At 72.3% G+C, this 115,343-nt stretch carries 82 protein-coding genes (2 of these 82 only partly in view); 36 read left to right on the top strand and 46 right to left on the bottom strand.

Annotation, left to right across the window (positions count from 1 at the left end; all coding sequences use genetic code 11):
* Together ACFYQQ_RS15560 and ACFYQQ_RS15555 are read left to right on the top strand one after the other, a co-directional pair.
* On the top strand, positions 1-1,308 hold the 3' portion of the coding sequence (locus tag ACFYQQ_RS15560; protein WP_356164532.1) for an FAD-dependent oxidoreductase. The gene continues 57 nt to the left of window position 1, outside the view; 1,308 of the gene's 1,365 nt are visible here — the last part of the coding sequence; its start codon lies off the left edge, out of view; the stop codon is at positions 1,306-1,308.
* A 21-nt stretch (positions 1,309-1,329) separates the two neighbouring features.
* Complete coding sequence (locus ACFYQQ_RS15555; RefSeq protein ID WP_356164530.1) at positions 1,330-2,199, top strand: alpha/beta hydrolase; 870 nt, start codon at positions 1,330-1,332, stop codon at positions 2,197-2,199.
* 72 nt (positions 2,200-2,271) lie between these two features.
* Here the strand turns inward: ACFYQQ_RS15555 and ACFYQQ_RS15550 are convergent, their stop codons facing one another.
* Both ACFYQQ_RS15550 and ACFYQQ_RS15545 read right to left on the bottom strand, forming a co-directional pair.
* Positions 2,272-3,465: a class I SAM-dependent methyltransferase gene (locus ACFYQQ_RS15550; RefSeq protein WP_388904766.1), complete on the bottom strand. Its 1,194-nt coding sequence runs from the start codon at positions 3,463-3,465 to the stop codon at positions 2,272-2,274.
* A gap of 5 nt (positions 3,466-3,470) precedes the next feature.
* The gene (locus ACFYQQ_RS15545) at positions 3,471-3,803 is read right to left on the bottom strand and encodes a VOC family protein (RefSeq protein WP_355793407.1); all 333 of its coding nucleotides are present in this window, start codon (positions 3,801-3,803) and stop codon (positions 3,471-3,473) included.
* 182 nt (positions 3,804-3,985) lie between these two features.
* Here ACFYQQ_RS15545 and ACFYQQ_RS15540 point away from each other — a divergent pair, with 182 nt between their 5' ends.
* Positions 3,986-5,365, top strand: a complete 1,380-nt coding sequence (locus ACFYQQ_RS15540) for an FAD-binding oxidoreductase (protein ID WP_355793403.1) — start codon at positions 3,986-3,988, stop codon at positions 5,363-5,365.
* A gap of 113 nt (positions 5,366-5,478) precedes the next feature.
* Here ACFYQQ_RS15540 and ACFYQQ_RS15535 read toward each other — a convergent pair whose 3' ends face one another.
* From ACFYQQ_RS15535 to ACFYQQ_RS15505, 7 genes are read right to left on the bottom strand one after another with little or no spacing between them, the layout of a single operon-like run.
* A complete protein-coding gene (locus tag ACFYQQ_RS15535; protein WP_356164524.1) occupies positions 5,479-6,117 on the bottom strand; it encodes an O-methyltransferase in 639 nt (212 codons plus the stop codon).
* Positions 6,114-6,890, bottom strand: a complete 777-nt coding sequence (locus ACFYQQ_RS15530) for an alpha/beta fold hydrolase (protein ID WP_355789440.1) — start codon at positions 6,888-6,890, stop codon at positions 6,114-6,116. The genes ACFYQQ_RS15535 and ACFYQQ_RS15530 overlap by 4 nt, the downstream gene beginning before the upstream one ends.
* Positions 6,887-7,963, bottom strand: coding sequence for a Gfo/Idh/MocA family oxidoreductase (locus ACFYQQ_RS15525; RefSeq protein WP_355789443.1), 1,077 nt, complete (start codon positions 7,961-7,963; stop codon positions 6,887-6,889). Before ACFYQQ_RS15525 ends, ACFYQQ_RS15530 begins: the two co-directional genes overlap by 4 nt.
* A complete protein-coding gene (locus tag ACFYQQ_RS15520) occupies positions 7,960-9,099 on the bottom strand; it encodes a saccharopine dehydrogenase NADP-binding domain-containing protein (RefSeq protein ID WP_356164518.1) in 1,140 nt (379 codons plus the stop codon). Before ACFYQQ_RS15520 ends, ACFYQQ_RS15525 begins: the two co-directional genes overlap by 4 nt.
* The gene (locus ACFYQQ_RS15515; RefSeq protein ID WP_388904765.1) at positions 9,096-14,501 is read right to left on the bottom strand and encodes an amino acid adenylation domain-containing protein; all 5,406 of its coding nucleotides are present in this window, start codon (positions 14,499-14,501) and stop codon (positions 9,096-9,098) included. Before ACFYQQ_RS15515 ends, ACFYQQ_RS15520 begins: the two co-directional genes overlap by 4 nt.
* The gene (locus ACFYQQ_RS15510; RefSeq protein WP_388904764.1) at positions 14,498-21,109 is read right to left on the bottom strand and encodes an amino acid adenylation domain-containing protein; all 6,612 of its coding nucleotides are present in this window, start codon (positions 21,107-21,109) and stop codon (positions 14,498-14,500) included. The genes ACFYQQ_RS15515 and ACFYQQ_RS15510 overlap by 4 nt, the downstream gene beginning before the upstream one ends.
* On the bottom strand, positions 21,099-22,403 hold the full coding sequence (locus ACFYQQ_RS15505) for a condensation domain-containing protein (RefSeq protein ID WP_388904763.1): 1,305 nt from the start codon (positions 22,401-22,403) through the stop codon (positions 21,099-21,101). The genes ACFYQQ_RS15510 and ACFYQQ_RS15505 overlap by 11 nt, the downstream gene beginning before the upstream one ends.
* A 193-nt stretch (positions 22,404-22,596) precedes the next feature.
* On the opposite strand from ACFYQQ_RS15505, the gene ACFYQQ_RS15500 reads away from it, so the two are divergent.
* Positions 22,597-24,609, top strand: coding sequence for an amino acid adenylation domain-containing protein (locus tag ACFYQQ_RS15500; protein WP_388904762.1), 2,013 nt, complete (start codon positions 22,597-22,599; stop codon positions 24,607-24,609).
* Positions 24,610-24,684: 75 nt separating this feature from the next.
* Here ACFYQQ_RS15500 and ACFYQQ_RS15495 read toward each other — a convergent pair whose 3' ends face one another.
* Positions 24,685-25,926, bottom strand: coding sequence for a cytochrome P450 (locus tag ACFYQQ_RS15495; RefSeq protein ID WP_355794621.1), 1,242 nt, complete (start codon positions 25,924-25,926; stop codon positions 24,685-24,687).
* Positions 25,927-26,100: 174 nt separating this feature from the next.
* Here ACFYQQ_RS15495 and ACFYQQ_RS15490 point away from each other — a divergent pair, with 174 nt between their 5' ends.
* The 4 genes from ACFYQQ_RS15490 (at position 26,101) to ACFYQQ_RS15475 (ending at position 29,683) form a co-directional block, all read left to right on the top strand.
* Complete coding sequence (locus ACFYQQ_RS15490) at positions 26,101-26,892, top strand: alpha/beta fold hydrolase (protein ID WP_356238618.1); 792 nt, start codon at positions 26,101-26,103, stop codon at positions 26,890-26,892.
* Positions 26,885-27,643: an SDR family oxidoreductase gene (locus tag ACFYQQ_RS15485; protein ID WP_355791243.1), complete on the top strand. Its 759-nt coding sequence runs from the start codon at positions 26,885-26,887 to the stop codon at positions 27,641-27,643. Before ACFYQQ_RS15490 ends, ACFYQQ_RS15485 begins: the two co-directional genes overlap by 8 nt.
* 73 nt (positions 27,644-27,716) lie before the next feature.
* Positions 27,717-28,958, top strand: coding sequence for a pyridoxal phosphate-dependent aminotransferase (locus ACFYQQ_RS15480; RefSeq protein ID WP_355791240.1), 1,242 nt, complete (start codon positions 27,717-27,719; stop codon positions 28,956-28,958).
* Entirely contained in the window at positions 28,958-29,683 is a 726-nt protein-coding gene (locus tag ACFYQQ_RS15475; RefSeq protein WP_356164505.1) for a tryptophan 2,3-dioxygenase family protein, read from the top strand. The genes ACFYQQ_RS15480 and ACFYQQ_RS15475 overlap by 1 nt, the downstream gene beginning before the upstream one ends.
* 212 nt (positions 29,684-29,895) lie before the next feature.
* Here ACFYQQ_RS15475 and ACFYQQ_RS15470 read toward each other — a convergent pair whose 3' ends face one another.
* Positions 29,896-30,405 carry a helix-turn-helix domain-containing protein gene (locus ACFYQQ_RS15470; RefSeq protein ID WP_355795451.1) on the bottom strand — a complete coding sequence of 170 codons (510 nt, stop codon included), beginning with the start codon at positions 30,403-30,405 and terminating at the stop codon, positions 29,896-29,898.
* Positions 30,406-30,863: 458 nt separating this feature from the next.
* Here ACFYQQ_RS15470 and ACFYQQ_RS15465 point away from each other — a divergent pair, with 458 nt between their 5' ends.
* The gene (locus ACFYQQ_RS15465; protein ID WP_388904761.1) at positions 30,864-32,066 is read left to right on the top strand and encodes an FAD-dependent oxidoreductase; all 1,203 of its coding nucleotides are present in this window, start codon (positions 30,864-30,866) and stop codon (positions 32,064-32,066) included.
* Positions 32,067-32,159: 93 nt separating this feature from the next.
* Here the strand turns inward: ACFYQQ_RS15465 and ACFYQQ_RS15460 are convergent, their stop codons facing one another.
* Entirely contained in the window at positions 32,160-32,540 is a 381-nt protein-coding gene (locus ACFYQQ_RS15460; RefSeq protein ID WP_356164501.1) for a VOC family protein, read from the bottom strand.
* A gap of 134 nt (positions 32,541-32,674) precedes the next feature.
* On the opposite strand from ACFYQQ_RS15460, the gene ACFYQQ_RS15455 reads away from it, so the two are divergent.
* The 4 genes from ACFYQQ_RS15455 (at position 32,675) to ACFYQQ_RS15440 (ending at position 36,383) form a co-directional block, all read left to right on the top strand.
* Positions 32,675-33,283 (top strand): TetR/AcrR family transcriptional regulator, encoded by a 609-nt coding sequence (locus tag ACFYQQ_RS15455; protein WP_388904760.1) that lies wholly within the window; start codon positions 32,675-32,677, stop codon positions 33,281-33,283.
* A 134-nt stretch (positions 33,284-33,417) separates the two neighbouring features.
* Positions 33,418-34,554: an epoxide hydrolase family protein gene (locus ACFYQQ_RS15450; RefSeq protein WP_355790481.1), complete on the top strand. Its 1,137-nt coding sequence runs from the start codon at positions 33,418-33,420 to the stop codon at positions 34,552-34,554.
* A gap of 297 nt (positions 34,555-34,851) precedes the next feature.
* Positions 34,852-35,571, top strand: a complete 720-nt coding sequence (locus tag ACFYQQ_RS15445; RefSeq protein ID WP_355790483.1) for a DUF4839 domain-containing protein — start codon at positions 34,852-34,854, stop codon at positions 35,569-35,571.
* A gap of 602 nt (positions 35,572-36,173) precedes the next feature.
* Positions 36,174-36,383, top strand: a complete 210-nt coding sequence (locus ACFYQQ_RS15440; protein ID WP_355790486.1) for a DUF6243 family protein — start codon at positions 36,174-36,176, stop codon at positions 36,381-36,383.
* Positions 36,384-36,491: 108 nt separating this feature from the next.
* Here ACFYQQ_RS15440 and ACFYQQ_RS15435 read toward each other — a convergent pair whose 3' ends face one another.
* The 7 genes from ACFYQQ_RS15435 to xylB form a co-directional block, all read right to left on the bottom strand.
* Positions 36,492-38,015: an aldehyde dehydrogenase family protein gene (locus ACFYQQ_RS15435; RefSeq protein ID WP_355794514.1), complete on the bottom strand. Its 1,524-nt coding sequence runs from the start codon at positions 38,013-38,015 to the stop codon at positions 36,492-36,494.
* A 56-nt stretch (positions 38,016-38,071) separates the two neighbouring features.
* Complete coding sequence (locus ACFYQQ_RS15430) at positions 38,072-39,370, bottom strand: GAF domain-containing protein (RefSeq protein ID WP_388904759.1); 1,299 nt, start codon at positions 39,368-39,370, stop codon at positions 38,072-38,074.
* Between the two features lie 131 nt (positions 39,371-39,501).
* On the bottom strand, positions 39,502-40,101 hold the full coding sequence (locus tag ACFYQQ_RS15425) for an N-acetylmuramoyl-L-alanine amidase (protein WP_355787736.1): 600 nt from the start codon (positions 40,099-40,101) through the stop codon (positions 39,502-39,504).
* 204 nt (positions 40,102-40,305) lie between these two features.
* A complete protein-coding gene (locus tag ACFYQQ_RS15420) occupies positions 40,306-41,319 on the bottom strand; it encodes an acetamidase/formamidase family protein (RefSeq protein ID WP_355787733.1) in 1,014 nt (337 codons plus the stop codon).
* Positions 41,316-41,546 (bottom strand): hypothetical protein, encoded by a 231-nt coding sequence (locus tag ACFYQQ_RS15415; protein ID WP_355787731.1) that lies wholly within the window; start codon positions 41,544-41,546, stop codon positions 41,316-41,318. The genes ACFYQQ_RS15420 and ACFYQQ_RS15415 overlap by 4 nt, the downstream gene beginning before the upstream one ends.
* A 570-nt stretch (positions 41,547-42,116) precedes the next feature.
* Entirely contained in the window at positions 42,117-43,319 is a 1,203-nt protein-coding gene (locus tag ACFYQQ_RS15410; RefSeq protein ID WP_355787729.1) for an ROK family transcriptional regulator, read from the bottom strand.
* Between the two features lie 61 nt (positions 43,320-43,380).
* On the bottom strand, positions 43,381-44,826 hold the full coding sequence (gene xylB, locus ACFYQQ_RS15405; protein ID WP_356164483.1) for a xylulokinase: 1,446 nt from the start codon (positions 44,824-44,826) through the stop codon (positions 43,381-43,383).
* Positions 44,827-44,996: 170 nt separating this feature from the next.
* Here xylB and xylA point away from each other — a divergent pair, with 170 nt between their 5' ends.
* Together xylA and ACFYQQ_RS15395 are read left to right on the top strand one after the other, a co-directional pair.
* Complete coding sequence (xylA, locus tag ACFYQQ_RS15400; RefSeq protein ID WP_355795027.1) at positions 44,997-46,163, top strand: xylose isomerase; 1,167 nt, start codon at positions 44,997-44,999, stop codon at positions 46,161-46,163.
* Positions 46,164-46,589: 426 nt separating this feature from the next.
* Positions 46,590-47,219, top strand: coding sequence for a hypothetical protein (locus ACFYQQ_RS15395; protein WP_388904758.1), 630 nt, complete (start codon positions 46,590-46,592; stop codon positions 47,217-47,219).
* 148 nt (positions 47,220-47,367) lie between these two features.
* Here the strand turns inward: ACFYQQ_RS15395 and ACFYQQ_RS15390 are convergent, their stop codons facing one another.
* The 3 genes from ACFYQQ_RS15390 to ACFYQQ_RS15380 form a co-directional block, all read right to left on the bottom strand.
* The gene (locus ACFYQQ_RS15390; RefSeq protein WP_388904757.1) at positions 47,368-48,711 is read right to left on the bottom strand and encodes an esterase-like activity of phytase family protein; all 1,344 of its coding nucleotides are present in this window, start codon (positions 48,709-48,711) and stop codon (positions 47,368-47,370) included.
* A 225-nt stretch (positions 48,712-48,936) separates the two neighbouring features.
* Entirely contained in the window at positions 48,937-50,199 is a 1,263-nt protein-coding gene (locus tag ACFYQQ_RS15385; RefSeq protein ID WP_388904756.1) for an SWF or SNF family helicase, read from the bottom strand.
* Positions 50,196-52,988 carry a DEAD/DEAH box helicase gene (locus ACFYQQ_RS15380; protein ID WP_388904788.1) on the bottom strand — a complete coding sequence of 931 codons (2,793 nt, stop codon included), beginning with the start codon at positions 52,986-52,988 and terminating at the stop codon, positions 50,196-50,198. Before ACFYQQ_RS15380 ends, ACFYQQ_RS15385 begins: the two co-directional genes overlap by 4 nt.
* Before the next feature lie 308 nt (positions 52,989-53,296).
* Between ACFYQQ_RS15380 and ACFYQQ_RS15375 the strand changes: the two genes are divergently transcribed.
* A complete protein-coding gene (locus tag ACFYQQ_RS15375; RefSeq protein ID WP_355788684.1) occupies positions 53,297-54,352 on the top strand; it encodes an acyl-CoA desaturase in 1,056 nt (351 codons plus the stop codon).
* Between the two features lie 132 nt (positions 54,353-54,484).
* Complete coding sequence (locus tag ACFYQQ_RS15370) at positions 54,485-54,682, top strand: hypothetical protein (RefSeq protein ID WP_355782941.1); 198 nt, start codon at positions 54,485-54,487, stop codon at positions 54,680-54,682.
* 4 nt (positions 54,683-54,686) lie between these two features.
* Here ACFYQQ_RS15370 and ACFYQQ_RS15365 read toward each other — a convergent pair whose 3' ends face one another.
* The 3 genes from ACFYQQ_RS15365 to ACFYQQ_RS15355 all read right to left on the bottom strand — a co-directional run bounded on the left by ACFYQQ_RS15365 (position 54,687) and on the right by ACFYQQ_RS15355 (position 57,817).
* On the bottom strand, positions 54,687-56,075 hold the full coding sequence (locus ACFYQQ_RS15365; RefSeq protein WP_355782917.1) for a tannase/feruloyl esterase family alpha/beta hydrolase: 1,389 nt from the start codon (positions 56,073-56,075) through the stop codon (positions 54,687-54,689).
* A gap of 448 nt (positions 56,076-56,523) precedes the next feature.
* A complete protein-coding gene (locus tag ACFYQQ_RS15360) occupies positions 56,524-57,378 on the bottom strand; it encodes a hypothetical protein (protein WP_356164471.1) in 855 nt (284 codons plus the stop codon).
* A gap of 133 nt (positions 57,379-57,511) precedes the next feature.
* A complete protein-coding gene (locus ACFYQQ_RS15355) occupies positions 57,512-57,817 on the bottom strand; it encodes a hypothetical protein (protein ID WP_388904787.1) in 306 nt (101 codons plus the stop codon).
* Between the two features lie 148 nt (positions 57,818-57,965).
* Here ACFYQQ_RS15355 and ACFYQQ_RS15350 point away from each other — a divergent pair, with 148 nt between their 5' ends.
* The gene (locus tag ACFYQQ_RS15350; RefSeq protein WP_388904755.1) at positions 57,966-58,853 is read left to right on the top strand and encodes an oxygenase MpaB family protein; all 888 of its coding nucleotides are present in this window, start codon (positions 57,966-57,968) and stop codon (positions 58,851-58,853) included.
* Between the two features lie 3 nt (positions 58,854-58,856).
* On the opposite strand, the gene ACFYQQ_RS15345 is transcribed toward ACFYQQ_RS15350, so the two are convergent.
* Positions 58,857-59,456, bottom strand: a complete 600-nt coding sequence (locus tag ACFYQQ_RS15345) for a class I SAM-dependent methyltransferase (protein WP_356164467.1) — start codon at positions 59,454-59,456, stop codon at positions 58,857-58,859.
* Between the two features lie 152 nt (positions 59,457-59,608).
* On the opposite strand from ACFYQQ_RS15345, the gene ACFYQQ_RS15340 reads away from it, so the two are divergent.
* From ACFYQQ_RS15340 to ACFYQQ_RS15310, 7 genes are all read left to right on the top strand, one after another.
* A complete protein-coding gene (locus ACFYQQ_RS15340; RefSeq protein ID WP_355795976.1) occupies positions 59,609-60,382 on the top strand; it encodes an MHYT domain-containing protein in 774 nt (257 codons plus the stop codon).
* Positions 60,383-60,448: 66 nt separating this feature from the next.
* Positions 60,449-62,980 carry a nitrate- and nitrite sensing domain-containing protein gene (locus ACFYQQ_RS15335; RefSeq protein ID WP_356238784.1) on the top strand — a complete coding sequence of 844 codons (2,532 nt, stop codon included), beginning with the start codon at positions 60,449-60,451 and terminating at the stop codon, positions 62,978-62,980.
* Positions 62,977-63,414, top strand: a complete 438-nt coding sequence (locus ACFYQQ_RS15330) for a roadblock/LC7 domain-containing protein (RefSeq protein ID WP_356164463.1) — start codon at positions 62,977-62,979, stop codon at positions 63,412-63,414. The genes ACFYQQ_RS15335 and ACFYQQ_RS15330 overlap by 4 nt, the downstream gene beginning before the upstream one ends.
* Positions 63,415-63,432: 18 nt before the next feature.
* Positions 63,433-63,843, top strand: a complete 411-nt coding sequence (locus ACFYQQ_RS15325) for a DUF742 domain-containing protein (protein WP_355779751.1) — start codon at positions 63,433-63,435, stop codon at positions 63,841-63,843.
* A 196-nt stretch (positions 63,844-64,039) separates the two neighbouring features.
* Positions 64,040-64,645, top strand: coding sequence for an ATP/GTP-binding protein (locus ACFYQQ_RS15320; RefSeq protein WP_355779749.1), 606 nt, complete (start codon positions 64,040-64,042; stop codon positions 64,643-64,645).
* Positions 64,646-64,755: 110 nt separating this feature from the next.
* Positions 64,756-65,169 carry a roadblock/LC7 domain-containing protein gene (locus ACFYQQ_RS15315; RefSeq protein WP_355779746.1) on the top strand — a complete coding sequence of 138 codons (414 nt, stop codon included), beginning with the start codon at positions 64,756-64,758 and terminating at the stop codon, positions 65,167-65,169.
* Between the two features lie 123 nt (positions 65,170-65,292).
* Positions 65,293-66,252 carry a DUF6397 family protein gene (locus tag ACFYQQ_RS15310; protein ID WP_355779744.1) on the top strand — a complete coding sequence of 320 codons (960 nt, stop codon included), beginning with the start codon at positions 65,293-65,295 and terminating at the stop codon, positions 66,250-66,252.
* A gap of 79 nt (positions 66,253-66,331) precedes the next feature.
* Here ACFYQQ_RS15310 and ACFYQQ_RS15305 read toward each other — a convergent pair whose 3' ends face one another.
* Both ACFYQQ_RS15305 and ACFYQQ_RS15300 read right to left on the bottom strand, forming a co-directional pair.
* Positions 66,332-67,198 carry an acyl-CoA thioesterase II gene (locus ACFYQQ_RS15305; protein WP_355779741.1) on the bottom strand — a complete coding sequence of 289 codons (867 nt, stop codon included), beginning with the start codon at positions 67,196-67,198 and terminating at the stop codon, positions 66,332-66,334.
* A 19-nt stretch (positions 67,199-67,217) separates the two neighbouring features.
* The gene (locus ACFYQQ_RS15300) at positions 67,218-69,731 is read right to left on the bottom strand and encodes a DUF3516 domain-containing protein (RefSeq protein WP_355779739.1); all 2,514 of its coding nucleotides are present in this window, start codon (positions 69,729-69,731) and stop codon (positions 67,218-67,220) included.
* Positions 69,732-69,876: 145 nt separating this feature from the next.
* On the opposite strand from ACFYQQ_RS15300, the gene ACFYQQ_RS15295 reads away from it, so the two are divergent.
* Entirely contained in the window at positions 69,877-70,671 is a 795-nt protein-coding gene (locus tag ACFYQQ_RS15295; RefSeq protein ID WP_356164456.1) for a metal-dependent hydrolase, read from the top strand.
* A 608-nt stretch (positions 70,672-71,279) separates the two neighbouring features.
* Here ACFYQQ_RS15295 and ACFYQQ_RS15290 read toward each other — a convergent pair.
* The 4 genes from ACFYQQ_RS15290 to ACFYQQ_RS15275 form a co-directional block, all read right to left on the bottom strand.
* Complete coding sequence (locus tag ACFYQQ_RS15290; RefSeq protein ID WP_355792928.1) at positions 71,280-71,549, bottom strand: type B 50S ribosomal protein L31; 270 nt, start codon at positions 71,547-71,549, stop codon at positions 71,280-71,282.
* Positions 71,550-71,591: 42 nt separating this feature from the next.
* Entirely contained in the window at positions 71,592-72,062 is a 471-nt protein-coding gene (locus tag ACFYQQ_RS15285; protein WP_355792930.1) for a DUF5709 domain-containing protein, read from the bottom strand.
* A gap of 336 nt (positions 72,063-72,398) precedes the next feature.
* Positions 72,399-74,180 carry an ABC transporter ATP-binding protein gene (locus ACFYQQ_RS15280; protein WP_388904752.1) on the bottom strand — a complete coding sequence of 594 codons (1,782 nt, stop codon included), beginning with the start codon at positions 74,178-74,180 and terminating at the stop codon, positions 72,399-72,401.
* Positions 74,177-76,027: an ABC transporter transmembrane domain-containing protein gene (locus ACFYQQ_RS15275; protein ID WP_388904750.1), complete on the bottom strand. Its 1,851-nt coding sequence runs from the start codon at positions 76,025-76,027 to the stop codon at positions 74,177-74,179. The genes ACFYQQ_RS15280 and ACFYQQ_RS15275 overlap by 4 nt, the downstream gene beginning before the upstream one ends.
* Positions 76,028-76,337: 310 nt before the next feature.
* On the opposite strand from ACFYQQ_RS15275, the gene ACFYQQ_RS15270 reads away from it, so the two are divergent.
* Together ACFYQQ_RS15270 and ACFYQQ_RS15265 are read left to right on the top strand one after the other, a co-directional pair.
* Complete coding sequence (locus ACFYQQ_RS15270) at positions 76,338-77,090, top strand: hypothetical protein (protein WP_355791150.1); 753 nt, start codon at positions 76,338-76,340, stop codon at positions 77,088-77,090.
* A 109-nt stretch (positions 77,091-77,199) separates the two neighbouring features.
* Positions 77,200-78,891 carry a peptide-N4-asparagine amidase gene (locus ACFYQQ_RS15265; protein ID WP_388904748.1) on the top strand — a complete coding sequence of 564 codons (1,692 nt, stop codon included), beginning with the start codon at positions 77,200-77,202 and terminating at the stop codon, positions 78,889-78,891.
* 222 nt (positions 78,892-79,113) lie between these two features.
* Here ACFYQQ_RS15265 and ACFYQQ_RS15260 read toward each other — a convergent pair whose 3' ends face one another.
* Positions 79,114-79,569, bottom strand: coding sequence for a MarR family transcriptional regulator (locus ACFYQQ_RS15260; protein WP_356164445.1), 456 nt, complete (start codon positions 79,567-79,569; stop codon positions 79,114-79,116).
* A gap of 94 nt (positions 79,570-79,663) precedes the next feature.
* Between ACFYQQ_RS15260 and ACFYQQ_RS15255 the strand changes: the two genes are divergently transcribed.
* Positions 79,664-81,463, top strand: a complete 1,800-nt coding sequence (locus ACFYQQ_RS15255; RefSeq protein WP_355779433.1) for an ABC transporter ATP-binding protein — start codon at positions 79,664-79,666, stop codon at positions 81,461-81,463.
* Between the two features lie 43 nt (positions 81,464-81,506).
* The gene (mltG, locus tag ACFYQQ_RS15250; RefSeq protein ID WP_355779430.1) at positions 81,507-82,343 is read left to right on the top strand and encodes an endolytic transglycosylase MltG; all 837 of its coding nucleotides are present in this window, start codon (positions 81,507-81,509) and stop codon (positions 82,341-82,343) included.
* A 47-nt stretch (positions 82,344-82,390) separates the two neighbouring features.
* On the opposite strand, the gene ACFYQQ_RS15245 is transcribed toward mltG, so the two are convergent.
* The 6 genes from ACFYQQ_RS15245 to ACFYQQ_RS15220 form a co-directional block, all read right to left on the bottom strand.
* Positions 82,391-83,479 carry an NAD(P)-binding domain-containing protein gene (locus tag ACFYQQ_RS15245; RefSeq protein ID WP_355779427.1) on the bottom strand — a complete coding sequence of 363 codons (1,089 nt, stop codon included), beginning with the start codon at positions 83,477-83,479 and terminating at the stop codon, positions 82,391-82,393.
* 47 nt (positions 83,480-83,526) lie between these two features.
* Positions 83,527-84,681 carry an LLM class flavin-dependent oxidoreductase gene (locus tag ACFYQQ_RS15240; RefSeq protein ID WP_355779425.1) on the bottom strand — a complete coding sequence of 385 codons (1,155 nt, stop codon included), beginning with the start codon at positions 84,679-84,681 and terminating at the stop codon, positions 83,527-83,529.
* A 2-nt stretch (positions 84,682-84,683) separates the two neighbouring features.
* Entirely contained in the window at positions 84,684-85,715 is a 1,032-nt protein-coding gene (locus ACFYQQ_RS15235; protein WP_355779422.1) for an ABC transporter substrate-binding protein, read from the bottom strand.
* A gap of 74 nt (positions 85,716-85,789) precedes the next feature.
* Entirely contained in the window at positions 85,790-86,551 is a 762-nt protein-coding gene (locus tag ACFYQQ_RS15230; protein ID WP_355779419.1) for an ABC transporter ATP-binding protein, read from the bottom strand.
* Entirely contained in the window at positions 86,524-87,414 is an 891-nt protein-coding gene (locus ACFYQQ_RS15225; protein ID WP_355779417.1) for an ABC transporter permease, read from the bottom strand. Before ACFYQQ_RS15225 ends, ACFYQQ_RS15230 begins: the two co-directional genes overlap by 28 nt.
* 152 nt (positions 87,415-87,566) lie before the next feature.
* Positions 87,567-87,650, bottom strand: a complete 84-nt coding sequence (locus ACFYQQ_RS15220) for a putative leader peptide (RefSeq protein WP_349817350.1) — start codon at positions 87,648-87,650, stop codon at positions 87,567-87,569.
* A gap of 122 nt (positions 87,651-87,772) precedes the next feature.
* On the opposite strand from ACFYQQ_RS15220, the gene ACFYQQ_RS15215 reads away from it, so the two are divergent.
* Positions 87,773-88,195: a secondary thiamine-phosphate synthase enzyme YjbQ gene (locus ACFYQQ_RS15215; protein ID WP_355779414.1), complete on the top strand. Its 423-nt coding sequence runs from the start codon at positions 87,773-87,775 to the stop codon at positions 88,193-88,195.
* A 161-nt stretch (positions 88,196-88,356) separates the two neighbouring features.
* Here the strand turns inward: ACFYQQ_RS15215 and ACFYQQ_RS15210 are convergent, their stop codons facing one another.
* The 7 genes from ACFYQQ_RS15210 to ACFYQQ_RS15180 form a co-directional block, all read right to left on the bottom strand.
* Positions 88,357-89,298: a glycosyl hydrolase gene (locus ACFYQQ_RS15210; RefSeq protein WP_355779412.1), complete on the bottom strand. Its 942-nt coding sequence runs from the start codon at positions 89,296-89,298 to the stop codon at positions 88,357-88,359.
* A gap of 441 nt (positions 89,299-89,739) precedes the next feature.
* Positions 89,740-90,480, bottom strand: coding sequence for a class I SAM-dependent methyltransferase (locus tag ACFYQQ_RS15205; protein WP_355779409.1), 741 nt, complete (start codon positions 90,478-90,480; stop codon positions 89,740-89,742).
* A gap of 140 nt (positions 90,481-90,620) precedes the next feature.
* A complete protein-coding gene (locus tag ACFYQQ_RS15200) occupies positions 90,621-92,681 on the bottom strand; it encodes an RICIN domain-containing protein (protein ID WP_388904743.1) in 2,061 nt (686 codons plus the stop codon).
* Between the two features lie 103 nt (positions 92,682-92,784).
* Positions 92,785-94,845 (bottom strand): beta-galactosidase, encoded by a 2,061-nt coding sequence (locus ACFYQQ_RS15195; protein WP_388904741.1) that lies wholly within the window; start codon positions 94,843-94,845, stop codon positions 92,785-92,787.
* Positions 94,846-94,943: 98 nt separating this feature from the next.
* The gene (locus tag ACFYQQ_RS15190; protein WP_355789517.1) at positions 94,944-96,284 is read right to left on the bottom strand and encodes a sugar ABC transporter substrate-binding protein; all 1,341 of its coding nucleotides are present in this window, start codon (positions 96,282-96,284) and stop codon (positions 94,944-94,946) included.
* 83 nt (positions 96,285-96,367) lie between these two features.
* Entirely contained in the window at positions 96,368-97,321 is a 954-nt protein-coding gene (locus ACFYQQ_RS15185; RefSeq protein WP_355789520.1) for a carbohydrate ABC transporter permease, read from the bottom strand.
* Between the two features lie 5 nt (positions 97,322-97,326).
* Positions 97,327-98,253 carry a sugar ABC transporter permease gene (locus tag ACFYQQ_RS15180; protein WP_356164428.1) on the bottom strand — a complete coding sequence of 309 codons (927 nt, stop codon included), beginning with the start codon at positions 98,251-98,253 and terminating at the stop codon, positions 97,327-97,329.
* A gap of 283 nt (positions 98,254-98,536) precedes the next feature.
* On the opposite strand from ACFYQQ_RS15180, the gene ACFYQQ_RS15175 reads away from it, so the two are divergent.
* From ACFYQQ_RS15175 to ACFYQQ_RS15155, 5 genes are all read left to right on the top strand, one after another.
* A complete protein-coding gene (locus ACFYQQ_RS15175) occupies positions 98,537-99,520 on the top strand; it encodes a LacI family DNA-binding transcriptional regulator (protein ID WP_355786317.1) in 984 nt (327 codons plus the stop codon).
* A gap of 250 nt (positions 99,521-99,770) precedes the next feature.
* A complete protein-coding gene (locus ACFYQQ_RS15170) occupies positions 99,771-100,556 on the top strand; it encodes a thioesterase II family protein (RefSeq protein WP_388904738.1) in 786 nt (261 codons plus the stop codon).
* A 1,160-nt stretch (positions 100,557-101,716) separates the two neighbouring features.
* Complete coding sequence (locus ACFYQQ_RS15165) at positions 101,717-102,925, top strand: cytochrome P450 (protein WP_355793391.1); 1,209 nt, start codon at positions 101,717-101,719, stop codon at positions 102,923-102,925.
* 92 nt (positions 102,926-103,017) lie between these two features.
* On the top strand, positions 103,018-104,367 hold the full coding sequence (locus ACFYQQ_RS15160; RefSeq protein WP_356164424.1) for a serine hydrolase domain-containing protein: 1,350 nt from the start codon (positions 103,018-103,020) through the stop codon (positions 104,365-104,367).
* 138 nt (positions 104,368-104,505) lie between these two features.
* On the top strand, positions 104,506-115,343 hold the 5' portion of the coding sequence (locus tag ACFYQQ_RS15155) for a non-ribosomal peptide synthase/polyketide synthase (RefSeq protein WP_388904735.1). The gene runs 7,873 nt beyond the window's last position; only the first 10,838 of its 18,711 coding nucleotides appear in the window; its start codon is at positions 104,506-104,508; its stop codon lies beyond the right edge, outside the window.

Raw genomic sequence — 115,343 nt, 5'->3', positions numbered from 1 at the left:
GCCGCCCGCCGCGGCCACCGGGTGACGCTCGTCGAGCGGGACGGCCCGCCACCGGAGGGCGGTGCGCACGCCGAGGTGGCCGGCTGGGAACGGCGCGGTGTGCCGCACGCCCGCCAGGGGCACGCCCTGCTGGGGCTCGGCATCGGCGTGCTGCGCGAGGAGTGCCCCGAGGTGCTGGCGGACCTGACCGGCCGCGGCGCGGTGCCCGTGACGCTGGAGACGGGGAACGGCGATCTCGGCCTGCTGTGCCGGCGGCTCGTCTTCGAGGCCGCCCTCAGGCGTCGGGCCGCCGCCGATCCGGCGGTCACGCTGTTGCGTGACCGGGCCACCGGCCTGCTCTGTGCCGGGGCGCCGGACGGCATCCCCCACGTGGACGGCGTCCGCCTCGCGGAGACCGGTGAGGTGACCGCCGACGTGGTGCTGGACGCGACCGGCCGCAGATCCGCCGCGGCGGCCTGGCTGACCGCGATCGGAGGCGCCCCTCCCCGCGAGCGGGCCCAGGCGTGCGGCTTCTCCTACATCGCCCAGGAGTTCGCGCTGAGGGAGGGCGGGCGGTTCCCGTCCCTGCGGGCGCCGGTGGTGCACGAACTCGACTTCGCCACGGTGCTGGCCTTCCCCGGTGACAACGGCCGCTTCCACCTGTCCACGACGGTGTCCTCCCACGACCCCGCGCGAAGGAGACTGCTCGACCGCGCGGTCTACCTCCGCTTCCTGGCCAGCGTGGCTCCGGTGCGGGACTGGCTCGACGGGGCGACCCCGGTCGGCGACCCCCTGCCGATGGCCGGCCTGGAGAACCGCTACCGGTCGCTGACGGCTGGCGGCGCCCCACTGGTCACCGGCTACGCCCTGGTGGGCGACGCGTGCGCCCAGACCAACCCCACCTTCGGCCGCGGCGTCTCGCTCGGCCTGGCCCACGCCCGGACCGTCGCCGACCAACTCGGCCGGCTCGGACAGGAGCCGGCCGCCTGGGCCCTGGAGACCCACGCGTCCACCGACCGGTGCCTGGGGCAGTGGTTCGAGCAGCAGGTCGCCACCGACGCCGCCCGCCTCGCCGAACTCGCCGGCGGTTCGCACGACGACTCGCTGACCTCCCGCGTCCTCACCGCCCTGGCCGTCCTGCGCGAGGACGACGAGCACGTCCGCGTCGCCGCCGAGCGCGTCTACCACATGCTGCTCACCCCCGCGGAGCTGATGAGGGACCGCAAGGTGGCCCGCCGCGTGCTCGCGTTCGTGCGCGAACACCCCGACCTGAGCCGCGACCGCGTCGGACCCAGTCGTCAGGACTTCGAGCGCCTGCTCACCGGCTGAGCGCCCACAGAAGGGAACACCATGAAAGTCACCCTGCCCACGGACGTCACGCTGAGCTACGACTTCTACGGGCCCGAGGACGGGCCGGTGGTCGTGCTCGTGCCCGGCCAGCACCAGGCGTCCCTGTTCGAGACCATGCAGGTGCCGCAGCTGACGAAGGCCGGCTACCGGGTCGTCACCTTCGACCTGCGCGGAGTGCATCCCTCGGAGGAGACCCCTCCGCCGTACACGGTGGAACTGCTCGGACAGGACCTCGCCGCGCTCAACGAGGCCCTGGAGCTCGGCCCTTGCACCTACATCGGCTACTCGGTGGGCGCGATGATCCTGCTGGAGCTCGCGATGAAGCGCCCCGACCTGATCGAGCGGGCCGCGCTCATCGGGGTGCCGTGGAAGCCCGGCAAGCTGCAACAGGCCATCCAGGCCGAGGCGGTGGACCGGCTCAAGAACGGCCACAAGGTCCCGGCCCTGCTGGAGGGCACCTTCCGCGCGATGTACCTCTTCGGGCCGCGCGCGCTCAACCGCGACCAGTTCATCGCGCCCTATCTCGACGGACTGGCGGGCCTCGCGGAGTCGGGCGGTCACGGCGCCATCGGCCATGCCGAGGCGAGCACCGCCTTCCGGCCCTCCGACGAGGAAGTGGCCCGGGTCCGCGTGCCGTTGCTCGTCGTCGGGATGGAGCACGACATCGTCGCGCCCCGGCACCTGTCGCGGGAGCTGGCGGACCTGATCCCCACCGCCGAGTACACCGAGATCCGCAACTGCGGCCACGCCTCCCTGCTGGAGAAGCCCACCGAGGTCAACGCGCTGGTCGCCGACTACCTGCGCTCGGGCAAGGTCGGCGTCCCGCGCGGCTCGCGCCGGCCCTCCGAGGACGGGCCCCAGGAGCCCTGACCGCCGGTCGCGTCCGTACGGTTCCCGGTCTCCTTGTCCGGCGCCGGGAACCGTACGGACGCCACCGGTCGTTCACCGCGGGCGCGGCGTGAGCCGGTACAGCCGGTGGAACGGGTGCCCCACGTCGATCACCCGGGTCTCCAGGCCCGCCTCGGCGGCGTACGCGCGCACGGTGTCCGGGCGCATCACCGTGCCGGTGGCCGCGCTCGGTGTCCGGCTCATCCCGACCGGCAGGCAGTGCAGCACGCTGACGGCGTAGTGGAAGCGTTCGCTGTCCGGGGCGGCCGGCGTGAACCGCTCTCCGACGGACGGCTCCATCAGCAGCACCGTCCCGCCGGGAGCCAGCAGCCGGCGGCAGGCCCGGAGCACGTCGACGGGTGCGGACATGTCGTGCAGCGCGTCGAACACGCAGACCAGGGTGTGCCCGGCCGGTTCGGCTCCGCCGGCGTCACCGGTGCTGAAGCGCACCCGCTCGGACAGCTGCTCTCCGGGACCGGCCGCGGCGAGGTTCGCCTCGGCGTCCCGGATCGACGCCTCGTCCAGGTCGATCCCGTGCACCAGCGCGTCGGGGAACATCCGGGCCAGCGCCAGGGTGGACAGTCCGGAGCCGCAGGCCACGTCGGCGATGCTGCTTCCGGGCACGCGCAACCGGGCGTCGACGTCGGGCAGATGCCGGCTGATCCAGCCCGGCAGATGGTGCTCGAAGACCCCGCGGTTCAGGCCCGCCTGGCCACCGCGCAGGGCGTCCCCGTAGGCCGCGTAGGGCAGTCCTCGGCGCTCGCGGTAGGCCTCCACCAGCTGCGGCAGCACGGCGGCCATGCCGCCGACGGGCATCACCACCAGCGGTGCGATCCAGTTCGGGCTGTCGGCGTCGAGCAGGGCCTCGGCGTGGGCCGGAGGCAGGGTGAACCGCCGTGCCTCCGGTGCGGCTCCGGGCGCGTCGACGGTGAGGACACCGGCGCAGGTCTGCTGTTCCAGCCACTCCCGGACCATCCGGGGGTCGAGACCGCTCTCCTCGGCCACCCGCGCGGCCGTGGCGGGGCCGGTGCGGCGCAGTGCCGCGTACAGCCCCAGTTCCAGGCCCAGGAAGCAGGTCATCAGTTCGGCCGAGGCGAGCCCGGCGCCGAAGAGGCGTACGGAGAAGGCCTGCGCGGACTCGGAGGATTCGGCGGCGGGCCCGCCCCGCTGTCCGGGCAGCGTGCCGGAACCGGAACGGGGAGCCGCGGAGCGGGCTCCGGGAGGGGTGTGACGGAATGCGGGGGACACGGCGGTCAGAGGTGGGCGAGGACGTTGACGACATTGCCGTCGGCGTCCCGGTAGAAGAAGCGGCGGACGCCCCACTCCTCGTCCGCCGGGCCGTACACGATCTCCAGGCCGGCGGCGCGGGCTCCCGCCAGTGCCGCGTCCAGGTCCTCCACCTCGATGGAGGCCGAGGGGTTCACCGGCCCGGTGGGGTCCTTGGTGATCAGGCTGACCTGCACGGAGTGGTCCGTGGGCGGGGCGAGGGTGGCGATCCAGCCGTGATTCATGATCACCTCCATCCCGGTGACCCTGATGTGGGCGGCTACTGCGGATTCGAGATCACTGACCGTGAGCAGCGGCATCGCGCGGAGTGCAGACATGTGCGCCAGCGTAACCAGCACTCCCCGCGCGCCGAGGCGCCTTTCCACCCTCTTTCACCCCCGCGTCGGGCGCTGTCCCGCGGCCGTACGTTCGGTCTCCATCGGCCCCCTCGCACGAGCCCGACGCGCCGGCCGAACCCGCCAACCGCATGAGGAGGACTGACGTGGGACTCGTCACCGCGACCGGTAAGGCCATCCCGGAATCCAAGCTCGCGGAGCTGAGTGAGGCGATCAGGGGCCGGACCATCACCGCACAGGACGCCGACTACGACGAGCGCAAGCAGATCTGGAACGGCTACTTCCAGAAGAACCCCGGGGCGATCGTGCAGGTCGACGGCGCCTCCGACGTCGTCAAGGTGGTCGACTTCGCGCGCGAGAACGGCATCGAGCTGGCGATCAAGGGCGGCGGGCACTGCTTCGCCGGCACCGGCACCGTCGAGGGCGGACTGCTGCTGGACACCTCGCGGCTGCGCGGCATCCGGGTGGACCCCGCGAAGCGCCGGCTGACCGTCCAGCCGGGACTCGAACAGGGCGACGTGGACGCCGAGACGACCAGCTTCGGCCTGGCCGTCACCGGCTCCCAGGAGTCGTACATCGGCATCGGCGGTCTCACCCTCGGCGGCGGCCTCGGCTGGCTCGCCCGCTACCGCGGCCTGCTCGTGGACAACCTGGTCTCCGCCGACCTCGTGCTCGCCGACGGTCGACTGGTGACCACCACCGAGCAGGACCACCCCGACCTCTTCTGGGCGATCCGCGGGGGCGGTGGCAACTTCGGCGTGGCCACCCGCTTCGAGTTCGACCTCCACCCGCAGGGCGACTGCATGGCGGGCCTGCTCGCCTTCCCCATCGACCAGACGGTCCAAGTGGCCCGGCGGCTCGACGAGTTCAACCGGAGCGCCCCCGACGAGCTGACCACCTCCTTCGCCTTCCTCACCGCCCCGGGCGGCGAGCCGGCGATCGGCCTGGGCTTCGTGCACGCGGCTCCCGACGACTCCACCGAGAGCCTCATCGGGCAGATGCGCGGGCTGGGCACCGGCGCGCTGCTGGACCACTGCGGGGCGATGCCCTACGTGGCGGTGCAGCGGATGCTCGACGAGAACACCGTCGCCGGCCACCGGTACTACCCGCGTTCCTTCCTCCTGCCGGAACTGCGCGACGAGCCGCTGCAAATCCTGGCCGACGGGTTCGTCAACGCCCCCTCCGAACGGAGCCTGGTCGGCGGTGGCCTGATGGGCGGAGTGATGTCGAACGTGCCCGCGGCGCAGACCCCGTTCCTGCACCGCGAGGGCTACCTGACCAGCATCCTCACCTCCTGGACCGACCCGGCCAAGGACCAGGAGGCGGTCGAGTGGACCGAGAAGGTCTACGCGGAACTGCTGCCGTACACCACCGGCGCGGTCTACGCCAACCACCTCGGGGCCGACTCCGCGGAGCGGATCGAGGACGCCTACGGCTCCAACTACGAGCGGCTGACCCGGATCAAGGCCGCCTACGACCCCGACAACTTCTTCCACACCAACAACAACATCAAGCCCGCGAGCTGAAGGCCGCCGGCGGTCCCGGGCGGGTGCCCGTCCCCCGGGGCCGCCGGCCCGGCGCACGACGGCGCCCGGACCTCCCCGTGAGGTCCGGGCGCCGTCGCCGTGCGCGGTGCCGGTCAGCCGGCCAGGCGGATCACGGTGACGCCCTCGCGCACGGTCAGCACGCTCTGCCGTACCCGGGGGTCCGCGGCGACGTGGGCGTTGAACGCGCGCATGGCGACGGTGTCGGGCTGCTGGTCACGCTCGTTCGCGACACCGCCGAACTGGAGCACGTTGTCGGCCAGGATCAGCCCGTGCGGCGACAGCTTGGGCAGCACCGCCTCGTAGTAGTCGACATAGCCGGGCTTGTCCGCGTCGATGAAGACCAGGTCGAAGGGTCCCGGGAGGTCCCGCACCGCCGGCAGGGCCGGGCCCTCGATCAGATGGATGCGCCCGGCCCAGGGCGAGGCCCCGAAGTGCTTGCGCGCGATGGAGGCGTGCAGCGGGCTCAGTTCGCAGGTGTGCAGTTCGGCGTCGGCCGGCATCGCCTCGGCCATGCACAGCGCGGAGTAGCCGGTGAAGGTGCCGATCTCCAGGATGCGCCGGGGCCGCAGGGCGAACACGAGGGCGGCCAGGAACTCGCCCTCCAGGCTGCCCACCATCATGGCCGGCAGCTCGGTCCCGGCCTCCGTGTCGGCGACCAGCCCGGCCAGCCAGGGGGGTGCGGGGGAGGAGGCCTCCTCGGCGTACTTCTCCACGACGGGTCGTACGATCATCCTCGGTTCCTTCCCGTGTGCCCGGCGTGCCGGCACAGCCGCTCGGTCAGCCAGTCAGCCAGCTCCGCCCGGCCGGCGCCGCGCAGGTAGAAGTGGTCGCCGGGAAACCGGACCAGTTCGGTGTCGGCGGAGGTGACCGCCGCCCAGGCCGCCGCGCCCTCCGCGTCGACCTCCGGGTCCTCGGCGCCGTAACAGACGCTCACCGGCACCGAGAGATCCCGGCCGGCCCGCGCCCGGTAGGTGCCCAGCAGCCGGTAGTCCGCCCGGAGCACCGGCAGCGTCATCTCGCGCACGCCCGGCATCCGGAGCAGGCGTTCGTCGGTGCCGCCGAGCACGCACACGTCGGCCCACAGCCGTTCGTCGTCAAGGTACTTGTCGTCGGGCCGCTGCCGGGCCGGGCCGGGGCGACCGGAAACGACCAGCCGCTCCGGGAGGGTCCCGCCGGCCGCACCGAGGAGGCGGGTGACCTCGTGTGCGACGGAGGCGCCCATGCTGTGCCCGAAGAACCACACGGGCTTGTCGTCCAGTTCGGCCAGCGCCTTGGCCAACGGCTCCACCAGGCCGGGCATGTCGGTGCAGCAGGGGTCGCCGATACGGTCCTCCCGCCCCGGATACTGCACCACCAACCCCTCGGCCACGTCGGGGAGTTCGCGCGCGAGCGGCCGGTAGAAGGTCGCCGCGCCGCCCCCGTGCGGGAAGAACACCACCCGCCGCCGGGCGCCGGGCCGCGGGAAGTAGCCGCGCAGCCACGGATTCGGGACGTCGGTGTTCATGTCCTGGCCTCCAGCAGGTCGGCGGTGGAGAGGAGTTCGGGCGCCTCGGGGTGGTGCAGCCGCACCGGCCCGCACGCCTCGGTCACCCGCATCGCCAGCTTCGCCAGGGCGATGTGGTACTGCACGTGCCCCCGGCTGTCGGCACCCGACCGCACGTCGTCCCAGACCGCCCGCATGGCCCGCGCCGTGGCCTGCGGCCACAGGTCGCGCAGCACCTCGGTGTACGGGGCGCCCTCCGCGGGCCCCAGGTGCTGCACGCTCGGCACCCGCAGATGAGGGGCGTTCGAGTCGGCGAAGCGCACCAGCTCCTTCATGTCGCCCGGCATGTGCGGGCGCATGCTCCACTCCACCGGGCCGTGCGTGTTGACCAGGGTGAGGTGGCCGCCCTCCGCGCCCAGGGTGATGCGGTGGAACAGGTGGCTGTAGTTGTCCGGATCGGCGGGCACCAGTTCGTTCTGCAGCCGGAAGGACATCGGGACGCCGGCGAACCGGCCGGTCAGGCTCCGGTACGGATCGCCCTCCGCGCCCGCGAGCACTCCGTCGACGCCGTGCGGACGGATCGCGCCCAGTGCCTGGCCCAGGATGTCGAAGACCGTGTAGAGCACCTGGAAGGCGCAGGTCACGTCGAGGAAGAGCGGCCGCTGCCGGGCCACCAGGGCGCGGGCGGCGGCGATGAAGCGGCGCACCGGTTCCACGTGCGGATAGTGGGTGTTCAGCCGGAACACCACACCGGACTCGGTCGCGGCGCGCAGGCACGCGACCAGTTCGTCGGGGTGCAGCGGATGTTCCTGCAGCACGTGGATCCCGCGGCGCATCAGGGCCTGCGAGATCCCCGGGCCGGGGCCGCCGTTCATCACCCCGCCGATGACCACGCAGGCCAGGTCCATGTCGTCGGGCACCTCGTCGACCGTCGACCACAGCGGTACGCCGTAGTGCTCGGCGCAGGCCTTGCTGCGGGCACTCCCGGACGCCAGGATCCCGGCCAATTCGAAGTCGAGGTCCGGCCGCTCGAAGGCCGCGAGATAGGCCCGGCCGAAACCGGTGCCGGCCACCAGGACACGGGGGCGGGTCACAGCTCCCCTTCCTCCGTCGCGCGGGCCGCGAGGATCGGCCGGTCAACGATGTCGAGCACCGTGACCGCGGGTTCGGCGCGCAGGGCGGCGAGCACCGTCCCGGCGTCGAGCACGTCGGAGCCGAAGTGCACCCCCGGGGCGACCTCGCCGCCGAGCACCGCGAGCACGGCCAGGGCACTGGCGAGCCCGGTCAGGGCGTAGGTGTCGCCGGCGCGCAGGGCCAGGCCGCGGGTGGCGGGACGCCCGGCGTCGGTGCCCGTGACCTCGAAGAGCATCAGCTGGAAGGGGCTCCTGCCGAACAGGTCGAGAGCCGCCGCGCGGGTGAGTTCCCCGGCCGCCTCGGCGAGCGCGGACTCACCGCGCATCGCGCCCTGGAGCCGGCTCAGGCAGTTCATCATGTGGGCGCCGCCGTCGAAGACGTTGTACCAGTCGATCTCCGTCAGCCCGGTGGCCTCGGGGAGCCGCGCCGACTCGAAGCTGAGGTAGGGATAGACGTCGACCCGGTTGTCCGCGTAGGGCAGTTCGACACCGGTCCGAGGCTCCAGCTCGCGCTCGACCCGGACACCGCCCCTGATCGCGCCGCGGGCCTCGCCGTAGGCGCCGCCCATGGAGAGCAGGTAGTCGGCGGCGCCGGCCGGGGTCAGCCGGTCCATCGTGCCGACGTACGCCGTGAGGTGCCGCGGGTCGCTCATGCCGGCGCACAGGTGACGGGGGAGCAGGCCGGTCAGCCCGGGCTGCATCCCGGCGGTGATCACGGCCGTGCCGGTGAAGGTGCCCGGCCGCGTCAGCGCCTCCAGCAGCGGCTCGTCGCCGCCCGGGTCGACGTAGTCGGCACCGGCGGCCGCCGCCGCCCAGGCCACCCGGTCGAGGACCTGGTAGGAGGGGCCCGCGCAGTTGAGGACCACCCGGGCGCCGCGGCAGAACTCCGCCAGCGACCTGCCGTCGTACAGGTCGACCTCGACGGCCGCGCCACGCAGGCCGGACTTGTGCAGCAGGGACTCGGCCTGCGCCCGGTCGCGTCCGCCGAGCCGGACGGCCGTGCCGGGCCGACGGTCCGCGATCGCCCGTACGGCGGCGGCGCCGACGGCACCGTAGGCGCCGACGACCGCGACCTCCGGGATGCTGTGCTCGCTCACGCGTTCTCCTCCTCGGGCAGGTCGATCACGCCGGGGGTGACCAGCTCACGGCAGGTGAAGTGGTCGCCCAGCACCGTCTGCCGCCGGAGCCCTCCCACGCACACCGACTCCCACAGCTCGGTCATGTCGGCGGCCATGGCGGGCCAGACGGGGGACTCCTCCTCGTGGACCAGCAGGCGGGCCTCCCCCGTGAAGACCCCCGGGTCGTGGTCGGCGACGCAGCGCGCGAGCGCACGGCCGCGTACGAGCCGTTCGGCGATCTCGTCCGCGCCGCGGCCGAGCGCCTCCGCGATCTGGGCGAGCCGCTTCTCGCGCGGGATCGCGGCGCGGTCGGCCGCCGCCGTGCCCGCCGCCCGCAGTCCGGGCTCGGCCCGCTCCGCCAGCGCGGCGGGCGCGCCCGGCGGGATGTCACCGGCGGGGGCGAGCACGGCCAGCGTCCGGCCGATCCCGGCGACGTCCGGGTATCCCAGGGCGGCCGGGTCCAGCCCTCGGTCCAGGCAGAACAGCGCCTCTTCGAGCACGTCGTCGCGGACCGTGGCCGGGAGCGGGTAGCTGCTCAGCAGCGTCAGCCCGCACACCGGGGCGCCCAGTTCGACGAGTTGCTGGGCGACGGCCAGCGCCAGTACGCCCCCGCTGTGCGCGCCGACCAGGTGGAACGGGCCCGGGCTCAGTGCGCGCACCCGCGCCACCACGTCCTGGGCCAGGTCGTCCAGCCGCTGACCCTCGGCCACCCGGACCGGGGGCACGACGATCACCGGGTCGAGTGCGCCGAGACCCGCGGCCAGCCGCTCGGCCTGGCGCCCCAGACCGTCGCCGACGAGGACGTGCACCGGGTTGCCGAGCGCGTCCGCCGCCCCGGACAGGGCGAGTTCGGCGTCCGCCGTGCTCTCCTCGGCCGGTCCCTCGCCCTGCTGGAGGAAGGCGGACAGCTCGCGCACCGAGGCACCGCCGAGCAGCTCGCGCAGCAACTCGTCGAAGAAGACGTCGGCCGCGGCCGGAACCTGGTCGCGCAGCGCGGTGACGAGCTGGGCGGCGAGCAGCGAATCCCCGCCCAGGGCGTAGAAGTTGGTCTCCAGCGGGACCTCCGGCTCGCGCAGCACCTCCGCGTACACCTCGGCGACGCGCGACTCCAGTTCACCGGCCTCCTGCCCGCCGTCCGGCGAGGCCGCCGCACCGGCCGTACGGTGCTGCTCGGCCCACCGGGAGAGGGCGGCGCGGTCGACCTTGCCGTTGGCGGTGAGCGGCAGCGCGTCCAGCACCTCGAAACGCGACGGGATCATCTCCGCCGGGAGCCGTTCGGCGAGCCGCCGCGTGAGCACCTCGGTGTCGAGGGGTTCGCGGTCGGTCTTGAAGCGGGCCGCGAAGACGTGCATGCCGATCCGGGCCAGCTCGTCCTCGGACTCCGGTACGCACAGCTCCAGTTCGGCTCCGGCCTCCGCCAGCAGGTCGTACCACTGCCGGCGGCCGATGAACGTCTGGTCCTTGCCGTGCCGTACGTCCTGGAAGTCCCCGGCGGTGGCGTCGAAGAGGAACTCCATCGAGGTGAGGATCTGGTAGTTGTCGCGGGTCGTCTCGATGAAGACCAGCCACCCGCCCGGCACCAGCGCCTCGCGCATCCGGCGCAGCACCGCGCGGGCGTCCTTCGCGTAGTGCATGACGTTGCCGCACAGGATCACGTCCACCGAGTTCGGCTTCACGCCCTGCTCGCGGAAGGGCTCGTTGAAGTCGAACAGGGCGTAGTCGACCCAAGGATGGTCCGCGAACCGCTCACCGGCCTTGTTCAGGAAGAACTGGGACACGTCGCTGAAGGTGTAACGCACGTTCTCACCGTCCAGCGCCGGAATGGTGTCGACGCTGGTGCCGCCGACCCCGGCCCCGACCTCCAGCACGCGCAGCGGCCGTCCGGTGGTGTTGCGCCGGGCGACCCCCAGCACGGTTCCGGTGGCCAGCCGGTTGAGGTAGCGGGAGAGGAAGCCCTCCATGTAGGCGGCCTCGTGGATGCTCAGGTCCCCCTCGGGGAAGAGCATCCGCAGCGGGTCCCGCTCGTCCCGCATCAGCTCCGGCAGGTGGGCGGCGGCGAGCTTGAAGTAATTCACCAGCTCCGGGCGGTCGTTGGCCTCCGGGAGCAGCCGGTCGACCTCGGCCCAGGCATCCTCGACGTCCTCGGGGGTCACCAGGCGCAGGCAGCCGAAGGTGCCGTCCGCGGCCCTGTCCAGGTAGCCGTTCTCCACGCACGCGGCGAGCCAGCGGCGCACCAGCCGCTCGTGCTTGGGCGCCACCCGGGCCAGCCGCATGATCTCGGAGGTGCTGTGGCGTGCGGCGGCGTCGGGCCACAGGCCCTCCCCGCGCAGCACGTCGACCATGCGGCGCAGCGCCGCGTCGTCGAGGACGGCCGCGAACTCCACGACCTTCGCGGTGTCCACTCCGTCGCGGATCTCGTCGGCGCCCGCCAGCACCTCGGGCCGCAGCCCGGCGTCGACCGCGTGGCCGGCCGGGTCGGCGGTCGACAGCGAGACGAAGGCGACCAGCCTGCGGTCGTTGCGCTCGCCCTCGGTGGTGACGGCCGCCGCGTCGACCTGCGGGTCGGCGGCCAGGGCGGACTCCACCTCGGCGAGTTCGATGCGGTGGCCGCGGATCTTGACCTGCCGGTCGGCGCGGCCGATGAACTCCAGCGTGCCGTCGGGCAGATAGCGGGCGAGGTCGCCGGTGCGGTAGACGCGCTCGCCGTCCGGCAGCTCGAAGAAGCTCGCCGCGGTCTTCTCCGGGTCGTGGAGGTACCCCTCGGCGAGGCCGGCGCCGGCGATGTGGAGGTCGCCGACGACGAGGTCCGGGCTGGGCCGCAGCGCGGAGTCGAGCACGTGGAAGCGCTGGTTCTCCAGCGGGGTGCCGTACGGGATGCTCGGCGCCGCCGGGTCGACCTCGCCGATCGGATGGACGATCGACCAGATCGCCGCCTCGGTGGCGCCGCCGAGGCTGTACAGCTCCACCCGGGGGAGGCGGGCGCGGACGGCGTCGGGAAGCGTCACGGGTATCCAGTCGCCCGACATCATCCCGAGCCGGACGCCGGGGCACTCGCGGCCCTCGCCGCGCAGGTACTCCTCCAGCAGCATCATCTGGGCGGGCACGGTGTTCAGCACGGTCACGCCGTGCCCGGTGATCAGCTCGCCCCAGTGCGAGGGGTCGCTGCGGCGCGCAGGGTCGGGAAGCACCAGGGTGCCGCCCCGGCCGAGGACGCCGAAGATGTCGAAGACCGACAGGTCGAAGCCGAGGCTGGAGAGCCCCAGGGCGACGTCGTGCGTACCGATGCCGAACCTGCGGCAGACGTCGTCCAGGGTGTTCACCGCGGCCCGGTGGCTGACCTCCACCCCCTTGGGTTCGCCGGTCGAGCCGGAGGTGAAGATGACGTACGCCGAGTCCCCCGGGGAGACCGGTACCGCCTCGGGAAGGCCGGCGGACGACTCGGGCAGCCGGTCCACGTCGACGCGCGCGATCCCCGCGGGCAGTCCGGCCGCGACCGCGCTGTGGCCGACCACCAGGCCGATGCCGGCGGACCGGAGGATCCTGTCGCGCCTGGCGTCGGGCTGGCTCGCCTCGATCGGCACGTACGTGCCACCGGCCAGCAGCACCCCGAGCGCGGCCGCGATCTGCTCCCAGCCCTTCTCCAGCACCACGGCGACGCGCTGCTGCGGTGTGTGGCCGTGCTCGGCGAGCGCCGCGGCCACGGCGGCAGCGCGGCCGGTCAGCGTGGCGTAGTCCACGCTCCCGCCGTGGTCGATCACGGCCGTCGCGTGCGGTCGGCGGCGCGCCTGGTCCAGCAGCGCCTGGTGCAACAGGGCCTCGCGGACCGGCCGCGCGGTGTCGTTGACAGCCGCCCGGCGCCGCGCCTGGTGCTCGGGGAGCGTGAGCGGGTCGCCGTCCCACGCGCCGTTGTCCTCGGCGAGCCGGTGCAGCAGGCCGCGGAACGCGGCGAACATGTCGTCGAGCACCGGGCCGGGCACGGTGTCGTCCCGCACGTCCCAGTTGACCAGCAGCGAGCCCGCGGCCTCCATCGCCTGGCAGTCCACCCAGACCTGCGGCGTCTGGCTGATGCCGTTGCGGATCTGCGACCGCATCATGCCCTCCGGAGCCGATCCGTCGGAGAGCCCGATGGCGCTGGTGAACACGACGGGCATCATCGAGCCCTGCCGGCCGCGGCGGCGGGTCAGCTCGCGCAGTACCTCCACGCCGGAGAACAGCCGGTGGTCGAGATCCTCGAAGAGCTGCTCGCCTGCCCTGCGGGCGCGCTCGGCGAAGGTGTCCGCGCGGCCGCCGTCGACGGCCAGCAGTTCGACGGAGGTGAAGTCGCCCACGACGCGGCCCACGTCCGGGTGCAGGGGCAGCCGGCTGAGCACCGTCACGTCGAGGGTGAAACGGGGGTGGCGGCTCCAACGGCCGACGACCTCGGCGTACGCGGCCATCACGGCCGTCGACGCCGAGACCCCGTGTTCCCCGGCGCGGGCCTTCAGCGCGGACCAGACGGCCGGCTCCAGGCGCAGTTCGCGGCGGGTGAAGCCGGCCGGGCCCTGCCGGCTGGGCCGGTCGACCAGGGGCAGTTCGGGCGCCGGCGGCAGGTCGTCCAGCCGCGCCGTCCAGTAGTCGCGGTCCCGCTCGTAGGCCGGGCCCTGCCGCACGGCGCGTTCCGCCCGCAGGTAGTCGCGGAACGAGACCGCCGGCGCCGGGAGGTCGGCTGCCGGGTCCTCGTAGAAGGTGCCGAACTCGTCCAGCAGCAGGTAGATGCTGACGTAGTCGGCGATCAGGAAGTCGATGGAGAAGTGCAGGACGGCGCGGTCCGCCAGCTCGGTGACCTCCAGGGTGTACAGCGGGCACTCGGTGACGTCCTTGGACTCGGCGGAGAGCCGGCCGCGTACCTCGCCGAGCGCCTCCTCGCCCGCCGGGCCCGCCAGGCCCGTCGCGTCGTGCCAGGCGATCACGGGGGCGGGCGGGTCCTTCAGGACCCGCTGGTAGCCGTCGTAGTCGATGACCACGCGCAGCATCTCGTGCCGGTCCACCACCCGGCGCCAGGCACGTCGCAGCCGGTCCCGGTCGAGCGCGGGGAACTCCAGCTCGCCGTAGGCGTGGCAGGGCACCGAGCCGTACTCGAAGGCGCCCCGGCGGCCGAGAAGGTACGCCGACTGGACCTCGGTCAGCGGGAACGGCTCGTGGGCCGCGGCGGGGTCGGGCCGGACCTGCTGCGGGCGGCGCTCGCGCAGCTCCCGCAGCACGTCCTCGCGGCGGCCGGCCACGAGCTTCCGGCGCTCGGGGGTCATCGCCCCCTCCGGACCCCGGAAGCGGAGCCTGCCCTCGTCCTCCCACAGGTGCAGGCCGGCCTGTTCGAGTTCGCTGATGATGTCGGCGGCGGTCACAGGACACCTTCTTCCAGTCGGACGGACGCTTCGTGCCGGTGGCTGCCGGCGATCTCGTCGTCGACGACGGCGGCGATCGCGGCGACGGTCGGATGGTTGAAGAGCTGCCGCAGGGAGAGCTCGACGCCGAAGCGCCGGGAGAACTGCTGGACGACGCGGGTGGCGACGAGACTGTCGCCGCCGAGGCCGAAGAAGTCGGCCGAACGGCCCACTTCGGGCGCCTCCAGCAACTCGGCCCACACCTCGGCCACCACGCGTTCGGTCTCGCCCCGCGGCCGGTCGTCGGACGGCGCAGCCCGCACCGCGCGGCCCGGGCCGTACGCGAGGGCGAGTGCGGCGCGGTCGACCTTGGCGTTGGCGGTCAGGGGCAGCCGGTCCGCCACGGCGATGTGCTCGGGGATCATGTGGGCCGGCAGGCGCGCGGCGAGCGCGGCCGGCAGGTCCGCCTGGCTCAGAGCAGGGCCGGCGCCCGGCTCCGGGGTGACGACGGCGGCCAGCCGGCGTGCCCCCGCGCCGCTGTCGACCCACGCGACGGCGCTCGCGACGCCGGACAGCTCCCGCAACCCGGCCTCGATCTCGCCGAGTTCGATCCGGTGCCCGCGCACCTTCACCTGGTGGTCGCGGCGGCCGAGGAACTCCAGGATGCCGGAGGGGTGGTAACGGCCCAGATCGCCGGTGCGGTACCACCGCTCGCCGTCGGCCACCACGAAGGAGGCCGCGGTCCGCTCGGGGTCCCCGCGGTAGCCGAGCGCCACTCCGGCGCCCCCGATCCACAGCTCGCCCGGCACGAAGTCGGGCCGGTCCCGGCCGTGTTCGTCGACCACCCGGAAGCGCTGGTTGGCGAGCGGGCGGCCGTACGGTATCGACACCCAGGCGGGGTCGACGGTCTCCACCTCGAAGGCGTTCGACCAGATGGAGGCCTCGGTGGCGCCGCCCATGGCGACGAGCAGGGCGTCCGGCGCCACCGCCCTCAGCCGGTCCGGCAGGTCCAGCCCGACCCAGTCGCCCGAGACGATCGCCACGCGCAGCCGCGGCAGGCCGGTGCCCGACTCGCAGGCCACCAGCAGCATGTCGAGCAGCGTCGGAACCGTGTTCCACACGGTGACGCCGTGCTCGGTGGCGAGGGCGGCCCAGGCGGTCGCCTCGCGGCGGAGGTCCTCGGTGAGGGTCACCACGGTGCCGCCCACCGCGAGCAGTCCGAACAGGTCGTAGACGGACAGGTCGAAGTCGAGGGCGGAGACCTGCAGTGTCACGTCGCCGGGCCCCACACCGTGGCGGGTGTTCACGTCGTCGATGGTGTTGGCGGCCGCCGCGTGGCTGATCTCCACGCCCTTGGGCTCGCCGGTCGAGCCCGAGGTGTAGATCACGTAGGCGAGCTGCGCGGGATCGGCCGCCGCCGGCCCCGCCGCCGGTTCCGCCCCCACGGCCTCGGCCACCGGCACGAGCCGCACGGCTTCGTCCCAGTCCGCGCCGGAGTCCTGTCCCGGCCCGACCAGGGCCAGGCGGGCGCCCGCGGAACGCACGATCCGGTTGCGGCGGGCGGCGGGCTGGCCGACGCCGACGGGTACGTAGGCGCAGCCGGCCGCGAGCACGCCCAGCACCGCGACGACCTGGTCGGGTCCCTTCGGCAGCGACACGACCACCGTCTCCCCGGGCCGCACCCCGAGTGAGGCGAGGCATCCGGCGACGCGCAGCGCGCGGGCGGCCAGTTCGGCGTAGGTCAGTTCCTCGCCGGTCGCCGAGCGGACCGCGACGGCGTCGGGCCGGCGGCGGGCGACGTCGAAGACGGGCTCGTGCAGCGTACGGGCGGGGAAGGGGGCGGCCGTGTCGTTGACCTCGGAGCGGATCTTCGCCTGGCTCTCGGGGAGCCGGATCGGCGGGGCGGGGCGGGACCAGTCGCTGTCGGCCAGTTCCACCAGGAGGCGGCGCATCGCCTCCAGGGCGGCCGGGACGACCTGCGGGCTGTGGAGCCCCTCGACGTGGTCCCAGTTGACGGCGAGGCCGCCGTCGCGCTCGACCACCTGGCAGTCCAGCGCGACCTGCGGGCTCTGCGACAGACCCCGCCGCAGCTCGCCGAAGCCGAATTCGAGGTCCTTGAAGCCCGCGCTGACCCCGAGGGTGGAGGTGAACACCACCGGCATCAGCGTCTGTCCGCCGCCGGTGCGCCGGGCGAGCTGCTGGAGCACCCAGGTGGTGGAGACGTTGTTGTGCTCGATGCCCTCCCAGACCTGTCCCTGCAGCCGCCGCACCGTGTCGGCCCAGCTCTCGCCGGGGCGGCTGTGGTGACCGAGCAGCAGCAGCGAGGTGAAGTCGCCGACCACCTGGCCGATCTGGGGGTGCTCGTCGCGCCGGTCGAACACCGTCAGGTTGAGCGTCAGCGAGGTCTCGGCGCTCCACGCGGCCAGCACCTCCGCGAAGGCCGCCGCCACCACCGTCGAGGCCGTCAGCCCCTGTTCGGCGGTCCGCCGGCGCAGCCGCTCCCAGGTCGGCGGGTCGAGCCGGAACTCCTCGCGCACGAAGCGCGGCCGGCCGATGTGCTCGGGGGCGACGGCCAGCGGCAGCGCGGGCGCGGCCGGCAGCTCCTCGATCGCGTCCAGCCAGTACTCCTCGTCCCGTGCCCTGGCCGCCGGGTCGGTGCGCCGGGCGAGCAGGTAGTCGCGGAACGACAGGTCGAGCGCGGGGAGTTCCAGAGCGGGGTCGGCGTACAGCGCCGACAGCTCGGTGAAGATGGTCATGATCGACAGCGCGTCGAGCACCACGTAGTCGAAGCCGACGCCGAACACCGTGTGCCCGTCCTCGCGCCGCACGGCCCGTACGTCGAACAGCGGCCAGGAGGTCACGTCGAGCACCTGCTGCTCCATGCCCGCCAGTTCGCTGACCGCCTTCTCGTGGTCGGCGGCGGTGGTGCGGGTGACCGCGAAGCGGTAGTACGGGACCTCGGGCAGGATCCGCTGGCCGCCCTCGCCGTCCAGCACGGCGCGCATCATCTCGTGCCGCCGCACCAGCCGGTTCCAGGCCCGCTCCAGCCGCTCCAGGTCGACCCGGTCGCTCTCGAACTCCCAGTACCAGTAGGACGCGACGCCGCCGAGGGTGAAGTCGGGGTCGCGGCCCAGCCAGTAGGCGCGCTGCACGTCGGTGAGCGGGAAGGGCTCGTACCGGTGGGCCGGGTCGGCCGGGACCGTCCGGGGGGCCTCGGCCGCGCCGCCCTCCAACGGGGCCAGGGTCGCGGCGAAACCGCTGACCGTCGGCCGGGTGAACAGGTCGCCCAGCCTCGCGTCGTACCCCTCCCGGCGCAGCGCGGCGAGCAGGCGGGTGGCCTGCAGGCTGTCACCGCCGATGTGGAAGAAGTTGGTGTCCCTGCCGATCTCCGAGCCGCCGGGCAGATCCGCCCACAGCGCGGCGACGGCCTCCTCCGCCGCGCCCCGGGGTGCCGCGTCCGCGCCGCCGGACGTCCGCTCGCCCAGCGCCCCGGCCAGCAGCCGCCGGACCTCGGCGCGGTCGACCTTGCCGTTGCGGCTCAGCGGCAGCTCGTCGGTGGCGACGGCGCGGGCGGGCACCATGTACGCGGGCACGTGCCGGCCGGCGTGGGCGAGCACCTCCTCGGTGTCGACACCGGCCGGGGTCACCAGGGCGTACAACGCGCCGGTGTGTCCGGCGACCTGGGTGACCACGGCGTCGCGCACACCGGGATGCCGGCCCAGGGCACGCTCGACCTCGCCGAGCTCGATCCGGTACCCGTTCAGCTTGACCTGGAGGTCGGCCCGGCCGAGGAACTCGATCACCGCCCCCGGCCGGTAGCGGGCACGGTCACCGGTGCGGTACCAGCGCCCGCCGTCGGCCTCCACGAACTTCGCCGCGGTCAGCTCCGGGTCACCCACGTAGCCCCGGGCCACACCCGCGCCGCCGATCCACAGCTCGCCCGCGACCCAGTCGGGGCAGTCCCGCCCGTGGTCGTCGACGACCCGGCAGCACTGGTTGGGCAGGGGCACGTTGTAGGGGATCGACGCCCAGGAGGGATCGACCTCCGTGACCTCCTGGACGGTCGAGTGGATCGCGGTCTCGGTGGTGCCGCCCAGCGCCACGAACACACTGTCGGGGCGCAGCGCGCGCACCCTGCCGGGCAGGTCGAGACCGACCCAGTCACCGCCCAGGAGATGCAGGCGGAACGGCCAGGTGGACGACTCGGGCCGCGACTGCGCCGTGGTGAGACCCATGTCGAGCAGGGCGGGCACACAGTTCAGGACGGTGGCGCCGTCGCGCACGGCCCGGCCCAGCCACAGCTCGGGGGAGCGCCGCTCCTCGTCGCCGACCAGTACCAGGGCGCCGCCGCAGTTGAGGGGGCCGAAGACGTCGTACACCGACAGGTCGAAGTCGAGCGCCGACAGGCACAGGGTGCGGTCGTCCGGGCCCAGCCCGTAGCGCTCGTTCAGCGCGGCCACCGTGTTGAGGGCCGCCGCGTGCGTCAGCTCCACGCCCTTGGGCTCCCCGGTCGAGCCGGAGGTGAAGATCACGTAGGCCGGATCGTCCGGCGAGACGTCCACCAGCCCTTCCAGCAGCGGTACTTCGGGGTCGGTGCCGCACCGCACGTCGATGTGCGGGACCCGGTCGTCGGTGCCGGCGCCGTCCCGGCCGTCGGTGACCACGCAGCGTGCTCCCGCCCGGGAGGCGACCACGTCCCGGCGTGCCTGCGGCTGGTCCCTGCCCACCGGCACGTAGGCCGCGCCCAGCGCGTGCACCGCCAGCACCGCGACCACCTGCTCGACCCCCTTCGGCAGGGTCAGCACCACCCGGTCACCGGCGGTGACGCCCGCGGCGCGCAGGACATGCGCCAACCGCCGCGCCCGCTCGCCGAGTTCGGCGTACGTCAGCTGCTCGCCGTCGCCCCAGACCGCCGCCGGGGCGTCCCCCCGCTCGGCCGCCCGCCGGAAGAACTCCTCGTGCAGGGCTCTGCGGGGCAGCTCGGCGCGGGTGTCGTTGGCCTGCCGGCGTGCCTGGAGCTGCGGAGAGGGCGGCCGTACCGGCAGGCTCTCCCACCACGCGCTCGGCTGCGAGGCGAGCAGCCTGACCCGGTTGACGAAGGTCTCGAACATCGCCTCGGGGACCCCGGCCTCGAAGAGGTTCTCCGTCGTCTCCCAGTTGATCAGCATGCCGCCCTCCTGCTCGATGAGCTGGAGGTCGATCCACACGCCCGAGGTCTGCGAACTCATCCACACCGGGGCGCCCAGCACCGCGCGGGTCGCCTCGTCGAAGAGTTCGCCCAGGCTGAGCGCGCTCGTGAACACCACGCCGGCCCGCCGGTTGGCGCCCGCGGCGGTCCGGGCCAGGTCGCGCAGGACCGAAGTGCCGCCGTACGCCGCGTGCGTGGCGTCGCGGCGGTACTGCTCCTGGACCGCGCGGGCGCGCTCGACGAACGGGCGGCGCGCGTCGGGCGCCACCCGGAGGAGCAGCAGGTCCGTGAAGTCCCCGACCACGGAGCCGACTTCGGGGTGCACCGGGAGCCGGTTCAGGACGGGCAGGTTGAGCAGGAACTGCGTGCCCTCGCTCCACGCGGCGAGGACGTCGGCGTAGACGGCGGCGACCGCCATCGACACGGTCAGTCCGCTGCTGCGCGCGTGCTGGGCGAACCGCTGGTAGGTCTCGGGCGCCAGCCAGGCGTGGCGCCGCACGGTGTGCACCCGCTCGATCCGCTCCGGGGCGCTCGCCAGCGGGAGCCGCGGTGCCTCGGGCAGGTCCTCGGCGCGGTCGCGCCAGTAGGAGACGTCGGCCGCGCGGGGCTCCCGGGCGGCCTCGGCGACGAGCCGGCGGTACTCGGGGAAGGTGAGGGCCGGCGGCGGCGACACGGCGTCCGGATCCCGGTACTGGCGGGCCAGGTCGCCGATGACGACACGGAAGCTCGACGCGTCGCAGACGATCATGTCGATGTCGAGGAAGAGCCGGGCCCTGCCGTCCGCGAGCAGCGCCAGCCGCACGTCGAGGCCGCCCCCGCGCCCGACGGGCAGCGTCTGATGGGACAGCCGGGCGCGCAGCCGGGCCAACCGGCGGTCCGGTTCGTCCCGTTCGGGACCGCGCAGGTCGACGACCTCGTCCAGTCCCCGGCACTCGGGCAGGATCCGCTGGCCTCCGTCGCCACCGACGGCCGCACGCAGCATGGGGTGCCTGCGGCGCAGCGCGGCCACCGCGCCGTCCCAGCGCTCGACGTCGGCGGTGACGTCGAACTCGAAGTAGAAGTGCGATCCGGTCGCCAGCGGCATCCCGGGCTGCCGGCCCGACCAGTAGGCGTGCTGCATCGGAGCCAGCGGGAACTCCCCGGATTCCACGGCCGGGTCACCGCCGGACTCCGCCCGCCGGGCCGCCGGGTCGTCGGTGCCGGACAGGAGGGCGGCCCAGGCGCGGACGGTGGGTTCCTCCACCAGGTCGCCGAAGGACACCTCGACCCCGTCCTCCTGCCAGGACGCCGCCAGGTTCATCATCCCGAGCGAGTCCAGGCCGAGGGTGACGAGGTCCTCCTCGAAGCCGACCTCCGTGGCGGGAAGCTCCAGGCGCGCGGCCACGGCGTCGCGGATCTCCTCGGCGGACAGTGCGCGTCCGGTGGTCGCCTCACTGGTCATCGTGGCCTCCCGTGCGCGGCCGGGACCGGGTCCCGGTCTGGTCGGTGTGGGGCGCCGCGCCGCGGGCGGCGGTGGTGCAGACGTCGACGTACTCGGCCAGCAGGGACTCGGCGAACTCCGGTGCGAAACGGTCCGGGTTGTAGAAGAGCAGCACCCGCACCGTGTCCCGGTCGGGCACGGCGACCAGCTCCAGCTCGAAGCGGGTGGCGACGCCGTCCGGGACCAGGACGTCGATGTCCAGACCGCCGGCCCGGGTCGAGTACACGGGGTCGGCCATCATCTGGAAGACCACGTCGTCCAGCCGCCGGCTCGTGCCGCCGAGGTTGATCGGAAGCATCTGGAACGGCAGCGCCTGGTGCACGAACGCCTCCATGACCGTGCGGTGCGTGGCCCGCAGGTGCTCGGTGAAGTCGGTGCCGGTGAGCCGGGTCCGCAGCAGGACCATGTTGGCGAGGAAACCCACCGTGCGGCGGTGCTCGGCGCCGCGGTTGGCGAACAGGGTCGCCACCGCCAGGTCGTCGGAGCCGCCGGCCGACCGCAGGGCACGGTAGTAGGCGGTGAGCAGGGCCACGAACATCGTGGACCGCTCCCGTTTGGCCAGGGCGTCGAGCGCGGAGACCGTCGGCGCGTCGAGGACGTGCTGCACGAGCCTGGTGTCACGCGGCGCGCCCGCGGTGGCCTCCCGGATGGGCAGCGGGGGCAGCGTCACGTCCTTCAGGCGTTCGGCCCAGAAGGCGCTGAGCCGTTTGCCCGAGGGCCCGGCCAGGGTCTCGCGCTGCTCCTCGGCGAAACGCGAGTACGCCGCTGCCTCGGCCGTCGGCCTGCCGTCCAGAGCGGCACACAGGTCCTCGAAGATCACGTTGCACGACCAGGAGTCGGTGACCATGTGGTGCATGTTGAGACAGAGCACGTGATGGTCCGCGGCGAGCCGCCACAGGGTGATCCGCAGCGCGCTCTCGGTCGCGTCGATCCGGGTGCCCAGCTCCCGTGCCACCGCCCGGTCCGCGGCAACCCCGGGATCCGGCTCGCCGCTGAGGTCCACCTCGCGGATCTCCGGCGACACGAGCGGGTGCACCAGCGCCTTGAGCCGGCGGCCGCCGCCGGTGAAGGTGGTGCGCAGCGCCTCGTGCCGGGCCGTCACGTGGTCGATCGCCTGACGGAGTCTGTCGCGGTCGAGCCCGCCGCGCAGCCGGCACAGCACCGGGCAGTTGAGCGCGCCCTCCTCGCCGCGGTAGCGGTCGAGGAACCACAGCAGCGTCTGGCCCACGGACGGACGGATCTCGGTGACTGTCACGTCCGGCAACGTAACGACGGGCGCGGCCCCGGCAGCCGGACCTGAAAGAAAGCTGAGAGGACCTTCACGTTCCTTTCTCGCCTCTCGGGCCGGTCGCTCTCCCGGGTCAGGGTGAGGGCACCTGTGTCGCGCGCGGCGCCCTCGCAGGGCGTCCGGTCCCGTCCAGCGGCACCGTCCAACGGGAGGTCGCCCGATGCCAGCCAACCCCTTCGAAGACCCCGACGAGAGCTACCTGGTCCTGTGCAACGCCCGCGGCCAGCGGTCGCTGTGGCCGGCCCGGCTGCCGTCCCCCGCCGGCTGGCGGGTGGAGCGGCCGGCGACCTCCCGGGCCAGGGCGAGCGCGTACGTCGAACGCGTCTGGCCCGACGTACGCCCGGCGAACCCCGCGCGGGCGGGCTCCGGCACCGGACCCGTCACGGGCACCCTGCCCGCCCTCTTCGACCGGGTCGCGGCGGCGCACCGGCACCTGCCGGCGGTGGAGAGCGAGACCGGCCCCCTGGACTACGGCGCACTGGCGGCGGCAGTGAACCGGCTGGCGAGGCGGCTGATCGCGGCCGGCCTCGGCCCCGGCGACCTCGTCGGCATAGCGGTCCCGCGCGGGGTCCGGCAGGTCGTGGCGGCGCTCGCGGTGGCGGCCTGCGGCGCCGGCTACGTACCCCTCGACCCCGGCTACCCGACCGCGCTGCTGCGCCACATGGTGACCGACTCGGGGCTGCGGGTCCTGCTGCACACCGGTCCGCCGCCGGTGGACGTCACCGGCCTGCGGACGATCGACCTCGCCGCCCCGGACCCCGTCTCCCGTCCGGCCGGGCCGGTCACCGACGAGGAGCGCCGGCGGCCGCTGCGCGCCGAGGACACCGTGTACGTCATCTACACCTCGGGTTCCACCGGGACCCCCAAGGGCGTGGTGATCCCGCACGCCGGGATGGCCGCACTGGTGGCGGCGCAGCGGCACTGGATCGGCACCGGGCCCGGCGACCGGGTGCTGCAGTGGGCCTCCTTCAACTTCGACGCCGGCTTCTGGGACCTCACCCTCGCGCTGCTGGCGGGCGCCACCCTGGTGCTCACCGACGACCGCGGCGTGCTGCCCGGCGAGGACCTGCGCCGCACGCTGATCGACCGCCGGGTCAGTCACGCCGTGCTGCCCCCGGTCGCGCTCACCGCCACCGATCCCGACGGCGTGCTCCCCGGCGGGGTGGTGCTCTCGACCGGGGACTCCTGCACGCAGGCGCTGGTGGCGCGCTGGGCGCCGGGCCGGCGCATGTTCAACGGGTACGGGCCCACGGAGATGACGGTGGGCGTGACCATGGCGGGCCCGGTGCGGCCCGGCGAGCCGGTCAGCATCGGGGAACCGTGGCCCGGCAACGAGGTCCGGGTGCTCGACGCCGATCTGCGGCCCTGCCCGCCCGGCGAGGACGGCGAGCTCTACCTGGTCGGCGAGGGCGAGGCCCTCGGCTATCTGCACCGGCCCGCGTTGACCGCGGAGCGCTTCGTCGCGGACCCGTACGGCGGTCCCGGCGGCCGGATGTACCGGTCCGGCGACCTCGGTCACCTGGGCGAGGACGGTCTGCTGTACTTCACCGGCCGTGCCGACCGGCAGGTCAAGCTGCGCGGCTTCCGGGTGGAACTGGGCGAGGTGGAGGCGGCGTTGGAGGACTGCGCCGGGGTGCGGCTGAGCGCGGTGGTGGTCACCGGTGAGGTCGACTCGGCCCGCCTGGTCGCCTTCGTGGTGCCCGGCGCCGACCCCGCGGGCGACTTCGCCGAGGGACTGCGCGGGCGGCTCGCCGAACGCCTGCCGGCGCACATGGTGCCCTCCCGCGTCGAGGTGGTGGCGGCCCTGCCGATGACCAGCAACGGCAAGATCGACCGGCGTGCCCTGGAGCAGCGGGCGGCCGGGCCCGCCGCCTCGCCGTCACCGGCCGCCCGGGGCCGCGACGCCGGGACGGTGGTCGGCACGGGCTCCGGTGCCGTGGAACCGGCCGGCCGAGCCGACCCGGTGTCCGCGCTCTGCGAACTGGCCGCGAGGGTCCTGGAGGTGCCGACGGTCGAGCCGGGCGACAACTTCTTCGACCGTGGCGGGCACTCGGTGCTCGCGGTGCGGCTCGCCAAGGCCGTCCGCGACGACTGGGGGATGACCCTGCCGGTGCGGGCCATCTTCGAGCGGCCCACGATGGCGGAGCTGGGCGACCTGCTCTCCACCCGCTGAGCGGGCACGTTCCCGTCGCCCCACCGGCCCCCGGCGCCGGGGCAACCGGGCGCCCGGAGGAGTCCCGGCGGCGGTTCAGTCCAGGCGCAGCCGCAGGGCGCTGTGCCCGAAAAGGAAGTTGGAGTAGACGCGGGGCGGCTCCTCCAGGATCTCGATCCGGCGCACCCGGCGGACCAGGGAGTCCAGCACCGCCGAGAGCTCCAGCCGGCCCAGGAACGCCCCGAGGCAGAAGTGGGGGCCGTGTCCGAGGGCGAGGTGCGGATTGTGCCGCCGTCCGACGTCGAAGCGGCGCGGGTCGGCGAAGACGGCCGGGTCGTTGTTGGCCGAGATGTTCCACAGGGTGACGATGTCGCCCGCGGACACCTCGGCCGAGCCGATCCGCAGGCCGGTGGTGGCGGTGCGGGCGAAGTGCATGGCCGGGGTCACCCAGCGCAGCGCCTCCTCCACCGCGGTCCTCACCTCCGCCTCGCCCTCGCGCAGCCGCCGCCACTGCTCGCCGTACGTGCCCAGTGCGTGCAGCGCGCCGATCGTGGTCACCCGGGTGGACTCGTCGCCGCCCAGGATCAGGCTGTAGCAGTTCAGGGCGACGTCGTCCTCCGTCATCGGCTCCTCCCCGACGCGGGCGGCGGCGATCATGCTGATCACGTCGTCGCCGGGACGGCGCCGGCGCTCACGTACCACGTCCACGAAGTAGGACAGGATCTCGTTGCGTGCCTCCAGGGCGTCGAAGAGGTCCTCCTCGGCGCTGTCGGAGGAGAGGGCGCGCTTGTTCCAGTCGAGCAGCCGGGGCCGGTCCGCGACGGGCAGCTCCAGGAGGTCGCACACCGTGTTGAGCGGCAGGTGCTCGGCGATGTCCCGCCCGGCGTCCGCCTCACCCGCGCCGACCACGGCGGCGACCAGGGCGTCCGCCCGCTCCCGCACGGCGTCCTCCACACGCTTGAGCACACGGGGGGAGAAGGCGCGCAGCATCACCTGGCGCAGCTCGCGGTGGCGGGGGCGGTCCATCACCGCCAGCATCCGGCCGCCCGCCGAGTCGCCGCCACGCAGCAGGACATCGAGCACCGTGCCCCTGGCCGAGCTGAGCCGGGCGGCGTCCTTGTAGCAGTCCTGGACGTCCCGGTACCCGGCCACGGCCCAGAAGCCCGGCCGGCCGCCGACCGGCGGGTGCCAGCGCACCGGTTCGCTGCGGCGCATCCGCGCCCAGTAGGCGTGCGGATCGTGCTCGACGAAGGTGGCCGGATCGGCGAGGTCGAGGGCGGCACCCGAGGTGTCGTCGTACGAGGTGCCGGGGACGGCGGCGTTGCCGGAGGAGACCACCGGGAGACTCCTTTCGGCCCGGACGCCGGGCCCGCACGAGGAGGGACTGTCGCCGCGATCCTCCCCTTCGGTCACCGCCTCCGAGGTGGCGCTGAATGAACCATGAAGGATTCGGCGGCGGCCCCGCGGGTGCGTGCCATTCTCAAGTCCGAGGCGGCTAACGGGAGGTCGGCCATGGGCGTGCACCGCGGATCCGTTCGTACTCTGAGGGGCCAGCCACATCCCGGGCTGCGGCTTCTCGCCCTGCCGCACTCCGGCGGCCGCGCCGAGAGCTTCGCCGGCTGGCGCGGCCCGCTGCCCGCCGCGTTCCCCGGCACCGCCGTGGAACTGTGCGCGGCGCAGTACCCCGGACACGGCGACCGGCTGGCCGAACCGCCGAGCGAGGGGGTCGGCCCGATCGCCGACGAGATCGTCGCGGACCTCGCCGGACTGCCGCCCGCGGACCTGGTGCTCTTCGGCCACAGCTTCGGCTCGGCCGTCGCCTGCGAGGTGGCCCGCCGCTGCCCCGGGGCCGGACTCCGCGTCGTCCTGCTCGTGGCGTCCTCGGCCTGGGCCCCCGGCGACCCGCTGCGGAACCCTCGCGACGAACACCTGCTGCCCGACGAGGAGTTGTGGGCGCGACTGGTCGCTCTGGGCGGCATCGACCCCGTGCTCGCGGACGAGGCCGAGGTGCGCGACCTGATGCTCCCCGCGCTGCGCGCCGACATCGCCGCGCACGAGCGCTATCTCGGCTGCCCGGACCGGGTTTCGCTGACCTGCGACATCCATGCCTGCATGGCCCGGGACGATCCGCTGGTGCCGGTCCGGGCCGGCCGCCACTGGGGACGGCTGACCACGGGTGACACCGGCGTCGGCATCTGGGCCGGAGGGCACTTCCACGCCTACGAGCAGCCCGCGCTCCTGCTGGCCGACCTGGCGCGGAGGGTCCCGGCACACGTGAAGGGAGGGCGTACGGCGCATGAGTAGTCCATGGGGTGGCCTGCGGCTCGTCGTCACCGGGGGCGGCTCGGGCATCGGGGCCGCCGTGGTGGCCCGTGCGGCCGGTCTCGGGGCCGACGTCCTCGCCGTCGGGCGACGTGCCGACCGGCTGGAAGAGGTGACGGCGAAGGCACAGGCCGACGGAGCGGGACGGGCCGTGCCGTTCGTCGCGGACGTCACGGCCCCCGGCGCCGCCGCACGGATCGCGGAACGGGCCCGCGACGTCCTCGGCGGCGTCGACGCCCTGGTCAACAACGCGGGTCACGCGGTCTTCGACCGTCTGGAAGACGCCACCGAGGCGGACCTGCGGGGGATGGTCGACACCAACCTGGTGGCCCCCGCCCTGCTCATCCGGGCCCTGCTGCCCGAACTGCGCGCCCACCGGGGCTGCGTGGTCAACGTCTCCTCCGTGGGCGGTGTCCTCGCGATGCCCGCGAGGTCCTACTACGGGGCGAGCAAGGCCGCGCTGAACTCCCTGACCCGCTCGCTGGCCGTGGAACTGGCGCCCGAGGTCCGGGTGAACGCGGTCCTGCCCGGCCCGGTCGACACCGGCCTGTGGGACCTGGCGGCGGGTGACGGCGCGGACGCCCTGCGCGAGGGAATCGTCGCCGGAACCCCCTTGGGGAGGTTCGGTCTGGCCTCGGAGGTGGCGGCCTGGGTGTGCCACCTCGTCGATCCCGAGACCTCGTCCTGGGTCACCGGATCCCTGGTGTCCGTGGACGGCGGACGCGCGGCGTGAGCCGGGACCCAGGAGCACCACCCCGCCGGCCCGTCCCGGCCGGTCCTGCCACCAGCGGAAAGGCATGAATCAGATGACGCAGACAGCTCCACCGTGGTTCGCCCGGGCCTCGGCGATCCCCTCGTCCTGGCTGTACGAGTCCTTCCGGATCGCCAACGAGCGCGAGCGGGAGCACCCCGGGCTGATCAAGCTGAACGTGGGTGAGCCGGCCTTCGGCCCGCCGGACTCCGTGGCCAAGGAATTCGCCGCCGCGGCTCTGGACGGGCGGGCCCGCTACATCGACGTGCAGGGGCTCATGGAGCTCCGGGAGCGTCTCGTGGACAAGCTCGACACCGTCAACTCCGTGGACACCGAGCCTTCCCGCCTCTTCGTCACCCCGGGTTCGTGCCAGGGACTCAGCGCCCTGATGCGCTGCCTCGCCGAGTCGGGGGCGGAGATCCTCCTGCCGGAGATCCACTGGCCCGTACACCTGCAGCAGGCCCTGCTCGCCGGTTTCCGCCCGGTGTTCTACGAGCTGGACGAGCACTTCGCGCCCGACCCCGAGTCGATCCGGCGAGTGGCCACCCCCGCGACGCGGGTGCTGCTGCTGAACACCCCGTCGAACCCCGCCGGCGCGGTCGCCGGCCGCCCCCTGCAACGGGCCCTCTACGAGATCGCCGACGAGCACGGCTGGCAGATCATCAGCGACGAGGCGTACGAGGACTTCGCCTTCGACGGCCCCCACCTGTCGATAGCCGCCCTGGAGCGTGCCCGCCCCGCCCCGGAACGCATCGTCAACAGCGTCTTCACCTTCTCCAAGGGGCCGGCCATGACCGGCTACCGGCTCGGCTACGTCGCGGTGTCGCGGCCCGAGGTCGCCACCGCCATGCGCATGGTGCAGGAGTCGAACATCATCGCGCCCTCCGCGCCCGTCCAGTACGCAGGACTGGCCGCCCTGGACGCGTCCGGCGCGCTCGCCGCCAACCACGACTACGTACGGGGAAACCGCGACGCGGCGCTGTCCCTCCTGGTCGACGAAGGACTGCTGCCGGGCCTGCCCGGCGGCGGCTGGTACGCCATGGCCGACATCTCCTCCACCGGCCTGACCGGCGAGGAGTTCAGCACCGAACTCATGCTCAGGCACGACGTCGTGGTGGTCCCCGGCAGCGGCTTCTCCGCACGGCCGGAATTCGGCCACGACGGCTCGATGCGGCCCCTGAAACCCGGCGGTGTCGCGTCCGGCCTGGTCCGCATCGCGTTCTGCGTCGACCGCGAGCGGCTCGTCACCGGGGTGGAACGCATGGTCGGCCTGGTCCGTGAGAAGAGGGGACAGTGATGCGGACGGAGCCGACCTATGCCTCCTACCTGAGGCTGGACGAGCTGCTCACCCTCCAGGAGCCGCGCTCGGCCGAGGAGGGCGCCGACCTCACGACGGTGCGGTCCGAGCAGTTCTTCATCGTGAGCCACCAGACCTGCGAACTGTGGCTCAAGCAGATCCTCGGTGATCTGGCCGCCGTGGAGGGGCACTTCCTGACGATGTCGGCCGGCGGCATCGAGCGTTCGGTCGACCTGCTCTACCGGGCCGGTGAGCTGCTGCGCCTGCTGCGCGAGCAACTGGTGGCGCTCGAAAGGCTGCCGCTGGAGGACTTCGCGCACTTCCGGCAGTACCTCGGCACGGCCAGCGGGGCACAGTCCAGCCAATCCCACCGGCTCGAAGGGGTCCTGGGCGACGCCCGGCGGCCGGGGTCGCTGTTCCCGGCCTTCCGCACCGGCCTCGACCACATCGGCGTCGACCTGGAGGAGATCGTCGAAGCGGGCGTCGAGGCGGGCTCACTGCACCGGGTCGTCGAAGCCATGCTGCAGGTCGGCAGCGGCTACTTCCAGTGGAAGATCGGGCACATAGGCCTGGTGACCAAGATGATCGGGGAGCAGCGGGGCACCGCCGGCACATCGGGAGCGGCGTATCTGATGGACCGGGCCACGATGCCGTTCACCGAACTCCACGAACTGCGGGGCAAGATGCACGAGCGCCGCCAGAAGCAGACCAGCCGCCTGCCGTAGCGGGCACCCCGGCCCCCCGAAAAACCGACTCGGCCCCGTGACGGCTCACTTGGCCGACGCGGTGGTCAACCGGCGCCTGTGCAAAGCCGGTTGGCGGCAAGCCTGGACGCCGTCGCGACCGGTCCGCCCACGCGAACGCGACCTGTCCGCCCGCGCGAAAGTGTCCGGCCCCACGAGCCAGGGGCCGGACACTTCGCTTCAGTGGGGGTGGTTCAGGAAGCGGCCTCCAGGATGTAGCCCCGGCCCCACACGGTGCGCAGGCTCAGGCGGACGCCGTCCAGCCGCTGCCGCAGCCGCATGATGTGCAGGTCTATCGCGTTGCTGGTGACCGCTTCGTTGTTGATCCGGCTCAGCGCCTCCTTGAGCCGGTCCCGCCGGACGAGGTGACCGAAACAGGCGAGGAAACATCGCATCATCTCGCTCTGCGCCTCCGACATCGGCACCGACTGCCCGCCGTAGTAGAGCACTCCGGTCGGATCCAGCGCGGGCACGAAGTCGGTCCCGGTGCGCCGCTGCAGGGTGTGGACGCGAGCCGCCAGATCGAGCCGGGCCACCGGAGGACGCACCCAGTCCTCGGTGGGGGAGATGTCGCTCGGCGGCGCCGTCTGGCCCTCCAGCACCAGCAGGCACGGCAGTCCGGCCTCGCGCAGCTGATCCCGCTCGTGGCGCTGCACCGGCCAGCGAAGGAAGCGGACTTCTTGTTTGTGGACGAGCGTGGTCATGGTCGTGACCCCCGTTTCTCGTGACAACCGGAAGTTGCTGCCGGGGGGGCCGGTGCCGTCGGCGGAGCGTGCTCGCGCGCCCGTCGCCGCCGCCGTAGTTCAAGCCGGCGGATCCGGCCGGTACGCGTACGAGACGGTGTCCTGCGCCGTGACCTCGATGCCGGCTCCCGACGTTCGTCGTCACCGGCCCCCGCCCGTCCGATCCTGCCGGTTCTCGATTCCAGGTCGATTCCGGGTCGGTTCCTCCTCCACCGGGACCGGAGCGGCACCGGCCGGAAACCCGCGTTCCGGGGGCCGGATCCCTTCGCCCCGAGGGACCGAAAACCCCTCGTATCCAGGGAGGGAGGGCGAAAGGAACCCGACATGGACGCGTGGCACGCCCCGGTGATCGGCAAGACACCCCCTACGGAAGTCGATCCTGTGAAACCTCTGACCACGGTCATGATCAGGAGCATGTGATGAAGAACGAGAACAGCACGCCACGCCGACGGGCGGCCGTCGTCGGCGCCGGGATCACCGGACCTCTCCTGTCGCTCTGCCTGGTGCGGCTGGGCTTCGAGGTGGACCTGTACGAGGCCTATCTGCGCCGGGCCCAGGACGTCGGCTCGTTCCTCAACCTCGCTCCGAACGGCCGCGCCGTGCTGGAGCGACTCGGCCTGGCCGACCGGGTCCTGGAGCAGGGCACCGCCGCCGGCTCCATCACCTTCGCCAACCACAAGGGCCGGGTGCTCGCGGAGAATCCGGAGCGCACCACCAACATCATGAGGGGCGAACTCAGCGCCGCCCTGCGCGAGGCCGCGACCGGAGCCGGAGCGAAACTGCACTCCGCCAAGCGTCTCGTCGCACTGGACGACATCGGGGGTGACGTCTGGCGGCTCGGCTTCGAGGACGGTACGCGGGCGGAGGCCGACATCGTGCTCGGCTGCGACGGGGTGCACTCCACCACACGCCGGCTGCTGCTCCCCGACGCGCCGCGGGCGGCCTACACCGAGGTGGTCGGCTCCGGGGGCAGGTCGCGCATCGGCGCCGGGGAACTGCCCGTCGACGGCACGTTCCACATGGTGTTCGGCTTGCGCGGCTTCTTCGGCTACCAGGTGATGGCTCCCGGCGACGTGTGGTGGTTCGAGAACCACCCGGAGCCCCGCGAACGCACCTTCGCCGAACTCGCCGAGACCGACGACGCGCAATGGGTGGCCGCGCTGGCCGAGCGGCACCGCCCGGACCCCGGGGTGGTCCGCCGCATCCTGACCGCCTCGACGGGACCGGTCGGCCGGTGGCCGGTCTACGAGGTGCCGCCCCTGGGCACCTGGCACCGGGGCAGCGCCGCGGTGCTCGGCGACGCCGCTCACGCGGTGGCCCCGCACATGGGAGCGGGCGCCGCGCTCGGCATGGAGGACGCCTACGAACTGGCCCTGGCGCTGCACGAACACCCCAGCGCGCAACGGGCGTTCACCGTGTTCGAGGAATCACGGCGCGACCGGATCGCCGCGCTGGCGAAGCAGGCCCGGCAGACGGGCGCGGTGATGACTCCGAACCGCCGGCTCGCCCGGGTGATACGGGACCTGATGCTGCCGGTGGCCATCAAACAGGGCGTGCGCAAGGGCTCCGAGGCCTACTCCTACCGGCCTTCGCGGTGGCCCGCGCAGGGGGACCGAAACTGACACGCACAGGGCCTCCCGCCCCGCGCGATGTACGGAGACGCGCGGGGCGGGAGGCCCTGTGCTGCCCGGCCGCCGAGGGTCGGGGCGGGGACCTCAGCGCAGTTCGCCGGTGACGATCCAGAGGTGGCCGAAGGGGTCGCGCAGGCGCCCCTCCCGCTTGCCGTACGGGCGGTTCTCGACGGGGACGACCACGGTGCCGCCACCGGCGACCATCCGCTCGGCGACGGCGTCCTGATCGGTGAACTCGGCCTCCAGCAGCACCGGGGAACCACCGACGTCGTCGGGGGAGAGCCAGCCCCACTCCGGCACCGCCGGGGACAGGGACAGCGGAGAGCCTCCGATCCGGAGGACGACGACCATCACGCGTCCGCTGTCGTCCTGGGCGCGGAACACCTCTTCGGCGCCCATGGCCTTCTGGTAGAAGGCCGCGGCCGTGTCGGGGTCCGGGACGATTAATCGTGGCGTCAGACTCATGGGCCGACTCTATGGCCCCGGCGCGAGCCGGCAGTGCTGATTCGGTCACTTCCTGCCACGCGCCGCGAACGCTCGCCGAGCCCTCGCCTCCTCGATAAGAACCTTTGTTCCTTACGTAGTGTACGTTTGTTCTTATGGATGGAACCGGAACGCCCGACGTGCGCGAGAGTGCGGGTCACGGCGGGCGACGGACTCGGCGGCACGATCCGCGGCGCAGGGAGCGGATCCTGGACGCCGCGCTGGAGGTGCTGGTCGGCGAGGGGGCGGCCGGACTCACACACCGCAAGGTCGCCTCCCGAGCGGACGTGCCGCTGGGGTCGGTCACCTATCACTTCGCGAGTCTGGCCGGGCTGCGGGCCGAGGCGTTCGCCCGGTACGTCGAACAGCGGTCCGCCGAGTACGAAGCCCTCTTCACCGACGTGACATCGCGCGAGGACCTGATCGACGTCCTGGTGGACGTGGTCCAGGGCGGACCGTCCCGGCACCGCAGCGCGGTCCTCGGCTTCGAGCTGCATCTGGCGGCCCTACGGGATCCCGCCCTGCGCGCGCTCACGCAGCAGTGGACCGGGTCAGGCCGCGCCGTCCTGGCCCGCTTCACCGGGCCGGAGACCGCAGCCCGGCTGGACGCTCTCCTCGAAGGCCTGATCATGCACGCGCTGCTGTCGACGGATGCGGTGCCGCGCGAGGAGACCCGGGCGGCCATCACGCAGACCCTCGGCCCGGAGACCGCACCGGGCACATGAACGCCGGTACGGGAGCGGGGCGTTCACGTGAGACGGCGAAGGCGCCCTGAGCCCGGCGTATCTCCGCCGGCACCCACAGAAGCGGCAGACGCACCCCGCCGCACCCGCACACCCAGCACACCGAGGAGAACACCGTGGCGCCGACCGACACCCCCGTCATCAAGGTCAGTGACGCCGAACTGGACGACCTGGGGGCCCGGTTGCGTGCCACGAGACGTAGCGAACCCTGGCCGGTCGAGGGCTGGGAGGCCGGCGCCGACGACGCGGAACTCGACCGCCTCGTCACCTACTGGGCCTCCGGCTACGACTGGCGGACCCATGAAGCCGCCGTCAACGCGCTGCCGTCCCACTTCGCCGACCTCGACGGCACCCCCGTGCACTACCTCCGCTACGACGGCGAACACCCGGCCGCGCTGCCCCTCCTGCTCACGCACGGCTGGCCCAGCACCTTCCTCGAACTCACCGCCCTCGCCGAACGGTTGGCCACCCCTTCGCGCTACGGCGGCGCGCCCGAGGACGCCTTCACCGTGATCGTGCCGTCGCTGCCCGGCTTCGCCTTCTCACCGCAGCGGCCCACGCTCTCCGAAGCCGAGCAGACCCACCACCTCTGGCACCGGCTGATGCACGACCACCTCGGCTTCCGGCACTACGCGGCCCATGGCGGAGACCTCGGCGCCGGCATCACCTCACGCCTCGCCGAAGCCCACCCCGAGGCGGTCGTCGGCATCCACCTGCTCGCCGTCGCGGGCCCCGCCGACCCCGACCCGGCCGGACTCACCGCCGAGGAGGAGGCCCACCTCGCCTCCGTCACCGCCTGGCAGGCACAGGAAGGCGGCTACCTGCACCAGCAGAGCACCCGGCCCCTCACCCTCGCCCCGGCGCTGAACGACTCACCGGCCGGTCTGCTGGCCTGGATCATGGAGAAGTACCGGGCGTGGAGCGACAACGGGGGTGACCTGTCCACACGCTTCAGTGACGACTTCCTCCTCACCCAGGTGTCGCTCTACTGGTTCACCGGCACGATCTCCACCTCGTTCCGGCCCTACTACGAGTACGCCCACGACCTGACCCGGCGCGTGCGGCGCGTGGACACGCCCACGGCCCTCGCCCTGTTCCCCGCCGACCTGAGCCGACCGCCCCGGAGCTGGGCCGAGCGCACCTACAACATCACCCGCTACACCCACATGCCCCGAGGCGGCCACTTCCCCGCCCACGAGGAACCCGCCCTCCTCGCCCAGGACATCACAGAGTTCCTCCGAAACCACCGCTGACCGGGGCCCGGCCCCGGTACCGCGCCCGAACGCGCGCCAGGCCGACGCCATCCCGACGGCCGTGACGCCTCAGGACGCGGAAGTCGGGAGTTTGATCCGAGGTGGTCTGAGCGGCCTGTGCCGGTCCCGCCCAGTCGACCCGAGCTGCCTGAGGGCGTTCCGGGTGCTCTTGGTCGAGTTTGTCGCGACAGGTCGGTGATGAGCCGCCAGTGCGTCACGTCGGCCTTCTGGCGGAGTCACCTATGCTCGCGCCCAGTTGGGGTGATCAGTTCGTTTGTTCAGGGGGCGGGGACCCGTATGGCCGATGAGATCAAGTACGAGTACAAGACCGTGCAGACGGTTCGGGGGACCGACGGTTTGGTGATCTCGAAGATGCAGAAGGACGGTTGGGAGCTCGTGGACCAGCTACCGGGCAGACTGCGCACCACCCTCAACTTCCGTCGGCCGAAGAAGCCCGTGCCATGGCGTCTGATCGGGGCGGGTGCTGCCGTCCTCGTGGTCCTGGCCGCCATCATCGGCACCGGCGTTGCGCTCAGCGACGGAGACAAGGAGGAGGGTCCGTCAGCCAGTTCGACGGCCACGACTGAGAAGCCTGCCGCCGCTGCGCCGACCGCAGGCAAGCCGGCTGCCGCTGAGGTGATCACGGCGCAGAACAATCCGGAGTTCGCAGCGTTGTTGAAGGCGGACCCCTGCGACGAGGCGAACGTGAACTTCGCAACCAAGTACAAGGGCCGGAGGGTGGCCTTCGGAGGGTCAATCAGGCACATGGCATCGCACGGGGATGACCGGACCCGCTATGACTTCCTTCTCGGCCCGGGCGACAAGGGACCACGGACGACGGACGGCCCGAACTTCAAATACGAGGACGTCAACACGGGCAACCTGAACCTGACGGGCAAGCAGGTTCCTGCCACCGTTGCAGTGGGCGACAAGTTCCGCTTCGTCGCCGAGGTGGTTGACTTCAACACGATCCAGTGCCTCTTCCAGCTTGCCCCGGTCTCGACTGAGAAGCGGTAGCTGAAGTGGGCAGCTTCTGCCTGATGGAGGAACGGTCCGCGGCTTTCAGTGCCTGCTCGCTACAAGCGATTTTGCCGAGGTCATGGAGTTCCAGCACGCCTAGAAGGTCTTAACGGCCCACGCCGTCACCTACCTCCTCGCCGCCGACGGGGTCGACATCGACACCCATAGACCTCCACGCGTGGCTTGGTCAGCAGGCCAATCGCGCCGCTCTGCACGCGGCGAAGGGGGCGGAGCCGAAGATCATCGACCACATCGGCAACCTCGTCGGCCGTTCGCACGTGGCCGTTGACTTAGATCGTCACGTCCTTCGCTCCGCTTCAGTGTGACAGGGGCGTGACAGGGACGGCGCTGAGGAGCCCCGGCTGGCACTGGAACGAAGCGGCTGCTCTGGGCGCCCACCAAAGGCCCGGCCGACGCCGGGACGGCGAAACGCTTGGTATGCGAAGCCGACGGGACCAGGTAACGTCTTGACCATGTTCTTCCAGACGCCGATTTACGAGTGAGAGCGTGACGGGCCCCTGCCGACGTCCTGCGACGTGGCCGCGCCCGTCCCCCACCGATGAATCCGTAGATCACTTCACAACATTCCGGGAGAACCCGTGAGCAAGAACATCAACAACCCCGTCGGCATGGGCGGCGGCCAGCGCAAGAAGCTGTCCCGCGCCGAGCGGCAGAACAACGGTCCGCACCGCAACCTCGACCGCCAGAGCGCCGCCGACCAGAAGGCGGAGCTGCTGCGCAAGATGCGCGAGAAGACGGGTACGGCCGAGGGCGCCGGGCAGACGGGCGACGACACCGCGAAGAGCTGAGGCGCCGCCGCCACGGGGCGGCACCGCGCGTGGCAGGGCCCGGACCGCGACTCGCGGTCCGGGCCCATCTGCCGTACGGGGCGCGACCGGCCACCCTTCCTTGTATCCCTAGAAGAACCCGAGCTTCTTCGGCGAGTACGACACCAGCAGATTCTTCGTCTGCTGGTAGTGCTCCAGCATCATCTTGTGGTTCTCGCGCCCGATGCCGGACTGCTTGTAGCCGCCGAACGCCGCGTGCGCGGGATACGCGTGGTAGCAGTTCGTCCAGACGCGGCCCGCCTGGATCGAACGGCCCGCGCGATAGGCGGTGTTGACGTCCCGGGTCCACACCCCGGCCCCGAGCCCGTACAGCGTGTCGTTCGCCGTCTTGATGGCGTCGTCGAAGTCGCCGAACGACGTGACCGACACGACCGGACCGAAGATCTCCTCCTGGAAGATCCGCATCCGGTTGTCGCCCTCGAAGATCGTCGGCTGGACGTAGTACCCGCCCTTGAGCTCCCCGTCGTACTCCACGCGCTCACCGCCCGTGAGGACCTTGGCCCCCTCCTGCCGGCCGATGTCGAAGTAGGAGAGGATCTTCTCGAGCTGGTCGTTGGACGCCTGCGCGCCGATCATCGTGTCCGTGTCGAGCGGGTGACCGGGCTTGATGAGCCCGGTGCGCGCGACGGCCGCCTCCAGGAACTCCCCGTAGTGGCCGCGCTGGATGAGCGCCCTCGACGGACAGGTGCACACCTCGCCCTGGTTGAGCGCGAACATCGTGAAGCCTTCGAGCGCCTTGTCGCGGAAGTCGTCGTCCTTGTCCCACACGTCGTCGAAGAAGATGTTCGGCGACTTGCCGCCCAGCTCCAGCGTGACCGGCTTGATGTTCTCCGAGGCGTACTGCATGATCAGCCGCCCCGTCGTGGTCTCACCGGTGAACGCCACCTTCGCGACCCGCGCACTGGACGCCAGCGGCTTGCCGGCCTCCACCCCGAACCCGTTGACGACGTTCACGACCCCCGGCGGCAGCAGGTCGGAGACCAGGCTCAGCCAGTAGTGGATGGACGCGGGGGTCTGCTCGGCCGGCTTGATGACGACCGCGTTGCCCGCCGCGAGGGCCGGGGCGAGCTTCCAGACCGCCATCAGGATCGGGAAGTTCCACGGAATGATCTGGGCGACCACGCCGAGCGGCTCATGGAAGTGGTACGCGACCGTGTCGTCGTCGACCTCGCTGAGCGAACCCTCCTGGGCCCGGACCGCCCCCGCGAAGTAGCGGAAGTGGTCGATCGCCAGCGGGATGTCGGCGGCGAGCGTCTCCCGCACCGGCTTGCCGTTCTCCCAGCTCTCGGCGACCGCCAGCTTTTCCAGGTTCGCCTCCATGCGGTCGGCGATCTTGAGCAGGATGCCGGAACGCTCGGTCGCGGACGTACGCCCCCAGGCCGGAGCGGCCGCGTGCGCCGCGTCCAGGGCGCGCTCCACGTCCTCCGCGGTGCCCCGGGCGACCTCCGTGAACGGCTGCCCGTTCACCGGACTCGGGTTCTCGAAGTACTGCCCGCGCGCCGGCGGCACGTACTCGCCGCCGATGAAGTGGTCGTAACGCGCCTCGTAGGAGACGATCGCGCCGTCGGTGCCGGGCGCCGCGTAACGGGTCATGCTGGTCTGCCTCCCGGAGAAGCGCTGCCCGCCGTCGGGCAGCTCTCGCCGCGAGGCTAGGAACCGGAACGTTGCGACCACGTTGCGCGTGCCACCGCGCGCCCCACTACGGACAACTCGGCGTCCAGCTGGGCCAGACGCGACCGCACCGCGGCAGTCGGCCGCACCGCCGCCAGCGCCCGCCAAACGTCGAGATCGTCCTCGCCCCATGGCGCGTGAGCCCAGTCCGCCAGCAGGTCGGGATCGTGGCAGGCGACCAGCGCGGCACGCAGCCCGTCGGCGAGCCGTCGCCTCACGCGCGTCACCGCCGGAGCCTGCGAGGCGGGCAGCAGCGGACCCGTGTACGCGCCCACCGCCGCCGCGACCGCCCCCGTGCCCAGCCGCCGCTCGACCACGGCGACATCGGACTCGACCGGCATCGTCAGCCGGTAGGGCCGGGATGCCAGCACCCCCGGCCCCAGCAGACGGCGCAGCCGGGCAAGCTCGGCACGCAACGTCACCGGCGGAACCGACTCGTCCTCGTACAGCGCGCAGAGCAGTTCGTCCCCCGTCAGCCCCTCCGGATGCCGGGAGAGCAGGACCAGGATCTCGCTGTGCCGGCGGCTCAGCCTGATCCTCCGGCCGCCCGGCAGGACCAACAGCGCTTCGTCCCGGCCGAGCACGGTCAGTTCGAGCGTGTCGGCGGTGGCCCGCACCGGCGCCAGCAGGGCCAAGTGGGACTCCGCCGCACGTGCCACCGCCTGGACGAAGCCCAGACTGTGCGGATGCGCGAGCCCGTCACCGCCGGTGATGTCCACCGCGCCGAGCACCCGTCCGGTGCGCGGATCGTGCACCGGCGCCGCTGCACACGTCCAAGGCTGCACCCGACGGATGAAGTGCTCGGCGGCGAAGACCTGCACGGGCCGGTCCACCGCGACGGCCGTGCCCGGGGCGTTCGTCCCTACCGCGGTCTCCGCCCACCGGGCGCCGGGCACGAAATTCATCCGGCCCGCCTCCCTGCGCGTCGACGGATGGCCCTCCACCCACAGCAGACGTCCCTGCGCGTCGCACACCGCCAGCAGATGCTCGCCGTCCGCCGCGAACGTCCCCATCAACTCCCGGATCAACGGCATCACCCGCGCCAGCGGATGCTCCGCCCTGTACGCCCCGAGGTCGCCGTCGGTGAGTTCCACGCACGCCGTGCCGTCGGGACCCACCCCGGCCCGCGCCGAACGCCGCCACGAGTCGGCGACCACGGAGCGCACCGGCCGGGGCACCGTCCCCGCCTCCGTGAACGTCTCGTGGGCGCGGCGCAGCGCCCGCACCCGCTCGACGGGGTCGGCACCCTGTTCCAGGGCCACCCATGGATCAGTCAACTCGGCCTCCCGGAACGCGACGCGGCTGAGGACATCGTCACTCCCGGTGCGCGCCCCGACAAGCTTCGTGACCGTCCTCGTGACGGGCCGCGGCTCGGTCGCCCCGGCCCGTGCCGGTGGGGAGCGCGCGGTCAGGCGAAGTTCACCAGCCTTATGTAGCGGATCCAGTCCCAGTTCGGGCCCGGATCGGTGTGGTCGCTGCCCGGTACCTGGTAGTGACCGAGAATGTGCGCCCGGTCCTTCGGGATCCCGTACTTGTCGCAGACGGCCGCGGTCAGCTTCGCCGACTGTTCGTACATCGCGTCGGTGAAGTAGGAGGGCTGATCCACCCAGCCCTCGTGCTCGATGCCAATACTGCGCGTGTTGTAGTCCCAGTTGCCCGCGTGCCAGGCCACGTCGCGCTCTCGGACGCACTGTGCGACGTGCCCGTCGGACGACCGGACGACGTAGTGCACGGACACCTTCTTCTGCGGGTTCTGGAAGATGGACAGAGTGTCCGGGTACGTCTCCTGCGTGACGTGGATGATCACGTAGTTGAGCCGATAGCTGGTGGGGCGGTTGGACGCCGTGTAGTTGGAGGTGCTCGCCGGCACCCATTCGGCCGCCGGGTAGTCGACGGCCTGCGCCTGGGCTCCTGCCCGGGTGCCGGGCGATAAGGCGTAGGGGACCGCGGCGAGGGCTGCGGCTCCCAGCAGCCTTCGCCGACTGAGGAACGGTCTGGCTCGCTCCATCGATGCGTTCCTTCCAGGTGGGGGGATGGTGCTCGGGGTTCGGGGGCTCAAGGGCTCAAAGGTTCGGTGGCTGGGGATTTGAGGGCTCAGGAGGTCGGGGGGGGAAGTGGGGTAGCAGGGGAGCAGCGGGTGGACTGCCGTGCGTCGTACCGAGGAACGGTGACTCTGTCGGCGCCGGAGGTGGAGCCCGCCCGCAGGCCAGGGTCAGCCACGAAGCGTGGCGGCCGTCTCCCGCAGTCGCGCGTGCAGTCCGCGATGCGTCTCACGCTGGGGCAGCCACTGCTTGCGCAGCTTGGCGACGCACGTGTAGTTGGTGTCGCAGACGTTCGCGAGCGGCGACTCGACCGCCTGGGTCGCGAACTGGTAGGCGTCCAGCTCGCTGAAGCCGTAGTCGCGCACCAGCCACTGGACCAGGTCGAGCTGGGATATCCGGAACGCGTCCTCCAGCGGGCGGGCCGAACCGGTCGAGATGATGTGCGTGTCCGACTCGATGCGCGGCCACGGTGTGGCCACACCTTTCAGCAACTCGACGATCACCACCGTGTTCATGGCGCACTCCACGGCGACTCCACACGTCTCGCCCTCGCCCTGGCGGGCGTGTCCGTCGCCGAGACTGAGCAGCGCGCCCTCGACGTTCACCCCGAGGAAACAGGTCACGCCCGCTCGCATCTCGGGGGTGTCCATGTTCCCGCCATGGGCGTCGGGGACCAGTGCGGACCGTACTTCGAGGTTGGCGGGAGCCACGCCCACGGTGCCGTGCATCGGGTCCATCGGCAGCTCGATCTCGATGTCGCTGTCGCGCGCGCTGAACAGGGCCGTGCGCCGCTCCCGGTCGAGCTGCCAGATCCAGACCGTCTCGGGCAGCGGAGGCTGGAGCGTGGCCGTGGTGTGTGTGGAGGTGAGTGCGCCGAAGAGCGGGACCGTCGTCGACGCCGCCCAGTCCCGGGCCGGCTCGATCGAGACGAAGTGCACCGCGACCGTGTCGCCCGGCTCCGCGCCCTCCACGTGGAAGGGCCCCGTCTGCGGGTTCAGGAACGGGAACTCGCACACCTCGGACACCAGGTCCTTCTCGGACCGCACCCGGCCCGCGAAGCAGTCCTCCGTGTACAGGTCGAGGACGGTGCCGGGTGCGATGCGGGCCACGGGAGGTGCGCCGCCGAACGTCCACGCGTACTCGTCCGGCCGGGGCCGGACCGTCAGGATCCGGGGGTCACTCATGGCTGCACGTCTCCGTTCGCTGTCAGGCCGGGGGAGTCGGACGGTGCGTCGTGGTCGAGGTGGACCCGGGCTGTCCCGGATATGTGCGGCGGCCCACTCCGTACGAGGAGCACGGACATCACCACACCGGCAATCATCCAGACGTCGGCGCCCGGACCCACGTACGACACGGGCGCGGCCGTCTCGGACACGAAGTCGAAGATCGCCGGCGCAGTGTCGAGCGGCACTTGGACGATGGCAAGGACGAAGGCAACGACGTGGACAAGGACGACGACTGGCGGCAGCAGAGGCAGCGGCCGCCGTACTCGTAAGACCCCGCGCGCCCCGATGACCCGCCGCCTGGTGCCGAGTGGCGTCTCCCCTGACATGTGAACCCCCGATCCGCTCGGACACTCAGCCGTCGGCAGGACGGCTGCGCCTCGCGTGAATCACGGTACGGCGCCTGCCGGTTGGGCAGGAAGAGCAAGGCGCCCGTCGGTGGACAACTCCGAGACTGTGGACAACTTCCTCACCCACAAGGGGGAATGGACTACCGCGAGGTCCCCCGACCGGACCTGGATCCCGCACAACTCCGTGCCGTCACAGCGCCGAGAGACGGGCCGGGCGAAGTGGAGTTGGGCGGTGCCGACTGCGGCATCTCTGCCTGGGCGGTGCCGACAGCGGCATCTCTGCCCGCGGTCCCGACAGCGGCGTCTCACCGGCCCCCACGCCAACCACAGCACCCAGTCCTTGGGCTACCTATTCAAGACCGCACAGGCTCGCCGCACCCACACACGACGACACCCGCTGCCCCGCCGTCAAGAACGCCCCGCCACCGCCGCCGGGTCGTCCAGCACCCCCCGCACCACCGAATGCGCGGCGCCCAGCAGCGGCCCCTCGGGGCCGAGCCGGGAGACGGTCACCGCACAGGCGGGACCGGTCGTCCGGCGCCTCAACTCGCCCTCCAGCGAAGGCAGCAGCCAGGGAGCCAGACGGGCCAGGGCGCCGCCGAGCACGACGGTTTCGGGGTCGATCAGATTGACCGCACCGGTCAGGGCGATGCCCAGCGCGGTTCCGGCTCCGCGCAGCGCACGCCGTACGGCCTCGTCGTCGGCGGCGGCCCGTCCCGCCAGCAGCCCGACGCGGTCCTCGACCGGTTCGAGGCCCGCCGCGCGCAGTACGGCGTCCTCGCCGGCGTACTGCTCCAGGCAGCCGCGCCCGCCGCACACGCACTCGGGGCCCTCGGGGCGGACCGGCACGTGTCCGAGCTCGCCGGCGAATCCGCGCGTCCCGCGCAGGAGCCGTCCGTCCACGACCACGGCCCCGCCGATGCCGATCTCCGCCGACACGTGCAGGAAGTCCTGCGGAGTCCCGTCGCCCAGCCAGAGTTCGGCCAGCGCGCCGAAGTTGGCCTCGTTGTCGACCGTCAGTGGCAGTTCGCCGGGGAGCAGTGCGCCGAGGTCGATGCCGTGCCAGTCGAGGTTGGGGGCGCGGACGACGGTGCGGGCGTCACGGGCGACCAGTCCCGGCACGGCGACCGCGAGCCCGGCGGGCCACAGGCCTTCCCGTTCGGCGTCGGCGACCACCTGGCGTACCAGCTCGGTCAGTTCCCCGGTGACCGACTCGGGCGACCGGCCGCGGTTCGCGCCGTGCCGCACGGCCCGCACCCGTATGTCGCCCCGGAGGTCGACCGCGCAGACCGCGAGATGGCCGACGCCGATCTCCGCCCCGATCCCTGCGGGACCGCGACCGCTCACGGCCAGTGCGGAGCCGGGGCGTCCGACGCGCCCGGGGCGTTCCGGACCGAGTTCCTCCAGGAGCCCGGAGCGGATCAGCTCGTCCACCAGCGTCGACACGGCCGCGCGGGTCAGACCGATGCGCGAGGCGACTGCCGCCCGGGACAGCGGCCCCTCGGCGCTGACGGTGTGCATCACGCGCGCGAGGTTGCGGCGGCGCATGCCCTGCTGGGTGTCGGGCAGCCGGCGGCCGGACGGGTGGGCTTCGTGCAGCGGTGCGGTCATGCCTCCGTCAGTCCTCGTCCGGCCGGTCCCCGCGGGGCTGCCCTGGTCAGGCCGACTCTCGTCAGCGCTTGCCCGGTTCCCGCTCCAGCAGCGGGGCCGCGTCGGAGAGTACCCCGGCGATCCTGGCGAGCGTCGCCTCGTCCCGTTCCACGGCGTCGAGCACGGGACCGCGGGCGGTGTCCCAGCGCCGGGCCACCGCCGCCGGGTCCTCGCCGGTCAGCAGTCCGGCGGCCTGTGCGGCGGCGCCCAGTGCGACCAGCTCTCTGGCCTCGGGCACCTGGACGGGCCGTCCCGACAGGCGGCGTACGGTCTCCTGCCACGCCTTGCCCCGCGCGCCTCCGCCGATGAGCAGCAAGGGCGCCGACCGGTCGGCTTCCGGGTCGAGTACGAGGTCCAGTGCGCCGAGGAGGGAGTGGACGGCGCCGTCGTAAGCGGCTTGCAGCAGCTGGCCGCCCGTCGTGTCGTGCCGGAGCCCGTGCAGCAGGCCCGCGGCGTGCGGCAGGTCGGGTGTCCGCTCGCCGTCCAGGTAGGGCAGCAGGGTAACGCCCGCGCCAGGCTCCACAGCTTCGCGGTCCAGTCCGAGCAGCGCGGCGATGCGGTCGACGGCGAGCGTGCAGTTCAGGGTGCAGGCCAGCGGGAGCCAGTCTCCGCGCGCGTCGGCGAAGCCGGCCACGGTGCCGGTCGGGTCGGCGGGACGGTGCGTGGAGACGGCGTAGACCGTGCCTGACGTGCCGAGGCTGAGCACGGCCGTGCCGGGGCGCAGGCCGAGTCCGAGCGCGGCGGCCGCGTTGTCGCCGGTGCCGGCCGCGACGAGGGTGCCCTTGGAGAACGGCAGGTCGGCGGTGTCGCGGACGGTGCCCGCCACCTCGCCGGGGCGCACGACGCGGGGGAGCAGGGCGGGGTCGAGGCCGATGTGCGCGAGGACCTCCGCGTCGTACGACTCCGTCGCGGACGCCCACCAGCCCGTGCCGGAGACGTCACCGCGGTCCGTCGTGCCCTCTCCGGTGAGGCGCTCGGTGAGGTAGTCGTGGGGCAGACGCACGGCCGCGGTGGCGCGGAGGGCCTCCGGCTCGTGCTCGGCGAGCCACGCCCACTTCGTCACCGTGAAGGAGGGCCCGGGCACGCTGCCGCACCGTTCGGCCCACGCCTTGGGTCCGCCGAGCTCCTCGATCAGCCGGCGGGCCTGGGGCGCAGAGCGCACGTCGTTCCACAGGAGCGCCGGGCGCACCGGGTCGCCCGCGGCGTCCAGGGTGACCAGGCCGTGCTGCTGTCCGCCGATCGACACCGCCGCGGCCTCGTGCGCCGCGTCCCCGCACTGGTGGAGGGCCTCCCTGAGGGCGTCCCACCACTGGCGCGGGTCGCTCTCGCGGCCCGCTCCGGAGGAGACGGTGTGCGGCGCCTGTCCGCTCGCCACCACCTGTCCGGTGGATGCGTCGACGACCAGGGCTTTGGTGGACTGGGTGGATGTGTCCACCCCCACGACCAGCGGACCCTCGGCTGCTGACATCGGGCTCTCCCTCTTCCGCGGCTCCGCGGGATCTGTCCTGGTGACGGCGTGTCCCGGGACCACTGTGACCGGGTTTCGTGATTCGTCTCTTCCCAGAGATGCCTCCGCATACTAATTTGTTAAGTGCCATGACGAAATAGTCGGAGCGAAACAGAGCAAGGAGCCGCGGCATGAACTACCAGCCCACCCCCGATGACAGGTTCACCTTCGGCCTGTGGACCGTCGGCTGGCAGGGGAGGGACCCGTTCGGCGACGCCACGCGGCGTGCCCTCGACCCGGTCGAGTCGGTGCAGCGCCTGGCCGAGCTGGGCGCCTACGGAGTCACCTTCCACGACGACGACCTGATCCCCTTCGGGTCCTCGGACACCGAGCGCGAGTCCCACATCAAGCGCTTCCGCCAGGCTCTCGACGCGACCGGCCTGAAGGTGCCGATGGCCACCACCAACCTGTTCACGCACCCCGTGTTCAAGGACGGCGCCTTCACGGCCAACGACCGGGACGTACGCCGCTACGCCCTGCGCAAGACGATCCGCAACGTCGACCTCGCGGTCGAACTCGGTGCCCAGACCTACGTCGCCTGGGGCGGCCGGGAGGGCGCGGAGTCGGGCGCGGCCAAGGACGTGCGCGTCGCCCTCGACCGCATGAAGGAGGCCTTCGATCTCCTGGGCGAGTACGTGACCTCCCAGGGCTACGACCTGCGCTTCGCGATCGAGCCCAAGCCGAACGAGCCGCGCGGCGACATCCTGCTCCCCACGGTCGGCCACGCCCTCGCCTTCATCGAGCGCCTGGAGCGCCCCGAGCTGTACGGCGTCAACCCGGAGGTGGGCCACGAGCAGATGGCCGGCCTGAACTTCCCGCACGGCATCGCCCAGGCACTGTGGGCGGGCAAGCTCTTCCACATCGACCTGAACGGCCAGTCGGGCATCAAGTACGACCAGGACCTGCGCTTCGGCGCGGGCGACCTGCGGTCCGCCTTCTGGCTCGTGGACCTCCTGGAGACCGCCGGCTACGAGGGGCCGAGGCACTTCGACTTCAAGCCGCCGCGGACCGAGGACTTCGACGGCGTGTGGGCGTCCGCTGCGGGCTGCATGCGCAACTACCTCGTCCTGCGCGACCGGGCGGCCGCTTTCCGGGCCGACCCCGAGGTCCAGGAGGCGCTGCGGGCCTCGCGACTGGACGAGCTGGCGCAGCCCACGGCGGCGGACGGTCTGACGGCTCTCCTCGACGACCGGTCGGCGTTCGAGGACTTCGACGTGGAGGAGGCCGCCGCGCGCGGCATGGCCTTCGAGCGGCTGGACCAGCTGGCCATGGACCACCTGCTGGGGGCCCGGGGCTGATCGAGCCCCTGAGGACGAACCGATTGGCGTCTCCAGCCGCTCCTGCTCGCCGCCCGCGCCGGGAATGCTCCGGAACCGTGCCTTCCGTGGCATGAGTCCGTATCAACTCCCGCGCGGGGGTCGCGCACCCGCCGGCACGGGGCGACGCTTGGCGGTATGGCCACGCCACCCTTACCGCCCCAGCCGCCAGGGGGCACGCCGCCCCCGAACCACGGTGGATTCGGTCCGCCGTCCGGGGGCTACGGTCCCCCTCCGGACGGCTACGGGACGCTGCCCGGAGGAGGCGGATACGCCGGCGGAGGCTACGGCCCGCCTCCGGACGGCGGCAACTGGTCGTCCGGGCAGGGCGGCGGTGAGGGCATGCCGCCCCCGCCGCCTGCAGGACCGCCCGGAGGTCCGGCGCCGCGCCGCAACACCCTCTTCCTCGTGATCGCCGTGGTGGTGGCCGTGGGCGTTCTCGCCGCCGTACTCCTGGTGGTCACTCAGGGCGGTGACTCGTCGGACGACAAGTCACCCACCGACAGCGACACGAGGACGGGTCGTTCGCCCGCCCCGTCCCTGAGCATCCCCTCGAAGCTGCCCACGGAGCTTCCGTCGAGACTGCCGTCGGGTCTGCCGAGCAACTTCCCGACGGACTTTCCCAGCGGGCTCCCCAGCGCCCTTCCGAGCGACCTCGAATCGCTCTTCGCGGTCCCGGCGGGCGACGAGATCCCGTACTACATGCTCAAGAAGGGCGACTGCTTCGACGTCGACAGCAGCCTGCCGGGCCAGGCGGCCAGGCAGTCGTGCCGTGAGCCCCACGACGCCGAGGTCGTGCGCGTCGTCGAACTGGAAGGCACCTACGCCTCGGACACAACCCGCAGCGAGGCCGCCTCGGCGCTGTGCGAGAAGACGCTGCGGCGCGAGACGGCCGAACAGCCCGCCGGAACCGTGCGCGGGACCCTCGTGCAGTACCCGGACACCTCCACGTACGACGTCGGCATCGACAACGTCACCTGCAGCCTCGTCGCAGACACGGGCGGAGGCAGCCGCAAACTGACGAAGCCGCTGGCGTGAGGGCACGCGCGCGTAGGCGACCAGCACCACCTACGCGCGCGTGCACGCTGCCCAGCCGAGGTTCAGGCGCGCGCGGGGCCGTACGTTCCCAACAGGTCCAGGCGCGCTACCGTGTCCCTCCGTACGGCACCCCGGTGGGACGCCGGAATCAGATACGGCGCGGCAGCCGCACGTACGTGACCGTCGTCTCGATCCCGCTGTCCACGAGACGGCCCTGCGAGTCGAACGCCTCCGGACCGTCCGTCATCCCGAAGTCGTTGTCGTTGATGAGCGCCAGCGTGTCGTTCCGCACGCGCGCGACACCCTCGATCTTGCCGGGCACCCCGGCCACCTTGCCGAGGTCGACGACCAGGTGCTTGCGCAGCACCGGGACACCCGCGGCGGCCGGGTCGTCGAGCTGCTCCAGGGACGGCGAGGCCGTGTCGTCGTCCCAGGTCCGCCCCAGGATGTCGGCGTCCCGGGTGAGTTCCACCGACTGGAGCCGCGCCGCCTTGTCCGTGCGCTCCTCGACCAGCAGCCGGTTGCCCCCGACGGCGACCACCGAGGAGATCTTCAGTTCCGACGTGTCGTCCTCGCCCGGGTCGACGACGTCCACCGGGTCGAAGCGGTAGGCGTACTCGGCGGTGACCGCGCGCTTCTTCGGCGAGAAGCGCACCAGACGGGTCGTGCGGGAGGCCTCACCAGCGTCGCCGTCCGGCAGGGAGAGCGGGCTCTGCAGCGCCATCACGAGGTCACCGCCGGGGAGTTGGGCGAGCCCTTCGAAACCGCGGTTGATCTTCCGGTGCAGGAAGACGGCCGGCAGCGCCTCGACCACCGGGTAGTCCGCGCCGGTCAGCTTCAGCCCTTCGGGGACGTACCGCGTGAGTACGCGGCCGTGTGCCGACACGTGGAGCAGGGAGGGCCCGTACTCGTCGACGAGCCAGAACGTGCCGTCCGCGGCCCGCACGATCCCCTCGGTGTCCACGCCGTTGGGGTTGTACGCAAGGGGAGTCCGCGCGTCGTAGGAGTACGGAGCCTCGTCGCGTCCGGCCTGGTCGGGCAGCCCCGTGACGGGCTTGCCGGAGGCCGTGGTCAGCGCGATGGCGTCGAGCACCCGTACGGTGTCCCCGGCCACGCGGATCTTGACGATCGCGGGGTCGAAGCCGGGCACGGGGAAGGTGCGGCGCTTCTTGCCGTCGACCTTGATCTGGCCGTTGGGGCCCCGGTCGGTGACGGTCCAGAACTCGTTGTCGCGGCCCGCCGGGTAGATGTCGCTGCCGATGCCTCCGAGATCCGTACCCCTGTCGTCGGACACCGTGCCGGGCAGCAGCCCGTTGCTGAACGTGCCCAGCGGAATGTCTCCGAGCGTCGCGGTCCGGGTCACCCGCGGCTGCTCGGCGTCGCCGTGCGCGCTCGCGGTGCCCGAGCCCGTCAGGGCGGCCAGAACGGCGAGCGGCACTCCTGCGGCGACGGAACGGTGGACGCGGCGTCGGCCGGTGGCGTGCGGGGACATCGGGCCTCCTGGGGCACTGTTTTCGGTGACAGCGGCCAGATTCCGCTGTCCTGCCCAACAGGGCGCGTCCGGCGGGTGAACGGCGCGACACGAGTGGCTGACCGCGCGGCGGAGAACGCGTGGAGGTCGCAGGTGGGACGGGTGTTCACGCATGCCGGGGCGCGTCCACGCGCGCGCCGACGGCCGTCAGGCAGGCACGCGCGCGCGTACGGTGTGCCACGCCTGTCAGTCGTCGCCGAGCACGGACCCCAGGGCGGTGGCCGGGTCCGTGGTGGCCGTGCCCGCGGGCACCCAGCGGCCGCGGTCCTCGGCATACGGCCACCACCGGCCGTCCCGGCCCAGCCGCAACTGCGCGGGCGTGCCGCTCACCGTCCAGCGGTTGCCCGAGCGGTGCAGAGCTGGCCGTTCGCCTTCCTCCCATGCGAACTCCAGGACCGTACGCGCGCGTGCCAGCGACGCGGAGTCCACGGCCCACTCGTCCTCGAGCACGGACAGTGCGGCCGTGCCGCCGTAGCTCCAGGCGCGGACGGCGAGGGCCAGCCCGTCCCTGTCCCGCCCGGATCCGGCGGCGAGCCGGCCGGCGATCCGCTCGTCCGGCGTGCCCGCCGCCAGCCGCACAGCGTCCTGAGCGAGCGTCAGTTCGTCGGCCGGTGGGCGTCGTACGTGCTCGGGGTCGAGCGCGTCCACGAGGAGCACCCGTGCCTCCTCGGCCGCCTGCGCGGCGAGGAATTCGAGGGCGGAGGGCTCCACGCCGGGTGCGGGCGGGGTGTCGGTGTCCAGGGACGGCGGCTGACCCGGTTGTTCGGGCGGTTCGGGCAGGGCGGGGAGGGGCGGCAGGATGTCGCCGGTCGCGTACGCCTCGGCGGCGTCCACACCCTCCGGAGAATGCTGTCGCGGGGAAAACCGGTCCTCGGCGGGTCTGGTGGCGCGTGCCTGGAGGTCGTCCAGCAGGGCGCCTTCGCCACGTCCTCGTATGAGCAGCAGCACGAACGGGTCCTCGTCCAGGAGTCGCGCCAGCTGGTAGCACAGGGCCGCCGTGTGCCCGCAGTGGTCCCAGGAGCCGCAGTCGCACTCCGGTTCCAGCTCACCGACGCCCGGCAGGAGTTCGACGCCGGCCACCGCACCGTCCTCCACCAGGTGCGGCGGCATCTCCCGGTCGAGCAAAGCGGCGACGTGTCCCGCGCGTTCGACGGCGATGTCCAGGAAGCGGCCCCATTGCTCTTCGGAGAGCTCCGGCAACAGGACGTCGGCGCGGTGCGAGGTGCGGTCGCGGTCCTGGACGACTGCCGTGATGCGCCCCGGGCGTACGGACACCGCCCCGACCGCACCCGCGCGCGCGAGGCGGCGCCCGGCCTTCAGCTGGACCGAGTCGAGCGCCGTGTCCTCCAGGGCCTTGAGCCAGGCCCGCCCCCACCAGGTCCGCGCGAAGGCCCGCCCCTGGGCCGGCGGCAACGCCTCGAACGTACGCTCTATGTCGTGGTCGGTCATCGGGCGCCCCCTCGCAGCTCCACCAGGTCGGCCAGTTGCGCGTCCGTCAGCTCGGTCAGCGCCGACTCGCCGGAGCCGAGCACCGCGTCGGCCAACTCCCTTTTGCGGACCAGCATCTCGGCGATCCGGTCCTCGATGGTCCCCTCGGCGATCAGCCGGTGCACCTGCACGGGCCGCGTCTGGCCGATGCGGTAAGCGCGGTCGGTGGCCTGCGCCTCGACGGCCGGATTCCACCAGCGGTCGTAGTGCACGACGTGTTCCGCTCTCGTCAGGTTCAGGCCCGTGCCCGCCGCCTTCAGCGACAGCAGGAAGACGGGGACCTCGCCCTCCTGGAAACGCCGCACCATCCGCTCCCGTTCCTGGACGGGCGTACCCCCGTGCAGGAACTGCGACGGCACACCGCGCGCCGCCAGGTGCCGCTCGATGAGACGCGCCATCCGCACGTACTGCGTGAAGACCAGAACGCCCGCTCCCTCGGAGAGGATGGTGTCGAGCAGTTCGTCCAGCAGCTCCAGCTTTCCCGACCGGCCCGCGATCGTCGGCCGCTCCTCCTTGAGGAACTGGGCGGGGTGGTTGCAGATCTGCTTGAGCCCCGTCAGCAGCTTCACGATCAGACCTCGCCGCGCCATGCTGTCGGCGCCCGCGATCTCCGCCAGCGTCTCGCGCACCACGGCCTCGTAGAGCCCCGTCTGCTCCTTGGTGAGCGACACGGCACGGTCGGTCTCGGTCTTCGGCGGAAGCTCCGGTGCGATGCCCGGGTCCGACTTCCGGCGCCGCAGCAGGAACGGCCGTACGAGCCGCCCCAGCCGCTCGCCGGCCGCGGGGTCCTGCCCGCCCTCCACCGCGTGCGCGTACCGGGTGCGGAAGGCGCCGAGCCCACCGAGGAGTCCTGGTGTCGTCCAGTCGAGGATGGCCCACAGTTCCGACAGGTTGTTCTCCACCGGGGTCCCGGTGAGAGCCACGCGTGCGCGTGCACCGATGGTGCGCAGCGCGCGTGCCGTGGCCGAGTACGGGTTCTTCACGTGCTGCGCCTCGTCCGCCACGACCATGCCCCACGGCACGCCGGCGAGTCGCGGCGCGTCGAGCCGCATCGTGCCGTACGTGGTCAGCACGAACTCCCCGTCGGCCAGGTCTTCGAGGTCGCGGCGGGAACCGTGGAAACGCCGCACGGGGACCCCGGGCGCGAATCGCTCGATCTCGCGCTGCCAGTTGCCCAACAGGGACGTCGGGCAGACGACGAGGGTGGGTCCGGCCGAGGACTCGTCGCTCTGCCGGTGCAGGTGCAGCGCGATCAGCGTGATCGTCTTGCCCAGCCCCATGTCGTCGGCCAGGCAGCCGCCGAGGCCCAGCGAGGTCATCCGGGCGAGCCAGCTGAGACCCCTGACCTGGTAGTCCCGGAGCGTCGCGGCGAGGGCGGCGGGCTGGCCGACGGGGTCCTGCGCCTCCGGGTCCGCGAGCCGCTCCCGCAGTGTCGCCAACCAGCCGGTGGGCCGCACCTCGACCCGGCGGCCGTCGACCTCCGTGGAACCGGTCAGGGCGGCGCTGAGCGCGTCGACGGGCGTGAGCTTGCGGTCCTGCTGCGACCGGGCACGGCGGACCTCCTCCGGATCCACCAGAACCCACTGGTCGCGCAGGCGCACCACCGGCCGGCTCGCCTCCGCCAGCCGGTCCAGCTCCTGGCGGGTGAGCTGCTGATCTCCCAGCGCGAAGCGCCAGTTGAAGCTGAGCAACGCGTCCGCGGACAGGAAGGACGGCGTGTCGGCCCGCATCCGGCCAGCGCCTTCCTCGTCCTCGGAGGGGCCGACGACCGCCCGGGCGGTGAGCTTGCGCGCCAGTTCCTTCGGCCAGTGCACCTCGACCCCGGCGGCGCCCAGCATCCGGGCGCCCTCACCCAGGAGTTCGGTGACCTCTTCGTCGGCCAGCTCGAGGGCGTCCGGCTCCGCCGCCGACAGCAGGGGTGTCAGCGGGGCCCAGGACCGGGCCGCGCGGCGCAGTGCCAGCAGGGTGTCCATCCGCGCGCGTGGGCCGAACGCCTGGGAGCCGGCCCAGATCGCCGCGGCGTCCGCGACGAGCGCCGGGTCGTCGGCACTGTGCACCTGCAGCATGGCACGGAAGGGCAGACGGTCGCCGTCCGAGGTGGTCGACACCAGTCCCGGCACCTCGATGCGCAACGAGACCCGCACGCCGGCGTCGTGTCCGGCGGCCACGTCCGCGGCCCAGGCGCGCTGCTCCGGCACGTGCCGCGGTTCCGGGGCGGCGAAGGCCGGGCCGCCCGCCGCCAGGCGTGCCGCGGGGGACCGGGGCAAGGTGTCGGCGACGGCGTCGAGGAAGGCGCGCAGCAGCAGCTCCGGCTCGGGCAGCCGCAGCGGTTCCCGCTCGTCCAACGGCACCGCGTGGGCTTCCGGCGGCATGGCGGCAGCCAGATCGCGCATCCGCGTCAGGTCCTCCGCGCGGAGCGGGCCCGCACGCCACGCGTCGTGGTCGTCCGGGGTCAGGCCGGGCAGCAGCAGCCCTCGTGCCGCGAGTTGCAGGGCGAACACGGCCGCCGCGCCCCAGAACGCCGTCGCCCGGTGGGCCCGCGCGGCGGCACGCGCGCGTGTGAGCACCGGCAGGGCGGAACGCACCGGCAGCAGGACGGCGGGCACGGTCACCAGCTCGATCCCCTCGGCACCGGGCAGGGCGACCGCGAGGTCCTCAGCCGACCGGGACTCGACGACGGGCGGCCCTTCGCCGCCGGGCGTCCAGAAGGCGATCCGCCCGGTACGTGCCGGGTCGGCGGGGACGAACACGGCACGGCAGCGCGCCAGTTCGGCGATCTCGGCGGGGGAGGTGACAGGGGGTGTCTGCTCGGCGATGGCGCGTTCCTCAAATTTGACTAGCCGGGTCGAGTCGCCGAGGGTACAGCACCCGCGCCCGAGAACGGAAAGGTGCGGCCGGGTGTCCCGGGTCACGCGCACCCCCCGTAGGTGTGGACAACCCCCCTGGCGGCACAGTGCTGGCCCCCCGTGTACCCGGGTGGTGGCGCCATGGTTTCCGAGCGGTGCGCATACGTACGTTTCACAAGGTCAGCGCATGTCATGAGAGACCGGAGACCCACATGCCCCTGAGTGCCGCGGCCGTCGAGACGCACCCTTCGGAGGCCGTTCCCGGACCGCCCGCTGGAAGCGACTTCGCACCCCTCCTGAGGACCGTCCGGGCCCGGCACCTCCTGGAGCGCCGGCGCGGCTGGTACGCCCGCGCGATCGCCGTCAACGCCCTGTCACTGGTGGGCGTCGTCACCGGCATAGCCCTCGCCGGTGCCTCCTGGTGGGTCCTGCTTCTGGCTCCGGTCCTTGCCGTGCTCTGCGCACGGTCGGCCTTCATAGGCCACGACGCGGGACACGCGCAGATCACCGGCGACAAGGCGGTCGGCCGCCTGATCGGCCTCGTCCACGGCAATCTCCTCCTGGGCATGAGCTACGCCTGGTGGAACGACAAGCACTCCCGCCATCACGCCAACCCCAACCACGTGGACAAGGACCCGGACGTCGTCGCGGACGTCCTGGTGTTCACCAGCGCGCAGGCCGCCGAGCGCTCGGGTTTCCGGCGCTGGCTCACCCGCAACCAGGCCTGGCTCTTCTTCCCGCTCACCCTCCTCGAAGGCATCGCCCTCAAGATCCACGGGTTCCGGGACCTGCGTCGACAGCCCCCGCGTGAGAGGACGGTCGAGGCCCTGTTGCTCGTCGCCCACGTCGCGGCCTACGCGACACTGCTGCTCACCACCATGTCCCTCGGCAAGGCCCTCGCCTTCGCCGCCCTGCACCAGGCGCTCTTCGGCCTCCACCTCGGTCTCGCCTTCGCGCCCAACCACAAGGGCATGGAGATGCCCGACCCGGACGGCGAACGCTGGGGCCATCTGCGCCGCCAGGTGCTCACCTCGCGGAACATCCGCGGCGGAGCGCTGACCGACTGGTTCCTCGGCGGCCTCAACTACCAGATCGAGCACCACCTCTTCCCGAGCATGCCCCGGCCGCACCTCCGACTGGCCCGGCCTCTGGTGCGCGCCCACTGCGCGGAGTTGGGTATCCCTTACGCGGAGACCGGGCTCGTCGACTCCTATCGGCAGGCGCTGCGCCACATGTACGAGGTCGGAGAACCCCTCAGGGTCGAGTAGCGAGGGGATCTCAGGGGAGAGTCGGGGTCGCGACTCAGGGGTCTCTCGGGGTCGCGTTCCGGAACCGCGCGGAGCGCCGATCCGTTTTCACGACAGAGAGCGGCCGGTGGCCGCGAAGGAGGCGACACACACATGTCGAAGAACGCGAAGGTCGTCGCAGGCGGAGTGGGGATCGGGATCGTCCTGCTGATCCTGCTTCCGGCGGTGGGTGTGCCCTGGTGGATCGCTTTCCTGATCGTGCTGGGCATACCCACCGCCGCCTACCTGACGCTCGACCCCTCACAGCGGCGCAGGCTGCGCCGTGCCGGTCGCAAGGAGCTCGGCCGCTGAAGGGCTACCGAGGCGATGCGGTCTCCTCCAGAGAGCAGGAGTTGACCACGTCGCCGCTCGCTGGCCTGCCGACGGTGTGGTCAGCGGGGGGCCGCGTTCCTCGCTCGACCCAGACGGTCAGCGCGTGGAAGGCGGAGCGGTAGCAGGGCAGGATCGGCCGCAGGCGGTCGGGATACGTGTCGTACAGCCCGTCGACGTGCGTCCCGTCCTCCACGGAGTAGTAGCGGTGCCGCTGCCCCCGGCCACTGTCGTCGACCATGCGCGCGTACACGTCGGAGTCCGCGGTCTTCGGCAGCAGCGCGTCCAGATCGCCGTGCAGGGTGATCAGCGGCCGGCCGATCCGTCCGGTCAGAGCCACGCGCGCGACGGCCCGGTGCACGGACGCCGGGCGGGACGCGTAGTCGTACGTGGCGTCGCTCGGGCACGGCGCCAGGATCTGTTCCACGGTGGACCCGGCGGACGCTCCAGGGCATCCGGCGTCATAGGCCGGGTCGAACTCGGCGCGGTAGATCTTCTGCGTGACGCCCCAATAGGCCTGCTCGTGGTACGGCCACAGGAAGGCGGAGCGGGGCGAGAAGCCCACCGCCTCCATGTCGCCGTCGTCCGCCGCGCCGAGCGTTCTGGCCACCGCGGTCGGCAGCGAGGTGAGGAGGCTCGGCCCTTCGGCGGTCCACAGCGCGCCCTCCCAGTCCACCCCACCGTCGTACAGCTCGGCGTGGTTCTCCAGCTGCCATCGGGTGAGGTAGCCGCCGTTGGAGATCCCGGTCATGTACGTGCGGCGGGGTGCGTGGCCGTAGCGCTGGGCCACCGCCTTCCTGGCGGCACGCGTGAGCTGGGTGGTCCGCCGGTTCCACTCAGCCACGGCGTCTCCCGGCCGACTTCCGTCGCGGTAGAAGTCGGGCCCGCTGTTGCCCTTGTCGGTGGCCGCGTACGCGTATCCCTGTGCCAGCACCTGATCGGAGATGGCCGTGTCCGTGGCGTACTGCTTGCGAGTGCCCGGGGCGCCCGTGACGACGAGGCCCCCGTTCCAGTGGTCGGGCAGCCGGATCACGAACTGCGCGTCGTGGCGCCAGCCGTGCGTGGCGTTGAAGCCCGAGTTGTCCGGAAAGTAGCCGTCGATCTGTGTCCCGGGCACGCCGGAGGGGTTGGTCGTGCCCTTGGCGGTGAGCCCCGCCTGGTCGGCCATGTCCGTGTACGGCGTGCCGGCGAGCCCGGCGGTGGTCAGGTCTTCCAGACACGCGCTCTGCTGGAACGCGGCACCGGGCACCCGTACGGCATTCTGCCGCTCGCAGTGGTCGGCGCCCGCCGCCGCGGCTCCCGCCGGGACGGGCCCGGTAAGGGTCAGTGCCAGGGCGGTGGCGGCGAGCAGGGGAACACGGCGGGACGGGCGCATGACCGGCCTCCAGGGGGACGGGAGCTTGGGGCTGCCCCATGCTGCGATCCCGTCCGGTCGTCCACCATGGGTGCGGACCACATGGGACGCGTCGCGGGTGTGGGGGTTCACGACCCCGTTTCAGCGCACCGCCGAGCTGCGGCGTGCGCCACCCCACACTGAGTCCACGACTCGCCCTGCGGCCCGGCGACGGCCGAGGCTGCTCGGCTCGCGCCCCTCGCCAACTCCGGTGCCGGGGGCGACATCCGACCGTCCTACGCCGGTCGGGGCGGGCTTCGGTGGAGTCGGACGTCGGGCATGCCAGCCGGGCACGCCGGGCGTCGGGCACGCCCCACTCCCGTCACGTCATGCTGGAGTGCGGCCCCATGTAGCCCCGCCACACTGCGGTCCGCGCGCGAGCGCTGGCGCTCGGACGGCCCTCGCCTGCGGCCCCACCCGTGCGGCTCCGTCAGGCCGGACGTACCGCCATCTTGTCGAGGGCCTCCAGGAGCCCGGGCAGCTGGGCACCGCGGCCGATCGGCAGGACCTCGCCGGGTTCCTCGTCCAGCAGTACGAAGGCGATGTCGTCGGTCCGCGCGACCATGGACCAGCCGGGGCCGTCGGCCCGCAGCGTCCGCGCGTCACCCGGGGCGAAGGAGGACCGGACGCGGCCGAGCGGCGGCGCCTTCTCCACGTAGGCGTGCGCCTCGGCCAGTACCCGGCGGATGCCGTCGCGCGGCCCGGTCTTCGTCTCGCCGTCCGCCTCCTCCGAGGCGATGGAGGCCCCCTCGGCTCCTTCTGCGCTTCCGGGGTCCGCGAACTGGTCCTCGGGGATCTGCTCCCGCCACACAGCCCACTGCAGGGCGATCTCGTCGGCACCGAGGCGACGCTGGGCGGGGCCCCAGACGCTGGTGTCCGGCGGTGCCAGCGGAGGGCGTTCGGCGACCTCGGGCTCGGGATCGTGCGGGGCCGGCACACCGGGAGCCGCAACGGCGACCGCGAGCGGCCAGCCGGGCAGCGCGGCCACCACGGTGCGCTCGTCGGGCGACAGTTCGTACTCGATGCCGCAGTCCCATGACGCGATGGCCACCGCGACCAGTGAGACGTCGTCGATCACGACCGTCCACCGCGCACCGTCGGAGTCCTGACCCAGCACCAAGCCGTACCCGTCGGCGAGCGGTGCCAGATCGAGCGCCGCGCATGCCTCCGGATAGTCGTCACCCAGCACGCTGGGGAACTGCGCGGGCGTCAGCAGCACCGCGGTCAGCACGTAGAGCGCGTCGTCGTCCTCGGCGGCGACGGCGTTCTCGCCCGTCCCGGCCATCCCAGCCTCCCCATCGCTTCATCCGTCGGCGCACCTTAATGCGGTGGTGAGCCGGTTGTCACGAGGGGGAGGCGCACCCGGAGCTGCAGTTATCCGGCTGGAAAGGGGCGAATCGACCGCCGGGTGCTCGGGATCAGGCCGCCGGCAGCCCCAGGAGGGACCGTGCCACCGTCCGCGGCGACTCGTCCCGTTCGCGCGCCAGTGCGATGACGGCGCGACAGGCGAGTTCGCTCACCCCGAACGACAGCGCCTCCGGCGACACCCAGGCCGCGGCCTCGTCGATCCGGTCCTGGTCGTCGTCGGCGCAGGCCGCCACATAGGCCGCGGCCGCCTCGAAGAGATTGTGCGCGCGCTTCGCGGGCCGCTGCTTCCCCGTTTCCCGGCTCTCGTCGCGCTCCGAGGGGCCTTGGCTCCAGAGCCTGCGCATCCTGCCGAACAAGTCGGACATCGGCCCACCTTCCCCCGGTGCGATGCACCATGGCTTCGAGGACGGCGGCCCGGCCGCCTTCGTCGATCTGTAGCTGATCGTCCATCTGCTGCTACTCACCGTAGAGTTGGCGGCCCGGTGGCAGAAGGGGGAGACCCGGATGAAGCGCTACGAGCGGCTCGAACGGATCCGGCGCATGGATCCGTACGAGGAATCGCTGGAGATCTACCGCTTGAGCGCGGTCTACGAGTTCCCCTGGGACTTCACGCGCGCGCTGGAGCTGGCTCTCTACCGCACCTACGCCGTTCCCTCCATCGGGCGCCTGCTCGCCGAGACGGCGGAGCTCACGGACCGTGCGCAGAAACGCTACGACGACACCGCGCTTCTCCTGGACACCGTCGTGGAGCACGGTTTCGACGCGGTCGAGGGCCGTACGGCGATTCGGCGGATCAACCAGATGCACCGGAGCTACGACATCGGCAACGAGGACATGCGCTACGTCCTGTGCACGTTCGTGGTGATGCCCAAGCGGTGGATCGACGCCTACGGGTGGCGCAGGATGTCGCGCCACGAGGTCGTCGCCTCCACCGTCCACTACCGCACCCTGGGGCGGCACATGGGCATCAGGGACATCCCGGAGACCTACGAGGAGTTCGAGTCCTGCCTCGACGCGTACGAGGAGACCCACGTCGGCTGGGATGAGAGCGCGCGCCGGGTCTCCGACGCGACCCTCGACCTCATGACGTCCTGGTACCCGCGCCCGCTGGCGCCCGCGTTGCGCACCGCCACGCTGGCGCTGCTCGACGACTCCCTGCTGCGCGCCTTCCGGTACGAGCCGCCGAGCGGCGCCACACGCGCGTTGGTCCGTCGCGCGGTACGCGCGCGTGGCCGCTTGGTCCGCCTGATGCCGCCGCGCCGCGCTCCGCACTACGCACGGCAGAACTGGGAGATCAAGAGCTACCCGGACGGCTACCGTGTGGCGGAACTCGGCACCCGGCCGGTCCCCGGTCTCCGGGGTTGCCCCGTCCGCCACTCGGGGACTGCCTGACAGCTATCGCGGGCGTACGGCCAGCGCCAGGAACCGGGCGTCCTCGTCGACGTACGACGTCATGCGCCAGCCCGAACCGGCCAGCAGCGAGCGCAGGTTGCCTTCGGCGCGCAGGTCGTCGGGGGTGATCTGCCGTCCCTGGCGCGCGGCGAGGGCCGCCCGCCCGATGGGGTGGAAGAGCGCCAGTAGCCCGCCGGGCCGCACGACTCGGGCCAGTTCTCGCAGGTTCTCGACGGGATCCGGGAGATGCGAGACCAGGCCGGCCCCGAACACGGCGTCCAGGGACTCCGTGCGCACGGGCAGAGCGGTGACGTCGGCGAGCAGCAGGCATCCGTCCCGGTCCCGCCCGGCCCGTACGGCCGCCGTCAGCATCGCGGGCGTCAGATCGGCCCCGATGACGACTCCGGACGCACCCACGGCCGCCCGGAGCGGGGGCAGCGCGCGCCCGGTGCCGCAGCCCGCGTCGAGCACCCGGCCGCCCTCGCGCAGCCCGAGCTCGGCCACGGCGGCCGCGTAGGCGGGTCCGTCGTCGGGGAAGCGGGCGTCCCAGTCCGCCGCCCGCGCCGTGAAGAATTCCTGGACGTGTGTGTGGTCGTCGCTCATGCTGCGCATGATCCCTCACCGACACGAAGGACGACGCGGTGCACACGTTCGAGCGCCATACGGTCGTCCTGAGGCCTCTCCGCGTCATATTGCAACACCTTTCGAAATGCGCCCCCTTCATGCGCCCCTGGCGGGTCTAGCGTCCCTCTGCCATGGGACACCTGGACCACGCCACCTTCGGCTGGCTGACCCCCGTGCTGTCGTACGTGATGGCCTGCATCGGCGCCGCCCTCGGGCTGCGCTGCACCGTCCGCGCGCTGGGCGCGACCGGACGCTCACGCCGGAACTGGCTGCTCACCGCCGCGTCGGCGATCGGCACCGGAATCTGGACGATGCATTTCGTGGCGATGCTCGGCTTCGGTGTCGGCGGGACCGAGATCCGCTACGACGTGCCGATGACGATCCTCAGCCTCGTCGTCGCCATGGTCGTAGTCGGCGCCGGTGTCTTCGCCGTCGGCTACGGCCGCGACAGGGGCCACGCGCTCGTGCTGGGCGGACTCACCACCGGGGTGGGCGTGGCGAGCATGCACTACCTGGGCATGGCGGCGCTGCGGCTGCACGGCGCGGTGACCTACGACCCCGTGCTCGTGGGGCTCTCCGTGGTCATCGCCGTGGTGGCGGCGACAGCGGCCCTGTGGGCGGCGCTCAACATCAAGTCGCCGGTGGCGGTGGCGGCGGCGTCCCTCGTCATGGGAGGGGCGGTGAGCAGCATGCACTACACCGGGATGATCGCGGTCAGCGTGCGCGTCACCCCTTCCGGTGAGGTCCTGCCCGGGGCCACGGTGATGCAGTTCATCTTCCCCCTGGCCGTCGGCCTCGGGTCCTACCTCTTCCTGACCTCGGCGTTCGTCGCCCTGTCGCCCACGGCCGACGAGCGGGAGGCATCCGCGTCGGCCCAGCGTCCCGTCGAGCCCGTCGCCTCCTAGGGGACGGCCACCGGCCCAGGAGGGTCCGTGACCGCACCTTCCGAACCACTTCCGAGCGAGGAGGCCATGCGTACTCCCGGCAGGACCCCCAGGGGCGGCGCCGAGCCGCCGCCACAACCGCAGGCACGCGGGCGCCGCGCACACGCCGGCCCGCCGGCCGACGAGCGTTCCGACCTCGACGACGCCGTCACCGAGGGGCCGTCGGCGGCGCCGCCCGCCCGCCGGGACCGCTGGCACGTGCGGCCCCGCACCGTCCGCGCGAAGATCGTGTGCCTGCTCATGGTGCCCGTGATCTCCCTACTGGCCCTGTGGGCCTACGCCACCGTGACGACCGCTCAGGACGTGGCCCGCCTGCGGCAGTTGCAGCGGGTGGACTCGACGGTCCGGGCCCCGGTCGACGCTGCCGTCGCCGCGCTCCAGTCCGAACGCGCCGCCGCCGTCCGCTACGCCACCGACCCGTCCGCCGAACAGACCAGCACGCTCAAGAAGTCGGCCGGCCGGACCGACCGAGCCGTGGCGGAACTGCGACTGGGCGACCGCAACACCGTCGCCGACGGCGCCGACCTTCCCACCGGCGTGGCCGAGCGGCTGGAGACCTTCGTCGCGGGCGCCGAGGAACTGCGGTCCCTGCGCGGCGCGCTGCTGGAGCGCCGTGCTGGCTGGGACGAGGTGTACGGGCGGTACACGAAGACCATCTCGACGGCCTTCGCCGTGGGCGGCGCGCTCACCGGGGTCCAGGACGCGGGCCTGGGATCCGACGCGCGCGTGCTGCTCGAATTCAGCCGGGCGGGAGAGGCGCTGGCCCAGGAGGACGCCGTGCTGTCCAGCGCCCGGCTGGCGGGCACGCTCGACGGAGAGCGACTGCGGCTGTTCACCGGAGCCGTGGACACCCGCCGCGCGCTCACCGAGTCCGCCGTCGCAGACCTGAGCGGCTCCGAGCGGGCGGCCTGGCAGAGGCTCGCCCAGGGCGGCGCCTACGCCGACCTGCGTGCCACCGAAGACAAGGTGCTGGTCGCCCGGTCCGGCGTGAAGGGGATCGACGCCGCACCGGTGACAAGCTGGAACGCGGCACACGTACGCGTGCAGGACGAAATGCGGTCCATCGAGTCCGACGCGGGCCGCGGAGTCGCGGACCGTGCGGACCCGTTCAGGCGCGGCCTGCTCACCCCGGCAGGCGCGGCGGTGCTGCTCGGCCTCGCCGCCGTCGCCGCCTCGCTCGTCATCTCCGTACGCATCGGGCGTGGCCTCGTGGTCGAGCTCGTCAGCCTCCGCAACGACGCCCTGGAGATCGCCCGGCGCAAACTCCCGCACGCCATGCGCCGACTGCGCGCGGGTGAGGAGATCGACGTCCGTGCGGAGGCGCCTGGCGGGCCGCCGGCCGAGGACGAGACCGGGCAGGTCGCCGAGGCACTCGGCATCGTGCACCGTGCCGCCCTGCGGGCCGCGGTGGAACGCGCCGAACTCGCCAGCGGCATCAGCGGAGTCTTCGTCAATCTCGCTCGCCGCAGCCAGGTGCTCGTCCACCGACAGCTGAACCTGCTCGACAGCATGGAGCGCAGATCGGACGACCCCGACGAGCTGAGCGACCTGTTCCGCCTCGATCACCTCACCACCCGGATGCGGCGGCACGCCGAGAGCCTGATCATCCTCTCCGGGGCCGCACCCGGCCGGGCCTGGCGCCGGCCCGTCTCACTGACCGACGTGGTGCGCGCCGCCGTCTCGGAGGTGGAGGACTACGCGCGCGTGGAGGTGCGCCAACTGTCGGAGACGGCGATCGTCGGCGCCGCGGTGGCCGACCTCACCCACCTCCTGGCCGAGGTCGTGGAGAACGCGGCGCAGTTCTCACCGCCCCACACGCGCGTGCGGATCACCGGGGAACCGGTGGGCAACGGCTACGCGGTGGAGGTGGAGGACCGCGGCCTCGGCATGGGCAAGGAGACACTCGCCGAGGCCAACCGCCGTATCGAGCAGTCCGAGGCACTCGATCTCTTCGACAGCGACCGGCTCGGCCTGTTCGTGGTCAGCAGGCTCGCGGCACGCCACGGCATCAAGGTGCACCTGCGCACCTCGCCGTACGGCGGCACGACCGCGGTCGTCCTGCTGCCCACGGACCTGCTCCAGGGCGGGGCGGCGGAACGTTCCCTCGGCGCCGGCCGCGAACAGTCCGCGGACCACGAGTACGCGCGCGTGGTGACCGCTCGGCAGGAGGACCCCGTCCACTCGGCGACCGAGCTGCCCGCTCCGGCGCCCGTGCACGCTGCCGCCGAACGTCGCACGAACGGTTCGTCCGAGAGCCCGCCCCCCGGAGTCACCACCTTGCGCCTGCACCGGCCCCCGGACGAGCCCGAAGCGTCCGACGACCTCCCGCGGCGGGTGCGGCAGGCGAACCTCGCCCCGCAACTGCGCGAACAGCGCCCCGAGGAGACGGCGCGGACGCCGGACAGGGCGGGCGAACACGAACGCACCCCCGAGCAGGTACGGGACCGGATGGCCGCGTACCGCGACGGCTGGGCACGTGGCGGCGGCAGGTCGCCCGGCCTCGGCAGCCACCTGACTGCCGCAGCGGACAGGGACAGCAGCGAAGGAGACCCCGCATGATCGAGGATCCGACCATGAGAGCCGGCCGGCACAAGGGTGAACTGGACTGGCTGCTGGACGACCTGGTGCTGCGCGTCGCGGAAGTGCGGCACGCGGTGGTGCTGTCCAATGACGGACTGGCGGTGGGCTCGTCGACGGACCTGCGACGCGAGGACGCGGAACACCTGGCCGCCGTCGCCTCCGGCTTCCACAGCCTGGCCAAGGGGGCCGGCCGCCACTTCGGGGCCGGAGGCGTGCGCCAGACCATGGTCGAGATGGACGAGGGTTTCCTCTTCGTGGCCGCAGCCGGCGACGGCTCCTGCCTCGCCCTCCTCACCGCCGTCACCGCCGACATCGGTCTGGTCGCCTACGAGATGGCGCGGTTGGTCAAGCGAGTCGGCGAGCACCTGTACACGGCCCCCCGCGTCGCCGCGCGACCGCCCGTCGGCGGATGACCGGGGCGGCACGCGCAGATGACCCAGGACACGCCAGGCACCCCTCGGCAGTCGGGCAGCCAGTGGTACGACAGCGAGGCCGGACCCCTGGTCCGCCCCTACGCGATGACAGGGGGCCGCACGACGTCCGGCCCCAGCGGAGTGCGCCTGGACCTGATCGCACTCGTCACGCTCGACCCGGCCGCACCCCGGGCCGACGACAGCGCGCTCGGTCCGGAGCACCGCACCCTGATCGAACTGTGCCGCCCCGAGACGCAGTCGGTCGCCGAACTGTCCGCCGGAGCCGACCTGCCGGTGGGTGTGGTGCGGGTGCTTCTGGGAGACCTCCTGGAGTCGGGACGCGTCACCGTCAGTCTCCCGGTCCCGCCCGCGCAGTTGCCCGACGAGCGCATCCTGCGGGAGGTCATCGAGGGACTGAAGGCGCTGTAGCGCAGGGAACCGGACCGCCCGTGACCGGTCGCGGCAGGCCCCGTGCGCACAAACCGGCACGCAAGACACCCGGTTCGATCGGATACGTCCCATAGCGAAGCAACCACCTCGCAGAGGAGCTGCGGTTGTCATGATGCTGAGTCCGCACAGATGTACTGACGTCGACCGTTGCCGGCACTCCCGAGAGAAGTGATCGATGGTCTCCGAGCACTCCGACGCCACCGCGGGCGAGACGGCCGCCCTGGCGTTGAAGATCCTGGTAGCCGGCGGGTTCGGCGTGGGCAAGACCACCCTGGTCGGCGCGGTGAGTGAGATCAGACCGCTGCGCACCGAGGAACTACTGAGCGAGGCGGGCCAGTCAGTGGACGACACCGACGGCGTCGACCACAAGGTCACGACCACCGTCGCCATGGACTTCGGACGCATCACCATCAGGTCCGGACTCTCGCTCTACCTCTTCGGAACCCCGGGACAGGACCGGTTCTGGTTCCTCTGGGACGAGTTGTCGCAGGGCGCCCTGGGTGCCGTCGTCCTGGCGGACACCCGTCGGCTGGAGGACTGCTTCCCGGCCGTGGACTACTTCGAGCACCGGCACATCCCGTTCGTGGTGGCCGTCAACTGCTTCGCGGGGGCTCGTGCCCACGGCGCGGAGGACGTGTGCCGCGCACTGGACCTCGACAGCGGTACGCCGGTGGTGCTGTGCGACGCCCGCGACCGCGACTCGGGCAAGGAGGTGCTGATCCGTCTCGTCGAGCACGCGGGGCGGGTGCACACCGCGAGGCTTCTCGACTCGGTCGGCTGACTCCGCGGCGGCTCGCCCGTCCTTCCGGCTTGCCCGTGTGGCGGCTGTGGGGAAGGCTGGCCTGTCCGATCCTCCGGCCGGGAGGAGAGACGACACGGGGAGAGCGGCACATGGCGCAGAACACCGGACTCGGTTGGCTGCTGGACGATCTGACCGAGCGTGTCGATCACGTGCGGCACGCCCTGGTCCTGTCGAACGACGGGCTGGTGACGGGCGCGAGCACGGGGCTGCGGCGGGAGGACGCCGAACATCTCGCCGCCGTCGCGTCAGGCCTGCACAGTCTCGCCAGGGGATCGGGGCGCCACTTCGGCGCGGGCCAGGTGCGCCAGACGATGATCGAGTTCGACGACGCGGTGCTCTTCGTCACCGCGGCCGGCGACGGCAGCTGCCTGTGCGTGTTCAGCGCCGCCGAGGCCGACATCGGCCAGGTCGCCTACGAGATGACACTGCTCGTGAACCGCGTCGGCGAGCATCTTCGCGTCGCCGCCCGGGAGCCGGAGCACAGCTCGAACTTGGACCTCTGACCTGCGAAGACACCGATTTCGGGCCAGGTTATCCACAGGCTCCCCGCACGATCCGGCGATCCGGCTACGGTTTTTCTCGAAGCGAGCGCACACCGGCGCGAGCACCGCACGGGGGAGAACCGCATGTCCGGCACCACCATCACGCAGCCCGCCACGGCCACCGCCGCCTTGCTCGACGCGGGGGAGCGCCTCCCCTCGATCTCGCAGAGCCGCGCGGCTCGGGAACTGGGCCTCAAACGCCGCGAGTTCGACCTCGCAGTACACCTCGGCTGCGTCCGGACCGTCCCGGACGACGGGGGAGGGGGAGCCCGCCGGGTGACCCGGGCGGAGATCGACCGCATCCGCGCGGCGGAGGGCTGGGCCGAAGCCTTGCAGGAGCGGGTCAGGACCGTGGGCACCAAGGAAGGCGCGGCACTCCTGGGCGTGACGACCGCCAGGTTCACCCGACTCGCGCGTCTGGGGTTGGTCGTGCCGGTCACGTTCTACCTCAACCGCTACAGGGCCGTGGTCTGGCTCTACCTGGCCCAGGAACTCAGCCAGTTCGCCGCCGGGACGGAAAGCGCCAGCCTGCTGAGCGGCCGGATCCCCGAGGGACTGCGCGGTCAACTCGACGAAGGGCTCGACCTGCGCCCGCGGAACTGGCGGGGACGGCACAGGGGCTTCCTGCTGCGCGGTACGGAGGACCCCTGGGCGCAGGCGGCGATCGTGACGTCGCTTCTCGACCCGGCGCACGTCGCACACGTCGTGCAGGACCCCTACGAGCGCGCCTACTTGAACCGCCTGCGTCCCGACCGGGCCGCCCGGACGACGCCGGACTCCCCGGCCGCACAGGTCACCGCGAGGATCATGACGGCGGAGGACCCCGACGAGATCGCCTGGCTCGAAGCCGACCTGGCGCAAGCGATCACTCACGCCCGGGAGACGCGTCCCGCCCCGCGACCGGTGCCGAGGGACTCGGCGCCGGCGGCCACGCGGCCCTCCGGAGCGACAGTCGGCGACCACACGGGCCGGGCGCCGGAGCGCCCACGTGAACTGTCCGAGCGATCACGCGTGTTCGGGTGGCTGCGTCGCAGAAACCCGTGACGGCCCGCGCCGGCTTCGCCCGGTTCCGGGTCACCCCGTCATCGTGCGACGCGGATGTCCTGCAAGGACTTTCGCGTCCTCACAGCGCGCGAAAGAGCCCTTCCTGCACGACGGATACGAGCAGGCGTCCCTCCACGTCGTAGATGCGCCCGCGGGCCAGCCCGCGCCCGCCCGTCGCGATCGGTGACTCCTGGTCGTACAGGAACCACTCGTCGGCACGGAACGGACGGTGGAACCACATCGCGTGGTCGAGGGAGGCCATGTCGAAGCCGCGGGGACCCCAGAGCGGTTCCACCGGGATGCGTACCGCGTCCAGGAGGGTCATGTCGCTCGCATAGGTCAGCGCGCAGGTGTGGACGAGCGGATCGTCCCCGAGAGGTCCGACCGCACGCATCCACACGGCGCTGCGGGGCTCCGCGTCCTTGATCTCCTCGGCGGTCCACCGCAGCCGGTCGACGTACCGGATGTCGAACGGCTGGCGCCGCGCCATGCGCTCCAGGGTGTCGGGCAGCGCCCCGAGGTGCTCCTCGATCTCCTGCGTCACCGTCGGCAGGGACTCGGGGTCCGGCACCTTGCGGGCCGGCGGCAGCTGGTGCTCGAAGCTCCCTTCCTCAGGCTTGTGAAAGGAGGCGGTCAGATTGAAGATCGTGCGGCCCTGCTGCACGGCCGTGACCCGCCGGGTGGTGAACGACCGGCCGTCGCGGACCCGCTCCACCTGGTACACGATCGGCACGCCGGGACGGCCCGGACGCAGGAAGTACGCGTGCAGCGAGTGCACCGGCCGGTCGCCCTCGGTGGTACGCCCGGCGGCGACCAGCGCCTGGCCCGCCACCTGGCCCCCGAAGACCCGCTGCAAGGACTCCTGCGGGCTCCGCCCGCGGAAGATGTTCACCTCGATCTGCTCCAGGTCGAGCAGGGCGACGAGGCTCTCGGCTGGGTTCGTCATGAGAGGGATTCTCCTGTGCTCAGAGCTGGCCGACGTCGGTGACCCGGACGATGGCGCGGCCCTCCGCGTCGGACGCCGCGAGGTCCACCTCCGCGCTGATGCCCCAGTCGTGGTCGCCGTTCGGGTCGGCGAAGGTCTGCCGGACGCGCCACAGGCCGTGCTGCGGCTCCTCCGTGATCTGCAACAGCTTGGGGCCGCGGGCGTCGGGACCGGTGCCCAGGTCGTCGTACTCGTCCCAGTACTTGTCCATGGCCTCGCCCCAGGCGTCCGCGTCCCAGCCGGATTCGGCGTCCATCTCGCCGAGCTCCGTGAGCTGGTCCAGGGCGGCCAGCTCGACCCGCCGGAACATGGCGTTGCGGACGAGGACGCGGAAGGCCCGCGCGTTCGAGGTGACGGGTTTGACCTGGTCCGCCTTCTCCTGCGCCTCCTCGGCCGTCATCACCTCGGGGTTCGCGAGCTGCTCCCACTCGTCGAGCAGGCTGGAGTCGACCTGGCGCACCATCTCGCCGAGCCAGGCGATCAGGTCCTCCAGGTCCTCGGACTTGAGGTCGTCCGGGACGGTGTGGTCAAGGGCCTTGTAAGCGCTGGCGAGGTAGCGCAGCACGATCCCCTCGGTGCGCGCGAGTTCGTAGAAGGAGACGAACTCGGTGAAGGTCATCGCCCGCTCGTACATGTCGCGGATGACGGACTTCGGCGACAGCGGATGGTCGCCGACCCAGGGGTGGCTCTTGCGGTAGGTGTCGTACGCGTGGAAGAGCAGCTCCTCCAACGGCTTGGGGTAGGACACGTCCTGGAGCCGCTCCATGCGCTCCTCGTACTCGACGCCGTCCGACTTCATCGCCGCCACGGCCTCACCGCGTGCCTTGTTCTGCTGGGCCGCGAGGATCTGCCGGGGATCGTCCAGCGTGGACTCCACGACGGACACCATGTCGAGGGCGTACGACGGGGACTCCGGGTCGAGCAGTTCGAAGGAGGCGAGGGCGAACGTCGACAGGGGCTGGTTGAGGGCGAAGTCCTGCTGCAGGTCCACGGTGAGGCGCACGATGCGGCCCTCGGCGTCCGGCTCGTCGAGCTTCTCCACGACGCCGCCGTCCAGCAGCGAGCGGTAGATGGCGATGGCCCGCCGGATGTGCCGCAGCTGCTGCTTGCGCGGCTCGTGGTTGTCCTCCAGCAGATGCCGCATCGCCTCGAAGGCGTTCCCGGGGCGGGCGATCACCGACAGCAGCATCGTGTGTGTCACCCGGAAGCGGGAGGTGAGGGGCTCGGGCTCGGAGGAGATGAGCTTCTCGAAGGTGTTCTCCGTCCAGCCGACGAAGCCCTCCGGCGCCTTCTTGCGGACCACCTTGCGGCGCTTCTTGGGGTCGTCGCCCGCCTTCGCGAGAGCCTTCTCGTTCTCGATGACGTGCTCGGGCGCCTGCGCCACGACGAAGCCCGCCGTGTCGAACCCGGCCCGGCCGGCACGCCCCGCGATCTGGTGGAACTCCCGGGCGCGCAGGGTCCGCACCCGGGTGCCGTCGTACTTGGCCAGCGCGGTGAACAGCACGGTGCGGATGGGGACGTTGACGCCGACCCCGAGGGTGTCCGTGCCGCAGATGACCTTCAGCAGACCGGCCTGGGCCAGCTTTTCCACGAGGCGGCGGTACTTGGGCAGCATGCCGGCGTGGTGCACGCCGATGCCGTGCCGGACGTACCGGGAGAGGTTGCGGCCGAACTTGGTGGTGAAGCGGAAGTTGCCGATCAGCTCAGCGATCTGGTCCTTCTCCTCCCGCGTGCACATGTTGATGCTCATCAGGGCCTGAGCCCGCTCCACGGCCTGCGCCTGGGTGAAGTGCACGATGTAGACGGGAGCCTGCTTGGTCGCCAGCAGCTCGGTGAGCGTCTCCGTCAGAGGGGTCAGCACGTACTCGTAGGAGAGCGGTACGGGACGGGTCGCCGAGCGGACCACCGCGGTGGGGCGGCCGGTGCGCCGGGTGAGGTCCTTCTCGAACATCGAGACGTCGCCGAGGGTCGCCGACATCAGGATGAACTGGGCCTGCGGCAGTTCCAGGATCGGGATCTGCCAGGCCCAGCCGCGGTCGCCCTCCGCATAGAAGTGGAACTCGTCCATCACGACCTGGCCGACGTCGGCGTGCTTGCCGTCACGCAGCGCGATGGAGGCCAGCACCTCGGCGGTGCAGCAGATCACGGGGGCGTCCGCGTTCACGGAGGCGTCGCCGGTGAGCATGCCGACGTTCTCGGTGCCGAAGATCTTGCACAGCTCGAAGAACTTCTCCGAGACGAGCGCCTTGATCGGAGCCGTGTAGAAGGTGACCTCGTCCCGGGCCAGCGCCGCGAAGTGCGCCGCCGCCGCGATCATGCTCTTGCCCGAACCGGTGGGCGTCGAGACGATCACGTTCGCACCCGAGACCACCTCGATCAGCGCCTCCTCCTGGTGAGGGTAGAGCGTGAGGCCGCGTTCCCCGGCCCACGACTCGAAGGCTTCGTAGAGGGCGTCCGGGTCGGCGGTCTGCGGCAGCTGATCGATAAGGGTCACGCCCCCATCTTGCCTGTGATCGGGCCTGATGAGGGAATCGGATGCCCGTACGAAGATCGCGAACGTTACGCTGTGGCGCCGACGAAGCGTCAGCGCGTGCGAACAACTCGACAGCGACACTGCAGGAATGGGGCGGGGTACGGCCATGATGGGACCAGCACACTCACTGTCGGGGGCCGCGGCCTGGCTGGGCGTCGGGGCGGCGGCGGCAGCGGCCGGTCACACCATGCCCTGGCCGGTCCTCCTGGTCGGCGCCCTGATCTGCGCCGGTGCCGCGCTCGCACCCGACCTGGACCACAAGGCGGCCACCATCTCGCGGGCCTTCGGACCCATCTCGCGGGGCCTGTGCGAGATCGTCGACAAGCTGTCCTACGCCGTCTACAAGTCGACTCGCAAGCAGGGCGACCCGCGTCGCTCCGGCGGCCACCGCACACTGACGCACACCTGGCTCTGGGCCGTGACGATCGGCGCGGGGACCTCGGTGGCCGCGATCACCGGGGGGCGCTGGACGGTTCTGGCGATCCTGTTCGTGCACCTGGTGCTGGCCATCGAGGGTCTGCTGTGGCGGGCGGCCCGCGGGTCCAGCAGCGACGTCCTGGTCTGGCTGCTGGCCGCGACCAGTGCCTGGATCCTGGCGGGAGTCCTGGACAAGCCGGGCAACGGCGCCGACTGGCTGTTCACCGCGCCCGGCCAGGAGTACCTGTGGCTGGGGCTGCCCATCGTCCTCGGCGCGCTGGTGCACGACATCGGGGACGCGCTGACGGTCTCGGGCTGCCCGATCCTGTGGCCCATCCCGATCGGCCGCAAGCGCTGGTACCCGATCGGACCGCCGAAGGTCATGCGGTTCCGGGCCGGCAGCTGGGTCGAGCTGAAGGTGCTGATGCCCGCGTTCATGCTGCTCGGCGGGGTGGGCTGCGCGGCGGCGCTGAACTTCATCTGAGCCACGTCCGCGCGGACCGGCCGTGCGTACTCTCCGGACATGCAGTGCGGGCTCTGCCTCCGGATGGGCTCGGCCGTCGGGTTTCACTTGCGCGGCCGGCCCTGCGCTGGGACGGGGGTCGTGGCGGGTCCGGGCTCACGCGGGCGGCCCCAGGCTCGGAAGCGCTCGGCTGCGGAGTGGCACTCGGGTGGCCGGCCCCGCGCTGGGACAGGGGCCGCCGCCGAGTCGGGCTGACGCGGCCGGCTCCGAGGCCGGAGAGGCTCCGCAGTGAGGTCCGCCCTGCGGTGTCGCCCTCGCGCTGGGTAAGGCCCTGCTGCGGCGGTGCACCCGCGGTACCGCCCGCGGCCTCGGACCTGCGACGCTCCGGAGGCGGACCCGGAAAACCGCCCCCGCACCTGTGCGGGCTCTGCCGTGCGGACGGCCCGGCCGCCCCGGTCACACGTTCGCGCCGGCCCGACCGGGGAGACGGGCCCGTCGGGGCGGCGGCAAGCTCGCCGAGTCGTGGCATCCGGGTCGGACGCTCTGCCCGGCCCGTCCGACGCCAGGGCCGCAAGTTCCGGCCCTGTCGTGGCACCGATCCCGTCGGCCGGGCCCCGCTCAGGGGAGTCTCAGCCCGCGTCGTCCAGGCCGGACGCGGCGCTTCCGTACCGGCGCTCGAACGCGGCCACGCGGCCCTCCGTGTCCACCGTCCGAGCCTTGCCGGTGTAGAAGGGGTGGCTCTCCGAGGAGATCTCCACGTCCACGACCGGGTAGGTCTTCCCGTCGTCCCAGTCGATGGTCTGGTCGCTGTTCGCCGTGGACCGGGTGAGGAAGGCGTAACCGGCGGCGCGGTCGCGGAAGACGACGGGGTGGTAGTCGGGCTGCTTGTCCTGCTGCATGGCTGCTCCTTGCTTGGGGCGGATGGGGCAGGGACGGGGGTCTCAGCCGGGCAGGGTCTCCTCGTCGACCACGTGCATCGCGGCCTCCTCGGCCGAGGCCGCGGCGCCGTCGATCCCCACGTCGGTGGCGATCAGCCCGCTCTCCTCGTCCTCGTGCGCACCCTCGTCGGGTGCGACCAGGCGGCCGGAGCGGGCGGCGCCCACCTCGTTGTCCAGTGGCTCGCCGTCGGTGTCGTCGGAGTCCCCGATCCCGTCGCCGTCGTCCACCGCGAGGTCGGGCAGCTCCTCGGCGAGGCGCTGGTCGAGGGTCTCGCCGAGCCGGCGTTCCTCGGCGGTGACTCCGGAGTGCTCGACCGCCCAGGGCCGTTCGGGCGGCGACCAGCCCCGGTCCAGAGGGTCGTCCACGCCGTCGCTCTCCAGGGTGTCCTCGGCGTCGAGCAGTCCCGCGTCGTCCTGCACCTCGGATCCGTCGGGCTGGTAGACGTCGTCTCCCCATCCGTCGGCGCTGTCCACGGGTACCTCCAGGTGGTGGGGGCGGATCCGGTACCGCCGTACCTCACGGCGGAGGCGGGGACCGCACGGCACAGACCGCGCCCCTCGCGAACCGGGTGGTTCAGGGGCACTCCCCGAGCCGGTGCCAGTTTCCAGCCTTCCACCCACATTCGACACCGCGCAACGGGACGTACTCGGTCGCGGGCTTCGGCCGGGCGGTGGGAAGGCGGGGTCGGCCGCCCGCCGGAGCGCCGCGCCACCGGGACGCACCGGCTCCGGCAGGTGCCGACCGGGGAGGCGGCCGCCCGGGAACTCCTGCCGCTCCACCCCTGGGCCCGACTCCTCCGAGCTCCCGGCTCACCCGTGCCAGGACCGCCAGAGGGCCGCGTAGGCGCCGTTCGCGGTGACCAACTGGTCGTGGCTGCCCAGCTCGCTGATGCGGCCGTTCTCGACGACGGCGATGACGTCGGCGTCGTGGGCGGTGTGCAGCCGGTGGGCGATGGCGACGACGGTGCGGCCCTCGAGGACACGGGCCAGGGACCGTTCCAGGTGACGGGCCGCGCGCGGGTCGAGGAGCGAGGTGGCCTCGTCCAGGACCAGCGTGTGCGGGTCCGCCAGCACCAGCCGGGCGAGCGCGATCTGCTGTGCCTGCGCCGGGGTGAGCGCGAGCCCGCCGGAGCCGACCTCGGTGTCCAGGCCGTCGTCCAGTGCCCGTGCCCATCCGTCCGCGTCGACCGCGCCGAGGGCAGCCCAGAGCTCGGCGTCGTCGGCACCGGTACGGGCGAGCAACAGGTTGTCCCGCAGGGAGCCGACGAAGACGTGGTGTTCCTGGTTGACCAGGGCGACGTGGGAGCGCACCCGCTCGGCGGGCATGCGGGACAGTTCGGCGCGGCCCAGGGTGATGCTGCCGTCCCGGGGTGCGTAGATCCCGGCGAGGAGTCGGCCGAGCGTGGACTTCCCGGCGCCGGACGGGCCGACCAGGGCGAGCCGGGTGCCCGGAGCGACCTGGAGGGAGACCTCGCGCAGGACGTCGACGCCGGGGCGGTAGCCGAAGTGGACGCGGTCCGCGTGGACGTCGCGCCCGTCGGGGACGACCGCCGGATCGCCCTCGTCGGGCTCGATGTCCCGTACGCCGACCAGCCGGGCCAGCGACACCTGGGCGACCTGGAGCTCGTCGTACCACCGCAGGATCAGCCCGACCGGGTCGACGAGCATCTGGGCGATGAGCGCACCCGTCGTGAGCTGGCCGACCCCGATCCAGCCCTGGAGGACGAAGACACCGCCGATCATCAGGACCGAGCAGAGGACCGTGACATGGGTGATGTTGATGACCGGGAACAGCACCGAGCGCAGCCACAGGGTGTAGCGCTCCCAGGCGGTCCATTCCCTGACCCGGCGGTCGGACAGGTCGATGCGGCGCCCACCGAGCCTGTGGGCCTCGATGGTGCGGCCGGCGTCCACGGTCTCGGCGAGGACGGCCGCGACGGCGGCGTAGCCGGCGGCCTCCGAGCGGTAGGCGGCGGGCGCCCGCTTGAAGTACCAGCGGCATCCGAACACCAGGAGGGGGACGGCGAGGAGCACCGCGGGCGCGAGCGGCGGCGCGGTCACGGCGAGTCCGCCGAGCAGCAGCGCGACCCACACCACGCCGATGGCGAGATGGGGCACGGCTTCGCGCATCGCGTTGGCCAGGCGGTCGATGTCCGTGGTGATCCGGGACAGCAGGTCGCCCGTGCCCGCGCGTTCCAGGACGCCCGGGGGCAGTCCCACCGACCGCACGAGGAAGTCCTCGCGCAGATCGGCCAGCATCCGCTCGCCCAACACGGCTCCTCGCAGGCGCACCTGGTGCACGAACACGGCCTGGACGACGAGGGCGAGGACGAACAGGGCGGCGGTGCGTTCCAGGTGGAGTTCCCGTGCGTCGTCCGAGACCTTCTCGACGACCGAGCCCAACAGGTAGGGCCCGGCCATCGAGGCCACGACGGCGATGGTGTTCACCGTGACGAGCAGCAGGAAGGCCCGGCGGTGCCGGCGGAAGAGTTCGGCCACGTAGGCGCGGACGGTCGCGGGGGCTCCGACGGGCAGCGTGTTCGCCGTCGTCGGGGCCGCCGGGTCGTACGCCGGTGGCGCCACGCCGATCATGCGGTCTCCTCGATCTCTTCCAAGGTGTCGATCGCGTCGATGCCGTGTGCTTCCAGTGAGCCGATCCCGGGTACGGCGCCGGTCCCGGGAGTGCCGCCGGGGGCGGTCTCGTCGTCGGTCTCCCGGGTCACCACGGCGCGGTACCGGGGCTCGCTGTGCACCAGCTCGCGGTGCACGCCGACCGCGACGACCTCGCCGCCGTCCACCAGCGCGACCCGGTCGGCACGGTCCAGGAGAAGGGGCGAGGAGGTGAACACGACCGTCGTACGGCCCGCGCGCAGGGAGCGGACACCGTCGGCGACGCGGGCCTCGGTGTGCGAATCCACCGCGGACGTGGGCTCGTCCAGGACCAGGACCTCGGGGTCCGTGATCAGCGACCGGGCCAGGGCGAGGCGCTGGCGCTGGCCGCCCGACAGGGACCGGCCGCGCTCGGTGATCCGCGCGTCCATGGGGTCCTGCGCGTTCACCGAGCTCTGGGCGAGCGCGTCCAGGACGTCGCCGCACTGGGCCGCCGCGAGCGCGTCGGCGGCGCTCACCCCGCCGGACGACGGCACGTCGAGCAGGTCGCGCAGCGATCCCGACAGGAGTACCGGGTCCTTGTCCTGGACCAGGACGGCCGTCCGGGCGGAGTCGAGGGGCAACTCGTCCAGCGGCACCCCGCCGAGCAGTACGGAGACGGTGGCCTCCTCGCCCGACGCGTGGCCGCCGAGCCGTTCGGCCAGGACGCCCGCCGCGTCGGGGTCGCCGCAGACCACGGCCGTGAAGCGTCCGGAGGGTGCGAGCAGACCGGTCGCCGGGTCGTACAGGTCTCCACCCGGGAGGTCGCCGTCGCGCGTCCCGGCGGTGTCGGTGATCCGCTCCAGGGCCAGCACGCGGGCGGCTCGCTTGGCTGAGGGCCGGGAGAAGGAGTACGCCATGGCGATCTCCTCGAAGTGCCGCAGAGGATAGGTGAGGAGCATGACCGCGCTGTACACCGTGACGAGTTCGCCGACCGTGATCCGGCCGTCGCGGGCCAGATGCACCCCGTGCCAGACGACCGCGATGAGCAGCAGACCCGGCAGCAGTACCTGGATGGCCGAGATCAGCGCCCACATCCTGGCGCTGCGCACGGCGGCCCGCCGGACGTCCTGGGAGGCCCGGCGGTAGCGGCCGAGGAAGAGTTCCTCGCCGCCGATGCCGCGCAGCACCCGCAGTCCGGCGACCGTGTCGGAGGCCAGTTCGGTGGCGCGTCCCGCCTTCTCGCGCTGGTGATCGGCGCGACGGGTGGCGGGCGGCAGGAGAGGCAGCACGGCGAGGGCCAGCACCGGCACGCCGACGGCGACGACGACACCGAGGGCGGGCTGGTAGACGACGAGACCGACGCAGACCAGCACCACCGTGAGGGCGGCAGCCGCGAACCGTGACAGGGCCTCGACGAACCAGCCGATCTTCTCGACGTCGCCGGTGGAGACGGCGACCACCTCGCCGGCCGCGACGCGCTGGGTGAGCGCCGAGCCCAGCTGGGCCGTCTTGCGGGCCAGCAGCTGCTGGACGCGCGCCGCCGCGATGATCCAGTTGGTGACCGCGGCGCGGTGCAGCATCGTGTCGCCCAGCGCGATGGCCACGCCGCACAGGACCATCAGCCCGCCGGAGACGGCCAGCCGGGTGCCGGAGCGGTCGACGACGGCCTGGACCGCGAGACCGACGCAGAAGGGCAGTCCCGAGACCGCGACGAAGTGCAGCAGACCCCAGAGGAGGGCCTTGAACTGTCCGCCCAGCTGATTGCGGCCGAGCCACCACAGGAATCTGGGACCCGAGCGTGCGTCCGGCACTCCCGGGTCGGGAAACGGAAGGTCTTGAATCTGCATGACGTCCCAGAGGCTCGTGTCAGGGGTGGACGGTCGCGTGGGCAAGGGCTGACGGGCCGGCGGACCGGGTCCGAACCGGTCCAGGACCTGCGGCACCGGTAGCCGCGGCCGGTGCCGGACAGCCGCGGCGGCCGGCGTGGACCGCACGCGAAAAGCCGGCAACAAACCGTGAAAGGTTCGCGTCGGAGCGTGGTCGGAAGCAAACGGTTTTTCACCGCGGGGCAAAGAATCGGCCCGGACCGCCCCTGTTTGACCGGGAAGTGAGGGGGCCGCAGGCGGCGGTCGGGATCGTGGTGCGACGATGGACCGCATGCAAACAGGCGGTGCGAACGGTTCGGTGCGTGCGGGGGTCGCTGTGGCGGCCTGCGGTGTTCTCCTGATGTCCCTCTCGGCGTGCGGCGGTTCGGGCGCCGACGGCGGGGCGGAGGGCGACGGCGCCTCCGGGGGCAAGGCCGGTCGGGCCGAGGCACGCACCGTCGACCTGAAGCGCATCCCCGGCGTCGGGGACCGACTGCAGGAGAAGATCCCCGCCGGCTCCCGCCAGGTCGTCGCGGTCTACGGCGAGAACAAGGACTCGGCCGACTCCACTGTCGTCCTCTACACGAAGCACGGTTCCACGTGGGACCGGACCCGCACGTGGAAGGGGCACAACGGCAAGAAGGGCTGGACCACGGACCACCACGAGGGCGACAAGCGAAGCCCCGTCGGCGTCTTCACCCTCAGCGACGCGGGCGGGGTGCTCGCCGACCCGGGTGCCCGGCTTCCGTACACCCGGTCCGCCTCCTTCCAGGCGCCGCACTACTGGGCCGAGTCGCACTGGCACGACTTCGACTACGTCATCGCGATCGACTACAACCGCGTCAAGGGCACCTCGCCGAGCGACCCGACGCGGCCCGAGGGCCAGTCCAAGGGCGGCAGCATCTGGCTGCACATGGACCACGGGAGCGGCACGTCGGCCTGTGTGAGTCTGTCCAAGTCCGGGATGCGGTACCTGCTGCGCACTCTCGACCCGGATCAGCACCCCGTGGTGGTGATGGGGGACAAGGCGGACCTGAAGGCGTAGTCCCGGCGGCGGATCAGGACACAGGGGCGCCGGGGGAGAAGAAGGGGTACTCGGACAAGTCCTCGGTTCTCGTTGCGGGCGGGGCCGACTCCCCCGTAGAACACCGCACATGAGAAGACCGGTCATCATGTCCATGCTCGCCGGAGTGATCCTCACGGCGGGCACCCTTCTTGGAGCGACCCCCGCTCCGGCCGTCCCCGCGGCCGACGGCGCCGCCCGTCCCGCGGCGGCCGGATCCGCCGAGCCGCCCGCCGAGTTCGGCACCGACTGGCACGATCCGCTGACCGCCGCCCCGCCCGTCACGAAGCCCGCCACCAAGTCCTGCCGGGTCACCGTCGCCAAGGCGCAGTTCCGTGACTTCACGCCGTATCGCGGCACCTACACGCCGGTGACCGGCTGCGGTGACCGCTGGAGCAAGGTCGTGCTGAGGCTCGAAGGCAAGGTCAAGGGGCGGCAGTTCGACCGTCTCGGCTATCTGCACGTGGGCGGGGTCGAGATCTTCCGCACCTCGACCCCGGAACCCTCGCCCGACGGCATCGAGTGGTCCGTCGAGAAGGACGTGACGCGCTACAGCGACACGTTCCGGCACGCGGGCGACGTGGAGATGCTCATCGGCAACGTGGTCGACGACACGTACACCGGGGTCATCGACGTCGACGTCACGCTGACCTTCTACGCGTTCGAGAAGTCCGCGCGGCCGGCCGCTTCCGGCGCGCTCGCGGGTTCCGCCGCCCCCGCCCGCCCCGCGTCCGTTCCGGACCGCGTCCTGACCCTCGAGAACGGCATGCTCACCACGCCCCGCAACAGCGAGCGGATCGTCGCCGAGGTGTACGCCACCGGCTCGGGCGGCGGCTGTGAGGAGTACTGGTACCTGACGGTGCCCGACGCGGCGCCGTACTCCTGCAAGGCGGCCGACGGCCCGTACCGCGAGGTGCGGATCGAGGTGGACGGCCGGCTCGCCGGGATCGCGGCTCCGTTCCCGACCGTGTGGACCGGCGGCTGGTCCAACCCCTTCCTCTGGTACGTGATCCCGGGACCGCGCGCCTTCGACATCAAGCCGATCGAGTACGACCTGACTCCGTTCGCCGGGCTCCTCAACGACGGCCGACCGCACCGGGTGGACGTCTCGGTGGCCGGCGTCCCCGAGGGGCAGAGCGGCTGGAGCACCCCGGTCGACGTACTGGTGTGGCAGGACGCGAAGCGGGCGCACGTGTCCGGCGCGCTCACCGAGGTCGCGGCGGGCGACATGGCCAACTCCTCGGTCCACACGCCCGGTTCGGAGCACCGCCTCGACACCGAGGGCGGCCACCGGCTGACCGTCGCCGGATACGTGGACACCTCGCACGGCCGGGTCACGACGACCGTCGGCCGCACCCTGGCCAACACCTCCGTGCACCGCTGGACCGACGGCGAGAACACGGACGCGCTCACAGCCACCTGGACGGACGACGAGAGGGTCACCGTCGACGGGCGCGGACCCGCGTCGGTCACGCGGACCCATCGCACGTACACGATGGACGGCACCACGACGCTCGGCGACGGCGACCGGCTGCGGACGGTCCTGACCCTTGGAGACCGGGTGGCGGTGGACGAGTCGCGCCGGGGCCGGCCTACCGCGTGGTCCCGGTCGGACGACACCTACACGGGCGACGCCACGTACACCGCGAACGTCCCGCGCGACCAGCGGCACGCGGTCGCCACGACGAAGGAGCGGTACCGGCTGTACGGCTCGGCAGGGTGTCACGACCGCAGCCTGGTCACCGTGCAGGGGACGCTAGTTGAGGACCGGAGCCGCTGCTGACCCACCGACCGCGTCGCGCCGCCCGGTGACATCCACCGGGCGGCCGGCCCGTCCCGGGCGTGGGCGGAAGGCTCTCGCGCCGGCCGGCGGGGCGACGTGACCCTGTAACCGCCCGCCCCCGACCCGCACCCCGACACCCGGACGACGGCCAGGACAGGGACGTCGGCCGGGATGCCCAGATGCCGTGACGGCCGGCTTAGGAGAGTGACAGGCCGTACGCGATCAGCAGGGCCGCTCCGCGCCGGGCGTGCCGTCGACCAGGGTGTCCAGCAACCCGCCCAGCACCTCGCGCTGCTCGTCCGTCAGCGGGGCCAGGATCTCCTCCGCGGCCGACCGGCGGGCGCCGCGCAGCTCACGCAGTGCCATGCGCCCTTCGTCCGTGACCTCGATCCGGATCACCCGGCGGTTGGTGGGATCGGGCACCCGCCGCACCTTCCCGTTCGCCTCCAGGCCGTCGACCAGGGTGGTCACGGCACGCGGCACCACCTCCAGGCGCTCGGCCAGGTCGGCCATGCGGGGAGGCGAGCCGTAGTGGGCCAGGGTGCGCAGGAGCCGCGACTGGGCCGGAGTGATGCCCAGGGCGCGCTGCTCCAGATGGCGCTTCTGGATGCGGTGCACGCGGCGGGTCAGCCGCAGCAACTGCTCGGCGAGCAGGCCGTCGGCATCGGGGGTGGTCATGTGGGAACAATATCAGGACCCTGTTCATTGTGAGTATAGGTAACAATGAGCTATGCTCCGTCAGTCGTCCTCATCTCACCCTCCGTAGGAGCCCATGCGTCCCGATCACCCCACCTGGACACCGTCACCCGCCGAGTCCGAGCAGCCGCGGCAGGTGCGCCGCATCCTGAAGCTGTTCCGGCCCTATCGCGGCCGGCTGGCCGTCGTCGGCCTGCTGGTCGGCGCCGCCTCCCTGGTCTCCGTCGCCACGCCCTTCCTGCTCCGGGAGATCCTGGACGTCGCGATCCCCGAGGGCCGCACCGGACTGCTGAGCCTCCTCGCTCTCGGCATGATCCTCAGCGCGGTCGTCACCAGCGTCTTCGGCGTGCTGCAGACCCTGATCTCCACGACGGTCGGCCAGCGCGTCATGCACGACCTGCGCACCGCCGTCTACGGGCGGCTCCAGCACATGTCGCTCGCCTTCTTCACCCGCACCCGCACGGGGGAGGTCCAGTCCCGCATCGCCAACGACATCGGCGGTATGCAGGCGACGGTCACCTCCACCGCCACCTCGCTGGTCTCCAACCTCACCAGCGTCGTCGCCACGATCGTCGCGATGGTCGCGCTCGACTGGCGGCTCACCGTCGTCTCCCTGCTCCTGCTGCCGGTCTTCGTGTGGATCAGCCGCCGGGTCGGCCGCGAGCGCAAGAAGATCGCGACGCAGCGCCAGAAGCAGATGGCCACGATGGCCGCCACCGTCACCGAGTCGCTGTCCGTCAGCGGCATCCTCCTCGGCCGCACGATGGGCCGGGCCGACTCGCTCACGAGGTCCTTCGCCGACGAGTCCGAGAGCCTGGTCGACCTCGAGGTGAAGTCGAACATGGCGGGCCGCTGGCGCATGGCCGTCATCACCATCGTCATGGCCGCCATGCCCGCCGTCATCTACTGGACGGCCGGGATGGCCCTCCAGTTCGGCGGTCCGGACATCTCCATCGGCACGCTCGTCGCCTTCGTCTCGCTCCAGCAGGGCCTGTTCCGGCCGACCGTGAGCCTGTTGTCCACCGGCGTGCAGATCCAGACCTCGCTCGCGCTCTTCCAGCGCATCTTCGAGTACCTCGACCTGCCGATCGACATCACCGAGCCGGCGGAGCCGGTCCACCTCGACCAGGTCAAGGGCGAGATCCGCTTCGAGGACGTCGAGTTCCGCTACGACGGCAAGGGCGGCCCGGTCCTGGAGGGCATCGACATCACGGTCCCCGCGGGCGGCAGTCTCGCGGTCGTCGGTCCGACCGGTTCGGGCAAGTCCACGCTCAGTTATCTGGTGCCCCGGCTCTACGACGTCACGGGCGGGCGCGTCACGCTCGACGGCGTCGACGTGCGCGACCTGGACTTCGACACCCTCGCGCGCGCGGTCGGCGTCGTCTCGCAGGAGACGTACCTCTTCCACGCCTCGGTCGCCGACAACCTGCGCTTCGCCAAGCCGGACGCCACCGACGAGGAACTGCACGCGGCGGCCCGGGCGGCCCAGATCCACGAGCACATCGCCTCGCTGCCCGACGGCTACGACACCGTGGTCGGCGAGCGCGGACACCGGTTCTCCGGAGGTGAGAAGCAGCGGCTGGCCATCGCGCGCACGATCCTGCGCGACCCGCCCGTGCTCATTCTCGACGAGGCGACGAGCGCCCTGGACACCCGCACGGAGCGCGCTGTCCAGGAAGCCATCGACGCGCTGTCGGCCGACCGGACCACGATCACCATCGCGCACCGGCTGTCCACCGTCCGGGGCGCCGACCAGATCGTGGTCCTGGACTCCGGCCGGGCGGCCGAGCGCGGGACGCACGAGGAACTGCTGGAGCGCGACGGCCGGTACGCCGCCCTCGTCCGCCGAGACGCTCAACTGGAGCCGACAAGATGAAGATATGTCGGGTTTGCGCGCTTTTGCGGGTTACCGTGCCCGCATGCAGACCAACACTCCGCCACGGAGCACGATTCGACTGACGCGTCGGGGCCGGATCGCCCTGATCGCGACCGGAGCCGTCGTCGCGGCCACCGCCGTGGCGGTGCCGCTGCTGACCATGGACGACGAGGACGAGCGCCCGACGTCCCTGCTGATCCCGGAGGGCTGGCGGGCGGGCCAGGTCTACGACGCGGTGGACAAGGCGCTGCGTCTGCCGGCGGGCAGCACCAAGAAGTCCCTGCGCAAGGCCGACCTGAAGCTGCCGAACGACGCCGAGGGCAACCCTGAGGGCTACCTGTTCCCCGCCACGTATCCGCTCGACGAGAAGTCCACCCCGGAGTCGCTGCTCAAGTTCATGGTCGCCACCGCGAACAAGAAGTTCAACGGCGGCCAGATCACCGCGGGCGCGCAGCGCAACGCGATGAACGTCTACCAGGCCGTGACGATCGCGAGCATCATCCAGGCCGAGGCGGCCACCAAGGACGACATGGGCAAGGTGGCCCGCGTCATCTTCAACCGGCTGGAGCGGGGCATGCCGCTGCAGATGGACTCCACCATCAACTACGCGCTCAACCGCAGCACCCTGACGACCAGTGAGAAGGACACCAAGCTCGACAACCCGTACAACTCCTACCAGCGCATGGGACTGCCTCCGACGCCGATCGCCAACCCCGGCGAGGAGGCGATGCGCGCGGCGATCAACCCGACCCCGGGGGACTGGCTGTACTTCGTCACCGTCAAGCCGGGCGACACGCGCTTCACGGCGGTCTACGAGGAGCATCAGAGGAACGTCGCCGAGTTCAACCGGAACCGGAAGAGTGTCGCGCCCTCCCGCTGACCGGCGGGCGCGCGTCACGAACGCCCGAGCCGGGGACCGACGGGGCGTCACGCGGTGGCCGGGACCTCCGCGAGCAGCCGCCTGATGTCCCTGACCGCCGAGCGGCCCGCCCGGTTGGCGCCGATCGTGCTGGCCGAGGGGCCGTAGCCCACCAGGTGGACGCGCGGGTCGGCGACCGCACGGGTGCCGTCGACGCGGATGCCGCCGCCCGGCTCACGCAACCGCAGCGGAGCCAGGTGATCGATCGCCGCCCGGAACCCGGTCGCCCACAGGATGACGTCGGCGTCCACATGCCGTCCGTCGTCCCATGCCACGCCGTCCGGGGTGATCCGGTCGAACATGGGAAGCCGGTCCAGGACCCCGTCCGCCAGGGCCTGCCGGATCGCGTCGTTCAGAGGCAGGCCCGTCACGGACACCACGCTCCCCGGCGGCAGGCCCCGGCGGACCCGCTCCTCCACGAGCGCCACCGCCGCCCGTCCCACGTCCTCGCTGAACGGACCCTCGCGGAAGACGGGCGGCCGCCGGGTCACCCAGGTCGTCTCGGCCGCGTACGGGGCGATCTCCATCAGGTGCTGAGTGCCGGACGCGCCCCCGCCCACCACCACGACCCGCGATCCGGCGAACTTCTCGGGACCCGGGTATTGCGCGGTGTGCAGCTGACGGCCCCGGAAGGTCTCCTGGCCCGGATAGCGCGGCCAGAACGGCCGGTCCCAGGTGCCCGTCGCGTTGATCAGCGCCCGCGTCGACCACGTACCGTCCGAGGTCTCGACGAGCAGCCGGCCGCCCTCGCCCGCACGGACCCCGCTCACATCGACCGGCCGGCGCACCCGCAGGTCGAAGGTGCGCTCGTACGCGGCGAAGTACTCGGCGATGACCTCGGACGAGGGGCGTGCGGGGTCCGCGTCCGTCAGCTCCAGGCCCGGCAGGCTGTGCATCCCGTGCACCTTGCCGTACGTCAGCGACGGCCAGCGGAACTGCCAGGCCCCGCCCGGCTGCGGCGCGTGGTCCAGCACCACGAAGTCACGCTCCGGTTCGAATCCGGTGCGTCGCAGGTGATGGGCGCTGGACAGGCCCGCCTGTCCAGCGCCGATGACGACCACGTCGACCTCGCGTACTGCTGCCCCGGTGCTCTCCACGACCCTGCCAACCGGACCGGGGTCCGGTTTCTTCCCGGCCGGCGGCCTCAGCGGCCCCCGGCGACCAGCAGCGGCACGCCACCGCCCACGGCCGCGCCCGGCAGCAGTCCGCGGGCCGCCAGGTCCGGGATCACCCCCTCGCCGAACCAGTACGCCTCCTCCAGGTGCGGGTAGCCGGAGAGCACGAAGTGCTCGATGCCGAGCGCGTGGTACTCCTCGATCCGGTCGGCGACCTCGGCGTGACTGCCGACCAGGGCCGTCCCGGCGCCGCCGCGCACCAGGCCCACGCCCGCCCACAGGTTCGGGGAGATCTCCAGTCCGTCGCGTGAGCCGCCGTGCAGTGCGAGCATGCGCTGCTGGCCCACCGACTCGCTGCGCCCGAGCGCGGCCTGGGCGGCGGCGATCGTCTCCGCGTCCAGGTCGCCGAGCAGCCGGTCCGCCGTCGACCAGGCCTCGGCGGCCGAGTCCCGCGAGATGGTGTGCAGACGGATGCCGAAGCGGACGGTGCGCCCCTCGCGCTCGGCGAGCGAGCGGATCCAGTCGATCTTCTCCTTGACCTGGGCGGGAGGCTCGCCCCAGGTCAGGTACACGTCCGCGTGCCGGGCGGCGACGGGACCCGCGGCGGGCGAGGAGCCGCCGAAGAAGATCTCCGGCAGCGGGTCCGGCGGCAGCGCCGTCAGCCCGCCCTCCACCTGGTAGTGGGTGCCGTCGAAGTCGTACGGCTGTCCGCTCCACACCCCGCGCACGACGGACAGGAACTCGTCCGTGCGGCTGTAGCGGCGGTCGTGGTCGAGATGGTCACCGAAGCGGCGCTGCTCGGCGGAGTCGCCGCCGGTGACCACGTTCAGGAGCAGCCGCCCGCGGGTGACGCGCTGGTAGGTGGCCGCCATCTGCGCCGCGAGGGTGGGGGAGATGACGCCCGGCCGGAACGCCACCAGGAATCTGAGCCGCTCGGTGTGCTGGGCGAGCGCCACCGTCGTCAGCCAGGCGTCCTCGCACCAGGTGCCGGTCGGGGTGAGGACCGCCTCGAATCCCAACTGCTCGGCGGCCTTGGCGATCTGGGCGAGGTACTCGATGTCGGGCGGGCGCACACCGCTGACCGGACGGACGCGGTCGACGGGGTTGGAGGCGTAGGCGTGCCGGTCCACGAGGGTGCGGCCGTCACCGCCGGTCGGCAGGAACCAGTGGAGATGGACGGTCACCGTCAGGACTCCTTCGGCACGCGCGGGGCGGTGGTCGAGGCGGGCAGGTCGCCGTTGAAGCGGGTGTCGACGAAGTCGCCGAAGTCGACCTTGCGCGGGATCAGCTTCAGGCCGGCGAAGGCGTCGACGATCTCCTGCTCGGAGGCGACGAGCTTGTCGTCGACGGCCACCGGGACGCGCGAGGCGTTGGTGCGCTTCACCGACGCCAGCGCCACCTCGTACGGCAGCCCGGTGTCCTTCGCCCACACCTTCGCCCAGGCCTCGGGGTGGTCGTAGACCCAGTCCTGGGCGCGCCGCAGCCGCTCCAGGTAGTCCTTGACGGCCGCCTCCTTCTTCTTGTCCGCGAGGGCGCCGGGCGCGGCCACCTGGAAGGTGAGCCCGTTCACCACGCCGTCGCCGTCGGTCAGGACGCGCCCCTGCCCGGCTTTCAGCACCTGGGAGGTGTACGGGTCCCAGACCGCCCAGGCGTCCACCTTGCCGCTGGTGAAGGCGGCGAGGGCATCGGCGGGCTGCAGGTACTTCACCTCGACGTCGCTCAGACCGAGCCCGGCCTTCCGCAGCGAGGCGACCAGTTGGTAGTGGGCGGACGAGCCCTGCGCCACTGCGACCGACTTGCCCTTCAGCTCCGCGGGCCTCTTCAGCGACGACTTCTCCGGTACGAGGATGGTGTCGCCCCTGGACGTGCCGTGCCAGGCGGCCACCACCTTGATCTTCGAGCCCGCGCCGGCCGCGAAGACGGGCGGGGTGTTGCCGACGCCGCCGATGTCGACGGCCTTGGCGTTGACCGCCTCCAGCAGGGGTGGCCCGGACGTGAACGTCGACCATTTGATCTTGTAGTCGAGGTCCTTCAGTTCTCCCGCGGCCCGCAGCACGGCTTCCGAACCGCCCTTCTGGTCACCGACGTTGAGCGTGAGCGAGCCCTTGCCGTCGGTCCCGCCACCCGTCGAGGTGTCGGCCGCCGAGTTCCCGCCGCAGGCGGCGAGCAGGAGAGCGAGGGGGAGGAGCAGAGTGGCGGGGGCGAGGCGTCGGCGCATGGCGATTTCCGTTCGGTCGGTTCAGGTGAGGGTGGGTCCGGTCCGCTGCACGCGCGGCGCCGGGGTGGAAGGGGTCAGGCGGCTTCGGCGGCGGTGTCGACGCCCAGCCGTTCCAGGAGTTCGGCGCGGAGTTCGGCGAACCGCGGGTCGGTGATGTCGCGCGGGCGGTCCAGGTCGACACGGGTCTCGTACGCGACGACCCCCTCGTCCATGACCAGGACGCGGTCGGCGAGCAGCACCGCCTCCTCGACGTCGTGGGTGACGAGCAGGACTGCGCAGCCGCGGTGCTGCCACAGCCGGCCGACGAGCCGCTGGGCCTTGATGCGGGTGAGGGCGTCGAGGGCGCCGAAGGGCTCGTCGAGCAGGAGCAGGTCGGGTTCCCGGACCAACGCGCGTGCCAGGGAGGCACGTTGGGCCTCACCGCCGGACAGCGTCTTGGGCCAGGCGTCCGAGCGGTGGGTGAGACCGACCTCGGTCAACGCCCGTTCGGCGACGGCCCGTTCGGGCTTGCCGGGCAGGCCCAGGAGCACGTTGCGCCACACCTTCTTCCACGGCATCAACCGGGGCGCCTGGAACGCGACTGCCTTGCGGCGCGGTACCAGCACGGTGCCCTCGATGTCCCGGTCGAGTCCGGCGAGGATGCGCAGCAGGGTGGACTTGCCGCAGCCGCTGCGGCCGAGCAGCGCCACGAACTCGCCCGGCTGGACGTCCAGTTGCAGGTGGTCGATGACGGCGCGGCCGTCGAAGGAACGGGTCAGGCCGTCCACGCGTACCGCCGGTGCCGGTACGCGCGCGGTCTTCTCGGTGGTCACCGGCCGGTGAACGTCGGTCGCCATTGCAGCAGCAGCCTTTCGAGGGAACGGACGACGAAGTCGGCGAGCAGGCCGAGGAAGGCGTAGACGATCAGGCAGACCACGATCACGTCGGTGCGCAGGAAGTCCCGGGCCTGGACCATGAGGAACCCGATTCCGGCGTCGGCGTTGATCTGCTCGGCGAAGACGAGCGCCAGCCAGGCGATGCCGAGCGAGTAGCGCAGGCCCGTCATGGCGCCGGGGAGCGCCCCGGGTAGGACGACGTGGCGGACCAGCCCCCACCGGGACAGCCCGAGGGATTCACCGGCCTCGATGAGCTGGGAGTCGACGCCGCGGATGCCCGCGTACACGTTGAGGTAGAGCGGGAAGGACACGCCGAGGGTGATGATCGCGACCTTCGGGGCCTCGCCGATGCCGAACCAGATGATGAACAGCGGGATGAGTCCGACGAACGGGACCGTCCGCAGCATCTGGACGCTGGCGTCGACCAGGTCCTCGCCGATCCGGAACAGCCCCGAGACCAGGGCGAGTCCGGTGCCTACGACGGTGCCGAGGAGCAGTCCCACCGCGACGCGCTGGAGGGAGACGCCCATCGCGTTCGGCAGCGAGCCGTCCGTGATCAGGTCCCGGCCGACGCGGGCGATGGTGCCGGGTGAGGCGAGGACATCGGAGGTCAACACCCCTGTCACGCTGAGGAGTTGCCACAGGCCGAGCAGCAGCAGCGGACCGGAGGTGCGGCGCAGCCAGCGGGGGACGCGGGCGCGCCGGCTGGAGGCGGGGACGATGGGTTCGAGTTCGGGCGACGCCTGTCCGGCGACGGCGTCGTTCTTGGAGATTACCGATATGTCGGACTCTGTCGAGTCCGGCGGGGCATGGCTGATGCTCATGAGTGCTCCACGGGAGGGAGAGCGACCGAAGAGGGATGCGCGTGGGCGCCGCCGCGCCGGCGGGTCAGCCCGTCAACGGGCAGACGGGTGACCGGACGTGCGAGTGCTGGGCGGCGCGCAGGGGCACGCTGGACGAGCGGGGTGAGAGGGCGTCAGCAGCCGCGGCGACACGCGGCGGAGGCCACCCGCAGCAGGTCGATGTGACCGCGCGTGGTGAGCAGGGCTGAACGCAACATGCGGCAGAAAGTAGCCATGCGGCATGTGCACGGTCAATGGCGTCTCGCGGAATGGACTCCGCGTATCACCGCGAGCGCGCCGGGTCGCGTGTGAAACCCGGCTTATGGGTCAGGATGGGGTCATGTCCGAAGCCTTCACCACGCGTGTCCTGAACATCGCCTCCGGCACGTCCGAGAACGTCGTCGACCTCACCCGCGACTGCGAGGCATTCCTGAACGAGGCGGCGGCAGGGCGCGACGGCCTGCTGAACGTGTTCGTCCCGCACGCCACCGCCGGAGTGGCGATCATCGAGACCGGGGCCGGCAGCGACGACGACCTCCTCGCCGCCCTGCACACGCTGCTTCCCGCCGACGACCGCTGGCAGCACCGCCACGGCAGCCCCGGCCACGGCCGCGACCACGTCCTCCCGGCCGTCGTCCCGCCGCACGCCACCCTGCCGGTGATCGCCGGCCGGCTGGAGCTCGGGACCTGGCAGTCGGTGTGCCTGGTGGACACCAACAAGGACAACCCGGAGCGGAAGGTGCGGTTGTCGTTCCTCGGATAGTGGCTGCTGCGGGCCTGTGACGTGGGCCTGGGACTGCGAGCGGGGTCTCAGGGCGCGCTGGGCGATGGTCTGGCCGCGTCCTTCGCGTGAGGCCTGCCGGACTTCGTGGCAGCCGACGGGCCCCGACGGCATGTCTCCATCGGGGCCCGTCGCGACAGTTCTCAGCCGCCGAAGCGGAGCTTGTACTGCGTCTTGCCGTTGGGGAATTCGTCGAGTGTCCCGCCGCCCCAGTCGAGGTCGAAGTACGCCTGGTACTTCGAGTCCTGGACCAGCTCGGCCATCCGGTCGATGAAGTAGGGCGAGTCCCCTCCCCCCGCGTAGGCGTCGCCCTTTCGGTACAGACCCCATTCCGGATACGACTTCGCCTTGTTGTGCGCGGCGGCGAACGTTTTGAACTCGTTCACGCCCATGGCGGTGGTGAGCGTGTGGTTCCATCGCTGAGCAGGTGTAGCGCCCGGGTGCTGCCACCACACGTCGTAGATGTTCAGCCCCACGATATCGACGTAACTGTCGCCGGGGTAAAGCGTCTCGAAAGACGTGACCTTGCCCGCGGGGCCCACGGCCATGTTGTAGTCGAACTGGAAATCCGCTCCGGTACGGGCACGCATCAGGGTGACCACCCGACGGAACATCGCCCGATAGGCTGCCGGGTCGTCAGTTCCCTGCCAAGGTCCGATGTTCCTGTTGTTGCCCTCGTATCCGAGGCGAACGACGGAGTTGCCCAGACCGTTCTTGATCATCAGGTCGGCGAGGTCTCGGAACTGGCTGTCGTACGTGCCACTGAGGCCCGCCGTGAAGTTTCCGCCCTTGGGCAGCATCGGCAGACCGAGCACGAACCGCCGGTCGGCCCTGGCCTTCTTCCAGTCGCCCCAGTACTTGGTCGCGTACCCATTCCACAGCGTGTTCTCGGACGGATCCAGGTAGTCGGTCGCGTCCACCTGCGACCGGTCGAGCCACGTCTGGGTGTTGTCCACCGCAGCGGTTTTCCCTGGGCCGACGTATACGCCCAGACGGGAGGACGTGATGGCACCCTCTGACGGCATGATCATGGACGTGAGGATAATTGCCGCCATGGCCAGTACCGTCGCCAGTTTTCGTTTCATTCCCGTCCTTCTTGACCGGCCGGTGCAGGGCCGGTGCTTCGGCGCCGCGGCTGTATGAGCCCCCGGCTTCCCGGTGGCCCAGTCATTCTCAGAAGGTCCACGTGTGCAGGCAATGAAAGATCCCTACTACGTGGATTCGTAGAAGTAGGGAGTCTTGTCAGGGCGTCATCGGCGTGGTGTCCCCGGTATCGGGCAGGCGCCGTTGCTTCTGTCGAACCGTCAGGGCACGGATGGCGACCGCTGCGAGAGCAGGAATGTCCGGAAATCCGAGCACCGGTTTCACGGCGTGAATAGATTGTCCGTTATAGGACAATTGATCCGGTATGCCGGAGGGGGCTGACTGCTATCCGGCATCGTTGGAGCCGTATGCGGCATGACGCATGTCACAGAGCCCGCGACAGGCATCGCCGTACGGCCGGCCCGCCCGCGGTTCGGACGGCCTCACGACGGCTTGCGCCACACCGAGATGTGCTGGGGCGAGTCCTGGGTGAACGGCGCGCCGTTCCAGTCCGCGAGACGGCGCTCCAGGGTGAGTCCCGCGATCCGGGCCATCAGGTCCAGCTCCGCCGGCCAGGCGTACCGGTGCCGGGACGCGCCGCGGCGATAGCGGCCGTCGTCGCCGTCCCGGGTCAGGTGGTGCGAGACGAGGATCTGCTCGACCAGGTCGAAGGTGTCGAAGCCCAGGTGCCCGTCCGAGACATCGAAGGGCACCGCGGTCTGCCCGGGCGGCAGGAACCGCAGGGGCGGCACCCCCAGCTCGATGACGAAACGGCCCCCCGGCGCGAGGTGGCGCGCGGCGTTGTGGAAGCACTCGACCTGCTCGTCCTGGGTGAGCAGGTTCGAGATGGTGTTGTAGACGAGGTAGACCAGGGTGAACTCGCCGGGCACGCGGGTCGAGGTCATGTCCCCGAGGGCGACCGGCAGGGTGTCCTCGCCGGCCTTGCGCCGCAGCACGGCCAGCATGTGCTCGGACAGTTCGACGCCCGCCACGGGGACTCCCCGCTCGCACAGGGGGACGCCCACGCGCCCGGTCCCGATCGCGAACTCCAGCGCCCGTCCCTCACCCGCCAGCCCGGCGAGGAAGTCGAGTGTCGGGGCGAGGAAGGCGGCCGAGGTCCTCTCGCCCTCCTCGGCGTCGTAGCGTTCGGCGGTCGCCCGGTTCCATACTTCGCTGCTCGTCACGGTCGGTCAGCCTGCCCGCCGCCTCGCGTCGCTGTCGACCGAATAACCCCCCGGCCACCGGCCGGCGCCGGGACCACGGCGTATGCCTCCGCCCCTGTCCGAAGCGGGCGGAGGCCTACGTGGGGGTCGGGCCGTCCGGTCTAGGAACCGGTGCGGCCGGTCACGTCGGACATCGTCCACCGTTGGTTGGCACCGGAGTTCGGGGTCCAGACCGTGACGGCCGCGCCCTCCGAGGTGGCCTGGCCGCCCACTTCGAGCAGCCGGCCGTCGGCGGCGTTGACCAGGGTCCAGGAGCCGTCGCCGGTCGTCGACGCGATCCACTGGGCGGCCCTGTCCGTACGGCCGTGGTCCGCCTCCAGGACGGGCGCGCCGTCCCGCACGGCCACCCGCCGTCCCTGCGCGGGGTCGGTCAGCACGTACCGCTGGAGGTTTCCGCTGTCGTGGCCGGTGCGGCGGAGCTGCCACCGCTGCCCGTCGCCGCCCGCCTCCGTGCCCGCGGACCTGATGACGAGCCCGGTGCCGTCGTCCGCGACGGTGAGGGCCTTGCCGCTCTGCACGCCGGTCAGCCGGTAGGTGTGGCCCTTCTGCGCGAGCGCCGCGTCCTCGGCGGCGCCGGACACGCCCTTGACCAGGAAGGACGTCACGGACTGGGCGGGCACGGTCAGGGTGGCCCGACCGCCGGTGACCCGGACGGGAGCCCCCCGGTCGAGCTTGCCCTCGGCGCTCGTCACGACCGGCGTCACCGTCGCGCCGCGCGCGATGTGGCCGAACTTGGACAGGTCGATCGTCACCGCGCGGGCGTCGAGGGTCCTGTTGACGTGGACGACCGTCGCGGCGTCGCGCTTGCGGGAGACGGCCGCCGCGCTCGCCGTGTCGTCGGTGCCGATCAGGCGGTCACCGGGCTTGATGTAGTGGGTGAAGTTGCGCGCGGTGTCGAACTTCGTGTTCGTGCGCACCGGGCAACTGGCCAGGGTGTCCGCGGACGTGCAGCTGAACGGGACCTGGATACTGCCCCAGTTGCCGCCCTTCGCCGACTCGCCGCCCGGCTCCATGTTGTCCAAGTCCTCGACGGGCTGCCAGAACACCCAGGCCCGCGGCTCCAGTTCGCGCAGGTCGTCGACCATCTGCTGGGCGAGGCCGAGTCCGGGCCGCATGTCCGTGAAGCTCTGGCCGTCGCCCCAGTCGCCCTCGACCTCGCTCATCCACAGCGGTTTGCCGGCCGCCTTGGCCAGGTCGCGCACGCTGGTGCGGCCGCCGGTTCCGTAGGTGTGGACGTTCATCTGGCCCACGAGGTCGCGTACTTCGCCGGGGTAGGTGTTCCAGTTCTGCGCGAAGAGGCTCGGGTTGGTCTCGTCCATGGCGGAGATCTCGGTGCCGGTCCTCGCCTTCCTCAGTGCGGGGGCCAGCGCCTTGATCACCTTCTGCTGGAGCTCCGGGCCGATGTGAGCGCCTTCCTGACGGCCGCCGACCGGCTGTCCGTCGGCGCCCAGGCGCGTACTCCAGTACTCCGTGTTGGGCTCGTTGAAGGGATCCAGGGTGTCGACCTCGATGCCGTGCGCCTTCTCCAGCCGCTCGGTCGCGCCCGCCAGATAGGCCGCGAAGTCGTCGACGGAGTCGTCCCTCAGCTGGTCCTGGTTGGCGTCGAAGCCGCCGGAGACGTATCCGCTGCGGGTCATGAACCAGGGGGGCGAGTTGCTGAACGTCTCCCAGTGGTCGATGTCGTCCTTGATGCGGTCCACCCACCAGCGCTGCGTGGCGTCGGCGTCCGGGTTCCAGTCGGCGGCGTCCGTGGCGTGCCACCAGTCGGTGTCCTCACGGGTCGTGCCCGCCGGGGCCTTCCACCAGCCCTCGACGGCGCCGCCCGCGCGGAGATAGTCCTTCACGTCGGGGGCGTTGCCGCCGCCAATGTTGTAGCGGGCGATGTTGAGGGCGAGGCCGTCGTCGCCGAAGAGGAGGTCGGCGAGCCGCTCGCGTATCTCGGGTGGGTAGTCGCCGGTGGCGTTGGCGAACCAGACAAGGCTGGTGCCCCAGCCCTCGAAGCGCTGCGCCTGGTACGAGGGGTCGGGCGAGACGGTGACGGCCGACGCCGCCGTCTCCGCCCGCGCGTGCGTCGGTGGTGCGTTGACCAGGGTCGCCCCGAGGGTCAGAGCGGTGACCCCGAGGGGTCCCAGAAGCCGTCGTGTACGGGTACGGCGTGCCAACGTGTGCTCCCAACTCGTCTGTGGTCGCTGCGGTGGTCCGTCGTGCCCCGCGGGCGGGGCACGACGGTGTGCCCCCTCGAATCAGGCGTGGATCAGGCTCGACTCAGGGGTGTCGGAGGTCGGGCTGGCGCAGTACGGCGACGTCCCGGGGCGGCAGGACGAGCGCGCCGTCGGCGTCCTTCCGGCCGATCAGGAGTTCCCCGTCGAGTCCGGCCAACGGCACCGGCGCGTCGGTCCGGTTGACCAGGAACAGGTAGCGGGCGCCGGAGCCGCGGCGCACCGTCAGTTCGACGTCTCCCCGTGCTGCGTCGGGCAGTTCGGAGGTGACACCGGCCGGGGTGAGCAGCCGGGGGAGCAGCCCGGCGAGTCCGTCCGCGCCGAGCCGGGTGGACACGTACGCGGCCGAACCCCGGCCCACCGTGCGGCGCGTGACGGCGGGCAGTCCCGTGTGCGCACCGCTGCGGTAGCGGCCCAGGACGTCCACGTCTAGGTCGGTGACGGTGATCCGGTCGGTCCACAGGCTGCCGGTCGGGGCGCCGTCCAGGTCCAGCTCGACGGCGTCGCCGTCCAGCAGCGGGCCGAACTCCTCGACGCGGATGCCGAGCAGCTCGCGCAGCGCCCCCGGGTAGCCGCCGAGCCAGACGTGGTCGTTCTCGTCGACGACACCGGAGAAGTACGTGGTGACCAGGTGGCCGCCCTGCTCGACGTACCGGGTCAGGTCCTTGGCCAGCGCGGTCGGGACCATGTGCAGCACGGGGGCGATCAGCAGGTCGTAGCGGTCGAGTTCGGCCTGCGCGGTGACGACGTCGGCCCGGACGCCGAGCGCGAGCAGCGCCGAGTACCAGTCGAGGGCCTCCTGGCGGTAGTCCAGGCGGGAGGTCGGGTGGGAGTCCTGCTCGCTCGCCCACCACGACTCCCAGTCGAAGACGATTCCGACGCGGGCGGGCTCGCGTTCGGTGCCGGCGACGGGGGCCAGCGTCCGCAGGGTGCTGCCGAGTGCGGTGACCGCGCGGAACAGCTCGCTGTCGGGTCCGGCGTGCGGGACCATCGCCGAGTGGTACTTCTCGGCGCCGGCCGCCGACTGGCGCCACTGGAAGAAGCAGACGGCGTCGGCGCCGTGCGCGACGTGCACCAGCGAGTCGCGGGCCAGCTCGCCGGGCCGCTTCGCCACGTTGATCGGCTGCCAGTTGACGGCGCTGGTGGAGTGCTCCATGAGGAACCACGGACGGCCGGCGGAGATGCCGCTGACGAGGTTGGCGGAGAAGGACAGCTCGTCGCGGTCCTGCGGGCCGGGCACGACGTAGTGGTCGTTGGAGACGAAGTCGATCTCGGCCGCCCAGTCGGCGTAGTTCATGCCCTTCGTGCCGCCCATCACCATGAAGTTCGTGGTGACCGGAACGTCCGGGGTGAGCTCGCGCAGCACGTCGCGTTCCGCGCGCAGGTACTCCTTCAGCGCGTCGGACGAGTAGCGCTTGAAGTCCAGCTGCTGGGTCGGGTTCGGATGCGAGGCGGCCAGCCGGGGCGGCAGGATCTGCTCCCAGTCGCTGTAGCGCTGGGACCAGAAGGCCGTTCCCCAGGCGTGGTTGAGCGCGTCGAGCGTGCTGTAGCGGGCGCGCAGCCAGACGCGGAAGGCGCGGGCGGCGTCGTCGGAGTAGTCGTAGACGTTGTGGCAGCCCAGCTCGTTGGAGACGTGCCAGGCCACCAGCGCCGGATGGTCCGCGTACCGTTCGGCCATCGCGCGCACCAGGCGCAGCGCGTGCTCGCGGAAGACGGGGGAGGTGGGGCGCCAGTGCTGCCGCGCCCCCGGCCACAGCGTCTCGCCCGAGGCGGTGACGGGAAGGATCTCCGGGTGGGCCGTGGTGAGCCAGGGCGGCGGGGAGGCGGTTGCGGTGGCCAGGTCGACCCCGATGCCGCCCGCGTGCAGCAGGTCCATGATCTCGTCGAGCCAGGCGAAGTCCCACTCGTCCGGGGCGGGCTGGATGCGGGCCCAGGAGAAGATCCCCACGGAGACGATGTTGACGCCGGCCTCGCGCATCAGCCGGACGTCCTCGGCCCACACCTCGCGCGGCCACTGCTCGGGGTTGTAGTCGGCGCCGTACGCGAGGCGCGGGGTGGGGTCACCGTCCGGCCCGTGCTGCAGCCGGGACAGGAGGGTGGAGATCATGGTGGTCCTTCCGGTGTGCCGCCCGGGGCGGGGGAGTGGATCGGCCACCCCGGGCGGCGACGTGAAACGGTGTGCTCAGACAGCTCGGTGACGTACCGTCAGTTCTCGACGGTGAAGCCCTGCTCCTTGCCGTACTTGACGGAGGCGTCCTGCCAGGACTTCAAGCCGTCGGCGAGCTTCGTGCTGCCGACGTAGGCCTTGCCGACGGTGTCGTTGAAGATCGAGTTGGCGTACTGCTGGAAGGGCAGGTACGACCAGTCGTCGGCGACGTTGGCGGCGGAGTCCGCGAAGATCTCGTTGGCCTTCTGGCCGCCGAAGTACTCGAACTCGGTGTTGCGGAACTCCTCGGACTCCAGCTCGGCCTTGGTCGCCGGGAAGGCGCCCTCCTTGACCCGGCTCTGCACACCGGCACCGGAGTTGGCGTACTCGACGAAGGCGTAGGCGAGTTCCTTGTTCTTGCCGAGCGTGGGCAGGGCCAGGGAGCTGCCGCCGTTCTCCGCGCTCGCCTTGTCGCCCTTCGTCCAGGCCGGCATCGGCGCGGCGCGCCAGTCACCGGAGGCGTTCGGCACGCCGGTGACGAAGTTGGCGGGCATCCAGGCGCCGCTGGCGAGGGTGGCTATGGTGCCGTCGCCCAGGCCCTTGTACCAGTCGTCGGTCCAGCCGTTGATCGGCGCGAGGAGCTTCTCGTCGATCAGCTTCTGCCAGGTGTCGGTGTACTTCTTGGCGCCCGCGTCGGAGAAGTCGACCTTCACCTTGGTGCCGTCGACCTTGTAGGGGCGCGAACCGGCCTGCCACAGCATGCTGGTGGTGAAGCCCGCGTCGCCGGCGTCGTTGGCGATGTAGACCTTCGGGTCGGCCTTGTGCAGCTTGCGGGCCGCCTCGACGTACTCGTCCCAGGTGGTCGGCACGTCGATCTTGTACTTGTCGAAGATCTTCTTGTTGTAGTAGAGCGCCATGGGGCCGGAGTCCATGGGCAGGCCGTAGACCTTGTCACCGTCGCTCACGGCGTTCCACGGGCCCGGGGTGTACTTGTCGGCGAGCTTGTCCGCGCCGAAGGGGGTCAGGTCGGACAGGCCCTTGGTGAGGGAGTACTGGCCCAGCGCGAAGTACTCGACCTGCGCGACGTCGGGAACACCCTTCTCGGCCGAGATCGCGTTCGACAGCGCGGTGTAGTGCTTGTCGCCCGACCGCTCGCCGACCAGGTTGATCTCGACCTTGGGGTACTTCTTCTCGAAGTCGGCGGCGACCGTCTTGAGCGTGGGCTCCCAGGCCCAGACCGTGACCTTGCCGCCCTTCTTGAGAGCCGCCTGGACGTCGTCGGCGGAGACCGGCTTCTGACCGGAGCTGTCGTCGTCGGAGCCTCCGCAGGCGGTGGCGCCCAGGGCGAGGACGGAGAGGACGGCGAGGCCGCGCATCAGGCGGCTGGTCGTTCTGCGCATGGAGGTGCTTCCACTTCTTCGTGGGAGGGACGGGCGGTGGGTGGAGGAGCCGGGACCGGCCGGCGTGGTGGCCCGGGAGCGGGTCATTCCTTGACGCTTCCGGCGGCGAGGCCGGACTGCCAGTACTTCTGCAGCAGGAGGAACGCCGCGATCAGCGGCACGATGGTGAGCAGCGAACCGGTGATCACGAGGTTGAAGATCACGTCGCCGCCGATCGTCTCGGCCTGGGAGTTCCAGGCGCTCAGGCCGAGGGTCAGGGGATACCAGTCGGGGTCCTTGAGCATGATCAGCGGCAGGAAGTAGTTGTTCCAGGTCGCGACCGTGGTGAACAGCAGGACGGTCACGATGCCCGGGGCCAGCAGCGGCAGGGCGACGCGGAAGAAGGTGCGCGCCTCGCCCGCTCCGTCGATGCGGGCCGCCTCCAGCAGTTCGACGGGGATGGCCTCGGTGGCGAAGACCCACATCAGGTAGAGGCCGAAGGGCGAGACCAGCGAGGGGATGATCACCGCCCACGGGGTGTCGGTCAGCCCCATCTTGCTGAACATCAGGAAGGTCGGCACCGCCAGAGCGGTACCGGGCACGGCGACGGCGCCGATGACCACGGCGAAGACGCCGCGCTTGCCGGGGAAGTCGAACTTGGCCAGCGCGTAGCCGCCGATGATCGCCAGGAAGGTGGCACCGCCGGCGCCGAGCACGACGTACAGCAGGGTGTTGAGGAGCCAGCGGCCGAAGATGCCGTCGTTGTAGGTGAACGTCTGGCGGATGTTGTCCCAGAGCGCGAAGTCGTCGGCGAACCACAGGCCGGAGGAGTCGGCGAGCCCCTGCTGCGTCTTGGTGGCGCTGATCAGCAGCCACACCAGGGGCACCACGGTGTAGACCAGGATCAGTCCGGTGAGCACGGTCAGCGGGAGGCTGCGCCGGGGCCGTCCGGGGACGTGCTCGGCGCGCTTGCGCAGACGGGGCACGGCCTTGACCGGGCGGTCCGGCGGGGCGGCCGCGGACGGGGAGACGGTGGCTGGGCTGCTCGTGCTGCTCATCGAGGTCACGCTCCCTTGCGCATGCCGCGAAGCTGCACGACATAGGCGATGACCATCGTGATCAGGCCCATGATGATGGCGACCGCCGCGGAGTAGTTGTGCTGCTGGCCGTTGAAGGACAGCGAGTATGTGAAGAAGTTCGGGGTGTAGTCCGTCGTGATCGCGTTCCGCGCCAGCGGCCGCAGGATGTTCGGCTCGTTGAAGAGCTGGAAGCTGCCGATGATCGAGAAGATCGTCGCGATCACCAGGGCGCCGCGGATCGCGGGGAGTTTGATGGCGGTGATGACGCGGATCTGCCCGGCGCCGTCGATCTCCGCGGCCTCGTAGAGCGAGCTCGGGATGACCCGCAGCGCTGAGTAGAAGATCAGCATGTTGTAGCCGACGAACTCCCAGGTGACGATGTTGCCGATGGAGGCGAGCACCAGGTCGCTCGACAGCGGGTCGGGCAGGGTGACGCCGAACGCGTCGTTGATGTCACCCACCAGCCCGTACTTGGTGCCGTACATGAAGCCCCACATGAGGGTGGCGACCACGGCGGGCACCGCGTAGGGCAGGAAGATCGAGATGCGGAAGAAGTCCGTGCCGTAGAGCCGCCCGCTGTCCAGGGCCAGCGCCACCAGCAGGGCGATCCCCAGCATGATCGGCACCTGGACCAGCAGGAACAGCGACACCCGGACCAGGGAGGACCAGAACTGGTCGTCCTGAAGCGCCTGTTGGTAGTTGTCCAGGCCGACGAAGGTCGTGCCGCCGATGAGCTGGTCCCGGAAGAGGCTGAGGTAGATCGAATAGCCGATGGGCGCCAGGAAGACGAAGGCGAAGACCACCGCGAAGGGGCCGATGAACCCCCATCCCGCCCAGGAGCGGCGGTCCGGTTTCGCCGGGGGCCGCTCCGGGCGCCGGCGCACGGCCGCGGGGGGTTGAAGCGTCGTCATGTCGTTCCTCGCTCGTCCATCTCGGAACCGGCGTCGCACGCCGCCGCGATGTTTACGTAAACATGGAGGTCCGGACGGTGCCTCGGGCTGTTATGTTTACGTAAACATCTGATGGCGGCATGTCTACACTGCCCCAATGTCGGTGGTCAAGGGTCGCTTCGCGATACGGCGGCCCGGGTAGCGAGGGAGACGAGTGGACACCGCGGACAGCGCCTCAACACCGGTGGAACGGGCTCACGAACGCAGGGCGAAACCAGCCGGGCGTCGTACACAGAGTGCGTCCATGGCGGACGTCGCCCGACTCGCCGGGGTGTCCTCGCAGACCGTCTCGCGGGTCTCCAACGGCTACTCCGGAGTCAACGAGGAGACACGGCGGCAGGTGCTCGCCGCCATGAAGGAACTGGGCTACCGGCCCAACAGCGCCGCCCGCGCCCTCAAGCGCGGCGAGTTCCGCACCATCGGCGTGATCACCTTCAACCTCTCCACCACCGGCAACATGCGGACGCTGGAGGCCATCGCCACCTCCGCCGCACAAGAGGGCTACGCCGTCACGCTCCTGCCCGTCGCCGTGCCCACCCAGGACGAGGTGCGGGGTGCCTTCTCCCGCCTCGGCGAACTCGCCGTCGACGCGGTCATCGCCATCATGGAGGTGCACCTCCTCGACGCGGCGACCATCTCCCTGCCGCCCCATGTGCAGGTCGTCGTCGCCGACTCGGACGCCGGTGACCGCTACTCCGTGGTCGACACCGACCAGGCCGGGGGAGCGCGGGCGGCCGTCCGGCACCTGCTGGACCTCGGACACCCCTCGGTCTGGCACCTCGCCGGCCCCGAGGAGTCCTTCGCCGCGCAGCGCCGTGCCGACGCCTGGCGGGCCGCGCTCACCGAGGCCGGCCGCTTCGTGCCGCCCGTCGTACGGGGCGACTGGTCGGCGGAGTCCGGCTACCGGGCGGGACTCCGGCTCGCCGACGACGAGGCGTGCACGGCGGTGTTCGCCGCCAACGACCAGATGGCGCTGGGCCTGCTGCGGGCGCTCCACGAGCGGGGCCGCCGGATCCCCGAGGACGTCAGCGTCATCGGCTTCGACGACATCCCGGAGGCGAGCTCCTTCCTGCCGCCCCTCACCACCGTCCACCAGGACTTCGCGGAGGTGGGCCGCCTCTGCGTCGAGGGCGTCCTGCGGCGGATGCGCCATGAGGGCGCGGAGCACGGCACCACGCTCGTCCCGACGAAGCTCGTGGTGCGCGGCAGTACGGCGCCGCGCGGCTAGCGGTCGTCCGGGGGGCTCCCCGCGTCGCAGACATCCGCGTTCCGCCCGGCGGTTGTCCCGTCGTCGTGCCGGTGTTTCCGGTGTGGGTCATGAGGTGAGCTGTGACGGGTAGTCATGAGGCTTGTGTGATGCGGATGTTGATGCCTGGTGTCGAGCGCGTCAGGTGAACTCGGGTGCTGGGTGCTGGGTGCCGGGAACCGCGTGCAGGGTGCCGGGGCGGTGTCTTGTCGGTCGGGGTGAGGGGTGGGTCGTGGTGAGGGCGAGCAGGGATCCCTGGATCCGGGAGCTGCGCAGGGGGCGGCAGCCGGTGGCGCACGTGGTGTTCTTCCCGCACGCCGGAGGCGCGGCCACGTTCTTCACGCCGTTCGCCCCGCACTTCCCCGACGAGTTCGACCTCTCGGCCGTTCAGTACCCCGGGCGCCAGGAGCGGCTGGCCGAGCCCTTCGTCCCCACCGTAGAGGGCCTCGCCGACCAGGTGGTGCCGTCGCTCCGGCGCTACGCCGAGACGCACGTGCCCCTCGTACTGTTCGGCCACAGCATGGGGGCGACCGTGGCGTTCGAGACCGCCGTCCGGCTGGCCGCCGCACACCCGGGGGCACCTCGCCATCTGGTCGTCTCCGGGCGTTCGGCCCCGTCGGTGCACCGGAGTGAGGGCGTGCACCACGGCTCGGACCAGGAGGTCATGGACCATCTCGCCGCGCTCGGCGGGACCGGTGACGGCATCGTGCACAGCCCGGACCTGATGGAGCTGCTGCTTCCGGCCATCCGCAACGACTACCGTGCCGTCGAGCTGTACCGCCCCGCCGTGCACACCACGGTGCCCGTGCCGGTGCTCTGCCTCACCGGCGAGCAGGACGCGCGGGTGACGCCCGAGGATGCCGCCGCCTGGAAGCGGCACACCTCCGGCGACTTCCGGCAGGAGTCCTTTCCCGGCGGCCACTTCTTCCTGTCGGAGCACCGGGCGGCCGTGGCCCGGCTCGTGGCGGACCGTGCCCGGTCCGCGCCGTGGGGGACCGGTCGGGACTCCGGCGGCTGAGGGCGGTCGCTCGGCGTCCGGGGCTTCAAGTCGAAGGCCCTGCGGGTGAGTTCGCCCTGCGGCCGATGGTGACCGTGTGTCGTCGAGCCCCGGTCCCGTCGGTGTCATGTGCGGGGAGCACCGGCCTCCGGCGGATGCACGTGCCCGCGCACAGGGCGTGACCGTGCGCCCCCGTGCGCCCGGCCGCGGGGGCCGGCGTCCACGAGCGGCCAGCGGCCGGAATCTGTCGCTCCAGGCCCTCGCGGGGAGGCCCCCGAGCCTGACCGGACGGGCCGGGCGAACCGCCGCCGAAGCCGAGCGCGTGGCGAGATCTGGCAACTGACGTGCCACGTCCAGGGGTTGCGGCCCTGGTGGGAGCGCCCCTCGGCGTACGCCCGGCGGGAACGGCCGAGTGTCGTGGGTGCTCGCACGTTTGAGAACGGGCGGACAGGGCACCCGCCGGAAGCGGCGATCCGGGCGGACCGTCGTGCACGCGGATGAGGCCCCGGGAAAGCTACTCGGTGGTCACATCGGACGGGCTGTGACCAGCACTCTCCGTTCAACTTCTGGGGGTTGCTATCACATGACTCGCCATGAAGACTGTGGGCCGAGTTCGACCGGGACGAGGATGTCCTGGAGTACGCACCGTGCCTGGAACGAACAGGATCTGTCGGCGTGCGTACCCACGCATCCCGCCCCGGGTGACCGGAGTCTGCGGGCCTCACACGTGTTCGTGTGAGCTGGGACAAGCCCCGCGCAGTGGCTGCGCGGGAAGATGCACTGGGGGAGCTGTGATGTCGGCATGGCCCGCAAGGCAGGTGCCACCGTCCGTTCACGCACCGGCGACGAGCCGAAGTACGGTGCGGAGGGCGTGTTGACCCTTCGCGAACGACTCCACTGACCTCGCGGACGGCCACCGTACGGGCCGGCGCGGAGGCTGCCGGAATCAGGGGGATCTCGGCGTGCCGCCCGTGAAGGGCGCGCCAACCGGCGTACAACCGGGGGGAGTTCGGCCGGACGGCCGTTGAGCGGGGCGCTCGCCACGGCGCCCTCGTCCCCGTCGGCCGGGTCCGTACGACGCCCGCTCACCGGCCGGCGTCCGGCGGCCCGGACACGCCGCACACCATCGCTCCACCAGTGATTTCGCTGTGCCTGCACGCCCACATCTCAAGGGAGAAAAGGTGACAAGCAAGCAACTGACGGAGGCTTCCTTAGTCTGGGACGTCCTGGCCGACCGGTGGCGGTCGTTGCGGGAGACCGGCCCCGTCCGCCACGACGAGGCGCAGGGCGTGTGGCAGGTCGTGGACCACCAGGGTGTCGCCGCCGTCCTGGCGGACCAGGCCACCTACTCCTCGGACATGTCCCCGATCGCACCCACCCAGCAGGACTTCGACACCTTCCGGCAGGGCAACTTCGTCGGCATGGACCCGCCGGAGCACCGCAAGCTCCGCGCCCTGGTCAGCCAGGCGTTCACCCCCCGGGTGGTGCAGGGACTGGAAGCGCGTATCGAAGCCGTCTGCGCGCGATTACTGGACACGGTCGACGACCGTGACCGGTTCGACCTGGTCGACACCCTGGCCTACCCCCTCCCCATCATCGTGATCGCCGAACTGCTCGGCGTACCCCCCGAGGACCACACGCTCTTCCAGGACTGGGCGAGCACCCTGTTCAGCGGCGACCAGCTCGGCGAGACGCCCGACATGGCCGACCTGGAACGGGCGCTGGAAGCCATCGCGCCGACCGTGCGCGAGATGAACGGCTACATCCTGGAGCACATCCGCAACCGCCGCGCCCACCCCGGCGACGACCTCACCAGCAAGCTCCTCGCCGCCGAGGTCGACGGCGTGCGCATGGCGGACCAGGAGATCGTCGGGTTCGTCGCCCTGCTGCTGGTCGCCGGGCACATCACCACAACTGCCCTGCTGGGCAACGCCGTCGGCACCTTCGACCGGCATCCCGGCTCGCTCGCCGCGCTGCGCGCCGACCCCGGCGGACTGCCGGACGCCATCGAGGAGGTGCTGCGGTGGCTTCCGCCCTTCCCCGAGCTGGGACGCCGTGTCACCAGGCCCGTGGTGCTCGGCGGACACGAGATCCCCACCGACTCGCTGGTGATGGTGAACCTGGGCGCGGCCAACCGGGATCCCGCCCGGTTCGCCTCGCCGGACGTCCTCGACCTGCGCCGCAGCCCCAATCCCCACCTGACGTTCGGCCACGGCATCCACTTCTGCTTCGGCGCGCCGCTGGCCCGGCTGGAAGCGCGCATCGCGCTGCGCATGCTGCTTGAACGTTTCCGCACGCTGGACGTCCCGTCCTACGACGACGTCACGTTCCAGAACCCGGCCGTCATCGTCGGCGTACGCCATCTGCCGGTCGAAGTCACCCGCCCCTAGCCCTGCGCAGATCTCCCCCGGCCCGGCCCCGCCCACCTCGCGGACCGGTCCGTCATCTGCCCTGAGCCGCAGTCATCAGGAGTCCCCTTCTCATGCCGTACCCCACCGCCGCTCTGGTCACCGACCGCCGACCGTCCCCCGTGCGCGAGGCTCTGCAGCACCGCCTGGAGCACCTCGCCCACACGCACCGGGTACCGGGCGCCCAGCTGGTCGTGGACTTCGGGACGCACGTCCTGAGCCTGCACACCGGCACGGCCGACGCCGCCACGGGCACCCCGTTCACCCCCGACACGGCCGTCCCGCTGGGCTCGGTCACCAAGGCGTACACCGCCGCCGCCGTGATGCTGCTGGCCGACGACGGCGACCTCGCCCTGGACGATCCGGCCGCCTCCTTCCTCCCGGAGTTACGCGCGTTACCGGGGGTGACCGTACGTCACCTGCTCAGTCACACCGCCGGTCTGCCCACCGGGCCCGACTCGGACACCGCCGCCGGCACCACCGCCGCGCGTTACCTTTCCGCGGTCTGCACCGCCGAGGACGCGCTGTTCGAGCCCGGGACCGCGTTCTCCTACTCCAACGCCGGCTACGTCGCCGCCGGACGGCTGCTCGAAGAGGTGACGGGGATGACCTGGCGGGAAGCCGTCCGGGCCCTGCTCCTCGACCCCCTGGGCACCGAGCCCTGCTTCCTCGGCGACGCCCGCGCCGACCGCCCGGCCGCCGCCGGACACGCCGTCAACACCGCCTCGGGCCGGATACGTACGGCACACCAGAACCTGGCACCGCTGGAGGCGCCCGCCGGCGCCGTCCAGGCGAGCGCCCTCGACCTGGCCGCCCTGGGCAAGGCGCTCGTCGGGCGCTCCGATGTGCTGCCGCACTCCGCCGCCGCGCAGATGCGCCGCCAGGAACCCGCCGCCGACCCCGGCGTCCTGGCGAGCGGCTGGGGCCTCGGCCCGGCGCTCTTCCAGCGGGACGGCCGCCGCTGGTGCGGGCACGACGGGAACGCCCAGGGCACCTCGTGCCATCTGCGGGCCGAGCCCGAGAGCGGCGTCGTCGTCGCCTTCGCCGGCAACGCCAAGGGCGCCACCGCCATGTGGCAGGACCTGACCGTCGACCTCGCCCGGCTCACCGGGATGCGGGTTCCCACCGCCCCGGCCCGCCCGCGCCACGACCGTCCCGTACCGCTGCCGGAGTGCGCGGGCACCTATCGCAACGGCGGCACCGAGTACCGGATCGACGTCGGAAGCGACGGCATGCCGACCCTCTCCGTGGACGGCGACTGCCCGATCCCGCTGGCCTGCTATCCGGACCTGGCGTGCGACCTGATCGATCCGGCGACCGGCCGGCGCGAGCCCGGCGGGCGGTTCCACCGCGACCCCGCCACGGGCGCGATCGAGCGCGTGCAGATCTCCGGGCGCACGGCCCGCCGCACCGGCACCCCCTGACCCCGGGCCGCCGTCACCGTCACCGCCGCACGCGCGGACAGCCACCCCCCACCGCTCAGTGGGTCCTCCAGCTGTCTCTCCGGGCTGTCCGCGTCCGCGCGTCCCCGTTCGTTCTCCGCCCATAAGGACTGACTCCCCATGACGGACCCGCACGACATGGCCACGCCCGCGCCCCGCATACCGCGGACCGACGAGACGGCCGCCCAGGCCGGCGGCGACGCGGCCCGGCCCCTGCCGCTCGGTGAGCTGTTCGCCGCGCAGGCCGCCCGCACCCCGTCGGCGCCCGCGCTGACCGACGGGCCGCGGACCTGGTCGTACCGCGAACTGGCTGCGAGGGCAGACCTGTTGGCGGACCACCTCCGGGGGCTCGGAGCGGGTCCCGACCGGTCGGTCGCGCTCGTACTGCCCCGCTCCATGGAACTGGTCGCGGCGGAGCTGGCCGTGGCGCGGGCGGGCGCCGCCTTCCTGCCGGTCGACCCCGACTACCCGGCCGAACGGCGTGCCCTCATGCTGGCCGACGCCCGGCCCGCCGTGATCCTCGACGACCTGGACCGGATCCGCGACGTCATGGCCGGCACACCGGGCCTCTCGGCGTCGCAACTCCCCGATGCGGACGCCGATCACGCCGCCTACGTGATCTACACGTCCGGTTCCAGCGGGACGCCCAAGGGTGTGACGGTCACCCACCGGGGCATCGCGGGCTTCGCCGCCGCAGCGGCGGAGCGGTACGCCGTGGGTCCGGGCGACCGGGTCCTGCAGTTCTCCTCGCCGAGCTTCGACGCCTCCGTCCTGGAGCTGTTCATCTCGCTCCTGACCGGCGCCACCCTCGTCGTGCCGCCGCACGGGCCGTGGCTGGGCGACGAACTCGCCTCCGTCCTGGACGAGCACCGCATCACCCACGCCCTGATCCCGCCCGCCGCGCTCGCCACCCTGCCCGACCCGGCGGCGGACGGCGCGGGACGGAGTCTGCGCACGCTGATCGTGGGCGCCGAGGCCTGCCCGGCGGCCCTGGTCGACCGCTGGGCCCCGGGGCGGCGCATGATCAACTCGTACGGGCCGACCGAGGCGACCATCGTCACCTCGTGGACCGGCGCGCTCCGTGCCGGCGACGGCACCCCCACCATCGGCGCCCCGCTGCCGGGCCTGCGGGCGTACGTGCTGGACGAGACCATGCGGCCCGTGCCGCCCGGCGCCGACGGCGAACTCTTCGTCGGCGGCGACGCGTTGGCCCGCGGCTACCTCGGCCGCCCGGGCCTGACCGCCGCGCGCTTCGTCGCCGACCCCTTCGGGCCGCCCGGCTCCCGGCTCTACCGCACCGGCGACCGCACCCGCTGGACCGCCGGCGGCGAGCTGGAGTTCCTCGGCCGCCTCGACCGGCAGGTGAAGGTACGCGGCTTCCGCATCGAACCGGGGGAGATCGAGGCGGCCCTCGCCCGCGAGAGCCTGGTCCGGGACGCCGTCGTAGTGGTGCGCGAGGACGAGCCGGGGCGGCGACGGCTCGTCGGCTACGTCACCCCCGCCGACCCCCGCGAGGCCCCGCAGCCGGCCGGACTGCGCGCGGCGCTCGCGGCCACCCTGCCCGCCCACATGGTCCCCTCCGCCGTCGTCGTCCTGGACGAACTGCCGCTCACCCCGCAGCACAAGATCGACCGGCGTGCCCTGCCCGCCCCCGGCAGCGCGTCCGCCGAGGGCCTCGTCGCGCCGCGCACCCCCGAGGAGCGAGCGCTCGCCGCCGTCTGGGCCGACGTGCTGGGCGTCGACGCCGTCGGCGTGGAGGACGACTTCTTCGACCTGGGCGGCGACTCGATCCTCGCCGCCCGCGTGCTCTCCCGGATCAGGGAGGATCTGGGCGTCCGGCTGTCGGTGCGGGACGTGTTCACCGTCCGCACCGTCGCCGGTCTGGCCCCGCTGCTCGGCGACCCCGCCGCCGCCGCGCCGCCGGACCCGATCCCGCCCGCCCCGCGCGACCGCCCGCTGCCGCTGTCCGGTGCCCAGCGACGCCTGTGGTTCCTGAACGACCTGACCGCCGGCGGCACCGAGTACAACACCGGCGTGGCGCTGCGCCTGCGCGGACCGCTGGACGGCACCGCGCTGCGCCGCGCCCTGGACCGGCTCGCCGCCCGCCACGACTCCTTGCGCACCACCTTCACCACCGTGGACGGGCAGGCCGTGCAGAGAGTGAGCGCCGAAGCCGGGGTGCCGCTGCGCACGGCGGACCTCGGGCACGTTCCGGCGGATGCCCGTGACGAGGCCACCGAACGCCTGCTGACCGAGGAACTGGGCCGCCCCTACGACCTGTCGGCGGGCCCGCTGACCCGCGCCCTGCTCGTCCGCCGCACCGACGACGACCACCTCCTGCTGCTGGCCCAGCACCACATCGTCACCGACGGCTGGTCGGTCGGCGTCCTCACCCGCGACCTGGCCGCGCTCTACCACGCCGAGGTGTCCGCCACCACCGACGAACTGCCCGCGCCCGGCGTGCAGTACCCGGACTTCGCCGCGTGGGAGCGGGGACGGCGCCTCGCGGACGGCGACGCCGAGAGCCTCGCCTACTGGAAGCGGCACCTGGCCGGGATGCAGCAGCTGGAACTGCCCACCGACCGGCCGCGGCCCGCGGTGCGCACCACCGCCGGAGCCGCGCACCGGCACACCCTGCCCGCCGAACTGGTCGCCCGGCTGCGGAACTTGGCGGGAGGCCGCGGCACGACCGTGTTCACCCTGTTCGCCGGTGCGGTGGCCGTCCTGTTCTCCCGGTACTCCGGGCAGCGGGACGTGGCGTTCGGCACCGTCACCAACGGACGCGGCCGCCGGGACCTGGAGGACGTGACCGGCTTCTTCGCCAACACCGTGGTGCTGCGCGGCGAGGTGGACGACGACGCCACCGTGGACCGGTTCGTGGAGAGCGTGCGCGCGACCGTGCTGGACGCCTTCGCCCACGACGGGGTGCCCTTCGACCGGGTGGTGGAGGAACTGGCCCCGCCCCGGGACCCCAGCCGCACGCCCCTCGTACAGGCGCTCGTGGTGCAGCAGACCGCCCCGGCGCACCCGGGACAGGCGGGCGGGCTGCGCGTCGAGGAGCACCCGCTGCCGCGGCCGGCGGCCCGCTTCGACCTGGTCCTGGAGTTCGCGCCGCGCGCCGACGGCGACTTCGAGCTGACCGTCGAGTACAACACCGACCTCTTCGAGGCGCGCACCGTGGCCCGGATGAGCCGGCACCTGCACCGCCTCCTGGAAGGCATGGCGGACGGCCCGCACCGCAGACTGGCCGAACTGCCGCTCCTCTCCGACGAGGAGCGGCGCACCCTCCTCGACACCTGGAACCCGCCGGCACGCGGCGCACAGGACGACGGCGACAGCACGCTGCCCACGCTCTTCGAGGCGCAGGTCGCCGAGACCCCCGACCGGACCGCCGTGGTCTGCGGGCCGGTGCGGCTCGACTACGCCGAGGTCAACCGGCGTGCCAACCGGCTCGCCCGGCTGCTCATCGCCCGCGGCGCCGGCCCGGAGACACTGGTGGCGCTCTGCCTGCCGCGCACCGCCGACCTGCTGCCGGTGCTCTGGGCGGTCCTGAAGTCGGGCGCGGGCTACCTGCCGGTGGACCCGGGCTATCCGGCCGAACGCATCCGCTTCATGCTCGACGACGCCGCCCCCGCCCTCGTCGTGGCCTCCCGGGACACGGCGGCCGTGCTGCCCGAGGCGTACGAGCCGCTGGTCCTGGAGGACTGCGCGGCCGCTGGTACCCCGGGCCCGTCCGACGCGGACGTGACCGACGCCGAGCGGACGCAGCCGCTGGACCCCGACCATCCCGCGTACGTCATCTACACCTCGGGCTCGACCGGCCGCCCCAAGGGAGTCGTGGTCGCGCAGCGCAGCGTGGCCGCCCTCGCCACCTGGGCGGAGCGGGAGTTCGGCAGCCGCGGGCTCGCCCACGTCGTGGCGTCCACCTCGCTCAACTTCGACGTCTCGGTGTTCGAGATGCTGTGCCCGCTGCTGGCCGGCGGCAGCGTGGAGCTGGTCGCCGACCTGCCCGCCCTCGCCGACGCGGCGGGACCGCGGCGCGCCGGACTGGTCAGCGGCGTGCCGTCGGTGGTCTCCCGGATGCTCACCGAGGACGCCGTCGCCGTAGAGGCCGACACCGTCGTACTGGCCGGGGAGGCGCTGCCCGCGCAGACCGTGCGCGACCTGCGGCGCGCCATGCCCGGTGGCGAGGTGGCCAACATCTACGGGCCGACCGAGGCGACCGTCTACGCCACCGCGTGGTTCGCCGGCGACGCCGTGCCGGACCAGGCCCCGCCGATCGGCAGGCCCGTCGCCCGCACCCGCGCCTACGTCCTGGACCGGCTGCTGCGTCCCCAACCCCCCGGCGTGACTGGGGAGTTGTTCCTCGGGGGCGGCGGTCTGGCGCGCGGCTACCTGCGGCGCCCCGGCCTGACCGCAGCCCGGTTCCTCGCCGACCCCTACGGAGCGCCCGGCGACCGGATGTACCGCACCGGCGACCTGGTGCGCTGGACCGCCGACGGTGAACTGGAGTACCTCGGCCGTACCGACCAGCAGGTCAAGGTACGGGGCTTCCGCATCGAACTCGGCGAGGTGGAGGAGGCGTTGCGCACCTGCGAGGGGGTGGCCGAGGCGGCCGCCACCACGCGGGAGAGCGACGGCCACCGGCGCCTGATCGGCTACGTCGTGCCCGCCGCCGGAACGCGCGTGGAACCGGAGGCGGTACGCCGCGCGCTCAGCGCCTTCCTGCCCGACTACATGGTGCCCGCGGCGGTCGTGGTGCTCGGTGCCCTCCCGCTCAACCCCAACGGCAAGCTGGACCGCGCCCGGCTGCCCGACCCGGGCCCCGCCGCGCACACCGCGCGTCACGTCGCGCCCCGCACGCCCACCGAGCGCACCCTGGCCGCGATCTGGGCGGACGTCCTGCACGTCGCACGGGTCGGAGCCGACGACAACTTCTTCGCGCTCGGCGGCGACTCCATCCTCAGCATCCAGGTCGTCGCGCAGGCCAGGCGGGCCGGACTGACGGTGACCTCGCGCGACGTCTACCGCCACCAGACCGTCGCCGCACTGGCCCGGTGCGCGGACGACGCCGGGGTCCGGGCGCCCGCCGCACCCGCCCCCGTCGACGCCACCGGCGCCGCGCCGCTGACACCCATCCAGCACTGGCTCTTCGAGAGCGCGGGCGAACGGGCGGGCCGCTTCGCGCAGACGCTGTCAGTGGAACTCCCCGCCGCCGTCGACACGGCGGCGCTGGAGGACGCCCTGAACGACCTGGTCGCCCACCACGACGCGCTGCGCTCCCGCTTCCGCACCGACCCCGGCGAGACGGGCGTCCGCTGGCACATCGACGAGAAGACCCCCCGGCTGGGCCTGGCGCACCACACCGGCCCCGACACCGACACCCCGCACCTGGGCCCCTTCGACCTGGCCAACGGCCCCCTGCTGCGTGCCGTGCTGCACGAGCGGGGCGCCGGCCGGCCCCGGGTCCTGCATCTGGCCGTCCACCACCTGGTCGTCGACGGGATCTCCTGGCGCGTGCTGCTGGAGGACCTCGACCGGGCCTACCGCGCCCGGCGCGAGGGCCGCGACGGCGCGGCGGAACTCCCCGAGAAGTCCTCGGCGCTGCGGCACTGGTCCCGGCGCCTGGCCGCGCTCGCCGCCGACGGCGGCTTCGACGACGAGAAGGCGTACTGGGCCCGGCCGGTCACGGACGACGAGACAGCCCTGCCCACGGACATGGAGGGCGCCGGCACCTACGCCACGGCGCGCTCGGTGAGCGTGCGCCTCACGCCCGAGGACACCGCAGTCCTGCTGCGCACCCTCCCGGAGACCTACCGCACCCAGGCCAACGACGTGCTGCTGAGCGCCCTGGGCCGCACCCTGTGCGCGTGGACCGGGCGCGACCGGGTGGTCGTGGACGTGGAGGGGCACGGCCGCGAGGAACTGTTCGCCGACGTCGACACCAGCCGTACCGTCGGCTGGTTCACCACCCGCCACCCCGTCGCGCTGACCGTGCCCCGGGACGCGGACTGGGACACCGTGCTCAAGGGCGTGAAGGAAGAGCTCCGCGCGGTCCCGCGGCACGGCATCGGCCACGGCGTCCTGCGGCACCTGGCCGCGCCCGGTTCGCTGCCCACGGCACCCGCGGCGCAGATCAGCTTCAACTACCTGGGCAGGTTCGGGCTGCCCGACGGGCCGCCGGACGGCCTCTACCAGGCACCGTTCCGCCCCCTGGAACTGGACGCCGACCCGCTGGCCGCCCGCCCGCACCCGTTGGAGGTCGTGGGACAACTGGACCGCGACGCGTTGGAGTTCACCTGGTTCTACTCCGAGGAGCTGCACCGGGAGAAGACGGTCGCGGACCTCGCCGCGCGTTTCGCCGACGCGCTGGCGGGCCTCGCCCGGCACGCCGCCCGGCCCGGCACCGGCGGACGCACCCCCTCGGACTTCCCGCTGGCACGGCTCGACCAGCACGCCGTGGACCGCGTCGTCGGGGACGACCCCGGCGCCGTGGAGGACGTCCACCCGCTCACCCCGACGCAGGCCGGCATGCTCTTCCACGGCCTCTCCCAGGACGAGCGCGGCGCCTACTTCCAGCAGCTGACCTTCGTCCTCGACGGGACACCCGACCCCGACGCGCTCGCGGCGGCCTGGCAGCGGGTCGGGGACCGCACCCCCGTGCTGCGCGCCCACGTCGTGTGGCAGGACGTGCCCGAACCGCTGCTGGTGGTCCGGCGCCACGCGACGGTGCCGGTCACGCACGAGGACTGGCGAGAGGTCCCGGCATCCGAACGCGATTCCAGGCTGCGGGAGTTGCTCGACCGCGACCGTGAACGCGGCATCGACCTCGGGCGGGCCCCGCTCCAGCGCCTGGTGCTCGTCCGCCTCACCGACGACAGCGTGCGGGTGGTGTGGTCCTTCCACCACCTGATCCTGGACGGCTGGAGCCTGTTCCAGGTCCTGTCGGACGTCTTCGCCTGCCACGCGCTGCCCGCCGGGGACACCGGCACGGCCGCCGACGCCGCCCTGCCCGAACGCCGGCCGTTCCGCGACTACGTGGCCTGGCTGGCCGAACAGGACCCCGTCGAGGCCGAACGGCACTGGCGGACCCGCCTGTCCGGCCTGGCCGAGGCCACCGCGCTGCCGTACGACCGCGAACCACGCGAGAGCCACCGCGCGGAGTCCACGCGGGCGGTCCACGTGCACGTCCCCGCGGCCACCAGCCGCGCCCTGGAGGACCTGGCCAGGACGGCGGGCCTGACCCTCAACACCCTGGTGCAGGGCGCCTGGGCGCTGCTGCTGAGCCGGCAGGCGGGCCGCGACGAGGTGGTCTTCGGCACGACCGTCTCCGGGCGGCCCCCGGAGCTGCCCGGCGCCGAGGCCATGACCGGCCTGTTCATCACGACGCTGCCCACCCGCGTCACGGCACCGCGCGAGGAGACCCTCCTGGCCTGGCTGAGCCGCCTCCAGCAGGACCAGAGCGAGGACCGGCGCTTCGACCACATGCCGCTCACCCGCCTGCGGGGGTTCACCGAACTCCCGGAACGGGTCGCCCTGTTCGACAGCATCGTGGTCTTCGAGAACTACCCGGTCGACGACGGCCTGGCCGCCGCGCACGGCCTGCGGCTGAGCGACCTGCACGGCATCGAGACCACCAACTACCCGCTGAGCCTCGTGGCCTACCCCGGCGCGGAACTCGGCCTGCGCCTCGGCTACGACCCGGAGCTGTTCGACACCGGCACCGTGGAACGGCTGGCAGAGTACCTCACCGTCCTGCTCCAGGGCATGGCCGAGGGACCCCAACGGCCCGCCGCCCGCCTGCCGTTGCTCACGCCCGAGCGCCGCGAACAGGTCGTCCACGCGTGGAACGACACGGCCACCGGGGCACCGGACGCCACGGTCGCGGACCTGTTCGTCGCGCAGGTGCGCCGCACGCCCGACGCCGTCGCCCTGGAGGCCGGCGCCGAGCACCTCACGTACCGGGAACTGGACGAGCGGGCCGGCGCGTTGGCCGCCCGCCTGACCGCCCTCGGCGTGCGCGCCGAGGTCCCGGTGGGCGTCCTGATGGACCGCTCGGTCACCCTGGTCCTCGCCCAGCTCGCCCTCGCCCGCACCGGAGGTGTGTACGTCCCGCTGGACGGCCGGGCGCCCGCGGAGCGACTGCGCGGGATGCTCACGGAGGCGGGCGCCCGCCTGCTGCTCACCGACGCGGCCTGGGAGGACACGGCCCGGACCGTGCACACCGGGGGAGACGTCGTACGCCTGGACGCGGCCGGGCGGCCCGGGGGAGACGCCGCACCCGCGGACGGACCCGGTCACGCCGACGGCGACGCGCCCGGGGCCGCACCCGCTTCCGGCGCCGAAGTGCACCCGGACAACGTCCAGTACGTGATGTTCACCTCCGGCTCCACCGGCGTGCCGAAGGGGGTCGCGGTGCGTCAGCGGGACGTCGCCGCGCTGGCCCTGGACCGCGCCTTCGCCGGGCACGACCGCGTGCTCGTGCACTCCCCGCACGCCTTCGACGCGTCCACCTACGAGCTGTGGGTCCCGCTGCTGCGCGGCGGGACCGCCGTCCTGGCACCGCCCGCGGACCTGGACGCCGCCGTCGTACGCCGGGCGATCACCGAGCAGGACGTGCGGTGCCTGTGGCTCACCGCCGGCCTGTTCCGCCTCCTCGCGCAGGAGGACCCCACGTGCCTGCGCGGCGCGCGCGAGGTGTGGACCGGCGGCGAGGCCGTACCCGGCGCGGTGGTGCGCCGTGTCCTGGACGCCTGCCCCGGCCTGACCGTCGTCGACGGCTACGGACCCACCGAGACCACCACCTTCGCCACCCGCCGCGTCTTCCGCGTCGGCGACCCGATGCCCCCGGTGCTGCCCATCGGTCGCCCCCTGGACAACACCCGCGTCTACGTCCTCGACGACGCGCTCCAGCCGCAACCGCCCGGCATCCCGGGCGAGTTGTACATCGCCGGCGCCGGAGTGGCCCGCGGTTACGCGGGGCGGCCCGGCGCGACCGCCGCAAGCTATCCCGCGGACCCGTTCGGGCCGCCCGGCAGCCGCATGTACCGCACCGGCGACATCGTGCGGTGGAGCGCCGACGGCGAACTGCACTTCGTGGGGCGCGCGGACGACCAGATCAAGATCCGCGGCTTCCGTGTCGAGCCCGCCGAGATCGAGGCCCGCCTCACCGCCCACCCGGGCGTCGCCGAGGCGGTCGTCTCGGTGTACGAGGAGGCCGGGCGCAAACGGCTGGCCGCCCACCTCGTACCCGCCCCGTCGGCGGCCGTGCCGACGGCCACCGAACTGCGCGCCCACCTCTCCGCCGGGCTGCCCGACTACATGCTGCCCGCCGCCTTCGTCACCGTGGCGGAGCTGCCCCTGACGGCCAACGGCAAGGTCGACCGGCGGCGGCTGCCCGCACCCGACTGGTCGGCGGCCGGCGACGCCGCCTACCGCGCGCCGCGCACCGAGGCCGAGCGGATCCTCGCCGAGATCTGGGCCGACCTGCTCGGAGTCGAACGCGTCGGCGCCGACGACAACTTCTTCATGCTGGGCGGCGATTCGATCCTCAGCATCCAGGTCGTCTCCCGCGCCCGCGCCGCGGGCCTCGCGCTGACCCCCCGCGACCTGTTCCGGCACCCCACCGTCGCCGCGCTCGCCGCGGCCACCGGCACCGCGGCGCCCGTCGCCGGGACCGGCCCGGTGAGCGGGGAGGTCGCGCTCACGCCCGTCCAGCACTGGTTCCTCGACGCGACGCCGCACCGCCCGGAGTTCTTCGACCAGTCCGTCGTGATCGAGACGGCCGACGTCGACCCGGACGCGCTGCGCCGCGCGCTGACCGCCCTGTGGACCCACCACGACGCCCTGCGCTCCCGTTTCGCCCGCGGTGACGACGGGTCCTGGGACCAGACCTGCGTCCCGCCGGACGCCGAGGTGCCGGAGCTGCTGCGGGTCTGCGACCTCGGCGGTCCGGGCGCGGCGGCGGCCCGGGAGACCGAGCAGCGCGTCACGGCCGAGGCGCACGCCGGCTTCCGCCTGGACACCGGTCCGCTCCTCACCGCGCGCCTGTTCACCGGCGTACAGGGCACCGGGTCGCGCACGGACGCGGACGCGGACACGGGTACGGACACCGGTACCCGCACCGGCCGGCTCCTGCTCGTCGCGCACCACCTGATCGTGGACGGGGTCTCCTGGCGCGTCCTCCTGGAGGACCTGGAGACCGCCTACCGGCAGGCGCGCGCCGGGGAGCCGGTGCGCCTTCCGTCCCGCACCACGTCCGTACGGGAGTGGACGCGGCGGTTGCGCGCGCACACCGAGGCGGGCGGCTTCGCGGCGCAGCGGGCCCACTGGGAGGCGGTGGCGCGGCACTGCGCGGCCCCGCTCCCGGTGGACGCCGAGGGCGGCAACACGATGGCCGACGTGCGTTCGGTGACCGTGCGGCTCGACCGGCGGCGCACCGACGACCTGCTGCGGAAGGTGCCCGGCGTCTACCGCACCCGCATCGACGACGTCCTGCTGACCGCGCTCGCCCGCGTGCTGGCCGGATGGACCGGACGGAGCACCGTCGCCGTCGAGCTGGAGGGCCACGGCCGCGAGGACCAGCTCTTCGACGACGTCGACCTGTCCCGGACGGTCGGCTGGTTCACCACGCTCTTCCCGGTCGCCCTCGACGTGCCGGACGGGGACTGGGGCACCGCCCTCAAATCCGTCAAGGAACAGCTGCGGGCCGTGCCGGAACGCGGCCTCGGCCACGGCGCCCTGCGGTGGATCGAGCGGGACGCGGCACTCGCCGCGGGACCGATGCCCGGCGTCAGCTTCAACTACCTCGGCCGGTTCGACTGGTCCGCCGACGAGGGCGTACTCGTGCGCTCCGTGCCCGGCGGCCTGGACGGCGCCGAGGCCCCCGAGCAGGTCCGGCCGCACCTGCTCGACGTGATCGCCCGGGTCGAGGACGACCGGCTGGAGGTGACCTGGCA

Origin of the sequence: Streptomyces sp. NPDC005496 (assembly GCF_042872045.1) — a bacterium.
Classification (GTDB): Bacteria; Actinomycetota; Actinomycetes; order Streptomycetales; family Streptomycetaceae; genus Streptomyces.
The sequence above is the reverse complement of the archived record's forward strand: the minus strand, read 5'-3'. Positions and strand labels throughout refer to the sequence as shown.

Coding starts and splice junctions, on each gene's coding strand:
- ACFYQQ_RS15555 (WP_356164530.1), top strand. CDS start 1,330: ATGAAAGTCACCCTGCCCACGGACGTCACGCTGAGCTACGACTTCTAC.
- ACFYQQ_RS15545 (WP_355793407.1), bottom strand. CDS start 3,803: ATGCCGCTGCTCACGGTCAGTGATCTCGAATCCGCAGTAGCCGCCCAC.
- ACFYQQ_RS15535 (WP_356164524.1), bottom strand. CDS start 6,117: ATGATCGTACGACCCGTCGTGGAGAAGTACGCCGAGGAGGCCTCCTCC.
- ACFYQQ_RS15530 (WP_355789440.1), bottom strand. CDS start 6,890: ATGAACACCGACGTCCCGAATCCGTGGCTGCGCGGCTACTTCCCGCGG.
- ACFYQQ_RS15510 (WP_388904764.1), bottom strand. CDS start 21,109: ATGACCAGTGAGGCGACCACCGGACGCGCACTGTCCGCCGAGGAGATC.
- ACFYQQ_RS15500 (WP_388904762.1), top strand. CDS start 22,597: ATGCCAGCCAACCCCTTCGAAGACCCCGACGAGAGCTACCTGGTCCTG.
- ACFYQQ_RS15490 (WP_356238618.1), top strand. CDS start 26,101: ATGGGCGTGCACCGCGGATCCGTTCGTACTCTGAGGGGCCAGCCACAT.
- ACFYQQ_RS15485 (WP_355791243.1), top strand. CDS start 26,885: ATGAGTAGTCCATGGGGTGGCCTGCGGCTCGTCGTCACCGGGGGCGGC.
- ACFYQQ_RS15480 (WP_355791240.1), top strand. CDS start 27,717: ATGACGCAGACAGCTCCACCGTGGTTCGCCCGGGCCTCGGCGATCCCC.
- ACFYQQ_RS15475 (WP_356164505.1), top strand. CDS start 28,958: ATGCGGACGGAGCCGACCTATGCCTCCTACCTGAGGCTGGACGAGCTG.
- ACFYQQ_RS15470 (WP_355795451.1), bottom strand. CDS start 30,405: ATGACCACGCTCGTCCACAAACAAGAAGTCCGCTTCCTTCGCTGGCCG.
- ACFYQQ_RS15465 (WP_388904761.1), top strand. CDS start 30,864: ATGAAGAACGAGAACAGCACGCCACGCCGACGGGCGGCCGTCGTCGGC.
- ACFYQQ_RS15460 (WP_356164501.1), bottom strand. CDS start 32,540: ATGAGTCTGACGCCACGATTAATCGTCCCGGACCCCGACACGGCCGCG.
- ACFYQQ_RS15455 (WP_388904760.1), top strand. CDS start 32,675: ATGGATGGAACCGGAACGCCCGACGTGCGCGAGAGTGCGGGTCACGGC.
- ACFYQQ_RS15445 (WP_355790483.1), top strand. CDS start 34,852: ATGGCCGATGAGATCAAGTACGAGTACAAGACCGTGCAGACGGTTCGG.
- ACFYQQ_RS15435 (WP_355794514.1), bottom strand. CDS start 38,015: ATGACCCGTTACGCGGCGCCCGGCACCGACGGCGCGATCGTCTCCTAC.
- ACFYQQ_RS15425 (WP_355787736.1), bottom strand. CDS start 40,101: ATGGAGCGAGCCAGACCGTTCCTCAGTCGGCGAAGGCTGCTGGGAGCC.
- ACFYQQ_RS15420 (WP_355787733.1), bottom strand. CDS start 41,319: ATGAGTGACCCCCGGATCCTGACGGTCCGGCCCCGGCCGGACGAGTAC.
- ACFYQQ_RS15410 (WP_355787729.1), bottom strand. CDS start 43,319: ATGACCGCACCGCTGCACGAAGCCCACCCGTCCGGCCGCCGGCTGCCC.
- xylB (WP_356164483.1), bottom strand. CDS start 44,826: ATGTCAGCAGCCGAGGGTCCGCTGGTCGTGGGGGTGGACACATCCACC.
- xylA (WP_355795027.1), top strand. CDS start 44,997: ATGAACTACCAGCCCACCCCCGATGACAGGTTCACCTTCGGCCTGTGG.
- ACFYQQ_RS15390 (WP_388904757.1), bottom strand. CDS start 48,711: ATGTCCCCGCACGCCACCGGCCGACGCCGCGTCCACCGTTCCGTCGCC.
- ACFYQQ_RS15385 (WP_388904756.1), bottom strand. CDS start 50,199: ATGACCGACCACGACATAGAGCGTACGTTCGAGGCGTTGCCGCCGGCC.
- ACFYQQ_RS15375 (WP_355788684.1), top strand. CDS start 53,297: ATGCCCCTGAGTGCCGCGGCCGTCGAGACGCACCCTTCGGAGGCCGTT.
- ACFYQQ_RS15370 (WP_355782941.1), top strand. CDS start 54,485: ATGTCGAAGAACGCGAAGGTCGTCGCAGGCGGAGTGGGGATCGGGATC.
- ACFYQQ_RS15365 (WP_355782917.1), bottom strand. CDS start 56,075: ATGCGCCCGTCCCGCCGTGTTCCCCTGCTCGCCGCCACCGCCCTGGCA.
- ACFYQQ_RS15360 (WP_356164471.1), bottom strand. CDS start 57,378: ATGGCCGGGACGGGCGAGAACGCCGTCGCCGCCGAGGACGACGACGCG.
- ACFYQQ_RS15350 (WP_388904755.1), top strand. CDS start 57,966: ATGAAGCGCTACGAGCGGCTCGAACGGATCCGGCGCATGGATCCGTAC.
- ACFYQQ_RS15345 (WP_356164467.1), bottom strand. CDS start 59,456: ATGAGCGACGACCACACACACGTCCAGGAATTCTTCACGGCGCGGGCG.
- ACFYQQ_RS15340 (WP_355795976.1), top strand. CDS start 59,609: ATGGGACACCTGGACCACGCCACCTTCGGCTGGCTGACCCCCGTGCTG.
- ACFYQQ_RS15335 (WP_356238784.1), top strand. CDS start 60,449: ATGCGTACTCCCGGCAGGACCCCCAGGGGCGGCGCCGAGCCGCCGCCA.
- ACFYQQ_RS15330 (WP_356164463.1), top strand. CDS start 62,977: ATGATCGAGGATCCGACCATGAGAGCCGGCCGGCACAAGGGTGAACTG.
- ACFYQQ_RS15325 (WP_355779751.1), top strand. CDS start 63,433: ATGACCCAGGACACGCCAGGCACCCCTCGGCAGTCGGGCAGCCAGTGG.
- ACFYQQ_RS15320 (WP_355779749.1), top strand. CDS start 64,040: ATGGTCTCCGAGCACTCCGACGCCACCGCGGGCGAGACGGCCGCCCTG.
- ACFYQQ_RS15315 (WP_355779746.1), top strand. CDS start 64,756: ATGGCGCAGAACACCGGACTCGGTTGGCTGCTGGACGATCTGACCGAG.
- ACFYQQ_RS15310 (WP_355779744.1), top strand. CDS start 65,293: ATGTCCGGCACCACCATCACGCAGCCCGCCACGGCCACCGCCGCCTTG.
- ACFYQQ_RS15305 (WP_355779741.1), bottom strand. CDS start 67,198: ATGACGAACCCAGCCGAGAGCCTCGTCGCCCTGCTCGACCTGGAGCAG.
- ACFYQQ_RS15295 (WP_356164456.1), top strand. CDS start 69,877: ATGATGGGACCAGCACACTCACTGTCGGGGGCCGCGGCCTGGCTGGGC.
- ACFYQQ_RS15290 (WP_355792928.1), bottom strand. CDS start 71,549: ATGCAGCAGGACAAGCAGCCCGACTACCACCCCGTCGTCTTCCGCGAC.
- ACFYQQ_RS15280 (WP_388904752.1), bottom strand. CDS start 74,180: ATGATCGGCGTGGCGCCACCGGCGTACGACCCGGCGGCCCCGACGACG.
- ACFYQQ_RS15275 (WP_388904750.1), bottom strand. CDS start 76,027: ATGCAGATTCAAGACCTTCCGTTTCCCGACCCGGGAGTGCCGGACGCA.
- ACFYQQ_RS15270 (WP_355791150.1), top strand. CDS start 76,338: ATGCAAACAGGCGGTGCGAACGGTTCGGTGCGTGCGGGGGTCGCTGTG.
- ACFYQQ_RS15265 (WP_388904748.1), top strand. CDS start 77,200: ATGAGAAGACCGGTCATCATGTCCATGCTCGCCGGAGTGATCCTCACG.
- ACFYQQ_RS15260 (WP_356164445.1), bottom strand. CDS start 79,569: ATGACCACCCCCGATGCCGACGGCCTGCTCGCCGAGCAGTTGCTGCGG.
- ACFYQQ_RS15255 (WP_355779433.1), top strand. CDS start 79,664: ATGCGTCCCGATCACCCCACCTGGACACCGTCACCCGCCGAGTCCGAG.
- mltG (WP_355779430.1), top strand. CDS start 81,507: ATGCAGACCAACACTCCGCCACGGAGCACGATTCGACTGACGCGTCGG.
- ACFYQQ_RS15235 (WP_355779422.1), bottom strand. CDS start 85,715: ATGCGCCGACGCCTCGCCCCCGCCACTCTGCTCCTCCCCCTCGCTCTC.
- ACFYQQ_RS15230 (WP_355779419.1), bottom strand. CDS start 86,551: ATGGCGACCGACGTTCACCGGCCGGTGACCACCGAGAAGACCGCGCGC.
- ACFYQQ_RS15225 (WP_355779417.1), bottom strand. CDS start 87,414: ATGAGCATCAGCCATGCCCCGCCGGACTCGACAGAGTCCGACATATCG.
- ACFYQQ_RS15220 (WP_349817350.1), bottom strand. CDS start 87,650: ATGTTGCGTTCAGCCCTGCTCACCACGCGCGGTCACATCGACCTGCTG.
- ACFYQQ_RS15215 (WP_355779414.1), top strand. CDS start 87,773: ATGTCCGAAGCCTTCACCACGCGTGTCCTGAACATCGCCTCCGGCACG.
- ACFYQQ_RS15210 (WP_355779412.1), bottom strand. CDS start 89,298: ATGAAACGAAAACTGGCGACGGTACTGGCCATGGCGGCAATTATCCTC.
- ACFYQQ_RS15195 (WP_388904741.1), bottom strand. CDS start 94,845: ATGATCTCCACCCTCCTGTCCCGGCTGCAGCACGGGCCGGACGGTGAC.
- ACFYQQ_RS15190 (WP_355789517.1), bottom strand. CDS start 96,284: ATGCGCAGAACGACCAGCCGCCTGATGCGCGGCCTCGCCGTCCTCTCC.
- ACFYQQ_RS15185 (WP_355789520.1), bottom strand. CDS start 97,321: ATGAGCAGCACGAGCAGCCCAGCCACCGTCTCCCCGTCCGCGGCCGCC.
- ACFYQQ_RS15180 (WP_356164428.1), bottom strand. CDS start 98,253: ATGACGACGCTTCAACCCCCCGCGGCCGTGCGCCGGCGCCCGGAGCGG.
- ACFYQQ_RS15175 (WP_355786317.1), top strand. CDS start 98,537: ATGGCGGACGTCGCCCGACTCGCCGGGGTGTCCTCGCAGACCGTCTCG.
- ACFYQQ_RS15160 (WP_356164424.1), top strand. CDS start 103,018: ATGCCGTACCCCACCGCCGCTCTGGTCACCGACCGCCGACCGTCCCCC.